This window comes from Ancylomarina salipaludis (assembly GCF_004122035.1).
Classification (GTDB): domain Bacteria; phylum Bacteroidota; class Bacteroidia; order Bacteroidales; family Marinifilaceae; genus Ancylomarina; species Ancylomarina salipaludis.
Genome location: NZ_SAXA01000001.1, coordinates 230,686 through 346,028, shown reverse-complemented (window position 1 = coordinate 346,028; position 115,343 = coordinate 230,686). Strand labels below are relative to the sequence as shown.

At 35.8% G+C, this 115,343-nt stretch carries 100 protein-coding genes, 5 tRNA genes and 1 other RNA gene (2 of these 106 only partly in view); 46 read left to right on the top strand and 60 right to left on the bottom strand.

Going from position 1 to position 115,343, the window contains the following annotated elements:
- A protein-coding gene (locus tag EO244_RS01495; protein WP_129252230.1) for a peptide MFS transporter crosses the window boundary here: on the bottom strand, positions 1-861 show its 5' portion. It extends 654 nt beyond the left edge of the window; only the first 861 of its 1,515 coding nucleotides appear in the window; its start codon is at positions 859-861; its stop codon lies off the left edge, out of view.
- 189 nt (positions 862-1,050) lie between these two features.
- Here EO244_RS01495 and EO244_RS01490 point away from each other — a divergent pair, with 189 nt between their 5' ends.
- Together EO244_RS01490 and EO244_RS01485 are read left to right on the top strand one after the other, a co-directional pair.
- Positions 1,051-2,562, top strand: a complete 1,512-nt coding sequence (locus tag EO244_RS01490) for an NAD(P)H-hydrate dehydratase (RefSeq protein ID WP_129252228.1) — start codon at positions 1,051-1,053, stop codon at positions 2,560-2,562.
- 39 nt (positions 2,563-2,601) lie between these two features.
- Complete coding sequence (locus tag EO244_RS01485; protein WP_129252226.1) at positions 2,602-3,750, top strand: DUF4831 family protein; 1,149 nt, start codon at positions 2,602-2,604, stop codon at positions 3,748-3,750.
- Between the two features lie 73 nt (positions 3,751-3,823).
- Here EO244_RS01485 and EO244_RS01480 read toward each other — a convergent pair whose 3' ends face one another.
- The 8 genes from EO244_RS01480 to ffs form a co-directional block, all read right to left on the bottom strand.
- The gene (locus EO244_RS01480) at positions 3,824-4,435 is read right to left on the bottom strand and encodes an L-threonylcarbamoyladenylate synthase (RefSeq protein WP_129252224.1); all 612 of its coding nucleotides are present in this window, start codon (positions 4,433-4,435) and stop codon (positions 3,824-3,826) included.
- Positions 4,436-4,719: 284 nt separating this feature from the next.
- A complete protein-coding gene (gene fsa / locus EO244_RS01475; RefSeq protein ID WP_129252223.1) occupies positions 4,720-5,376 on the bottom strand; it encodes a fructose-6-phosphate aldolase in 657 nt (218 codons plus the stop codon).
- A 156-nt stretch (positions 5,377-5,532) separates the two neighbouring features.
- Positions 5,533-5,606, bottom strand: a tRNA-Thr gene (locus EO244_RS01470).
- Positions 5,607-5,649: 43 nt separating this feature from the next.
- Positions 5,650-5,726 (bottom strand) — tRNA-Thr (locus EO244_RS01465).
- A 46-nt stretch (positions 5,727-5,772) separates the two neighbouring features.
- Positions 5,773-5,849: transfer RNA gene (locus EO244_RS01460), tRNA-Thr, on the bottom strand.
- Positions 5,850-5,867: 18 nt separating this feature from the next.
- Positions 5,868-5,939, bottom strand: a tRNA-Thr gene (locus EO244_RS01455).
- Positions 5,940-5,989: 50 nt separating this feature from the next.
- Positions 5,990-6,063, bottom strand: a tRNA-Thr gene (locus EO244_RS01450).
- Positions 6,064-6,065: 2 nt separating this feature from the next.
- An RNA gene (ffs, locus tag EO244_RS01445) (signal recognition particle sRNA small type) lies at positions 6,066-6,164 on the bottom strand.
- A 308-nt stretch (positions 6,165-6,472) separates the two neighbouring features.
- Between ffs and EO244_RS01440 the strand changes: the two genes are divergently transcribed.
- The 5 genes from EO244_RS01440 (at position 6,473) to EO244_RS01420 (ending at position 9,823) form a co-directional block, all read left to right on the top strand.
- Positions 6,473-7,024, top strand: coding sequence for a DUF4199 domain-containing protein (locus EO244_RS01440; RefSeq protein WP_129252221.1), 552 nt, complete (start codon positions 6,473-6,475; stop codon positions 7,022-7,024).
- A gap of 2 nt (positions 7,025-7,026) precedes the next feature.
- Positions 7,027-7,974 carry a glycosyltransferase family 2 protein gene (locus EO244_RS01435; protein WP_129252219.1) on the top strand — a complete coding sequence of 316 codons (948 nt, stop codon included), beginning with the start codon at positions 7,027-7,029 and terminating at the stop codon, positions 7,972-7,974.
- Positions 7,975-8,748: a class I SAM-dependent methyltransferase gene (locus tag EO244_RS01430; protein ID WP_129252217.1), complete on the top strand. Its 774-nt coding sequence runs from the start codon at positions 7,975-7,977 to the stop codon at positions 8,746-8,748.
- A 192-nt stretch (positions 8,749-8,940) separates the two neighbouring features.
- A complete protein-coding gene (locus EO244_RS01425) occupies positions 8,941-9,582 on the top strand; it encodes a DUF2975 domain-containing protein (RefSeq protein ID WP_129252215.1) in 642 nt (213 codons plus the stop codon).
- A 13-nt stretch (positions 9,583-9,595) separates the two neighbouring features.
- A complete protein-coding gene (locus EO244_RS01420) occupies positions 9,596-9,823 on the top strand; it encodes a helix-turn-helix domain-containing protein (RefSeq protein ID WP_129252213.1) in 228 nt (75 codons plus the stop codon).
- Positions 9,824-9,879: 56 nt separating this feature from the next.
- Here the strand turns inward: EO244_RS01420 and miaA are convergent, their stop codons facing one another.
- The 5 genes from miaA to EO244_RS01395 form a co-directional block, all read right to left on the bottom strand.
- Positions 9,880-10,785 (bottom strand): tRNA (adenosine(37)-N6)-dimethylallyltransferase MiaA, encoded by a 906-nt coding sequence (gene miaA / locus EO244_RS01415; protein ID WP_129252211.1) that lies wholly within the window; start codon positions 10,783-10,785, stop codon positions 9,880-9,882.
- 72 nt (positions 10,786-10,857) lie between these two features.
- Positions 10,858-11,433, bottom strand: a complete 576-nt coding sequence (locus tag EO244_RS01410) for an IS1096 element passenger TnpR family protein (RefSeq protein WP_129252210.1) — start codon at positions 11,431-11,433, stop codon at positions 10,858-10,860.
- Positions 11,434-11,475: 42 nt separating this feature from the next.
- The gene (locus tag EO244_RS01405; protein ID WP_129252208.1) at positions 11,476-12,543 is read right to left on the bottom strand and encodes an acyl-CoA reductase; all 1,068 of its coding nucleotides are present in this window, start codon (positions 12,541-12,543) and stop codon (positions 11,476-11,478) included.
- Positions 12,544-12,650: 107 nt separating this feature from the next.
- Positions 12,651-12,947, bottom strand: coding sequence for a DUF2752 domain-containing protein (locus tag EO244_RS17190; protein WP_129252206.1), 297 nt, complete (start codon positions 12,945-12,947; stop codon positions 12,651-12,653).
- A gap of 164 nt (positions 12,948-13,111) precedes the next feature.
- Positions 13,112-14,113, bottom strand: a complete 1,002-nt coding sequence (locus EO244_RS01395; protein WP_129252205.1) for a Kelch repeat-containing protein — start codon at positions 14,111-14,113, stop codon at positions 13,112-13,114.
- Between the two features lie 296 nt (positions 14,114-14,409).
- Here EO244_RS01395 and EO244_RS01390 point away from each other — a divergent pair, with 296 nt between their 5' ends.
- The 3 genes from EO244_RS01390 to hydG all read left to right on the top strand — a co-directional run bounded on the left by EO244_RS01390 (position 14,410) and on the right by hydG (position 18,897).
- Positions 14,410-15,837 (top strand): DUF4270 family protein, encoded by a 1,428-nt coding sequence (locus EO244_RS01390; RefSeq protein WP_164977384.1) that lies wholly within the window; start codon positions 14,410-14,412, stop codon positions 15,835-15,837.
- Between the two features lie 35 nt (positions 15,838-15,872).
- Complete coding sequence (locus tag EO244_RS01385) at positions 15,873-17,162, top strand: OmpP1/FadL family transporter (RefSeq protein WP_129252200.1); 1,290 nt, start codon at positions 15,873-15,875, stop codon at positions 17,160-17,162.
- Positions 17,163-17,457: 295 nt separating this feature from the next.
- Positions 17,458-18,897, top strand: coding sequence for a [FeFe] hydrogenase H-cluster radical SAM maturase HydG (gene hydG, locus EO244_RS01380; RefSeq protein ID WP_129252198.1), 1,440 nt, complete (start codon positions 17,458-17,460; stop codon positions 18,895-18,897).
- A gap of 71 nt (positions 18,898-18,968) precedes the next feature.
- Here the strand turns inward: hydG and EO244_RS01375 are convergent, their stop codons facing one another.
- Positions 18,969-22,769, bottom strand: a complete 3,801-nt coding sequence (locus EO244_RS01375) for a sensor histidine kinase (protein WP_129252197.1) — start codon at positions 22,767-22,769, stop codon at positions 18,969-18,971.
- Positions 22,770-23,084: 315 nt separating this feature from the next.
- Between EO244_RS01375 and EO244_RS01370 the strand changes: the two genes are divergently transcribed.
- Positions 23,085-24,731, top strand: coding sequence for a M28 family metallopeptidase (locus EO244_RS01370; protein ID WP_129252195.1), 1,647 nt, complete (start codon positions 23,085-23,087; stop codon positions 24,729-24,731).
- 83 nt (positions 24,732-24,814) lie between these two features.
- On the opposite strand, the gene hydE is transcribed toward EO244_RS01370, so the two are convergent.
- Entirely contained in the window at positions 24,815-25,897 is a 1,083-nt protein-coding gene (hydE, locus tag EO244_RS01365) for a [FeFe] hydrogenase H-cluster radical SAM maturase HydE (RefSeq protein WP_129252193.1), read from the bottom strand.
- 472 nt (positions 25,898-26,369) lie between these two features.
- On the opposite strand from hydE, the gene EO244_RS01360 reads away from it, so the two are divergent.
- From EO244_RS01360 to EO244_RS17140, 11 genes are all read left to right on the top strand, one after another.
- Positions 26,370-28,433, top strand: a complete 2,064-nt coding sequence (locus EO244_RS01360) for an acetate--CoA ligase family protein (RefSeq protein ID WP_129252192.1) — start codon at positions 26,370-26,372, stop codon at positions 28,431-28,433.
- Between the two features lie 98 nt (positions 28,434-28,531).
- Entirely contained in the window at positions 28,532-28,681 is a 150-nt protein-coding gene (locus EO244_RS16845) for a hypothetical protein (protein WP_164977383.1), read from the top strand.
- Positions 28,682-28,775: 94 nt separating this feature from the next.
- On the top strand, positions 28,776-29,468 hold the full coding sequence (locus tag EO244_RS01355) for an Mpv17/PMP22 family protein (protein WP_129252190.1): 693 nt from the start codon (positions 28,776-28,778) through the stop codon (positions 29,466-29,468).
- 115 nt (positions 29,469-29,583) lie between these two features.
- Positions 29,584-30,099, top strand: a complete 516-nt coding sequence (fldA, locus tag EO244_RS01350; RefSeq protein ID WP_129252188.1) for a flavodoxin FldA — start codon at positions 29,584-29,586, stop codon at positions 30,097-30,099.
- A 199-nt stretch (positions 30,100-30,298) separates the two neighbouring features.
- Positions 30,299-31,615, top strand: coding sequence for an aminotransferase class I/II-fold pyridoxal phosphate-dependent enzyme (locus EO244_RS01345; RefSeq protein WP_129252186.1), 1,317 nt, complete (start codon positions 30,299-30,301; stop codon positions 31,613-31,615).
- A gap of 224 nt (positions 31,616-31,839) precedes the next feature.
- Complete coding sequence (locus tag EO244_RS01340; protein ID WP_101308731.1) at positions 31,840-32,067, top strand: 4Fe-4S dicluster domain-containing protein; 228 nt, start codon at positions 31,840-31,842, stop codon at positions 32,065-32,067.
- A 44-nt stretch (positions 32,068-32,111) separates the two neighbouring features.
- A complete protein-coding gene (locus tag EO244_RS01335; RefSeq protein WP_129252184.1) occupies positions 32,112-33,197 on the top strand; it encodes a 3-methyl-2-oxobutanoate dehydrogenase subunit VorB in 1,086 nt (361 codons plus the stop codon).
- Between the two features lie 3 nt (positions 33,198-33,200).
- Positions 33,201-33,974 (top strand): thiamine pyrophosphate-dependent enzyme, encoded by a 774-nt coding sequence (locus tag EO244_RS01330; RefSeq protein ID WP_129252182.1) that lies wholly within the window; start codon positions 33,201-33,203, stop codon positions 33,972-33,974.
- A gap of 91 nt (positions 33,975-34,065) precedes the next feature.
- Positions 34,066-34,617, top strand: a complete 552-nt coding sequence (locus EO244_RS01325) for a 2-oxoacid:acceptor oxidoreductase family protein (protein ID WP_129252181.1) — start codon at positions 34,066-34,068, stop codon at positions 34,615-34,617.
- A 110-nt stretch (positions 34,618-34,727) separates the two neighbouring features.
- A complete protein-coding gene (locus tag EO244_RS01320) occupies positions 34,728-35,105 on the top strand; it encodes a hypothetical protein (protein ID WP_129252179.1) in 378 nt (125 codons plus the stop codon).
- A 152-nt stretch (positions 35,106-35,257) separates the two neighbouring features.
- Positions 35,258-35,392: a hypothetical protein gene (locus EO244_RS17140; protein ID WP_262707904.1), complete on the top strand. Its 135-nt coding sequence runs from the start codon at positions 35,258-35,260 to the stop codon at positions 35,390-35,392.
- 157 nt (positions 35,393-35,549) lie between these two features.
- On the opposite strand, the gene EO244_RS01315 is transcribed toward EO244_RS17140, so the two are convergent.
- Together EO244_RS01315 and EO244_RS01310 are read right to left on the bottom strand one after the other, a co-directional pair.
- Positions 35,550-37,367 carry an LTA synthase family protein gene (locus tag EO244_RS01315; protein WP_129252177.1) on the bottom strand — a complete coding sequence of 606 codons (1,818 nt, stop codon included), beginning with the start codon at positions 37,365-37,367 and terminating at the stop codon, positions 35,550-35,552.
- A 25-nt stretch (positions 37,368-37,392) separates the two neighbouring features.
- Positions 37,393-38,049: a phosphatase PAP2 family protein gene (locus EO244_RS01310; protein WP_129252175.1), complete on the bottom strand. Its 657-nt coding sequence runs from the start codon at positions 38,047-38,049 to the stop codon at positions 37,393-37,395.
- A gap of 434 nt (positions 38,050-38,483) precedes the next feature.
- Here EO244_RS01310 and EO244_RS01305 point away from each other — a divergent pair, with 434 nt between their 5' ends.
- On the top strand, positions 38,484-39,806 hold the full coding sequence (locus EO244_RS01305; RefSeq protein WP_129252174.1) for a M16 family metallopeptidase: 1,323 nt from the start codon (positions 38,484-38,486) through the stop codon (positions 39,804-39,806).
- Positions 39,807-39,893: 87 nt separating this feature from the next.
- Positions 39,894-41,957, top strand: coding sequence for an insulinase family protein (locus tag EO244_RS01300; RefSeq protein ID WP_129252172.1), 2,064 nt, complete (start codon positions 39,894-39,896; stop codon positions 41,955-41,957).
- A gap of 372 nt (positions 41,958-42,329) precedes the next feature.
- On the opposite strand, the gene aqpZ is transcribed toward EO244_RS01300, so the two are convergent.
- The 4 genes from aqpZ to EO244_RS01280 all read right to left on the bottom strand — a co-directional run bounded on the left by aqpZ (position 42,330) and on the right by EO244_RS01280 (position 48,239).
- Positions 42,330-43,019, bottom strand: coding sequence for an aquaporin Z (aqpZ, locus tag EO244_RS01295; protein ID WP_129252170.1), 690 nt, complete (start codon positions 43,017-43,019; stop codon positions 42,330-42,332).
- 72 nt (positions 43,020-43,091) lie between these two features.
- Complete coding sequence (locus EO244_RS01290) at positions 43,092-45,500, bottom strand: TonB-dependent receptor (protein ID WP_129252168.1); 2,409 nt, start codon at positions 45,498-45,500, stop codon at positions 43,092-43,094.
- 132 nt (positions 45,501-45,632) lie between these two features.
- Positions 45,633-46,379, bottom strand: a complete 747-nt coding sequence (locus tag EO244_RS01285; protein ID WP_129252166.1) for a GW dipeptide domain-containing protein — start codon at positions 46,377-46,379, stop codon at positions 45,633-45,635.
- Positions 46,380-46,571: 192 nt separating this feature from the next.
- Positions 46,572-48,239: an alanine/glycine:cation symporter family protein gene (locus EO244_RS01280; RefSeq protein WP_129252164.1), complete on the bottom strand. Its 1,668-nt coding sequence runs from the start codon at positions 48,237-48,239 to the stop codon at positions 46,572-46,574.
- Positions 48,240-48,459: 220 nt separating this feature from the next.
- On the opposite strand from EO244_RS01280, the gene EO244_RS01275 reads away from it, so the two are divergent.
- The 3 genes from EO244_RS01275 (at position 48,460) to EO244_RS01265 (ending at position 51,887) form a co-directional block, all read left to right on the top strand.
- Positions 48,460-48,759: a hypothetical protein gene (locus EO244_RS01275; RefSeq protein ID WP_129252163.1), complete on the top strand. Its 300-nt coding sequence runs from the start codon at positions 48,460-48,462 to the stop codon at positions 48,757-48,759.
- A gap of 132 nt (positions 48,760-48,891) precedes the next feature.
- On the top strand, positions 48,892-49,290 hold the full coding sequence (locus EO244_RS01270) for a tetratricopeptide repeat protein (RefSeq protein ID WP_129252161.1): 399 nt from the start codon (positions 48,892-48,894) through the stop codon (positions 49,288-49,290).
- Between the two features lie 11 nt (positions 49,291-49,301).
- The gene (locus EO244_RS01265) at positions 49,302-51,887 is read left to right on the top strand and encodes an endonuclease MutS2 (protein WP_241687922.1); all 2,586 of its coding nucleotides are present in this window, start codon (positions 49,302-49,304) and stop codon (positions 51,885-51,887) included.
- 104 nt (positions 51,888-51,991) lie between these two features.
- Here the strand turns inward: EO244_RS01265 and EO244_RS01260 are convergent, their stop codons facing one another.
- A complete protein-coding gene (locus tag EO244_RS01260) occupies positions 51,992-53,170 on the bottom strand; it encodes a CD0519/CD1768 family membrane protein (protein WP_129252159.1) in 1,179 nt (392 codons plus the stop codon).
- A gap of 373 nt (positions 53,171-53,543) precedes the next feature.
- Between EO244_RS01260 and recQ the strand changes: the two genes are divergently transcribed.
- The 6 genes from recQ (at position 53,544) to EO244_RS01230 (ending at position 64,886) form a co-directional block, all read left to right on the top strand.
- Complete coding sequence (gene recQ / locus EO244_RS01255; protein ID WP_129252157.1) at positions 53,544-55,658, top strand: DNA helicase RecQ; 2,115 nt, start codon at positions 53,544-53,546, stop codon at positions 55,656-55,658.
- Positions 55,659-55,774: 116 nt separating this feature from the next.
- A complete protein-coding gene (locus EO244_RS01250) occupies positions 55,775-56,539 on the top strand; it encodes a LytR/AlgR family response regulator transcription factor (protein ID WP_129252155.1) in 765 nt (254 codons plus the stop codon).
- Positions 56,540-56,837: 298 nt separating this feature from the next.
- Positions 56,838-59,387 (top strand): NACHT domain-containing protein, encoded by a 2,550-nt coding sequence (locus EO244_RS01245; RefSeq protein WP_129252153.1) that lies wholly within the window; start codon positions 56,838-56,840, stop codon positions 59,385-59,387.
- 282 nt (positions 59,388-59,669) lie between these two features.
- The gene (locus EO244_RS01240) at positions 59,670-63,377 is read left to right on the top strand and encodes a tetratricopeptide repeat protein (RefSeq protein WP_129252151.1); all 3,708 of its coding nucleotides are present in this window, start codon (positions 59,670-59,672) and stop codon (positions 63,375-63,377) included.
- Between the two features lie 10 nt (positions 63,378-63,387).
- Positions 63,388-64,620 (top strand): nucleoside recognition domain-containing protein, encoded by a 1,233-nt coding sequence (locus EO244_RS01235; protein WP_129252150.1) that lies wholly within the window; start codon positions 63,388-63,390, stop codon positions 64,618-64,620.
- A gap of 59 nt (positions 64,621-64,679) precedes the next feature.
- On the top strand, positions 64,680-64,886 hold the full coding sequence (locus tag EO244_RS01230; protein WP_129252148.1) for an RNA-binding S4 domain-containing protein: 207 nt from the start codon (positions 64,680-64,682) through the stop codon (positions 64,884-64,886).
- An 81-nt stretch (positions 64,887-64,967) separates the two neighbouring features.
- On the opposite strand, the gene EO244_RS01225 is transcribed toward EO244_RS01230, so the two are convergent.
- From EO244_RS01225 to recR, 4 genes are all read right to left on the bottom strand, one after another.
- Positions 64,968-65,501 carry a GNAT family N-acetyltransferase gene (locus tag EO244_RS01225; RefSeq protein WP_129252146.1) on the bottom strand — a complete coding sequence of 178 codons (534 nt, stop codon included), beginning with the start codon at positions 65,499-65,501 and terminating at the stop codon, positions 64,968-64,970.
- Between the two features lie 36 nt (positions 65,502-65,537).
- A complete protein-coding gene (locus tag EO244_RS01220) occupies positions 65,538-68,084 on the bottom strand; it encodes a PD40 domain-containing protein (RefSeq protein WP_164977382.1) in 2,547 nt (848 codons plus the stop codon).
- A 479-nt stretch (positions 68,085-68,563) separates the two neighbouring features.
- Complete coding sequence (locus tag EO244_RS01215) at positions 68,564-69,874, bottom strand: dihydrolipoamide acetyltransferase family protein (protein ID WP_129252142.1); 1,311 nt, start codon at positions 69,872-69,874, stop codon at positions 68,564-68,566.
- A gap of 230 nt (positions 69,875-70,104) precedes the next feature.
- The gene (gene recR / locus EO244_RS01210; RefSeq protein WP_129252141.1) at positions 70,105-70,725 is read right to left on the bottom strand and encodes a recombination mediator RecR; all 621 of its coding nucleotides are present in this window, start codon (positions 70,723-70,725) and stop codon (positions 70,105-70,107) included.
- A 177-nt stretch (positions 70,726-70,902) separates the two neighbouring features.
- Between recR and EO244_RS01205 the strand changes: the two genes are divergently transcribed.
- Positions 70,903-72,351 carry a sodium:solute symporter gene (locus EO244_RS01205; RefSeq protein WP_129252140.1) on the top strand — a complete coding sequence of 483 codons (1,449 nt, stop codon included), beginning with the start codon at positions 70,903-70,905 and terminating at the stop codon, positions 72,349-72,351.
- A gap of 25 nt (positions 72,352-72,376) precedes the next feature.
- On the opposite strand, the gene EO244_RS01200 is transcribed toward EO244_RS01205, so the two are convergent.
- From EO244_RS01200 to EO244_RS01155, 10 genes are all read right to left on the bottom strand, one after another.
- A complete protein-coding gene (locus EO244_RS01200) occupies positions 72,377-73,729 on the bottom strand; it encodes a 4Fe-4S dicluster domain-containing protein (RefSeq protein ID WP_129252138.1) in 1,353 nt (450 codons plus the stop codon).
- Between the two features lie 239 nt (positions 73,730-73,968).
- A complete protein-coding gene (locus EO244_RS01195; protein WP_129252137.1) occupies positions 73,969-75,048 on the bottom strand; it encodes a 3-oxoacyl-ACP synthase III family protein in 1,080 nt (359 codons plus the stop codon).
- Between the two features lie 217 nt (positions 75,049-75,265).
- Positions 75,266-75,820: a chalcone isomerase family protein gene (locus EO244_RS01190; RefSeq protein WP_129252135.1), complete on the bottom strand. Its 555-nt coding sequence runs from the start codon at positions 75,818-75,820 to the stop codon at positions 75,266-75,268.
- A gap of 60 nt (positions 75,821-75,880) precedes the next feature.
- Entirely contained in the window at positions 75,881-76,174 is a 294-nt protein-coding gene (locus EO244_RS01185; RefSeq protein WP_129252133.1) for a PQ-loop domain-containing transporter, read from the bottom strand.
- 50 nt (positions 76,175-76,224) lie between these two features.
- Entirely contained in the window at positions 76,225-77,091 is an 867-nt protein-coding gene (locus tag EO244_RS01180) for a tetratricopeptide repeat protein (protein ID WP_129252131.1), read from the bottom strand.
- Positions 77,030-77,875, bottom strand: coding sequence for a tetratricopeptide repeat protein (locus tag EO244_RS01175; RefSeq protein WP_129252129.1), 846 nt, complete (start codon positions 77,873-77,875; stop codon positions 77,030-77,032). Before EO244_RS01175 ends, EO244_RS01180 begins: the two co-directional genes overlap by 62 nt.
- Positions 77,872-78,366 (bottom strand): membrane protein insertion efficiency factor YidD, encoded by a 495-nt coding sequence (gene yidD, locus EO244_RS01170; RefSeq protein ID WP_129252128.1) that lies wholly within the window; start codon positions 78,364-78,366, stop codon positions 77,872-77,874. The genes EO244_RS01175 and yidD overlap by 4 nt, the downstream gene beginning before the upstream one ends.
- Positions 78,338-78,961 (bottom strand): hypothetical protein, encoded by a 624-nt coding sequence (locus EO244_RS01165; RefSeq protein ID WP_129252126.1) that lies wholly within the window; start codon positions 78,959-78,961, stop codon positions 78,338-78,340. Before EO244_RS01165 ends, yidD begins: the two co-directional genes overlap by 29 nt.
- 185 nt (positions 78,962-79,146) lie before the next feature.
- Positions 79,147-79,560 (bottom strand): TM2 domain-containing protein, encoded by a 414-nt coding sequence (locus EO244_RS01160; protein WP_129252124.1) that lies wholly within the window; start codon positions 79,558-79,560, stop codon positions 79,147-79,149.
- A gap of 62 nt (positions 79,561-79,622) precedes the next feature.
- Complete coding sequence (locus tag EO244_RS01155; RefSeq protein WP_129252122.1) at positions 79,623-80,864, bottom strand: mechanosensitive ion channel family protein; 1,242 nt, start codon at positions 80,862-80,864, stop codon at positions 79,623-79,625.
- Between the two features lie 227 nt (positions 80,865-81,091).
- Between EO244_RS01155 and EO244_RS01150 the strand changes: the two genes are divergently transcribed.
- Complete coding sequence (locus EO244_RS01150; protein ID WP_129252120.1) at positions 81,092-82,378, top strand: M64 family metallopeptidase; 1,287 nt, start codon at positions 81,092-81,094, stop codon at positions 82,376-82,378.
- 70 nt (positions 82,379-82,448) lie between these two features.
- Here EO244_RS01150 and EO244_RS01145 read toward each other — a convergent pair whose 3' ends face one another.
- Complete coding sequence (locus EO244_RS01145) at positions 82,449-82,778, bottom strand: DUF6249 domain-containing protein (protein ID WP_206734438.1); 330 nt, start codon at positions 82,776-82,778, stop codon at positions 82,449-82,451.
- 340 nt (positions 82,779-83,118) lie between these two features.
- Here EO244_RS01145 and EO244_RS01140 point away from each other — a divergent pair, with 340 nt between their 5' ends.
- Positions 83,119-83,694 carry an RNA polymerase sigma factor gene (locus EO244_RS01140; protein ID WP_129252118.1) on the top strand — a complete coding sequence of 192 codons (576 nt, stop codon included), beginning with the start codon at positions 83,119-83,121 and terminating at the stop codon, positions 83,692-83,694.
- A gap of 66 nt (positions 83,695-83,760) precedes the next feature.
- Positions 83,761-84,183, top strand: coding sequence for a hypothetical protein (locus EO244_RS01135; RefSeq protein WP_129252116.1), 423 nt, complete (start codon positions 83,761-83,763; stop codon positions 84,181-84,183).
- Between the two features lie 74 nt (positions 84,184-84,257).
- Here the strand turns inward: EO244_RS01135 and EO244_RS01130 are convergent, their stop codons facing one another.
- From EO244_RS01130 to EO244_RS01105, 6 genes are all read right to left on the bottom strand, one after another.
- Positions 84,258-84,626, bottom strand: coding sequence for a DUF3127 domain-containing protein (locus EO244_RS01130; protein WP_129252114.1), 369 nt, complete (start codon positions 84,624-84,626; stop codon positions 84,258-84,260).
- Positions 84,627-84,689: 63 nt separating this feature from the next.
- Entirely contained in the window at positions 84,690-85,127 is a 438-nt protein-coding gene (locus tag EO244_RS01125; protein ID WP_129252112.1) for a peptidylprolyl isomerase, read from the bottom strand.
- A gap of 332 nt (positions 85,128-85,459) precedes the next feature.
- Positions 85,460-86,167, bottom strand: a complete 708-nt coding sequence (locus EO244_RS01120) for an FKBP-type peptidyl-prolyl cis-trans isomerase (protein ID WP_129252110.1) — start codon at positions 86,165-86,167, stop codon at positions 85,460-85,462.
- A 31-nt stretch (positions 86,168-86,198) separates the two neighbouring features.
- Positions 86,199-86,801, bottom strand: coding sequence for an FKBP-type peptidyl-prolyl cis-trans isomerase (locus EO244_RS01115; RefSeq protein ID WP_129252108.1), 603 nt, complete (start codon positions 86,799-86,801; stop codon positions 86,199-86,201).
- A 217-nt stretch (positions 86,802-87,018) separates the two neighbouring features.
- Positions 87,019-87,717: a tRNA (5-methylaminomethyl-2-thiouridine)(34)-methyltransferase MnmD gene (gene mnmD, locus EO244_RS01110; RefSeq protein ID WP_129252106.1), complete on the bottom strand. Its 699-nt coding sequence runs from the start codon at positions 87,715-87,717 to the stop codon at positions 87,019-87,021.
- A 31-nt stretch (positions 87,718-87,748) separates the two neighbouring features.
- Positions 87,749-89,263 carry an MATE family efflux transporter gene (locus tag EO244_RS01105; RefSeq protein WP_164977381.1) on the bottom strand — a complete coding sequence of 505 codons (1,515 nt, stop codon included), beginning with the start codon at positions 89,261-89,263 and terminating at the stop codon, positions 87,749-87,751.
- Between the two features lie 149 nt (positions 89,264-89,412).
- Here EO244_RS01105 and dinB point away from each other — a divergent pair, with 149 nt between their 5' ends.
- The 4 genes from dinB to EO244_RS01085 all read left to right on the top strand — a co-directional run bounded on the left by dinB (position 89,413) and on the right by EO244_RS01085 (position 93,224).
- Positions 89,413-90,483, top strand: coding sequence for a DNA polymerase IV (gene dinB / locus EO244_RS01100; protein ID WP_129252103.1), 1,071 nt, complete (start codon positions 89,413-89,415; stop codon positions 90,481-90,483).
- 76 nt (positions 90,484-90,559) lie between these two features.
- Positions 90,560-91,339, top strand: a complete 780-nt coding sequence (locus EO244_RS01095; RefSeq protein WP_129252100.1) for a 5'-nucleotidase C-terminal domain-containing protein — start codon at positions 90,560-90,562, stop codon at positions 91,337-91,339.
- Entirely contained in the window at positions 91,329-92,264 is a 936-nt protein-coding gene (locus EO244_RS01090; protein ID WP_129252098.1) for a bifunctional metallophosphatase/5'-nucleotidase, read from the top strand. Before EO244_RS01095 ends, EO244_RS01090 begins: the two co-directional genes overlap by 11 nt.
- 42 nt (positions 92,265-92,306) lie before the next feature.
- Complete coding sequence (locus tag EO244_RS01085) at positions 92,307-93,224, top strand: cation diffusion facilitator family transporter (RefSeq protein WP_129252096.1); 918 nt, start codon at positions 92,307-92,309, stop codon at positions 93,222-93,224.
- Here the strand turns inward: EO244_RS01085 and EO244_RS01080 are convergent.
- Together EO244_RS01080 and EO244_RS01075 are read right to left on the bottom strand one after the other, a co-directional pair.
- Positions 93,221-94,153 (bottom strand): DMT family transporter, encoded by a 933-nt coding sequence (locus EO244_RS01080; protein ID WP_129252094.1) that lies wholly within the window; start codon positions 94,151-94,153, stop codon positions 93,221-93,223. The genes EO244_RS01085 and EO244_RS01080 overlap by 4 nt on opposite strands.
- 143 nt (positions 94,154-94,296) lie before the next feature.
- Positions 94,297-95,010 (bottom strand): XRE family transcriptional regulator, encoded by a 714-nt coding sequence (locus EO244_RS01075; protein ID WP_129252092.1) that lies wholly within the window; start codon positions 95,008-95,010, stop codon positions 94,297-94,299.
- Between the two features lie 116 nt (positions 95,011-95,126).
- Between EO244_RS01075 and EO244_RS01070 the strand changes: the two genes are divergently transcribed.
- Entirely contained in the window at positions 95,127-96,521 is a 1,395-nt protein-coding gene (locus tag EO244_RS01070) for an aldehyde dehydrogenase family protein (RefSeq protein WP_206734437.1), read from the top strand.
- A 57-nt stretch (positions 96,522-96,578) separates the two neighbouring features.
- Here the strand turns inward: EO244_RS01070 and EO244_RS01065 are convergent, their stop codons facing one another.
- Complete coding sequence (locus EO244_RS01065; RefSeq protein ID WP_129252091.1) at positions 96,579-97,085, bottom strand: hypothetical protein; 507 nt, start codon at positions 97,083-97,085, stop codon at positions 96,579-96,581.
- A 63-nt stretch (positions 97,086-97,148) separates the two neighbouring features.
- On the bottom strand, positions 97,149-97,631 hold the full coding sequence (locus EO244_RS01060; RefSeq protein ID WP_129252089.1) for a hypothetical protein: 483 nt from the start codon (positions 97,629-97,631) through the stop codon (positions 97,149-97,151).
- 492 nt (positions 97,632-98,123) lie between these two features.
- Here EO244_RS01060 and glyA point away from each other — a divergent pair, with 492 nt between their 5' ends.
- Positions 98,124-99,404, top strand: coding sequence for a serine hydroxymethyltransferase (gene glyA, locus EO244_RS01055; protein WP_129252087.1), 1,281 nt, complete (start codon positions 98,124-98,126; stop codon positions 99,402-99,404).
- A 97-nt stretch (positions 99,405-99,501) separates the two neighbouring features.
- Positions 99,502-100,278, top strand: coding sequence for a sulfite exporter TauE/SafE family protein (locus tag EO244_RS01050; protein WP_129252085.1), 777 nt, complete (start codon positions 99,502-99,504; stop codon positions 100,276-100,278).
- A 7-nt stretch (positions 100,279-100,285) separates the two neighbouring features.
- On the opposite strand, the gene EO244_RS01045 is transcribed toward EO244_RS01050, so the two are convergent.
- The 5 genes from EO244_RS01045 to EO244_RS01025 all read right to left on the bottom strand — a co-directional run bounded on the left by EO244_RS01045 (position 100,286) and on the right by EO244_RS01025 (position 108,468).
- Entirely contained in the window at positions 100,286-101,233 is a 948-nt protein-coding gene (locus EO244_RS01045; protein WP_129252083.1) for a cell envelope integrity protein TolA, read from the bottom strand.
- A 3-nt stretch (positions 101,234-101,236) separates the two neighbouring features.
- Complete coding sequence (locus EO244_RS01040) at positions 101,237-101,629, bottom strand: ExbD/TolR family protein (RefSeq protein WP_129252081.1); 393 nt, start codon at positions 101,627-101,629, stop codon at positions 101,237-101,239.
- Between the two features lie 8 nt (positions 101,630-101,637).
- Complete coding sequence (locus EO244_RS01035; RefSeq protein ID WP_129252079.1) at positions 101,638-102,348, bottom strand: MotA/TolQ/ExbB proton channel family protein; 711 nt, start codon at positions 102,346-102,348, stop codon at positions 101,638-101,640.
- A 121-nt stretch (positions 102,349-102,469) separates the two neighbouring features.
- Positions 102,470-103,858 (bottom strand): sodium:proton antiporter NhaD, encoded by a 1,389-nt coding sequence (gene nhaD / locus EO244_RS01030; RefSeq protein WP_129252077.1) that lies wholly within the window; start codon positions 103,856-103,858, stop codon positions 102,470-102,472.
- 206 nt (positions 103,859-104,064) lie between these two features.
- Complete coding sequence (locus EO244_RS01025; protein WP_129252075.1) at positions 104,065-108,468, bottom strand: translocation/assembly module TamB domain-containing protein; 4,404 nt, start codon at positions 108,466-108,468, stop codon at positions 104,065-104,067.
- A 162-nt stretch (positions 108,469-108,630) separates the two neighbouring features.
- Between EO244_RS01025 and tsaD the strand changes: the two genes are divergently transcribed.
- Positions 108,631-109,653 carry a tRNA (adenosine(37)-N6)-threonylcarbamoyltransferase complex transferase subunit TsaD gene (gene tsaD, locus EO244_RS01020; RefSeq protein WP_129252073.1) on the top strand — a complete coding sequence of 341 codons (1,023 nt, stop codon included), beginning with the start codon at positions 108,631-108,633 and terminating at the stop codon, positions 109,651-109,653.
- A 58-nt stretch (positions 109,654-109,711) separates the two neighbouring features.
- On the opposite strand, the gene EO244_RS01015 is transcribed toward tsaD, so the two are convergent.
- From EO244_RS01015 to EO244_RS00995, 5 genes are all read right to left on the bottom strand, one after another.
- Positions 109,712-110,161 (bottom strand): hypothetical protein, encoded by a 450-nt coding sequence (locus tag EO244_RS01015; protein ID WP_129252071.1) that lies wholly within the window; start codon positions 110,159-110,161, stop codon positions 109,712-109,714.
- Between the two features lie 74 nt (positions 110,162-110,235).
- Positions 110,236-110,778: a class IV adenylate cyclase gene (locus tag EO244_RS01010; protein WP_129252069.1), complete on the bottom strand. Its 543-nt coding sequence runs from the start codon at positions 110,776-110,778 to the stop codon at positions 110,236-110,238.
- A 62-nt stretch (positions 110,779-110,840) separates the two neighbouring features.
- Positions 110,841-111,410 (bottom strand): chemotaxis protein CheB, encoded by a 570-nt coding sequence (locus EO244_RS01005; protein WP_129252067.1) that lies wholly within the window; start codon positions 111,408-111,410, stop codon positions 110,841-110,843.
- Positions 111,395-112,261: a CheR family methyltransferase gene (locus tag EO244_RS01000; RefSeq protein ID WP_129252065.1), complete on the bottom strand. Its 867-nt coding sequence runs from the start codon at positions 112,259-112,261 to the stop codon at positions 111,395-111,397. Before EO244_RS01000 ends, EO244_RS01005 begins: the two co-directional genes overlap by 16 nt.
- Positions 112,254-112,835, bottom strand: coding sequence for an ATP-binding response regulator (locus tag EO244_RS00995; protein ID WP_262707907.1), 582 nt, complete (start codon positions 112,833-112,835; stop codon positions 112,254-112,256). The genes EO244_RS01000 and EO244_RS00995 overlap by 8 nt, the downstream gene beginning before the upstream one ends.
- A 547-nt stretch (positions 112,836-113,382) precedes the next feature.
- Between EO244_RS00995 and EO244_RS00990 the strand changes: the two genes are divergently transcribed.
- Positions 113,383-114,174 carry a Rossmann-fold NAD(P)-binding domain-containing protein gene (locus EO244_RS00990; protein ID WP_129252063.1) on the top strand — a complete coding sequence of 264 codons (792 nt, stop codon included), beginning with the start codon at positions 113,383-113,385 and terminating at the stop codon, positions 114,172-114,174.
- On the opposite strand, the gene EO244_RS00985 is transcribed toward EO244_RS00990, so the two are convergent.
- Positions 114,151-114,936 (bottom strand): hypothetical protein, encoded by a 786-nt coding sequence (locus tag EO244_RS00985; protein WP_129252061.1) that lies wholly within the window; start codon positions 114,934-114,936, stop codon positions 114,151-114,153. The two genes, EO244_RS00990 and EO244_RS00985, sit on opposite strands and share 24 nt — an antisense overlap.
- A 93-nt stretch (positions 114,937-115,029) precedes the next feature.
- A protein-coding gene (locus tag EO244_RS00980) for a class I SAM-dependent methyltransferase (RefSeq protein ID WP_129252059.1) crosses the window boundary here: on the bottom strand, positions 115,030-115,343 show its final stretch. It continues 565 nt past the right edge of the window; the window shows 314 of its 879 coding nt (coding positions 566-879); the start codon falls outside the window, past its right edge; it ends in the stop codon at positions 115,030-115,032.

Here is a 115,343-nt window from a genome sequence, read left to right as displayed (position 1 = left end):
TCTTTGCTTAACTTCTTTAATATCCATTTGAGTTACCGTGTTGTTTGCTTTAGCTTCAGCAGCTTTTTTCGCAGGATCTGGGAAGTTAGCTTTATTTTTAAGATAGATAGCCAATGAAATTAACATAGCAACAATTGCTACAGCAAATGCATAATGGAAACCTTCGTTAAATACATTTAAGTAGTCATTACAAAAAACAGTATAGTCAGTAATAGGAGTGGCACTTACCTGGTTTGCAATTTCATGAAATCTTTCCGCTGCTTTTTCTGTAAGCGTACCACCTAGGTGTTGATGACATAATTCAGGAAGATTGGCATTGTATTGGTAACCAGCTCTTGCTAACCACCAACTTCTGATACTTGGAGCGATCATTGGCGCAAAAATACCACCAACATTGATAAACATATAGAATAAAGAGAAACCAGAGTCTCTAACTTTATCGTATTTTGGATCATCATACATCTGACCAACTAGTGCTTGTAAGTTACCTTTGAATAAACCATTACCAAATGCAATTACAGCTAATGCAACACATGTTGCTGCTAGGTATAAAGTTAAGTTTGGAACTGGAGTTGGAGTTGGAATAGCAAGTAATACGTATCCAAAAGCCATCATTAATAAACCTGCTAGAATAGTTCCTTTGTAGTTTTTTGTTCTATCAGCAATAATACCACCAACAATAGCAAGAAAATAAATTGAAGAATAGAACGTTGCATAGATCCAACCAGCATCAGTTCCATCTAATCCAAATTTAGCTTGTAAAAATAATACCAAAATTGCCATCATGGTATAGAATCCGAATCTTTCGCCCATATTAGCTAATGCGGCTGGAATTAGACCCTTCGGGTGTCCTTTAAACATAAGTTGTCGTTTTAATTTATAATAGTTGTTATTTATTTTCAGAGATGGACAAATATATAAAAATAATGTAAGGCATTAGAGAATTTCGGGTTTTATGATATTAATTTAAATCGTTTCCGTAATATACATTTCTTAATGTTTTATCTTTGATAGTGAGAAAAAAGAAATGATAAGAAAAAATTCTCTTTTATGAAAATATTCACTTCGAAGCAGATTGCTCAAATTGATGCATATAGTATTGCAAATGAGCCTATAGCTTCTATCGATTTGATGGAAAGGGCAGCTACACAACTTTTTTTTTGGATAGAAAAACGATATTCTGAAGAGCAGAATTTTATAATATTTGTTGGGTCAGGAAATAATGGAGGGGATGGTTTGGCTTTGGCACGTTTGCTTTCAGAGGCGAAGTATCAAGTTGAAGTGTATCTTGTTAATGTGAGCCAGAATTTGTCTGTTGATTGCCAGATGAATCTTGATCGATTAAAAATTCAAAATTTGGTTTCTATTTTTGATATCTCAAATTCTAATGATTTTCCCATAATTTTTGATGATAGTGTTGTTGTTGATGCACTTTTGGGTTCTGGTTTGTCCAGAATTCTTGATGGATTAATTAAGGAGTTGGTTTTATATATCAATGCTTCAAAAGCAGAGGTTATAGCTATTGATATTCCATCGGGTCTGTTTGGTGAAGATAATTCCTTAAATAATCTGAATCATTGTATTCATGCTGATCATACACTTAGTTTTCAATTTCCAAAATTATCTTTTCTTTTTCCTGAAAATATTGATTGTGTTGGTAATTGGCACGTATTGCCTATAGGCTTGCACTCGCGTATTATTAATGAGATGGAGAGTCCTTACCAACTTGTTGACGAAAATTTCATCAAAAATCGACTAAAAAAACGAGGACGATTTAGCCATAAGGGCAATTATGGACATGGACTGTTGATTAGTGGAAGTTACGGAAAAATGGGTGCTGCAATTTTAGCATCGAAGGCGGCTTTGCGTTCGGGTATTGGTTTATTGAGTACACATATTCCACGCTTGGGTTATGATATTATGCAGACTGCTGTTCCCGAATCAATGGTCAGTATCGATCGTTCGGATATTATTTTTACGGAGTATCCGAATTTGGAAGATTTTGATGCTATTGGTATTGGGCCAGGAATTGATACAAAACACAATTCAGTAAGAGCACTTGACGAGCTGATTGAAGAATGTGATAAACCCCTGGTGCTAGATGCTGATGCTCTTAATATTATTGGACAAAATCAAGCTCTGAAAGAACGTTTGCCTAAAGGATCGATTTTGACACCTCATATTAAGGAATTTGAACGATTATTGGGAAAAAGTTATGGCGCTTTTGATAGGAATACAAAACAACGTGATTTTTCAAAAAAGAAAGCTGTCGTAATGGTGTTAAAAGGTGCTTTTACAGCAATAACGGATGAAAAAGGCCGTTGTTATTTTAATCCAACCGGAAACCCGGGAATGGCAACTGCTGGAAGTGGAGATGTTCTCACAGGAATAATATTATCTTTGTTGTCACAGGGGTATTCTTCATCTGACGCTGCACTGATTGGTGTTTATGTACACGGATTAGCTGGAGATTTGGCTGCTGAAGAGTTGGGACAGGAAGCACTAATAGCAGGTGATATTGTAGAGTATCTGTCCAAGGCCTGGAAAAAATTAAGAGACTAAGGTGATTAGCCTAAAATGTAATTTGTAATATATAATGTGATGTTTAGACTTGTAGTAAAAATAATGTTGGTAGCTGTTTGCTGTATACAGTTTATGACAGCTATGGGGCAAAAGCGAAAATCTGATTTAGATGTTGCATCAACAGTTGTTTATGCTTTGCCAAGAACCATTTTAAATGTTGATGTCATAGTTGAAAAGAAAATTCGTAAAGTTGGACCATTTGCTGGTTTTTCAGAGAAATATATCGGGATAAATCCCAAAATAACATCTGATGCCGTTGATTGGAATATTAAATCGATTACTCTAACAGAGAAAGGAGAGGTTGATCCTCAGCATTTTTATAAACTGACAAGTGTAGAGAATTATGAGCCCAACTTAATTCAATTAACTCCGGAAGGTTTAATTCGAGGTTTTAACATGAAGGCTGTGGATGTTGAGAATAAGATTGAATCTCAGTCATTGCAAGAGGATGTTGATGTTGAGATTGAGTATGGTAAATTTTCAATTGACCCCAATTTGTTGATAAAAAAGGATACTGTTTTTAAGGTTGTTGAAACCGATACTGCTTTTATTAAAGTTCCTGAAATGAAGGAGCAGGCTTTTGCAAAATCGATTGAAGATAAAGCCAAGGAGGCGGCTCATCAATTGTTTAAATTGAGAAAACGCCGATTTAAAATATTAACGGCTAATTATGAAGTTTTACCTCCTGATGGAAAAGCTTATGAGGTGATTGTTCGTGAATTGGATAAGTTGGAAAAAGAATATCTGTCTCTTTTCTTAGGTAAAGAGGTTCGAGTGTTAGAGACTGGACACTTCACTTATAGACCTACTGCTACAGATAAAGGTGGTGTTTTGTTTCGTATTTCACCAGAGAAAGGACTTGTTGAGTCTGATGATTTGAAAGCTGTTCCTGTGCGTATTGATTTGAATAATCTTGGTGTTACATCTGAGTTGCCTGTTTTGCCGGTAGATCCAACGGTTGTTCCTAATCGGTTAATATATTACAGGGTGCCGGGGCAGGCTGATGTTGTGATCTCAAAAGGAAAGCAAGTTGTCTATCATAAGAGGCATTTGATCAGTCAGTTTGGAAAGGTTTTTGGTTTACCATCGCAAGTTTTGATGCACGAGGGGTATAGTTTGGAGTTTTATCCGGAAACCGGAGCTATAAAGTGTATTTCTCAGAAATAGTCAGGATTTTGAATTATACAAGAAGAGGGAAAAGTTGATACTTCTCCCTCTTCTTGTTTTTAAAAACAATGGTTTATAAAATTAATTCTCCGATACCTTCCCTAATGACTTTGAATTCACCATTGGTGCAATCAATAATGGTTGAGGCGACATTGCGTCCAAAGGACCCATCGATAACCATATCAACATCTTTTTGGTATTTTTCGTGGATTAATTCAGGATCGGTAGTGTATTCAACCACTTCATCAGGATCGTGAATGGATGTGGTCATAATTGGATTACCTAATTCTTCCACTATGCCTAGTGGGATAAAATGATCAGGAACTCTAATACCTACATTTTTCTTTTTGCTCTTAAATAGTTTGGGCAGATTACTACTTGCCGGAAGGATAAAAGTAAATGCACCGGGTAGGTTTTTCTTCATCATCTTAAAGATCCCATTGTCAACTTTAGCATATTCTGACAGGTTACTAAGGTTATTACAGATAATGGAGAAGTTTGCTTTTTCAGCAGATACACCTTTAAGTTTTGCAATTTTTTGTATCGCCTTATTGCTGTTAATGTCACAACCAATTGCATAAACAGTGTCAGTGGGGTAGATGATTACACCACCTTCACGTAGAATTTCTGCGATTTTCCGAAATTCTTTGTAATTCGGATTGTCTGGATAGAGTTTGAGTAACATTTTGGATTATTAGGGGATTTTTGCCTTAAAGATATAAGTTTCCTTCAAATTCAGATAGATATGGATTTAATTATCATCATTTTTTTTTTAATCTATTTAAATGAGAATAAAAAGATAATAATGTCTGTTTTTTGTTTAATCAGGTCTACAGATGCTATTTTGCTAGAATCGAGTTGATGTTTTTTTCTTGTTTTTAGTTGAGATCAGGAAGTGTGGAATGAAATATCTCTATACTAAAACAAGGAGCACTTAGCTCCTTGTTTTGTATAGATGATTATATCAATTTAGCTGTTTAGTTTGTTATAGTCAGCTAAAAATTGCTCCAGACCTTTATCAGTTAAAGGGTGATTTAGTAAGCCAGTGATTGCACTTAAGGGGCAAGTTGCTACATCGGCACCAGCTTCAACACACTGAAGAATGTGCATGGTGTGACGTATAGATGCTGCTAATACTTCAGTTTCGAAACTGTAATAGTTAAACATATCGGCAATTTGAGCAATTAAATCAACCCCGTCAGTTCCTATATCGTCTAAACGACCTACAAAAGGAGAAACGTAAGTTGCACCTGCTTTGGCTGCAAGCAAAGCCTGACCTGAAGAGAAAATCAGGGTGCAATTCGTACGAATATTTTTTGAACTCAAGTATTTTACGGCTTTAATACCTGCTTTGGTACAAGGAACTTTGACCACAATTTGAGGATGCAAAGCAGCTAATTCCTCACCTTCCATAATCATGCCTTCATAGTCGGTTGCAATAACTTCGGCACTTACGTCACCGTCAACGATATTGCAAATATCTATGTAATGTTGTTTGATGTTTTCGGCACCTTTGATTCCTTCTTTAGCCATAAGAGAAGGGTTAGTAGTAACACCATCTAGAACACCTAGATCTTGTGCTTCTTTAATCTGATCGAGATTTGCTGTATCGATAAAAAACTTCATGCTTTATAGTATTAGGATTGGTTAACGATGATCGAAAATACACTATTTTTTTCGATCAACAAAGATGATTGAATTGTTCTTTTGGGAAGGGTGGATTGGTTGGTTTGATTTTAAAACAAAAAAAGAAAGTCGATTGACTTTCTCTTTTTTGTTTTGAGCCGGTGGAGGGATTCGAACCCACGACCTGCTGATTACAAATCAGCTGCTCTGGCCAACTGAGCTACACTGGCAAAATTCATTTTTGATTGAAAAATTCAATCCTTGTCTTAATACTGGAGCCGGTGGAGGGATTCGAACCCACGACCTGCTGATTACAAATCAGCTGCTCTGGCCAACTGAGCTACACTGGCAAAATTCATTTTTGATTGAAAAAAAAATCAATCCTTGTTTTAGTACTGGAGCCAGTAGAGGGATTCGAACCCACGACCTGCTGATTACAAATCAGCTGCTCTGGCCAACTGAGCTATACTGGCAAAATCCATTCTTAAGTGAGCCATTGATGAGATTTGAACTCATGACCTCTTCCTTACCAAGGAAACGCTCTACCCCTGAGCTACAACGGCATTGTTTTTAAAGAACAAAAGAAAGTCATAATGACTTTCTCCTTGTATTGAGCCAGTAGAGGGATTCGAACCCACGACCTGCTGATTACAAATCAGCTGCTCTGGCCAACTGAGCTATACTGGCAAGTGGATAAGCAAGCTACGTCGCATCGCTACAACCACTTACCCTTGCTGCCTTCCGACCCTGGGGGAGTTCAGTAGGAGCTGATCGCATAGTTGCTTATCCGGTGACAAAAGTAGAAAAAACTTGTTACCCTCCAAACCTTTTGATGAACTTCTTTTCTTATTTATTCGAGCTTTTTAGTCAATGGATTTATTTTCAATGAAATAATTTTTTGAAAATAATGCATTTTTTTTGAAGCCCTTTATTTATTTGGCCTCTCTAATGTGAAAGAATGTTTATTTATTTCAAACTTTTAAGCAATATCTTTCAAAAAGGATATCTTTGTTTTCCATATAAAGTAGGGCAAAACTAAAAACACGGATGAGTTGGTCTACTTTCTGTAAATATTGAAAAGTTTATTAAATATCATATGCAATCACATTCAAACCCTTTATTACGCCATAGTTTTCTATTTGGAGCACTTGTTGGTGCAATTTTAATTCTGACTTCTTTGATGTTTTATTTTAGAGGAGTGCCCATTTCGATTAATCCTCAAATAACCTCGATAAATTATTTTTTAATTCTGACGGGTATTTATTTTGGATTAAGAATTTATCGTAACGATGTTCTTAATGGTATAATCAGTTATGGGAGAGCGCTGGGGGCGGGAGTTCTTATCATTGGTATTGCAGGAGCTTTTTATGCTATTTATATCTATATCTTAGTTAAATATTTTGATGCATCAATATTGCAGGAATTTATTGACTTGATGGAGAAAAGTTTTGTTGAAGCGAAATACGACGATAAAGATATTGAACTACTAATGAGTTTTTATGAAAAGATAACACCTAGTGTTTTTGCCTTTGCGCAGTGGTTTAGTAAATTAGCTGCCGGATTCTTCTTTTCATTGATTTTGGCTTTTTTCTTCAGCCGTAATTATGGAACATTGAGGAATAATATAAACGATAAAAAGCAAAATTAAGCATGGATATTTCAATCGTAGTACCTCTATATAACGAAGATGAGTCTTTACCGGAATTGTTGGCCTGGATTGATCGTGTGATGAAAGAGCATCAGTTTTCATACGAAGCTATTTTAGTTGACGATGGAAGTAAGGATACATCCTGGGAGGTTATTAATCAACTTCAAGCTATTTATTCAACGGTACGCGGGATAAAATTCCGTCGTAATTATGGCAAGTCAGCCGCTTTGTTTTGTGGTTTCGAAGCCGCTAAAGGAGATGTGGTGATAACGATGGATGCCGATCTTCAGGATTCTCCTGATGAGATTCCCGAATTATATAGAATGGTAAAAGAGGAGAATTACGATATTGTTTCGGGTTGGAAACAGAAGCGTTATGATCCGATAACCAAAACCATCCCGAGTAAATTTTTTAATCGAACAGCCCGTGCTGTTTCGGGTATCCGGTTACACGATTTCAACTGTGGTTTAAAAGCCTACAATTGTCAAGTGATTAAAAGCATTGAGGTTTATGGTGAAATGCATCGCTATATTCCAATCTTAGCCAAAGAAGCTGGATTTACACGCATAGGTGAAAAAGTTGTTCAGCATCAGGAGCGGAAATATGGGGTTACAAAATTTGGTTTAAGTCGATTTGTGAATGGATTTTTAGATCTGCTTTCAATATCGTTTATGACTCGATTTGGTAAAAAACCTATGCATTTTTTTGGTCTGCTTGGAAGTTTCATGTTTGCTATTGGTTTTTTGTCGTCAGCCTGGATTGGTGTTCAAAAACTGGTAAGTATGAGTCATGGAGTTAAGGCGCCTTTAGTTACAGATAGCCCTTATTTCTATATTGCGTTAACAACCATGATTATTGGCACACAGATGATTTTAACGGGTTTTGTTGCCGAGTTGGTTAGTCGTAGTTCAACGGATAGAAATTTGTATCAGATTGATAAAGAAATTTAAATGTCAAAACGTATAATAAGATTTTTATTGATGATTTTTCCTCGTTCGTTTTTAATTCGGATGAGTTTGGTTGTCAGCCGACTTGTAGGTGTTTTTTTAATTGGGAATAAGGTAGAATGCCCGATTTGTGGGGGAACGTTTCGTAAATTTTTGCCTTACGGTTATACTAAGAAATCAGGAAGGGATAATGCTTTATGTCCCCGTTGTTTGTCTTTGGAGCGTCACCGATTGATGTATTTGTATCTAAAGGAGAAAACCGATTTTTTCACCAAAGATTTAAAAGTTCTGCATATTGCCCCTGAGCAGTGTTTTTATAAACGATTCAAAGCTCTGGAAAATTTGGATTATACAACTGCTGATTTGGAATCTCCTATTGCCGATGTGCATTTCGATGTACAGACTATTCCTTTTTCAGATGAGGTTTATGATGTGGTGATTTGCAACCATGTGTTGGAACATGTTGATGATGACAGGAAAGCCATGTCGGAGATTTATCGAATTCTTAAGCTTGGAGGATTTGCAGTACTGCAAGTACCTCAGGATACAAATGCAGAAAAAACATACGAAGATCCAACAATTACAGATCCGTCAGAGAGAGAGAAACATTTTTTACAGAAGGATCATGTGCGTTTATATGGTCTTGATTATGCTGAGCGTTTAAGTTCGGTTGGTTTTAAAGTGACAGCAGATACTTATTCGAATAGCTATTCGGAAGAAATAGCAAAACGATTTAGATTACCGATGAAAGAAATATTCTACTTCAATCAAAAGTAGGTTTCTAATAAACATATTTAAGAGCCATGGATAGGTAGTATTTGCTGCTTGTTTGTGTTTTTTTTGTTGTCCTAATATTAATATGTTGAGTTGTTATTCGAAAATTATTTATTGAAAAACGATAAATAAGTATTGTTTTGCATGTTTTTATTGTTTAGGTTTGTTGAACCTAATCACTAAAGAATAAATTAAATGAAAAACAATTTTAGAATTATCAACTTTTTAAGAAAGCTGTTTTATTTTCTGTTTATATTAATTACCCTAAAGTTAGCTGCAGGTGTTTGTGTAAATATTGTCACTTTATTTTTTCCCTCATTTCCAATTACAGCTGGTGATATTCATTTCTATGGTGAAGCCTATTTGAAGCCAGAGGTTTCTTACAAACTTTTAGGCGGTGATTTTTTTACTGGTCAGTCTGATATTGCTCTTCGTATGAAGGGAATTGAATCTGAAAATTTATTTTATAGAATTTTTCGTCTTATTGATTTTTTAATTGTTAATCTATTGGTATATTTTTCATTAAAAAATGTATCTCGCTTGTTTACTGATCTTTCCAATAATCATCAGACAGATGCTTTTTTTAGTTGGGATAATTATAGAATTATAAAAAGAATTGCTTTTTTGTTGTTCGGTTTGTGGACTTATGCTTTGATTAATGGACTATTGTTTTCATTTTTATTTGTGAATGATGTTGTGGTGCAGGGAATGAACGTTAGTTTTCATCCAAGCTTGGGAAATATCCCCGGTTTTGTTACAGTGTTAATTGTTTTGGTATTTGCTGAAATATATCGCTCAGGTATCGATTTGAAAGAAGAAGCAGAATACACCATTTAATATCAATATACTTATGCCTATAATAACAAATTTAGATGTAATGCTTGCCAAGCGTAAGATGAGCTCGAAAGAACTGGCGGAACGTATTGGTATTACAATGGCTAATCTTTCTATTCTGAAATCGGGAAAGGCTAAGGCAGTTCGTTTTACCACACTTGAAGCTATTTGTAAGGAACTGAACTGTCAGCCAGGTGATTTATTCGAATATCAGACTGTGGATTCTGATGAAAAAACTGAATAATTCATATACTCTCATAAATAACAAGGCTCGATTCTAAATAGATTCGAGCCTTTATTTTAAACTATAATTTGTTCGTCCAGATAAGCGATAATCTCATCTTCCTGATCGGGATGAAACCATTTAATCTTTTCATCTCTGCGGAACCAGGACAATTGGCGCTTGGCGTAGTGTCGCGAATTGCGTTTGATTAATTCAATGGCTTTGTCGAGACTGATATTACCTTTAAAATGCTCGAACAGTTCTTTATAGCCAACTGTATTGAGTGAGTTTAGATCTTTGAATTCAAATAGAGCTCTGGCTTCTTCAATCTGGCCGTCGGCTATCATCATATCCACACGTTGGTTGATGCGATTGTAGAGTTCAGTTCTGTCTCTGTTTAAACCAATTTTTATAATGTCGAAATTTCTTTCTCTAGTTTTGTTGGTTCGCAGTGAGGAATAGGGTTTACCCGACATCAGACAAACTTCTACAGCATGTATCACACGTTTGGCATTTTGCAAATCGACTTGATCGTAAAAAACAGGATCAAGATTTTTTAGTTCTGCCTGCATGGCTTCCAGTCCATTTTTCTCATAACGAGTCCAGACTTCTTCTCTCAATTCCGGGGATATGGTAGGAATCAGGTCTATTCCATTGCAGACGGCATCGATATACATCATCGATCCGCCAACCATAAGCATTTGGTCTTTTTCCTTAAATTTTTCGGTAAGTAGAGCCAATGTTTTTTGTTCACATTCCCAGGAGCTAAAATAATCATGAATAGAGTGAGAATGGATGAAGTGATGTTTGACAGCCTCTAATTGTTCCTTTTCGGGTACAGCAGTGCCTATACGCATTTCACGATACACTTGTCTGCTATCTGATGAGGTGATTTCGGTATTGAAATGGCGGGCAATGCGTATGCTGAGATCCGTTTTTCCTACACCTGTAGGACCAAGTAGAACAATGAGTGTTTTTGCCATCGGTTTGTAAGTCTTATAGAATTAAAGCTCCTGATGAGGAGCTTTAGTTTGTATAATTGGGTGAAAGAAATTTTAAAGAATATCCTCGTAATCGTCAAGGTTTTCAAATTGAGGACCATTTTCAATATCATCATCAAAATCATCCATAAAATCGAAATCCGTATTCTTTTTCGTTGCTGATTTTAGGTCTAAACCATCAAGATCCAGGTCTTCAAGTTCATCAAAACTCATAACAATTTGTTCAGGAGCATCGCCATTATATGCACAAATTTTTGGGCTGTCAACAGCTACACGTCTTCTTTCAATATCAATTAATTCAATATTGAAATAACGATCAGAGAAGAAATCGAAGACGTAAATCATTTGAGGATTCTCCTTAGATAGGAATTCTCTTATCATAGCAACATCCATGGCTAGAATATTGACATTATCGTCCTCTTCGCTACTCATTTCAAAAAGGGCAATCTCTTTCTCTCTTTCCCCCATGTCAGAAATCTGGAAGAATGAAGCCATTTGCGTATTGTCGTAGGCAAGAGCTTGTTGTATGGTGTTGTGAAGTTCTAAATAGGTTCCTTCGTTATTCATTTCAATTTCCATAAGGAAATCGTCTTTCTCAGGTGAAGTGATTTTTAGTTTGTATATGTTCATGGTTTAGATTTTTATATAAAGGTAGAAAAGATCTTGCTTATTTTAGTTTAACTGACTTAAAAAAGCCATGGTGTCAACATTGTCCGCGTAATCGTTTAGGTCGGGTTGTTGTGCTTTTCCAAAAGGGATGGCATTTTCAAAACCTTTTCCAACAATGCATTGAATGTTTTCTTCATTTTCTTTAAGCTCTTGCTTAATTCGATCGATATTTTGATAGTGCTCGTAATATAAAACAGCAATTGGCGATGCAATGGACATATCTTCTTTCAATAGTAAAAAACCATTATCGTAGTGTTTTACGGCATTCATCAGATAAAGTGAGCGCTGATAGTCGTGGTTGTTAGCGTACTTGTTGTGATCAACGCTTGATGCGTAATCCTGCCAGGCATCTAGTATTTGTGTGATATCGTAATTTTCAGGTACGTAAAGTTTGGATACATTTCGACATCCAAGACCGAAGTAAAGAAAAACATCCTGTCCTAATTTGAAAAGGTCTTCTTTGCTTTCGTTACCTGTTAGTATAGCTACTGAATTTCTGTTTCGACGTATGATGTGTGGATACTTACTAAAGTAGGCTTCGAAATAACGGGCAGAGTTATTGCTTCCGGTTGCAATTATGGCATCAAAATCCTTTTGACCTCTGAGTTGCTCATTTTTGAATGAAATTAAATTCCTGAATTCAGGATTGAGTTCTCCAAGAAGTTTTGCAATAAAATTGAGTAGACGATTGTCTTTGGAAGAGAGCTTCCCGATAAATTGGTGACCTGATATAAGAACACAAAGCATGTCGTGAAAGCCAACCATAGGGATATTTCCTGCCATAATAACTGCTACACGTTTATCTGTAGTTTCATCAGAAACTAGATATTGGCTGGTCCATTCCTTAAGTTTTACTTTATCCAGAAAGGAACAGATTCCTATAATTGAAGCTCTAACATGATCAGGGGTAAACCAGGCATTTTCGATATGGGCATTCTTAATTAAATGATTGAATTCAGTAAGGAATCTCTCATTTAAATGATGATTGCCTTGACTTGTTTCAGTGGTTTTAAATTGCTGAAGAAATTGTCCGAGACTAACAAATGCTTCTATGCGTTCTGATATGTTCATTTTATATATAGAGTTGAAAAAATAAGGGTAGGTTCATAAATGTATCTGCAAATATATTAAAGATATTGGGATTCTCTAAAGCGACTTTTATCGATTTGAAGGAGTGTTTATAATTGTTTGACAAAGAAATTGCCGAGGATAAGTAATAGTGCGAGACTTCCTAAAATTCGATTGGATTTACGTGTCCAACTCGACCTGAATTTAATATGAATACTAAAGCTAAGGATTAGGAAGATTAGTGGAAGAAGAGCAGGATAGGTATGAATACTCTCGATAAAACGTCCATTTAATAGTAAAATAAAGGCCGATTGCAGACCGCATCCAGGGCATTCGATATGATAATTTTGATAGAATTGGCAGGTTAGACTGTGAGTTTCCAGCCAGGTTATAAGTTTTTGCCACATTTATTAAAGATTCTGTTAACATATTTTCACACTTGAATGTTAAATATATACAAAAAGAAAGATTTTTTAATCAAGTTTTAAAATCGAAAATCATTATTAGTTACTTAACGACATAAAAAAAAGCGCTGCAATTAATGCAGCGCTTTAGGATATTTTAATAATGATTAATTATCATCATCAGTTTCTTTCATAGTTGGATTGAACTCCCATGTGTCATCTAAATAAACAGATCCTGCCAAACCAGTTGTAAAGAAACCTCTATTGTTTAATGTAAATGCCACTGCGTTTTCTCTTGATGCAATTTCATCTTCAAGTGATGTTCTTTCTACCCATTCATCATTATTGGGATCATATTCCCATACTTCTCTGGAGTAACCTCCATTTTTACCAGTTACTATATAACCCTTACCGCTAATAACAAAAGAAACAGCATTGGTGCGTTGAACATCTTGTCTTTTGTTGTCTTTATCCAGGTATTTTTTACTCGTCCAGCCATTAGTTGTTTCAGATACTTTTGAAGGGTCATATTCCCAAACATATTTTAAGCTATTATCACCAGAAATAACATAGGCTTTGTCATTAATTACGAAAGTTGTCGCATTTTTAGATTTTTCACCATCAAAGGCGATTTTGGTCCAGTTTCCATTTTCAAATTTGTAAAAATCTTTAAGGTTGTTTCTGTCTTCACCTTCCTGGAAACCGTAACCTGTACCTACATAACCAATATTGTTGATAGAAAAAGCAACAGCATTTTGTCTTGCTCCACCGATAAAATCATTAGCTACTTTAGCCCAAGTGTTAGTTTCTGGAGTGTATTCCCAAAAGTCAGCAAGTCGATTACCATCTTCATCAACACCTGTACCAACATATCCTTTGCCATTAGCGGTGAAAGCAACTGCTTCATGTCTGGCAATTCCTCCAAAGTCAGCAATTGGGCTCCATCCGTCTTGTAGACTATATTTGTAAAATGTATTTAAAGCATCTTTCCCATCATAACCAGTGCCTACGTATACATCATCACCAATAACAAAGCTCACAGCTCCACCACGAATACGTCCTTCAAAAGAAGAACCTTTAATCCAGTTACCATCAAGACCGTTGTCGCTACCACAGCCAGTGAAAAATAGAGACAGTGCAAAAAATGCCAATAATAATCTTTGTTTCATGTGTTATGATTTTATCAATAATTAAATATGAGTATACTTTGATTGTTTTAAGAAAAGATTTTCCTTTTTTTTTTACTTATGACGACAAATATAAATAAAAATCAATAGGATTAGTTTTTCTCTACATAAAAATACAGAGGACTTTTGAAAAATTAACAATTAAAAACCTCGATTAGAAAATCTCGATATTTTATTTACATTTGTGCGTTATCCAATAATTTCTTATAAATCATCACATGATATTAGTTCATGATTTATCCTTAATTTATATGATTAGCAATCTGCTTCTATTTAGAATGAAAAGAATAAAAATTTTAGTGTCGATTTCAATACTTGTTTTTTTATCGAGTTGTAATTCAGGTGCATTTGAAGAGCACGAAATTGGCGATAACCTGATTGGTAATTCAACGGAAGTTTCTTTAATAGATACTTTTACCATTGAGAGTTCTACTGTCAAAATGGATTCTGTTGTAACTTCAGGACAAAAAAATATTTTATTTGGGAAGTATGACGATCCTTATTTTGGAAAGGTAAACTCTGATTTTTATGGTGTTTTAGGGCTAGGAGATTCTTTTAACCTTAGAAAAATTAATGTTAATGGAGTTGGTCAAGTGGATGTGCATGTGAAGTTTGATTCTTTAGTTTTTATTGTCTACTCCGATAAACGATATTACGGTGACACTTTAGCTCAGCAAAGCATATCTATTCATAAGGTTATTGAAGAAATTAAATACCCGGATAATGAGTTTGCTTTTTATGGACATAGAAATTTTGCCTATGAGGCAGAAGATTTATGTAATGTGAATTTTTTCGCAAAACCAGTTACTCAATCTGTTTATAATACCGAAATTGATCAGGATGCAGAAGCAAATGATGGTGGTATAAGATTTAGAATGGATGATGAATTAGGGCTTGATATTATTAAAAGGGTTAATAATACTGAAGACGATACGGTTCGTGATTCTAATAAATGGAAGAAATATTTTAATGGAATCGTTCTTAAACCTGGGCAAAATAATACAGTTATGCTTTCGTTCCCCATTACGGATAGTAAAATGAAAATGAGGCTTTATTATAGCGATGCTGAATATGATGAGGTTGGGGTGTCTCGCTTCCATGATTTTCCGGTTTTGAATACAATGTTGGCTTTTTCAAATTATACATCTGATAAAAGTTCGACTCCACAAAATTTAGGACGTATTGTCGACAGGACTGAAGAGTTGAGTTCTGATTCGACAGACAACTTGACTTTCATACAAGGGGGAATTGGTTTTATGACCAAAGTTAGAATTCCTTATTTGGAAAAATTAAATACATTAGGTTTGACTGGTGGTATATTAAAATCTGAATTGATCCTTTACCCAAAGGATGATAGCTTTGATTCGGAACAATTTAAGTTGCCATCTTCATCATCAGCTTTTAATATTTATACAACGAATGCTGATAATATGACATTAAGTTCAATTTTAAATCCAGTTAATAATCAGGCTGTTGCATCTGTGTATAACTTTAATCGGGAATATCCTGATGAGTCTTATTATTCAATAGATATAACAAATTATGTAAATAATGTTCTTCTCTCTGGGCAAAATTATGATGATGCTTTATTATTATCACTTCCTATAGAGACTATTGGAAATTCAATGGAACGAATGGTTATTGAGAACGATCCTAAGTCTGATTTTAGAATCAGATTAAAAACAACCTATGTGGTGCAAAAATAATTGATAAAACTTGAACTATTTAATTACGAATATATATGTGTAACATAAGAATGATTGTTAAGCCTTTTTATTCTACTAAGAAAATAATTGCACTTTTAGGTATAAGTTTGTTGTCTCTAACAAATTTGGTTACTGCACAGAATAATACGAGTTCACCCTATTCATATTATGGGCTAGGTGAATTGAGTCAAAGTGGTAGTGGTAATAGTATTTCTATGGGAGGAACGAGTTTGGCTTATAGAAATGGAGGTGTTTTGAATATTCAAAATCCCGCAGCTTTAGCACATATTGATAGTCTTAAGTTTATTTTTAATGTTGGGATGGCTGCCAAGTATACTAATTTGAATCAGGGAGATGAGAGTGATTCTTTTAATGATTATAACTTAACACGACTTGCTTTTGGTTTTAAAGTTTCGTCCAGATATTCAACAGCATTTTCTGTGTCACCGTATTCAAATTTGGGTTATGAGATTACAAAACGAGAGAAAGTAATTGGCTCCGAGACATATTTGAACCGTGCTCTGAAAGGTTCCGGAGGGTTAAATCAATTGATTTGGTCAAATGGAGTGAAAGTAACTAAAAATCTTTCTTTAGGAATTAATGGAATATATTTGTTTGGGAATAATACCCGAGATGAGATAATAACTCTAGAGAGTGGTTCTTCGTACGTATATGATAATAAAACGAAGTTAAATTCTCAAGGTCTATATTTTAATTTGGGTGCACAGTATCAATTAAATTTTGGTAAGTATAATTTTACCTTAGCTGCCAAATATCAACCCAAGCTAGCAGTGAGTGCTGAGCAAGTTATCCAGGTAACTAATTACAGCAGTGGTGTTGGTGCAGTTAGGTATGAGGATACTGATGAAGGTTCATTCGATGTTCCTGAAAGTTATGGCTTAGGTTTTGGCATAAATAGAGGTAAACATCTATGGATTGGTGGAGATTATCTACATGAAAAATGGAGTGATACGAAAGTTTTTAATAAAGATAATAACTTACGAGATCGTGATAAATTTAGTCTTGGAATTGAATATAAGGCTAATGATGGCTATGCTCGGAAATTTTTCAAAAAAATGACTTATCGCTTGGGTGGATTTTATGACACAGGATATATTACTGTTGAGGATGAAGAAATTGGAGCTATGGGTGTTAGTTTAGGTTTAGGTATCCCCATGGCAAAAAACACGGGTATGATTAATGTTGCTCTTGAGTTTGGATTTTCAGGAACAACAAACAATAATATGGTTCGGGAAGATTTTACACGAATCACTGTTGACATTAATCTTTTTGAACGTTGGTTCGTGAAACGTAAGTATCATTAATAGATTGTTCTCATTACGAAAATATAAATACCCAAAAACCATCCGGTTTTTGGGTATTTTTATGAGTGAAAATATATGAAAAATGAGAATAAAAAAATAATAGACCTCTTACTCCAATTTAGAGTTGATAAAGAATAATATTGACTAATTTTGTATCGATTTAAAGTGAGACGATCACTTTGTTCAAAATACAATAATAAACAACACTGCTAATAGAACCATGTCATGTTTATTGTCACGAATGTATTATTACGATTGGGTTACAATGAGTCTGCTGGTTTAAAAAGATTATTATATGAAAATGATTTATAAACCTCAAGAGTATAGAATCAAGGATGAGAGGATGAAACCTTTTATTGATGAGTCTGAAATTTGGGAGATATTAGATTCTGCTGAACCTACAAAAGAAAATGTAAGAGCAGTAATTCAAAAATCATTGGCTAAGAACCGTTTGAGTTTGCAGGAAACTGCACTTTTGTTAAAAACGGAAGACCCTGAATTAATTGAGGAAATAAAGGCAGGAGCCCGAACATTGAAAGAAAATGTATATGGTGATCGTATTGTCATTTTTGCGCCTTTATATGTGGGAAATAAGTGTGTTAATAATTGTACTTATTGTGGATTTAGGGCATCCAACAAAAAGCAAAAAAGGACAACATTAAATGAAATTCAACTCAGATCTGAGGTGAAGTCATTGGAAGATAATGGTCAAAAACGTTTGATTTTAGTTTATGGTGAGCATCCCATGTATGATGCTGATTTTATTGCGGATTCTGTGCGGACGGTTTATTCAGTTAAATCAGGATCAGGAGAAATTCGACGTGTCAATATTAATGCTGCTCCTTTGGATATTGATGGTTACAAAAAAGTAAAGGATGCTGGTATTGGAACATATCAGATCTTTCAGGAAACCTACCATCGGGAGGCCTATGCAAAATATCACTTAAGTGGACAGAAGAGCAATTTTGATTGGCGTTTGACAGGATTGGACCGAGCTCAGGAAGCTTTAATTGATGATGTTGGTATTGGAGCTTTGTTTGGTCTGTATGATTGGAAATATGAGGTTTTAGGTCTTCTTCGTCATGTCAACCATTTTGAGGCTTGTTACAATGTTGGTCCTCATACTATTTCATTTCCGAGAATAAAGGCCGCATCTGATTCGACTATTGACCCAAAGTTTGAGGTTAATGATGCGGATTTTATTCGTTTAGTGGCAATTTTGCGTTTAGCTGTGCCTTATACAGGTTTGATTTTAACCGCTCGAGAAACCAAAGAGTTGCGGGAAGAAGTGATTAAACTGGGGGTTTCTCAGATTGATGCAGGAACTAATATTCAACTGGGAGGTTATTCGGAAGAGAGTCGAGAAGAACAGCAGCTGGATCATGAGCAATTTGAAATTGGTGATACCAGAAGTCTTGGGGAAGTGATTGATGAATTGTTGGATAAACAATATTTGCCATCATTTTGTACGGCTTGTTACCGTAAAGGGAGGACAGGCGAACATTTTATGGAATTTTCTGTTCCTGGCTTTATTAAGCGTTTTTGTACTCAGAATGCCATTTTAACTTTGGCAGAATATCTTGAGGATTATGCGACTCCTGATCAAAAGACTAAAGGCTACAAGTTGATTGATCTAAAAGTTGGAGAACTTAATGAGAAGGATAGCCTTAAAGTTGCTCCCTTACTGGAACGATTGGAGAAAGTGAAGCAAGGAGAACGAGATTTATATTTTTAGATTTTAGTCTTGATATACAAAATATGAAAGCCCGATTTTTGAGATTATTTCAAAAATCGGGTTTCTTATTTTTAGTATTCTGCTTTGTTCATTTCTATAATGAAGTTACTTCCTTGACCAATCTGACTTTCACACCAGACTTTCCCTTCCATAGCTTCAACGTATTTTTTCACTATAGATAAACCGAGTCCGGTAGATCGTTCTCCAGCGGTTGGTTTGGCACTTAGAGTTTGAAATTTACCAAACATCCTTTTCTGATCTTCTGACGAAATACCGGGTCCTTCGTCTTTAATCATAGTCTTAACTTTATCACCATCTTCCCAAACTTTAATCCAGATTTCCTTATTCGAAGGGGAAAATTTAATTGCATTTGAGATTAGGTTCTCATAAACTTGGGTCATGTATTCCGGGTCGACTTCTGCGTAAGAATCTGTTGATTCAAAATTTAATTTGATTTGTTTTTTGTCAAGTTTTTCTTTGAAATTATGATTGACTATATTGAGTAATCTTGATAGGTTGGTTTTTTCAAGTTGCATATTTATACTCTTCGATTCAATCATTTTAACATCAAGTATCCGTGTAATCATCTTATTCATACGGGTCAAGGCATTCAGCATGAAATCAATGTTTTCAACATCTTCAGGATGATTGCTGTTTTTTATCTGCGATTTTAAATACTCTGCAATTGTTAGGGTTGACGTCAATGGGTTTTTTAAATCGTGAGCAATAATTCCTATCAAGTGATTTTTCTCATTATTTAATTCTGTGAGCTCCGCATTTTTATTGAGAATTTCCTCTTTCTGCAGATTGATGTTGTTGTTTGCCTTTTGCAGCCACTTTGCTTGCAGTTCAATTTTTTGAAAGACCTGAGCATTTTCGATTGCAATACTAGCGTATACTGCAATATTTTGCAGAAGACTTAAGTGGTAGTCTTTAAACGCATTTTTCAAGTAGCTTTGTACAGTAATAACGCCAATTATTTTACCTCTTACTTTCAGAGGGAGGTAGATGACCGATTTTGGGAGATGTGATTTATTGATTGAAATGACTTTTTCTATGTATTTCGAGGCTTCTTTATCAAGATCATTGATGAAAATTTCAGCTTCATTTTTGTAGCAGTATACCGCAAGCTGATTGGGATCATCTAAATCAAATCTAATATTGTTGATGTCATTTCCATCTTCTTTAAACCGAGGGAAGTAAAGATCTTTTTTTGATTTGTCGTACACACCAATCCCAAAAATGGATGCATCCATCAGTTCTTTTACCGATTGATATGCAGAATCAATAATACGTTCAAATGAAAGGTTAGCTGTTATTATTTTACCAATATCACTTAAATGGATAAGATTCATATATGATTTCTGAAGAAATTGGGATTGTTGAAGAATCTCTTCTTTTTGCTCTTCAAGTGCTTCGTTTTTCTTTTCAATTTCAGTTTTTTGTGATCTGATTTCTTTAGTTTTATCAAAGACCATTATTTCAAGCACTTTTTGCTTGTTGCGAATATTGATTAATCTAATTTTAATGGTTAAAAAGACCACTATACCTAGAAAAATAACAAGGAGAGATAGAAACCACCAGGTTAACCACCAGGGAGGGAGTATGGTGAATGTGTATTCGTATGGACTCGCAGTCCAGATGCCATCACTGTTTGATGCTTTAATTTTAAGGGTGTAGGTGCCTGGAGGAATTCTTGAATAAATAGCTTCGGATTTGTTTGTGATTGGTGACCATTCTTTATCCAAGCCTTCAAGAATCCATTTGTATTTTACTTTTTCAGGCGATTTGTAGGATAATGCCTCAAAATTAAATGTAAGGTGGTGCATGTCATGAGTCAGTTCCAAATTCTGAGGAATAGGAAACCAAGGGCTAATGCTGCTATATTTGTCTTTATATTTGTTGTCCTTCCAATTTATCTTTTTGAAAAATAAATTGATATCAGTCAGTTGGATGATGGGAGGAGTTATGTTGATGTTATCGTTGCTTGGATTGAATACCATTGCTCCGTTGACAGTTCCAAACCATAAATTTTGATTTTTATCAATATAATTGCTGGCGCCATTATTCTCAATACCGATAAAACCATCGTATTTATCGTAGTTTCGAATTTTGTCTATCTTCCCAGATAAGTCGATTGAAATTCGATCGACGCCATTTTGTGTCCCAGCCCAGATATTTCCTTCCTTATCTGTAAGAATAGAATACGTAATTTCAGAACTTAAACCATCTTCTACGCTGACTTTTGTCCAACGCTGATCGTCCCATAAACAAAGCCCTCCACTGAAAGTGGCAGCCCATATCCGGCCTAGTTTGTCTTCACAAGTTTGCAGAACCCAATCATGACTTAATCCATTCTTAGTATCGTAATTAATAACTTGATCGCCATCGAGTACTGAGACGCCATGCATATGAGAAAGCCATAGGCGATTTTTGGAGTCAATAAAGATGTTCGAGATATTCTCGCTGGTTAAATCATAATTCGTTGAGTTAATTTTACGCTTTTTGTTATCCTTATCGATAAATACAAGTCCATGACCTATAACTGAAAACCAGATTCCTTTTTCATTAGCACAGATGTCTGAGATAATATTTTTGGAATTGAAGCCATAGGTTTCTGCTTCTGATTTAATTTTTCCATCCTGATATTTAAATAATCCATTTTCAGAGGCAATGAGTATAGTCCCATCGTTCAGCTCATGTAAATCGATGACTCTGCTCAAAGATGGATGCATTTCTGACGTTAGAGTCTGATATTCCCCATTTTTATAACGAACAATTCCCTTGCCCGAAATACTGAACCAATAATAACCTTTGGAATCTTGAAGTGTGGCTAAGACAATATTTCCCCCTATGATGTTTTTGAAATCGAGGGATAAGAATTTATTTGATCCATATTTGATTAATCCGTTTCCACTGGTTGTCAACCAAATATTTCCTTCTTTATCTTCCAGGATTTCCTGAATGTACGGGGAGATTAAGCCTTTGTTCTGGTCAATTATTTTTGTGTCCTGATCTGTAACAATGGCTAAACCAACTTCTTTAATACAGACCCAAAGTCTTTTGTTGGAGTCAAGGCTTATATTGGTAATATTTAATGGGTTGATCGATTCCGGAAGTTCTACTTTTGATATTTTCCCATTTTTAGTTTTATATATTGAGAAACCATAATTTGGTTTAAAGGCTCTGTACCAGCATTCATGGTTTGAATCAAAAAAAGAAGGAATAATTACTTGATCTCTAAACAGACTGTCATCATTGAGTTTTGATTTTGTCAGTTGATTGTCTTTGTATTCATATAAGGCATTCTGAGTTGTAATCAGGAGTTTTCCTGTCGGATCATTTAATATGGAGAATACTCGATTATTGTTGCTGAGTTCCGGAAATAATTTGCTGGCATGATAAATATGCCCATCTAGAAGATAGATTAATACCCGTTCTTTATCCCTAATTCCCAAAGCCCAGATTTTACCATCATTACTTTCCTGAATTTTAATGTATCTGGCTATAGGGAGACTATCTGTTTCTTTATAATTGATGAATTCACTTCCGTTAAAAAAGCTAATCCCCGTACTGGTTCCAATCCAAATGTTATCTTTTTTATCCTGAAACAGAGAGCGAATATTATTATCTTCTAAGCCATGATTTTTATTGTAAGAGAAGAATTCCTGTCCATTAAATCGTGATAAGCCTCCACCATTTGTTCCCACCCATAAGTTCCCTGTTCGGTCTTGAATGATTGAGGATACTTCCGATTGGGGTAAACCTTGTTCCAACGAATAGTTAGTAAAGCTATATTGCTGAGCGTAGCTTGCAATGGCTAGTGTAAAAAGAAAAAGGCTTAGTAATATTTTGGTGAATAGGTTGTTCATGTTATCAATGCTTATCTTATGGCTCACCCAGAGTGTGCCAATTGTAGCTTAAAGTTAAGTTTGCTTTTGAAATTCTTCAATATTAACAGTAAAATTTGCCTTTTAGTATATTTAATATAAAGCTTGCTTAAAAGCAGTAAAAGGTACAAATTTTTTCAGGTATTTAAAAATAGTACTTTTGTTATCTATAAATTGAAATAATTAAAGTTTTTTAGCAATATATTTAACTTAAAATATTAGATTGTATTATTATGAACCATATGGTTCGGAACTAAAAGATGAGTTAACCGGACTAAAATCTTAACCTTATTTACAATGATTACTAAATTAATTACAAAGCTTGGATTGGTTAGTTTGACCTTGTCTTTGTTTTCATGTCAAACTCAGGATCCAATAGAAAAGGCCGAGTCAGTAATATCTGAGGCCCGGATGAAAGAGTATATTCAGGTTTTGGCTTCTGATGAATTTCAGGGACGAAAACCCTTTTCTCCTGGAGAAAGCAAAACGATTAAATACATCTCAGAGGTGTATTCTGATTTGGGATTGAAGACAGATAATGACTATTTGCAGGAAGTTCCTTTGGTTGAAGTGACTGTTGGTGTAGATGCGCCAATGCAGTTTGTGACAAAAGGCAAAGAGAGTACTATTCGATATAAGGACGATTTTGTTGTTTTTTCACATCGATTGGAAGATAAAATTGAAGTGAAAAATTCCGAAGTCGTTTTTGCGGGTTATGGTATTGTTGCTCCGGAATATGGATGGAATGATTATGAGAATCTTGATGTGAAAGGGAAAACTGTTTTGGTTTTGGTAAATGATCCCGGACTGGATTCAGGCAATGATAAATTGTTTAAAGGTAACGAAATGACTTATTATGGTCGCTGGAGTTATAAGTTTGAGGAAGCAGCCAGACAAGGTGCAGCAGCTCTATTAATTATTCATGACAATAAAGGGGCTGGTTATCCATGGTCTGTAGTTTTGAACTCGGCATTGGTTCCTAAATTGTATCAGCAATCTGAAAATAAGTATCAGGACAGAGCTGCGATAGAAGGCTGGTTGACTCATGAAGTTGCGTCTGAATTATTTGCAGCGAATCAATTGAATTTGGATGAAGCTGTTGCGAGTGCCAGAAAAAAAGGATTTCATGGCTTTACTCTGGATACAAAAATGAGCATGACAATTAGAAATTCATTCAGTGAAGATGTCACGCATAATGTTATCGGAGTTATAAAAGGAAGTGACCTTTCTGATGAGTGTATTGTGTATTCTGCCCATTGGGATCATCTTGGCATAGGTCGGAAAATGAATGGTGATAGTATTTATAATGGTGCCGTTGATAATGGAACGTCATTGGCTTGGATGTTTGAGATTGCTCAGGCTTTTAAAGCTATGCCTACTCCACGACGTTCTGTGGTGTTTTTAGCTCCATCTGCTGAAGAATCGGGTTTGAATGGATCTTCTTTTTACGTCAATCATCCTTTGTTTCCTCTAAATAAAACGGTTGCCAATATTAATAATGATTTGATGTTGCCTTATGGACGCATGAAAGATTTGATGGTAACAGGGTATGGTCAGTCTGAATTGGATGATTATGCCGAGGAGGCTGCCAAACAACAAGGACGCTATATCTTGCCGGACCCTAATCCGCATACGGGGATGTATTATCGGGCTGATCATTTTAGCTTTGCTAAAGCTGGCGTACCTGCTTTGTTTGCTCGAGGGAACTGTGATCATATTGAAAAAGGGAAGGCTTTTATGTCAGAGAAAGAGAAGGATTGGTTGGCAAATAATTATCACAAGCCTTTTGATGAATACCAGGATTGGTGGGATTTGTCAGGTGTTGCTGAAGATGCTAAACTGATGTTTCGTATTGGATGGAAATTAGCTAACGAGGATTCATTCCCTAAATGGAAAGATGGATCTGAATTCAAAGCCATTCGTGAAAAGCAGTTTGAGAAATAGAGAAGTTAAATCTCGTTTTCAAATTTATATCTACAAAAAAGCGATCTCACCTGAACTGAGATCGCTTTTTTATTGGGTAGAATTTAGTGTCTTGATTTGTAATGTAAGGAGTCGCCCCATTGTCCGTATCCAATCTCGCCATCGGCCATATTAATTCGAGCTTCCATGCAGTTGGTACAATCATCAGCACCCTCATCAATACAGGGTTTGTTTTGGTATAAAAGGTAGTTCGCTCTTTCTTGTGTCGGAGTAATATTTGGCATGATAATGTTTGCGCCAATTTTCAAGGCTTTTTCTCTTCCCAGAGGATCGATCGCTTGCAGGGCAGTGGCAGCGGCAATATTAATATCCTTCATCATAATTCGAAGAACCGCAATCATTCTAAGCGTTAATCTAAATCTTTCATTCAGACTCATCAACTGATCTTTGTACTGATACAATGGCGTTTGATCATGCTCAATAAAAGGCCCCATGCCTACCATATCAATATCAAATTTTTTCATGAAAAGTAAGTCATTGGCTAAATCGTCATAGGTTTGAAAGGGAAGACCAATCATCACGCCAGTTCCCGTTTGATAGCCAATATCCTGAAGAGACTGCAAGCATTTAAGTCGGGTTGCATGCGAGTGTTCTTCATTATTGGGGTGGATTTTATTATACAGTTCAGCATTGCTCGATTCAATACGAAGCAAATAACGATGGGCTCCTGCATCAAACCATTTTTGATAGGTTTCAGCACTTTGCTCACCAAGTGAAATGGTGATACCCAACTCGTTATTACTAATTTTTTTGATATCTCTTAATAGTTGACTTATTCGACTGACAAAAGCTGGATCGGAACGTTCTCCAGCTTGCAAAACTATTGAGCCGTATTTGTGTTCATGGGCAAATTTAGCAGCCTTCAGAATTTGATCATTTGCAATATCATAGCGATTGACCTCTTTGTTAGTCGCCCGAATGCCACAATATAAGCAGTCTTTTTTACAAATATTTGAGAATTCAACGAGTCCGCGGAAATAGACTTTATTGCCAATATGTTCAAGTTTTACTTCGTGTGAACGTTTAAATAAAGCCTTCTCTTGTTCACCACTAGCTTTTAAAAGTCGAACAATATCGTCTTTGGTAAAGTTTTCTTTCTGTAATAGAGTGTTGAAACTAATATTCATATCCGTGGAATTAGGTTTTATGTGCTTGAGTTTGTTTCGCAAAAATAGTGATAAAAATTTAAGATTTTCTTTCGAATTGTAGTATTTAGAGTTTCGTACTCGAAACTCTTTAATATGTTTATCTGGGGAATTTTATTTTAAATTTTTAAGACCTGTCTGTATTGGTAGTTTATGCAGAAGCGGGAAAATAGGGGGGTATTTGCAAACGTTTGTTTTAGATCAGTTCTAAATTGTTGTTTTTTTCGATATAAATGAATGTTTGCTTACAGATTACTAGTGTTTCTTCTTTTTAGAGTATTGATTCTTACTATATTTGTCCAAAATTTTGATGAATCATAAGTTGGTTGCAGGTGATTATATTTGTGAGATAGCTCACCCAAAATCAGTTTTAAAGTGTTTATACAAAGAGTTGAGCAGATTCGTTTTTTGTCAATCAGAATTTAATTTGAAATAAAATACTAAAACATATACAATGATTAACGAACAGTTATTAAATCCTAAAAGTATTGTTGTTGTTGGAGGCTCCGACGATGTACAAAAGCCGGGTGGTAAGGTTTTAAAGAATCTTATTGATGGAAATTTTAAAGGAAACCTATATGTTGCTAACCCCAAGTTAGACGAGGTTCAGGGAATTAAGTCATACAAGAATCCACAGGATTTACCTGAAGTGGATTGTGCAATCTTAGCAATTGCAGCTAAGTTTTGCCCACAGACAATTGAGTTGTTGGCAAAAGAGAAAAATACACGCGCATTTATTATTCTATCGGCTGGATTTAGCGAAGAGAATGAAGAGGGAGCTGAACTTGAGAGACAAATTGTTGAAACCGTAAATTCGGTTGGTGGTGCTTTAATCGGACCAAACTGTGTAGGTGTACTAAATTCAAACTACAATGGTGTTTTCACAACTCCAATTCCATCATTAGATCCTAAGGGATGTGATTTTATTTCAGGTTCAGGAGCAACGGCTGTATTTATCATGGAGTCTGGTGTACCTAAGGGGCTTTCATTCTCAAGTGTTTATTCAGTAGGGAACTCGGCACAAATGGGTGTTGAAGAGATTTTGAAGTATATGGATGAGAGCTACGATCCTGAAACATCGAGCTCTGTTAAATTGTTATATATCGAGAACATCGATAAGCCGGAAATGTTGTTGAAACACGCTTCGTCATTGATTCGTAAAGGTTGTAAGATTGCTGCGATTAAATCGGGTAGCTCGGAAGCAGGTTCTCGTGCCGCTTCATCACATACTGGAGCTTTGGCCAGTCCGGATGTGGCTGTAAATGCACTTTTCAAAAAAGCAGGTATTGTACGTTGTTCGGGTAGAGACGAGTTGGCGACTGTTGCTTCTATCTTTATGCATCCTGAGTTGAAAGGTAAAAACATTGCGGTTATTACTCATGCAGGTGGACCAGCAGTTATGTTGACCGATTCGCTTTCAAACAATGGTTTGGATGTGCCTCATATCGAAGGGCCTAAATCTGATGCTTTGCTAGAGAAACTTTATGCAGGCTCGTCAGTGGCAAATCCAATCGATTTTCTTGCAACAGGTACAGCTCAGCAGTTGGGTGATATTATCGATGCTTGTGAAAATGATTTTGACAATATCGATGCGATGGCTGTTGTGTTTGGTAGCCCGGGTTTATTCCCTGTATACGATGTCTACGATTTGTTGGATGAGAAAATGAAACAGTGCAAAAAGCCAATTTATCCAATTCTGCCATCGGTGATTAATGTTAAAGATGAAATTGAACATTTCTTGGCTAAAGGTCGAATCAATTTTCCTGATGAGGTTGTATTTGGTGACGCATTGGCTAAGGTTTATAACACACCAAAGCCAGAGGCTGAAAATATTGTGATACCTGAGGTTGATAAAAAGGCGATCCGTGCCATTATCGATGAGGCTGATAACGGTTACTTAGCTCCTGAAAAAATTCATGCTTTATTGGATGCTGCTGGTATCGATCGTTCGAAAGAAGGTGTGATTGATACGGTAGAAGCTGCTAAGGAAATGGCTAAGGAAATTGGTTACCCAATGGTAATGAAAGTTGTTGGTCCGGTTCATAAGTCTGATGTTGGAGGGGTTGTTTTAAATGTGATGAATGAGGAAACTGTAGTGGCTGAGTTCGAGCGTTTGATTAAGATTCAGGATACATATGCCGTAATGATGTGTTCTCAGCATAAAGGAACTGAAGTTTTTATTGGCGCTAAACGTGAAGATAAATTCGGACACATGGTATTGTGTGGTTTGGGTGGAATTTTCATCGAAGTATTTAAAGATGTGAAAGCAGCTTTAGCTCCAATTTCAACTGAAGAAGCTCATGAAATGATTCGTGGTTTACAATCTTACGGTATCATTAAAGGTATTCGTGGACAAGAGCCTGTAAACGAAGAGAAATTTGCTGATGCTGTTTCTCGTGTTGCTGCCTTAATGACAGTAGCTCCTGAGATTTTTGAAATGGACTTAAACCCACTTTTAGGATCGAAAGATGCTGTTGTTGCCGTGGATGCTCGTATTCGAATTGAAAAAGAGATGTAAAACTGTGACTTAGCTTGTTTGTAGGTTCGTGAATTTGACGATACCTTTACATCTTTCAAATTGATAATCTACTCACTCACTAAATTACTCATTATATTATGAGAAAGTTTAAAGACCTTAGCCTAAACGAAAAACTGATGATCAGTTTTATTTTGATTCTTTTAATAGCTATTGCCTTAAATTGGAGCAATGTTTATAATGGAATAAAAAAGGGCTTTGATAGTCATACCGAACAACCAGCTAAATAAGCTGGATGATACCCGAGACATCGTCTCGGGTATTTATTTTAAATCTTGATCTTGCGATCTCGATATTATTTACCATTTGCATGATATTATAAAAATGAAAAAACAAGATTTAATATTTATACTCTGTGTTGTCGCTTTTTTTCTGCCATTTTTTGTGTCAGATGAGGTGTTTAACTTTTATGTAGGCTACAATAAAGCACATGGTATGGTTACCAGTTTTATTAAATTCGCTATTCTTGCCACATTGGGCGAGGTGATTGGATTAAGATTGAAATCTGGTGTTTACTACCAAAAGGGTTTTGGTATTCTTCCCCGAGCTATTGTTTGGGGATTTTTAGGATTAAGCATCAAGTTGGCTTTTGTTATTTTTGCAACCGGAACACCAATCTTCCTTGCTTATCTTGGTCTTGATGGGGCAACTGAAGTTATGAAAGGTGCTTTTAGTACCGATAAGTTATTAGTTGCCTTTGCAATATCTGCTTGTATGAACCTTATTTATGCACCCGTAATGATGACTTTGCATAAAATTACGGATACACATATTATTGATAATGGTGGAACTCTAAGTGGTTTTCTGAAACCAATTCAGTTTTCTAATATTTTTCAAAAGTTGGATTGGGGAGTGCAGTGGAATTTTGTGTTCAAAAAAACAATTCCTTTTTTCTGGATTCCAGCGCATACATTTACCTTTTTATTGCCACCCGATTATCAGGTTCTGTTTGCAGCCGTTTTGGGAATTGTATTGGGGGTATTACTCGCCATTGCAAGTTTGAAAAGTGCTAAATAATTATAACTTTGTAGAGGATTGAAAATTATAAATTTTTAATCCTCTGTTTTTTATAATAAGCACGAGTGGGTTCACTGTGTTTTGTTAATGTCTCATCTCTTTTTATACTGAAAATATGACTAAAATCGGATTGTTTTACGGCCCTGAAGAAGGTAATGTAGAAAAAGTAGCTAAGCTTATTGCTGGTAAACTTGAAAATGTTGCTCTGGTAAAAGTTAAAGATGTTGATGCAAGTGCTTTCTATGCGTATGAAAATATTATTTTGGGTATTTCAACTCTTGGCAAGCATAATTGGTCTTCAGATAATACAGGAAACGACTGGGATCATTTTTTGCCCAAAATGAAGGGGATTAGCTTAAAAGGTAAGCGAGTTGCCATTTTCGGACTTGGAGATCATGTTGCTTATGCTGATTTCTTTGTTGATGCTATGGGGGAGTTATCTGAAGTTGTTAAAGAAACCGGAGCGACCCTTATTGGTGAAGTGAGCGCCGAAGGTTATGAGTTTAATGAATCTCGTGCTTTTGTAGATGGAAAATTTGTAGGGCTTCCTATTGATGAAGATTTCGAAGAAGAGTTGACTGAAGAAAGAGTCGATAATTGGTTGAAAATCATTGAGCCGGAGATGATTTAAAAAGTATTGATATATGAATTGAAGCTTTCTTTTTTTGAAGAAAGCTTTTTTTTTGGACTGGAACTATCAGTTTGGTATTTTTAAAACGATTCCTCTCTTTAGATTGTAATTATATAAGCTCGATTAGTTTTAATTTGTAAGGAAAATTTGTAAAATTGCAGTAATTAAAATTTAAACAATAACACTTTAAATACAGAATATGAAAACCCCCATAAATTCTCAAATAGTTGATGATAAATTAGCTCTGTGTGAGATTGATAAGATGGAAGATGCCACTATTCGTGATGTTGTACGTGTAGTGAATATGATTGAAGAAGAGAGTGGAGAGAAATTCATTCGTATGGAAATGGGGGTTCCGGGTTTGGCAGCCTCTAAATTTGGTATCGAAGCCGAAAAAGAAGCTCTGGATCATGGCGTTGCTTCTGCTTACCCGATGCTTGAAGGCGTTAAGGTATTGAAAGAAGAAGCGTCCAGATTTGTGAAAAACTTTATGAATGTCGATATGAAACCTGAGGGAATTGTACCGACAGTAGGTTCTATGCAAGGTGGATATGCCGCTTTTATGGCAGTTTGTTCTGCAACAGAAGGGAAGGATACAATTTTATTTGTAGACCCTGGATTTCCGGTGCAGAAAACGCAAATGGACGTTTTGGGAATGAAATATGAAACCTTTGACATTTACGATTATCGTGGAGATAAGTTGCGCGATAAGTTGGAGTCAATCATGTCAAAAGGAAATATTGCAGGTATTCTTTACTCAAACCCTAATAATCCGGCCTGGATTTGTATGAATGAGGATGAGTTGAAAACGATTGGTGAAATGGCAACCAAATACGATGCAATTGTATTGGAAGATCTGGCTTATTTTGCAATGGATTTCAGAACAGATTTGAGTCAGCCGGGTGTGGGACCATATCAGCCATCAGTAGCCAGATATACCGATAATTATATTTTGATGATCTCCAGCTCAAAGGCTTTCTCTTACGCAGGACAAAGAATTGGTTTGCTTTGTATGTCAGATAACTTATATAAAAGAAGGTATGCTGGTTTGAAAAAACGATTTGGAGCAGATGGTTTTGGGTATACCATTATCTATAGAATCATCTATACACTTTCTTCAGGTGTTTCACATTCTGCACAGTATGGTTTGCATGGCATGCTTAAAGCGGCTAATGATGGTCGATTCAATTTTGTTGAAGATGTGAAAGAGTATGGCGAACGTGCCAAGATTATGAAGAAACTATTTATAGATAATGGTTTTGAATTGGTTTACGGAACCGATCTTGATGTGCCTTTGGCCGATGGATTTTATTTTACGATTGCTTATCCCGGACTAACCGGTCCCGATTTGAATAGGAAGTTATTATACTATGGTATTTCTGCAATCTGTTTGAATGAGACAGGAAGTTTAAAAGAAGGCCTTCGCGCTTGTGTGTCTCAAATCTCTCGTGATCAATTTGCTGATTTGGAGTTCAGATTGAAAGAGTTTCATAAGCATCATCAGGTTCTTGCATAACTGAATGTTTAAGTATTTCGTATAAGTAGGAGATGAGTAGTTACAGATTCGTATAAAATATGCCTCTCAAGTAACGAATTTGTTATATATGGGGCATAATTTATTTAGACTGATTGTAAATTCTTGATATTGGCGATGAATTGAAAGGGAAATGATGAAAGTCGCTTTTGATTTGTTACCTTTATCGAGCAAATTAACATTAAATTCTTAATATTATAAACGCTATGGCAAAATTCAAAGGTGCTATTGTTGTTGATACCGAAAAATGTAAAGGTTGTGGCTTATGTGTTGTAGCCTGCCCTACAAAGGTTATCGAACTTGCACGCGACGTTAATGGCAAAGGTTACCATTATGCCCACATGGCCAATGCTGATGCATGTATTGGTTGTTCAAGTTGTGGTTTAGTTTGTCCGGACACAGTAATTACTGTTTACAGAGTAAAAGCAAGCTAATTACTATTTAATCAAAATCTGAAAATCTTAAAAATATTTTTGTAATGGGAGATATTCGATTAATGAAGGGGAATGAAGTGATTGCTGAAGCAGCTATTCGTTGCGGATGCGATGGGTATTTTGGTTACCCAATTACACCTCAGTCCGAAATTATGGAAACCCTTATGATTCGCCGACCTGAACTGGAAACCGGAATGGTTGTTGTTCAAGCGGAAAGCGAAGTCGCTGCAATTAACATGGTCTATGGTGGAGCATCTTGCGGTAAAAAAGTAATGACATCTTCGTCAAGCCCTGGAATCAGTTTGAAAGCTGAAGGTATTACCTACTTAGCCGGAGCTGAACTTCCTGCTTTGATCGTAAATATTGTACGAGGAGGACCAGGTTTGGGTACAATTCAGCCAGCTCAGTCAGATTATTTCCAAGCTGTAAAAGGTGGTGGACATGGTGACTATAAGCTTATTGTATTGGCTCCTGCTTCTGTTCAGGAAATGAATGATTTTGTAGACTTAGGTTTCGAACTTTCACACAAATACTTAAATCCGGCAATGATTTTGTCTGACGGTGTTATTGGTCAGATGATGGAGAAGGTTGAATTGTCAGAATTCAAGCCTCGTTGGACTGAAGAAGAAATTATCGCGAAGTCTGGTACATGGGCAACTACTGGTAAAACAGCAGACAGAGAACGTAATATCTCTACATCTCTTGACCTTGATTCAGCTAAGCAGGAAGTTTTCAATCACAAACTTCAGGCGAAATACCGTGCAATGGAAGAAAACGAAGTTCGTTTCGAAAAAATCGATTGTGATGACGCTGACTATCTATTCGTTGCTTACGGTTCAAGTGCTCGTATTTGCCAAAAAGCTATTGAATTGGCTCGTGAAAAAGGAATTAAAGTTGGTTTGCTACGTCCTATAACTCTTTTCCCTTACCCAACTAAGGCTATTCAGGAAATGCTTGGTCAGGTAAAAGGAATTTTATCAGTAGAAATGAGTGCTGGTCAGATGGTAGAAGATGTTCGTTTGGCTGTTAACGGTAAAGTGCCAGTAGAGCATTATGGTCGTTACGGTGGAATTATTCCTACTCCTGACGAAGTAGTTGAAGCATTAGAACAAAATTTTTTAGGAGAATAAGTTATGACAGCAACAACAGAACTTAAGAATATAATTAGCGAAGAGAACGTTGTTTACAAAAAAACTTCTGTTCTTTTAGATAACGAAATGCATTACTGCCCGGGTTGTACTCATGGTGTAATTCATAAAGCAATTGCTGAAGTTATTGATGAGATGGGCATTCAGGAAAAAACAGTTGGTGTTTCTCCTGTAGGATGTTCCGTGTTAGCATATAACTATTTAGATATCGATTGGCAACAAGCTGCTCATGGTCGTGCGCCTGCATTGGCTACAGCAACATCGCGTTTGATGCCTGATAAATATGTTTTCACTTATCAAGGTGATGGTGACTTAGCTTCTATCGGTTGTGCTGAAATTATGCACGCTTGTAACCGTGGTGAAAGCATCGTTGTGTTCTTCGTAAACAATGCCATTTATGGTATGACCGGAGGACAGATGGCACCAACAACTCTTGAAGGACAGGTGACTGCAACATCTCCTTACGGACGTGATTGTCATACAACCGGTTTCCCAATGAAAATGTCTGAAATGGTAGCGATGTTACCAGGTACTCGTTTTGTGACTCGTGAGTCAGCAGAAACTCCGGGTGCGGTTCGCAAATTGAAAAAAGCAATTCGTAAAGGTTTTGAAAATACCAGAGAAGATAAGGGTATTTCGTTTATCGAGATTGTTGGAACTTGTAGCTCGGGATGGAAAATGTCTCCTGTACAGTCTAACGTGTGGATGAAAGAAAACATGTTCCCTTATTACCCACTTGGTACATTAAAAGACGAGTAAATTTCATTAGGGATAGAGCGAGATTAACTTTATGGTAGATTATTTAGAACAATCAGTGATCTATCCCATAATCGATTAAAACTGTAAAAAAATGACTGAAGAAATTATAATTGCAGGATTTGGTGGTCAGGGTGTACTTTCAATGGGTAAAATTCTTGCTTACTCAGGTATTATGCAGGATCAGGAAGTATCATGGATGCCATCATATGGTCCTGAAATGCGTGGAGGTACAGCTAACGTAACTGTAATCCTTAGCGACAATCGTATTAGTTCACCAGTGTTGAAGAAATTCGATACAGCTATCATTCTTAACCAGCAATCAATGGATAAGTTCGAAGCTGATGTTAAGCCAGGTGGAACTTTATTATATGATCCAAACGGTATCACACGTCATCCGGAAAGAACAGATATCAATATCTTTAGAATTCCAGGTGCAGCCTTAGCTACTGAAATGGGTAATCCTAAGACTTTCAACATGATTATTATGGGTGGTTTCCTTAAAGTGAAGCCTATCGTAAAACTTGAGAATGTTCAGAGAGGTCTTGAGAAATCATTGCCAGAGCGTCATCATAAATTGATTCCTTTAAATATTGAAGCCATTCAAAAAGGAATTGAAAATGTTGAAACTGTACTAGCGCTATAGAACAAAACAACAACAAATACTATCCAATTAAAAAGAAGAATCTTATACTAAGATTCTTCTTTTTTTTATATAATATGTTTTGTAACTTGATTGTCATAAAGTTACTAGCTATGATACATTATGACTTTGATAAAAGACGCCAGGTGTTAAATTGTACAATGAAAGGTACGGTTACAGTAGACGAAGTGGTCGTTTTTATTGAATCTATCATAAAGGATGACTTTTTGCTGGCAGATCTGAATATGATTATTAATATGCTTGAATGTGAGGTTGCATTTGAGTTTAATCAACTTCAGAAAATTGCCGATGCGAATAATAGATTATTGGATCGATATCTTTCTATTAAGCACGCAGTTGTATTAGATAAACCCTTAGATACAGCAATGGCATATTATTATAAGCAGCTTAGTTTGCAGAGAAATTACTCAATGGAAATTTTTACGACTGTTCATGCTGCTCGTACATGGTTAGGTCTATCAGAATCTTAGTTACAGATTAATTTTATAAAATTGATAGTCGGGGTATTGCTGAACAGTTTTAGCATTCTTTTGCAACAGTTAATTACGAATTTTCGTTTACGATAGAGATTTTTTATTCTATATCCGAATGGGTAAAGCTTGAAAAAATGATTTTTTGCTCAATGTCAAAAGAACAAAGCCTGAAAAATGATTTTTTTGCTCAATGTCAAAAGGACAAAGCCAAAAAAAATGGTTTTTTGCTCAATGTTAAAAGTACAAAGCCTGAAAAAATGGTTTTTTGCCCAATAACTAAATAGGTAAAGCAAAAAATGAGAGTTTGAATAATAGACCACACAATAAAACCGAAACAAAGATGTGCTCGGCGAAGCTAAACTAAATGTGTGGTAGTAATGATATAAAAATGGCTAGCCCTTTACATTAAGAGCTAGCCATTCATTTTATTCGTTCTATACACTAAAGCTTAAAGAAGCTGTAGTCTAAATATTGAAGGACAGTTTTAGCATCCTCGTGTTTATCAATTTCAGATTTCCATTTGTTTGAATTCAGATCAAAAACTAAACTCTGAGTTGAATCCACAAAGCCAAACCCATTGTTATAGGTAAAGTAGGCATATCCCCGCTGAGATTTATTAAAGAGGTTTTTACCGATTTTGAATTCCGAATCATCTATCCCCATTTGAGATAAAAGGGTGTTGGCCAAATCCGGCTGGCATCCATATTTAGGAACTTTAAGCCCTTTTTGTTTTAGGCAGCCACCAAGCCAAAGCATCGGAATCTTGTATTTAACAGGATCGCTGGGCACAAAGTTACCTACGTAACGAGAGCCATGATCAGCCAATAAAATCACCAAAGTATTGTCCCAACTTGGAAGTTTCTTTAATCTGGCTATAAACTCACCCAAACACTTGTCGGTGTAGTAAGCTGAATTCATAAATAAGCTGTTTTCATCTTTGCCTTTTATAACCGTCTCCATTGGCACTTCAAAGGGTTCATGGCTGCTTAAAGTCAGGCAAGCTTTAAAGAAAGGTTCTTTTTCAAGTGTGATATCATGATAGAGTCTGTCAAACAAGTATTCGTCGTGTACGCCCCATTTCGACGTATTCAACTCACTTGGAAAATCCTCCATTGTGATGGTGTTGTTGAAACCAATATTCGATAAAAAGGAGTTCATACTGGCAAAATGGAGGTCGCCGCCATAATAGAATTTGCTGTTGTATCCCTGTTGTTTAAATGTCTTGCACAGGCTGGGTAGATTCTGAACCTTTTTGTGATATTCAATAACGGGTTTCTTTGGAAGAGAAGGGAACCCACTGAAAATACCAACTGTCCCAATTTTTGTTCGGTCTCCAATGCCATAAAAATTTGTGAACATGATGCCTTCGTCAGAAAGGGAGTGGAAATTGGGTGTCACACCTTTTTTGCCTCCTAGTTCCTCAATGATTGCAGAGGTAAAACTCTCCAAAACGATTAAAACAATGTTTGGAGATTTGCTTTTCAGGATGCTGTCTTGATCGATGATTTTAGATTCAATCATTTCAGCGTATCTGGTTTGTACTTCTTCGTCAGAAAGAAGCTTTATTCTTTTGTTTTTCTTTAGTTTTTTTAGAGAATATGAGAAGTTCCAAATAGGATTGACTGACAAAAGGTTTGCATAGGTGTTTGCTGAATGGTAAACATAGCCAACATTCATGGGAGCAATGCCTAAACCACCTCTGATTGGGATAATCATGCTGGCAGTTATCAACAACAAAACAGGTAGGAATTTCAATTTAGTAGGCTTAATCGCATCGATCTTACTAATTAAAAATCGATTAAATAGTTTATAAGTGATTGTAAAGATAGCCACGAATAAACCGAATAGGAGAATGTAAGTTGAGGTAGCTGTTGAAGCCGCAGCTTCTTTAGGTGTTTTTAGATAGCTTAAAACAGTACCATCGATATGAAAACCCCAGTTGCGAAATAATTCGAAGTTGGGCACAGCAATGGATAAGCTGATCAGAATGAGAATTCCGAATAAAACTTGAAAGAGAAGCTTCAATTTCTTTCCTGGTAGTGTAATACTCAGACTTAGGATTAAGCCGGTAAGCATAAGGATATAGCCCGTTATCGAAATGTCGTGATATAGGCCATAAATAAATGACAACAGAATTTCTCCAAGTCCTAATAAGCTGGTTTGAGAGTATTGATAGATTGAAAATGCAAAGCGGATGAATATCATAAATGCGATCCAGCCAAGGGCTGATGCAAGGAAAAAAGATAATCTTTGTTTCATAATTTTTAGAGTCGAAGAGCTGATATTATTTGAAAATTGCAATGAGAATCATTCCTAAAATAGAGAGGCTTCCCCAGGTTGTAAGATCCCATTTCCAATTTCGTTGTAATGAGGGTTTATCTAGTTTTAGAAATTTGAATAGAGGTAGAGATTTGTAAATGGCATAGCCAAATAAAAGGCCAATTATCGTCCCAACAATAATATCTCCCGGATAATGAACGCCCAAATAGATTCTCGAGTAAGAAACCACAACTGCCCACGAAAATAAGAAGATGCTTATATATCTTTTGCGGAACAAAAGGCTGCAGAAAGTTGCCAGTCCAAATACATTGGCTGCGTGCGATGAGGCAAAACCGTATTTCCCACCACGGTAACCGTTTACAATATGCACCAAGTCGGCCAATTCAGGTGAACGACTGGGTCGAAATCGCTGAAAAGTCGGTTTTAAAATACCTGATGCCATTTGGTCACAGCAAGTAATCACAAGTGCAATGGCAATCACCAGATAGATGCAATTACGCCATCCATAAGTTTTGTATATGTGAACAATGATAGATAAATAAAATAATCCCCACACAAGTTTTCCTGAAATCAGATACATTAATGAATCGAAAAAAGGAGAATGCAGACTGTTGAGAAAGAGTAATAATTCCTGATCTAATTGGTTAAGGGTTTCAAGCATAATTGAAATAGTATATGGCTAACAAAAACAGTTGTTTGTTATAGCTTTTTAGTTTTAAAACGACTGTAAAAATAGTTATTATCCTTACAAAATGCTGAATTCGTACAGATTTGAGTCAGGAAAACTGACTTTTACTCGTTGATTTCTTTTGAGAGATCTTTGATATTTAGGTTTTGGTATCATATAAATAATGATTTTAACCGTGTTGTTGACAGGCTTTATCGTGCTATATATTGTTTCATCCAATAAATTTGATGTGATTGATTAATTCACCTAAAATTGGATTTAAATTTCAATATTTGAATTAATTTTAGCAAACATAAATATTATAACTATTGTGCACTTTATGATACGAAAAAAGGAGTTGTTTTTAGTTTTACTTGTTTTTATTAAAGTGCGTTGTGTTTAAATAATCAATCCTAAATTAAAAAAAAATGATTAGAAAATTATTTCTATCACTTCTGTTTGTAGGTGTTTTTACACTTGGAAGTTTTGCCCAAACTGGAAAAATTAAGTTTGAGGAATACGATCTTGATAATGGCTTACACGTCATTCTTCAGCAGGATCATACAACGCCTAATATTGTTATTTCGGTGATGTATCATGTTGGGTCTAAAAATGAAAAACCTGAATTAACCGGATTTGCCCACTTTTTTGAACACCTGATGTTCGAAGGAACGGATAATATTCCACGTCATCAGTACGATAAATATGTGTCAAGAGCGGGTGGTGAGTTGAATGCGAATACGTCAACTGACCGTACTTATTATTATGAGCTATTGCCATCGAATCAATTGGCTTTAGGTGTATGGTTAGAGTCTGAAAGAATGATGCATGCTAAAGTAGAAGCCATTGGTATCGAAACTCAGAAAAATGTTGTGATTCAGGAAAAAAAGCAGCGTTACGACAATCAACCTTATGGAACTATCTTGCCACAGACTTTGTCGCATGCTTATGAAAAACATCCATACCAATGGACTCCAATCGGAAACGAAGAGCACATTCGTAATGCCAAAGATGAAGACTTCCTGAATTTCTATAAAGAGTTTTATGTGCCTAATAATGCAGTTCTAACTATTTGTGGTGATTTTAAAACAGAAGAGGCTAAGAAATTAGTGAATGATTATTTCGCTTCAATTCCAAAGGGAACAAAAGAGATTTATCGCCCATCAATTGTCGAGCCGGTTAAAACAAAAGAAGTACGCGATACGGTTTTTGACAATATTCAATTGCCAGCAGTTATTCAGGCTTATCATATTCCTGCAATCGGAACACCGGATTTTTATGCTGTAAGCATGTTAGGGAAACTGTTAACAGATGGCAAAAGTTCTCGTTTGAATAAAACTTTGGTAGAAGAAAAGCAATTGGCTTTGCAGATGATGGCTTTCCCAATGCCTAACGAGGATCCGGGTTTGACATTAGCTTTCGGTATTCCAAATATGGGTGTTGATCCGATGGATCTTGAGAAAGCAATGGATGAACAAATCAATTTGGTTCGTAAGGATTTAATTTCTGAAAGAGAGTTTCAGAAGCTTCAAAATAAGGTTGAGAATGACCTTGTAAGTTCTAATGCTACTATTGAAAGACGAGCTGAAAATCTTGCGACAGCTTATACTTATTATAAGTCAACTGAAAGAGCTAACCAGGAGTTAGATAATTATTTGTCTGTATCGCGTGAAGATATTAAGCGTGTTGCAAATAAATATTTTATTCCTGAAAACCGAGTTGTTCTTTATTACCTGCCTAAAGCAAAATAGGGGGTAACTTAATTTTTATTGAGTCGTTTAGTGAAGGCTCAAATTTATTGGGATAGGCTTTTTGCCTTAACATGTAAATTATAAAAGATGAAAAAAATAAATAAATTCTTATTCATACTTGTTGCTATCTGTTTAGTAACAACGGTTCATGCACAAGTTGACAGAACCAAGGCTCCAGCTGCTGGTCCTGCACCAAAGGTGCAATTGGGCGATTACGATACTTTCACTCTGAAGAATGGATTGAAAGTTTTGGTTGTTGAGAATCACAACCTGCCTAAGGTTGCTTTTAATCTTGAATTGCTTATCGATCCGATTGTTGAAGGAGATAAAGCGGGATATATTTCTATTGCAGGAAGTTTACTTGATGCAGGAACCAAAACAAAAACATCACAGGAAATTGCTGAAGAGGTCGACTTTATTGGTGCAAGATTAGGTACTAGTTCAAAAGGCGCATCTGCTGCAGGTTTATCTAAGTATAAGGATCAGATTTTAGCTTTAATGTCTGATGTTGTTATGAACCCTGCTTTTCCTGTTGAAGAGTTTGACAAATTGATCAAGCAAAATATTTCAGGTATTCAGGCAGATAAAACATCACCTAAACAAATTGCACAAAATGTAGCAAGTAAAGTTTTATATGGTAGTGATCATCCTTATTCTGATGTTATGACTGAAGGAACATTGGCTAATGTGACTTTAGATGATTGTAAAACGTATTACGCTAATTATTTTAAGCCTAATGTTGCGGTAATGGCTATTGTTGGAGATATCACAACCAAAGAAGCTAAAAAATTAGTAAAGAAGTATTTTGGTAATTGGGAATCTGGTATTGTACCTAGTCATGTTTATGATACTCCGGCAAAGATTGAAGGTAAGCGAGTAGTTTTGTCTAACAAAGATGCTGCACCACAGTCTACGATTCAGATTGTTTACCCTATCGATTTAAAAAAGGGTTCTGCTGATGTCATTCCTGTAAGTGTTATGAATGCCATGTTAGGACGTGGATTTTCAGGTTTATTAATGAAAAATCTTCGCGAAGATAAGGGTTATACCTATGGGGCTTATTCAAGTGTTTCAGCTGATAAATTGGTAGGTGACTTTTATGCCGGTGCCGAAGTGAAAGCTGCAGTTACGGATAGTGCCTTTATTGAGATCGCTCGTGAAATGAATCATATCAGAAATGAGAAGATGACTCAGGATCATTTTGATATGACCAAGGCGACACTTGCAGGTGATTTTGCTCGTGCTCTTGAATCGCCATCAACTATTGCAAGTTTTGCATTAGCAATTGAACGTTACAACTTGCCATCAGATTATTATGCAACTTATCTGGAGAAATTAGATAAAGTAACGCTTGAAGATGTTCAGGCTATGGCTAAAAAATATGTTGATCCTGATAATGCAATCTATTTGGTAGTAGGAGATAGAGGCTTGAAAAATAAGCTAGCAAAGTTAAGTTCTACAAATACTGTTGAAGAGTACGATGGTGACGGAAATGTTGTAAAGGAAGATCCTAATGCGATTCCTGAAGGCTTGACTGCAAATGTTGTTGTTGAAAATTATATCAAAGCTATCGGTGGAAGAGAGAAACTGGAAAGCATTAAGGATATGAGTTTGAAAGGCGAAATGAAAATGGGGCCAATGAGCATTAATGTGGAGCAGTATTACAAAGGCAACGAGAAATTTGCCATGAGTATGATGATGAACGGGCAGGTTATGCAAGCAATTAAATATAATGGAGCAACTGCAAAGCTTACTGCCAGAGGACAAACGAATGAAGCAAATGCAGAACAACTTAATGGATTTAAAATGCAAGCTCAAATGTGTGCCGAACTAAATCTTGAAGCTTTAGGTTTCACATCAAAGCTAGTAGGCACCGATAAAGTTGATTCTAAGAAAGTTTATAAGTTGGAAATTGTGGGAACAGATGGAACAAAAAAGGTTGATTATTTTTGTGCAACTACTGGTCTGAAATTGAAAACAGTGGCTCAACAAAACGGTATGTCTGTGACGATGATTTACAAAGATTATCAGGATGTAGATGGTATAAAATTTCCGTTTACAACAATCACTCAAATGGGACCTCAGGAAATGCCTTTAACAATTACAAGCTTAGAGCTTAATAAAGAGGTTAAAGATGAACTCTTCAATTAAAAAATATTGAATGAATAATTTTAAATGGCTGCCTTAGGTAGCCATTTTTTTTGTTTGAATACCAATCGCCTAAATTCTATTTTATCTAATTTCTGCTTTGTAACACCCATTTTTAGGGATATTTTGAAATTTTTAGAGAAAAAACAAAAAGTGTTTGGCCATTTATAAATTGTTTCTACCTTTGCCGACCGATTCAGGAGTGTAATTAGTGGTTAGTTAAACACAATGATAGAATCGATTGTTTCAATATGATTATATAAGGATTTAGGGTTAAATTCGTATTGAAAATTAATTTTGGGTTAGAAGAAAAAGGCTGGTGGGGACCAGCCTTTTTCGTTTTTTATTGAATTCGTTATTTCTGTTTGTTGCCATCTATTCTTCCGTTTCAGGAGAAATATATTTATAGACTAAACCAGCAAGAATAGCTCCAACAATGGGCGCTAACCAAAACAGCCAAAGCTGATCTATTGCCCAATCACCAACAAAAAAAGCCTGACTTGTACTTCTTGCAGGATTAACCGAAGTATTGGTCACCGGAATGCTGATTAGATGGATGAGGGTTAATCCCAATCCGATTGCCAATCCTGCCAATCCTTTCGGTGCTTTAGAGTGGGTTGCTCCAAGTATAATAATCAGAAACATGAAGGTCATCACAATTTCAGAGACCAGTGCTGCAAGCATGCTGTAACCTCCTGGTGAATGTTCGGCATAACCATTTGCAGCAAAACCTCCCATTTCGAATCCTGGTTTTCCACTGGCAATTAAATAAAGAATGCCTGCTCCTGCTATGCCACCTAATACTTGGGCTGCGATATAAGGTAATAATTCATTTTTGTTAAAACGTCCACCGACAAATAAACCAATCGATACAGCGGGGTTCAGGTGGCAGCCGGAAATATGTCCAATGGCGTAGACCATGGTGAGAACTGTTAGCCCAAAAGCAAGAGCAACACCTAGAAAACCAATTCCTAATTCAGGGTAGGCAGCAGCTAATACAGCACTTCCACACCCTCCTAATACTAACCAAAGTGTTCCGATAAATTCAGCAACTAATTTTTTCATAACTTGTTTTAAATTAGGGTTAATAATTGACTTTAATTTGAAATATTTTTGGTTTCGATATGCTCATTTAGTTTAAAATTCGATCATTAATCCAATAGATGGAAGGATTGATCCTGATTTGTTTTCAATTTGGTAAGTTTTGTATGCAAGCGGGTTGTTTGGATCTTCAATCGGATTTCCCGAAGCATCACGTTCTACACTTAAGTATGGCTCAGTTTTAGCTTGAAAATTATAGATGTTTTGTATATCAAGGTAAGCATTTATCGCCCAGTTTTTTAAAAACCATTTTTTATCGAGTCTAATGTCCAGGCTGTGAGATGTGGGGTTGCGTTTTTTATTTAGACGATCCCAATCAAATTGTCCGGACTGTGCAATGTCCCAGATTTCCTTACGAGCTGATAACTCAACATCATATGGTGTGTAAGGGGCAGGGCCAAGGAGTCTGAATTTCATACCAAACTCCCAGTTGTTATTAAATTTCTTTCCTGCTGTGATATTCAGGATGTGTTTATTGTCCCAGGAAGAAGGGACGTATAAGCCATGTTTGTCTTTAAATTTACTTCTAACCCAGGTGTAGGATAGGATGCCGTAAATCCTATGACTCAACTTTTGTTGCATGAGAATTTCAAGGCCATATGATTTGCCCTTTGATATCGATTTGGCAGCCTCGTTGCCTATCACGCCATAGTCGCCTCCCAGATTGGCTAATGAAATGCTATCAGCTAAAAGAAAGGGGTAGTTTTTGTATTTTTTATAGAAACCCTCAATGCTAATTTTTGAGTACTGTGTCGGATTATAATCTATACCAGCAACCCAATGCTTTGATTGGATGAAGGTAATTTTGTTTTTTTTGTTTATCAGCGTGTTGTTACCGTCTCTGTATCCCATAACTGTATAGGCAGGCAATTGAAAATAGCGTCCTGTATTGAAGTTGACATTGAATTTAGGACTGAGCGAATAGGATGCTGAAAAACGAGGTGATAATTGATCCAAAGGATTGACCATCTCCTTTGAATAATCTGAGAAATCACTTCTTACTCCTAATGAAAGGCTTAACCTGTCATCTATAAATTTACGGCTGACTTGCGTGAAAAGAGCGTATTTCCCGAATGTTAATTCTGAATTGAAATTGATTGTGACAGCTTCTCCATTTTGTTCTTTTTTGCGGAAAGTCGAATTGGTGTATTTCACAAAGTCGCTTGAGACTCCCAGGTTCCATTTCCAGGCACCTTTTCTCTTGGTACTCTCAAATTTAAATTTGTTTTCGATTTCCTGCGATTTGTAATTCAGCAGTAATAAATTTGCTTGTTCAATATTGTCCTTATACTTTATGGCTTCGTTATTCAGGTGGTTGCGACTCACAATAAAACTCTGATAACTATTTTTTGAATAGTGCAGCCATTTTGCCCCCAGAGTATAGTTCCATTGACTATTTACGGGGAGGTTGCCTAAAATGTAAGTGTTTCGGTCTATTTCTTTGGTGTCAGTTAGTCCTTTGTTGACCGATGTATTTAGTTTTAAATCGTCGATGGCACCCAAACCAATTAGTGTGAGTGTGTTTTTAGCGTTCAATTTTATATTGTGCTTGAATTGCATATCGTTGTAGGTTGGTAAAAAGGGCAGTTTTAATGCCTTGAAAAGGAGCTGCAGATAGGAGCGCCGCACCGAAAAAATGAAGCTTGATTTTTCACCAATTGGCCCCTCGAGACTCATACCAAAATCGCTTGAACCTACCGTTAAGTTTCCTGATAATCTTTCGTCATTACCATTACGTTGTTTAAAGTCAAGAACCGAGCTTAACGCATTCCCTTTATTGGACGGAAAAGCTCCAGCATAGAAATCCAGATTTTGAATAAAGTTCAGATTGATCATGCCAACCGGTCCGCCTGATGCACCCTGAGTGGCAAAGTGATTGATATTGGAAACTTCAATACCGTCCAGATAAAAGCGATTTTCGTTTGGACTGCCACCACGCACAATAATATCGTTTCGGAAAGCGAGGGTTGAAGCCACCCCCGGAAGAATCTGAATCACCTTGGAAATATCTCGATTTCCCCCCGGACTTCGGTATATTTCAGTCGAATTGATGCTACGCATACTCAGTGGGCTTTCCTGAGTTTTATTAAAGGGAGTAGCTTTTATTTTCACCTCTTCAAGCTGTTGAATGTTTTTTTGTAATGGAATGTTTATTCTGATTGGTTTTGAAGAGCTTACAGTGACCTCGTAAAGGAAGTAAGTTTCGAATCCGACACTGCTACAAATCAGGTTATAGCTACCAGGAGCCAGATTATCAAGGAGAAAATTACCATTAATATCAGCTGTAGTTCCTTTATTGGTATTCGCAATTGCAATATTGGCAAATGGAACGGCTTCATTGTTGATACTATTGAAAACACGTCCTTTAATATGTCCGGATTGGCCCCAGGCGTTTAGGGCAGAAAGTATAAAAAGGGGAAGTAAAAGGAACTTGTTTAATTTCATATAAAGCTTGTGTTTTGAAAAATATCCAATCTCATGACACTCTAATTTAGTGTTTTATGTTGAGATGATTAGCGGATGTATAAAAAAATCCCAACATTTGAATGCTGGGATCTGATTTTGAGTTATAGATAATTATTTGATGATGGCTTCTTCGATAATTAAATCGTAAGAATATCCGGCACCAAAATCTTTGTTCAAATATACAGTACCTTCAATTGTGATAATATCACCCATATTAGCTTGATTTTGAGTTGTAAATGTCAGGTCAAAGTTGTCTGAGTCACTGGTTCCATCCTGGATATGTATCCAATTCTTTTTCATGATACCATTATTAACTTTTACAACTTTTCCACTAACAATTACTTTTTTACCTGCATATTGCTCCTTATTTTTGAAAAGATCAGCGATGCTGATTCCACCATCAACAGGATTAACATGGATGCCTTCTATTTTTTTATCCACTTTGGGTGGCATTTTTTTAGCAGGCATTTTAGCCGTTGGATGGCTTGTTGGTGGGGTGCTTGTATTGCCTTGTACAAATAATATGGATTCGAATACGCGATCAAGTTCTTTACTCTTAAAATCTTTCATCACAAGTGCATTTTGGTAATACACATCGTCACCAACTTTGGCATCCAGTTTACGAACGGCAATCCAAAAATCCTTATCGTTTTCATTTACAAATAAATAGGTGTAAGAACTTGTTTGTAAGAGTTCTTTGACTTTAACATGATGATAATTAGGTGTAGAATCAGTGGTCTTATCGTTAATACTTTGGTCTGTTTGTTGACCTGTGCTAAACGATTGTACTTTTTTAGCGCTCTCCTGACAAGAACTGATAAATAGGCTGCAAGCAAGCAGTGCAAATATTAATCTCATAGGTTATAAATTTTTAATTTTTGGATTAAGATACATAAAGATATTAATATGCAATATAACAAAAGGCATTTGATAAACAATCAAGTCGGATTATTCAGATCCTTGTATTATAAGGCTTGTTTTTTATTTGATGAATATAGAAAATAACCATCCATTTATTGCAATGGCGTTTTAGATTGACTGAAATATTATTTACCCGTTGGGGTATTCTGATTTAAATTTTGTCCAGTAAGTATTAAGGGTATTCTTCATATCTTTTCGAAGTAAAAGAATACCTAAAAGATTGGGTAAAGCCATTAAAGCAATTGTAATGCCCGATAAGGTCCATATAATAGTGGTATCGGCAAATGAGGCGATAAAGAAACCGATGCAATAAATAATGCGATAGGGGAACACGCCTTTTGCACCAAACAGATAGGTGACTGATCGGCCGCCATAATAGGCCCAAGCAATTGCAGTTGAAAAGGCAAAAAGCAGCAGACCAATAGAAACAATCCAACGTCCCCAGTCTCCCAGATAACTGCGTGTAAAAGCTTCAGCAGTTAAAGGTGCTGAATGAATTAAGGATTCTCCTTTAAAATAAGCCTCACTATTTTCATAGTAAACCCCATTATTAACATTTATGTTTCCTGTGAAAAGTGAATCTTGTGTATTGTACACTAATATATTTTCGGCGATAGAACGCGCATGAATAATAGAAAGTTTATTTTGAATTTTTCCGTTTTCTACCAGTAATTCACCAGTGAAAAGGGGTAACTCTTTTCTGCCATTCAGAAAATTAAAAAGTTTGCTCTGATCGTCTTTATTCGCATCGTCATAAACGTCCGCCATAATACTCATATCAGTGGATTGAAACTGGTTGGAAAATTTTTCATTCCAAACACCGGATGACAGAATAACCAATCCGGTAAGCGAACAAATGATGATGGTATCGATAAAAGGCTCTAAAATAGCAACCATTCCTTCAGAGACGGGTTCTTCAGTACGTGCTGCAGCGTGGGCAATTGGAGCCGATCCCTGTCCGGCTTCGTTACTAAACAGACCACGATTAACACCCCGGTTGAAGGCATAAGCAAATCCTGCACCCAGAAATCCTCCGGTAGCTGCTGTTCCTGTAAAAACACTGGAAAAGATTGATTCAATTGCCGGAATAATGTTTTGATAATTGTAAAAGATTACGGCAATGGCTCCCACAAAATAGATGATTGCCATTGCAGGGACTAATTTTTCAGTCACTTTTGCAATACGTTTGATTCCACCTAAAATAACAATGGCAAGCAGGATTGCAAGTATACCACCACTCAGCATTTTTTCTATTCCGAAGGTTGAATGTAATGAGCTGGAGATGGAATTAATTTGGGGTAGACTTCCTGTTCCAAATGAAGACACAATGGTCATAGCTGCGAAAAAAGCTGCTAGCCAAGGCATTTTTAATTTATTCTTCATATAATACATTGGTCCACCGGAAATAAAGCCTTGTTCGTCCTTTTCGCGATATTTATGGGATAAACTGACCTCTACAAATTTGGTTGTCATACCTACAAGTGCAGTCATTAGCATCCAAAAAAGAGCAGCCGGCCCTCCCAGATAAATGGCGAAGGCAACCCCGGCAATATTACCGGTTCCAACGGTTCCGGAAAGAGCTGTGGTTAGTGCCTGAAAGTGGGAAGTATCACCTGTTTCATCGGCTTTGTCATATTTGCCTCGAACAACCTTTAAGGCATGTCCGAAAAATCGTATTTGGGGAAATTTGAGGTAAATGGTAAAAAAGAGGCCTGTTCCAAGTAATACTAGAGTGAACCATTGGCTGCCTCCAAGGTATTGTTCTATTCCGGCTAGAAATTCGTTGATACTGTGCATAAAAATAGTAGGGTTTTAGGTTAGTTTAGATTTCTTTTTTAAGAAAATCAGTCTAATATAAAGGATAATTTTTAAAAGTTGATTACTAAAGTTAATCTTAGGGTGAATATGCCTTTTTGTTTATTGGAGCTTAGAATGGTTCTGTATAATCATAATCCTGTTAATGAATAGCAAACATAAAAATGGATTGTGTTACATTTGATTCTAAAAAAAGAAAAGAATGAGACTAAATTTAGTTATTGTTTTTTCCCTTCTTATGGGGAATCTTGGAGCTTTTTCACAAGAGTATAAGGTATCACTTTCAGATACCAATAAAGCAATAGCCTTAACTAATAAGGCTATAAAACAAATTAATATTGATATGATTGATGATGCATTTCATCTTTTGGTTGAGGCAGTTTCTGTTGATTCTACGTATCGGAATTCATATTTACAGTTATATACCGTTGCCATGCATTCCCCACATCAGCGTAACCAATTAATTACTATTGCTAACGTGGAAATTTTAGGTTTTTTATAGAATTTATTGGCATTGAGATTGCCGTATTATCTATTAATAAAGGGATGCAAGATAAAAGCAACAAAATTTGACGTTAGTCAGAATGATTCTTTAAGAGTTGATACGGCAATTTTTATTTTGCAAAAATCAAAGATGATATTCCAGCAGGATGATGAAATCTGTTATTATCTAGGGGAATTATACAATTTGAAAGGAGAAGTGAAAAGAGCTATGGCAGAGTATAGTATGGCAATTGCCTTTAGTAAAATCAATGGAGAGGATTTTCATTTGGTACATCGTTATTATTTTAATAGAGCTAATATCTGTCTGGGAAAGAATATGATTGGGACAGCAGTTTTAGATTATACCTACGCACTAAATTTAAAACCGGATTATGGTGCCGCATATGCAAATAGAGGCATTTGCTTTTACAAGATGGGAGAGACAGAATCTGCATGCAAAGATTGGAAACAGGCAGTTATATTGGGAATAAGTCAGGCGGAAGAATACGTAACGAAAAATTGTAATACAGAAACATCTAAACTAAATTAAGAATAGCCTATTTGTGTTATTCCTTTCTTTTTGCCTCTTCAAGCTCTTTTGTTAATTTTGCAGAAGAAATAACTAAGAATGTAAAGAAGCACGTGATATATCCTGATAATTTTGAAACTAAAATCCGATTCGATAAAGTTCGAGAACTGTTAAAGAAACAATGTTTAAGTGCCCTTGGGCGCGACTTGGTAGACGAACTTAAGTTTTCGGAATCTTTTAAACGTGTGTCTCGCCGTGTAAATGAAACCAATGAGTTTAAAACGATTTGTCTTGAAGAGGAGAATTTTCCTTTAGGGCATTTTATTGATGTACGTTCCAGTTTAGAGAAAATAAGAATTGAAGGGACTTATTTGGAGTTGGAGGAATTGTTTAATTTGAAACGTTCTTTGGAGTCCATCTCGGCTATTCTACGATTTTTTAAGAACAAGGAAGAAGGAAGCTATCCTCATTTGATGAAACTGACGGGGAATGTGAAAATGTATCCCTATATTTTTGAAAGGATAAATGCGATATTGACAAAACACGGGCGGATGAAGGACAATGCTTCGCCTGAATTATTGCAAATTCGCAGCAGTCTGACTCAGAAACAGGCTACAATTTCAAGACGCATGCAAGCTCTGTTGCGTGCTGCTCAAAAAGACGGATGGGTTGATCAGGATGTGTCGCTTTCTGTACGTGACGGACGTACGGTTATTCCGGTCGCATCAGCTTATAAACGTAAAATCAAAGGTATTGTTCATGATGAATCGGCAACGGGTAAAACTTCGTATATAGAGCCAGCAGAGATTGTTGAGACCAATAATGAGATTCGGGAATTGGAATATGCTGAGCGTCGAGAAATGATTAAGGTGCTTCGTGAATTTACGGAGCAAGTCCGCCCTTATATTGACGATCTGTTTCTGGCTTATGCTTTTTTGGCACAAATTGATTTTATTCGTGCAAAAGCCAAGTTTGCACTTCAGGTGAATGGTCTTCTTCCACAAATGAGGGAAACGCCGACAGTTCTTTGGGAAAATGCTGTTCATCCATTGTTGTATTTGACTTTGCAAGCAGAAGGCCGAAAGGTAGTTCCGTTGAATATTGAAATTAATGATAAGCAACGTATCGTGCTGATATCAGGACCTAATGCCGGTGGTAAATCGGTTTGTTTACAAACTATGGGCTTGTTGCAATATATGTTTCAATGTGGCTTATTGGTGCCAATGGGTGAGAAATCCAAGATGGGAATTTTTGATAATATTTTCATTGATATTGGTGATGAACAGTCTATGGAGAACGATTTGAGTACTTACAGTTCCCATTTGATGAATATGAAGCACTTCCTAAAGTATTCGAATGCTGAAACATTAATAATGATTGATGAGTTTGGAACAGGAACTGAACCAGCCCTGGGAGGTGCCATTGCTGAATCGATTCTTGACAAGCTCAACAGGAAACAGGTGAGAGGTGTGATTACAACTCACTATACAGGCTTGAAACACTATGCTTCGGAAGCAGAAGGGGTAGAGAATGGAGCAATGCTTTATGATTCTCATAAAATGCAGCCATTATTTCAGTTGCATGTAGGTAAACCAGGTTCTTCTTTTGCATTCGAAATTGCACGAAAAATCGGTTTGCCGGAAGAAATTCTTAAATCGGCTACAGATAAGATTGGAGGAGATCACATCAATTTTGATAAACACTTACGTGATATTGTTCGTGATAAACGTTATTGGGAAACTAAGCGTGAGAAAATACGTGTAAATGAAAAAAAGCTAGCTCAGTTGGTTGAAAGTTACGAACATGATTTGAAAGAAACGTCTAGTTTGAGAAAGGAAATTATTTCCAAAGCTCAGGAAGAGGCCAGGCAGCTCTTAAATCAGGCCAATAAATCTATAGAAAAAACCATACGCGAGATTAAGGAGAGTAAGGCAGAGAAAGAAAAAACCCGCTTGGTTAGAAAAGCTTTTGAAGAGCAAAAAGAAGCTTTGACCCAATCCGATTTACAGGAAGAGGAGCGTATAAATAAGAAAATTCAAAAACTGAAAGATCGGGAGAATAAGGCTAAGAAATTTAGAGGTGAGACAAGTCCTCAGGAGAGTCGTTCTGAAAAAGTAGTCCCTCAAAAAAAGAAGCAATTCGATCCATCTGTTATTGAAAAGGGAGATAGTGTAAAACTTGATTCTCAACGCACAATTGGCGAAGTGATTGAGGTAAATGATAAGACTGCAGTGGTTGCCTTTGGCTCATTATTAACATCAGTAAGCTTGAATCGTTTAACCAAGCTTAGTAAGACTCAGGCAAAAAAGGAAAATACCACATACAATCAGACTTCAGCATTGGTGCAGGAACGTATTTCGAAGCGTAAATTAAGTTTCAGAAGGGATATTGATGTGCGAGGTATGCGAGCAGAAGAAGCCCTTCAAATTGTGATGGACCACCTTGATGAGGCCATAATGCTTGATATTAGTGAATTTAGAATTTTACATGGAACAGGGCATGGTATTCTAAGAAAGCTAATACGTGACTATCTGAAAACGGTACAGTTGGTTCGATCTTGTACGGATGAGAAAATCCAAATGGGAGGTTCAGGTATTACTGTTGTTCATTTGGAATAGAGGGTGTTGATCTGAGTGAAAATAGAATCTTATCATCTATAAATATATAAGGCTTGCTAATCGATATTAGCAAGCCTTATATATTTAAGAGATTTTGTTTTTATCTATATAAACATGGATACCAGAACATAAAGGTAATGAGCAAAACAACCAGCTATAATTCCACCAACAGTGTGTGAAAGAAGGGCTTTTGAAGTCAGTTCACGATAGTTTAAAGTATCAAGCATGGCAGTGTGTGTGCTTAAATAGCCACTCCAACACATACCCATTGCAGTAAATACTGCGATTACATTACCATCAATAATTCCTTTTGCGATAAATGCTTTAACCAGAGATAAGGCAGCACCTACAGCACCCAATGAGGTTACAGGGAAGGCAATCAATTCAGGATTTTTGAACCCAAATAAACCTTCGAATAACCACCAAATATGACCGGCAAGATCCGGCAATAAAGTTACCCCTTCGTAAGCTAAGCCCTGGTATCCAATTGCAGGGTCTTTAGGTCCAAATGTTAGCATCATTACCATGGTTGAGATAATCAATACCCCTGGAATAATAGCTAAACCTAAGTCAACACCAGATTTTCCCCCATCCAAAATTGAGTTAAGGAAACGGATAAAAAGACCTCCTTCTGATTTGAAAGAAATTTTCTCAGACGCACCTTCGAAATCCTGATCTATACGAGGTTTAATAACACCTTTGATTAAATGTTGCATCAAACGTGTTGAAACTATAGCACCTACCAAAGCTCCAACCAAACCAATTAAAGCAGGGAAAAATAAGTTTGACTCATTTCCTGGAATTTTAAGAGTGGACATAAAGGTGATTACGATAAGGCCCATCCCAAATGCTGTTCCAAAGTTGGTTAATGAAACCAATTGGTAGTTCTTAAAATATTTGCTGAAGTTCTTGTCGTTGGCCAAACTGATAATAGCAGGATTGTCAGAAAGAAAAGTTAAGACTCCGGCTAATGCACCTACACCTGGAAGGTTGAAAAGAGGTTTCATTAAGGGAGCCAGGATTTTTTCCAATAAGCGTACAACACCAAATTCGATAAGTAATTTACCCAGCGCTCCGGATAAAACAGTAATACCCATAATGTAGAATACGGTGTTCATAAGAAGATCCCAGGCTGTATTCATAATGGTATTGAGCATGTTTGATACTCCCATTGAGTGACCTACATACCCGAAAATTCCAAAGAATGTGATAAGGAACATCACGGCCTCATATCTTCTTTGTTTAAGGAAATTAGTCTCTTTAATCGACTTAATTGCGTTCATTCTGTGTTGTTAGATTAAGGTTGTTAAATTTCGGGGCAAAAATAATTTTTTACTTTAGTATCACTAGCCTTTTTATTATGACATTTATCATGTTTTTGTGAATTGTATATGTTTTAAAGTATATACACAGACAACCGATTGCATGGTGTAATAATGGATAATAATACAGAGCGAGAAAATTGTGAAATAAACACTGAAATGTAAGGTGGGAAATTTACTTTTGACCAAGTGTTGGACTTTGTTGATAACTAAACGCAGAAATACTAGTATACTTTTAGGCATGACATTACTTTTGCTATCTCAAAATAGATTTTTGTTTTTTCAGATTCGTCTTTGACGATTACACGTATCCACCTAAACTTTTTGTCGATAAATGAAATTGGCTAACCGCATATTAAAAAAATACTTTGGATACGATAAATTTCGACCTTTACAGGGTGAGGTTATTCAATCGATTCTAAATGGGAATGATACTGTAGTTATCATGCCTACGGGGGGTGGAAAATCGTTGTGCTATCAAATTCCGGCTCTTATGATGGAAGGTGTGGCCATTGTGGTTTCCCCATTGATTGCTTTAATGAAGGATCAGGTTGAAGGCTTGCAAGCCAATGGTGTGCAAGCTGGTTTCCTGAATAGCTCTCAGTCTGCTCAAGTGCAAAATGAGATCATCGAAGATGTTCACGAGGGGAAAATAAAATTGTTGTATGTTTCACCCGAGAAGTTGGTGAGTCAGGATTTTTATTATCTGTTATTGCAATTGAAGGTTAATTTATTTGCGGTAGATGAGGCGCACTGTATTTCGGTGTGGGGGCACGATTTTCGTCCGGAATATTCTAAAATGGCCTATCTGAAAAAGCATTTCCCATTGGTCCCGGTTGTTGCACTGACGGCAACGGCTGATAGCCTGACTCAAAAAGATATTATCCGACAATTGGGCTTGGATGCCCCGAAACTTTTTCTTTCGTCTTTCGATCGTCCTAATTTGAGTTTGAAAGTGGCTCCGGGAAAGGATAAATTTAAAAGTATCCTGGGATTTCTTCGTCAGCGCCCTCATCAATCCGGTATTATCTATTGTTTGAGTCGAAAGGCTTGTGAAGGTTTGTCTGAAAAATTGAGAAATTCGGGTGTTAATGCGAGTTATTATCATGCAGGTTTATCACCTGATGACAGAGCTAAGCGTCAGGAAGATTTTATTAATGACACAGTGCCTATAGTTTGTGCAACCATTGCTTTTGGAATGGGGATTGATAAGTCAAATGTTCGTTGGGTGATTCATTATAATTTGCCACGAAATATTGAGTCTTATTATCAGGAAATTGGTCGTGCCGGACGTGATGGCTTGAAGGCTGATACGCTTTTGTTTTATAGTTTCTCTGATGTCATTGTTCATCGTAAATTTATCGAAGAATCGGCTTTGAAAGAGGTTTCACATGCTAAGCTTGAACGTATTCAGCAGTTTTGTGATGCTCAGATTTGCCGTAGAAAGATTCTATTAAGCTACTTTGGTGAACATTTGGAAGAGGATTGTGGCAATTGTGATGTGTGTAAAGATCCTCCTCAACAATTTGATGGAACTTTGATTGCACAAAAAGCGCTTTCTGCGGTTTTTCGTTTAAAAGAGCAAGTGGCTGCAGGAACCGTAATTGATGTTCTTAGAGGCTCATCAAGGCAGGAAATTCTTTCGAGAGGCTACAATAAGATAAAAACTTATGGTGCAGGTAAGGATGTGCCGCATCAGGATTGGCAACAATATATGCTTCAATTGTTGAATTTAGGTTATATTTCAGTAGCCTATGATGAAGGCAATGCGCTTAAATTGACAGAGCAGAGTAAGGAAGTCTTGTTTAGTGGGAGAAAGGTTAATTTGGTGCATTTGGCAACAATGAAAGCTGAAGCTCAAAAAGCTCCTGTGATTGCCAAACCTGCGAAACAGATATACAGGGAAGACTTGTTTGAGTCTCTGCGCAAATTGCGTTTGAAAATTTCACGATCATCCCGTATTGCACCATATTTGGTATTCTCTGATGCGACTTTAAACGAGATGGTTGAAGAAAAGCCGACGAGTGAGTTTGCAATGAAAATGATTTCGGGCGTTGGTGAGCGTAAATACCAACTTTATGGAGAGTTGTTTATTAACGAAATACTGGAATTTGAACAGAAGAAGAACCAGGAAGCCAAAAAGAGCAGTCAATCCTTTTATGAAACTTATGAGTATTATAAACAAGGGTATTCAGTTGATGAAATTGCACAAATTCGTCGCATCAACCCGGTAACCATTTATTCTCACTTGGCTTCATTGTACGAAAAAGGTGCCGATATCGATATTTTATCTTTCTTACATACCAGTGAATTGGAGCGTATCGAGAGTGCTGTTCGGCAATTGGGGCATTTAAATACAAAAGCTTTATATCTTCATATGAATGAGGGAATAGCCTATTACAAAATTAGATTGGCTACTTCATATTTAAAGATGTTTGCTGAGGCGTAAATGTATCGATATTTATGTGTTTTGATTTGCTGTTATTATAAATCATAAAATAATTCGGAAAAATACATTTGTTCAGAACTCTTTTTTTTATATTTCGATACAAAAAAAACAGGACTATGATAAAAGCCATAATTGTTGACGATGAGATGAAGAGCCAATCTTCTCTATTTAAATTATTAGAAAGATTTTGCCCGGAAGTTGAGGTTGTTGGCTTTGCTTGTAATGTACAAACAGCTGTTGAACTTATTAATCAAGAAAATCCGGAACTTGTTTTCCTGGATATTTCCATGCCTGATGGTGATGGCTTCGAGGTGTTGGAGAAGGTAAACTCCCGTAATTTTGAAGTGATTTTTACAACCGCTTATAATGAATATGCCTTGAAAGCTATAAGGTTCTCTGCTTTGCATTATTTATTGAAACCGATTAATTATTCTGAATTAAAGGATGCTGTTTTACGATTTCAAAATTCAAAAAGGGATATTAATTTGGATGAGAAATTCCAGGTTTTGTATGACTCCTTGAAAAATGAGTATAAAAAAATTATTTTGCCGACGGCTAATGGTCTTCGAATGGTCGAGCTCAATGATATTGTCCGATGTGAAGCGAATGGGAGCTATACTGATTTTTTTCTCGAAGAGAAAGAGGATTTAATGGTATCAAAAGCTTTATCAAATTTTATGGACATTCTTCCTGAACATTTGTTTTGCAGGGTGCACAGTAAACATCTGGTGAATTTGAATTTTGTCGATCAATATATAAAAGGTCGGGGAGGTCGGATTATCCTTAAAGATGGGAAGGAAATTGAAGTTTCGGAAGGTAAGAAAAAGGAATTCTTAGACCGATTGAAACAACTGGCTCATTCATTACCAGATAAAAAATAGATCAATTTATTTTTGAAATCTCTTCCTTAAATTCATGGCATTTACATATAATCCATTCCTTTATTTAACAGTTGTAGTTCAGATAGGTTAAACAATATGTTTGTGTCTGAATGAATTGGTTTTTATAGTCTTATATGGATGTTAGACCAATGTTATTCTTTTTTGAATATTCCCCAATACGCGATCGGAAACTCATATGACGTAGTTATAAAATCAAAACCCCAAGTCATTAATTTTAGATTGTTTTAAGCATAGAGGAAGTATACTTTTATCTTCCGAAAACCAATAACGTTGAGCTATGTTAGAACATCTAAAGAAAGAAATCCTAAAAAAGTTTGGTCAAGAGCTTGCTTATAATAAGGACTGTGAAGCTTTAGCTGAAATTGTTTGTGACGCTACAGGCGGACGAATTAGTGCGACAACTATACGCCGACTTTTTGGTTTATTAAAATCGCCTTCAGCACCTTCAAAATTTACTTTAGACTTACTGGCAAACTATGTTAGTTACAAGTCGTGGAATGATTTTCAATCGAATTATATTCCTGAAGAAAAGGGGGAAGGTAATATTCCAACCACTTGGGAAGCCTTTCAGAAACGCGCTTTTGAATTGAGTAGTGATGCTTATAATTTAATAAAAGGCCAATCAGGTATTCCCTTCAAATCTGTAGCAACAAGAAAGATTGGTGAAGACCGAATTCATAATTTCCTTCAGTCAGATAAAATGGCATTGAGCTTTGTTGCACCTGGCGGAGCTGGAAAATCAACAATGCTTGCTAAATGGTATGAAAGAGTGAGTCAGGATTCTCAAAATAAGGATGTGATCTTATTTTTTAATGCGACTTTCATGATCAATTGTTTAAATAGCGATTTTATGCTTGAGCGTTGGTTAGAAGAGCAATTGAATTCTACATCGAAAACATACCTGAAGCACTTTTTGGATAAGCCCAAAACTTGCGAAGGAAAAATTATTTTAATACTGGATGCCTTAGATGAGGTTAGTTATGACAATACAAAATTGGAGCGATTGTTTTTACAGTTGAACCAGTTTGTAGCCAATCGTAAGGATTCAAAAAACATGAAGTTGATCTTAACCTCAAGAACTTCAACCTGGGAAAAATTTGTACTCCCATTTATACAGCGTGAAAATAGCCTGTATGATGCCTGGTATGAAATTGATTTAGATCTTGATCAGGAAGATAAAAGAAACTTTCCACCCCTAAATGGTTTTGAAATTCAGCATGTTTTTGATGAGACGATCAATCAGCAGTTTTTCTATGAATTGAAGGTTGAAAATCTTGATTACTATCAGCGAAATACGATATCAAATCCCTTTTTCTTAGAACTGTTTATTAAAACATATTCTCCCAATAAAAAGAGTGATATTAACGACGGATATAAGCTTATTAATGAATTTTTAAAGAACAAGATTTATTATTCACGCTATTCTGAGGAAAAAATTGATATTCTAAAAGCAATTTTAAAGATTCTGAAGTATGGTAAAGATTCACATTCCGTAAAAAAAATGGAATTGAAATCAATCTTACCTATTCATCTTAAAACAGCGGGTAATTATTACTATGCTTACGAAGAGATGTTGAGCTATGGTTTAATATCAGAGTATGTTTCGGTTAATGAATACAATGGTTATTGCAAATTTGTAAAGATATACAATGAGCAACTTTTTGAAGTTTTATTGGTTAAAGAACTGATTGAGAACAATGGGGGTATTAGCTTTGATCTGTTTAAACAAATTGAAGAGGAGTATCAGGAATTTGAACTAAAAGATAGATTAATTGCACAACTGTTTAGCATTGCAGTCGAATCTGATAATTATGAATCTTTGTCTCGTTTTTTTGAATTAAATGAAGGGACTTTAACCAGCAGTGCAGTTACCGACATTTTGACCACTGTAATCACAAACATGGATGACAGTAAAATTGATTTAATTAAAACATATGCATCCGGAACGCGTTCTGTTGAGTTTATGCTTGCGCTTTCGGGTAATTTGAATCGTTTGTGTGGTGATTTTTCTAAAGTTGTTGAAATTATATCAGAGACCAACGCCGATGAGTCTGTTAGAATTAAATCTTTAAGCTTGTTATTGATGACATCTTTAATGTCATTGGAACAAGAATTATCAGATAAGTATTATAATTTATTAGTTGAAACAAAACCCAATTCAGGTTGTTCAGCTTATTCAATTGCTTTGCGTTTTACCAGCATATTATTCTACAATCACATCTCGGGTAAGAGCAACGATATTGAATTATTAAAAGTGTTTTATTACCGTCAGATGGCCTATTGTCAGGTTGGGGATAGATACGAGAGTTGGAGTGGTGAATTTGAGGTGTTGGTTTGCAATGCTTTATTCTACATGCAATCGTATCATAAAGTTATTCAATTGATTGATGATGCTGAATTGTTTTACGATCAGTTACCAATAAAGGCTCATTTCTCGAATCATAAATTATTAAGAGCCTATAAATTGGTAGCTCAGAGTAAACTGGGAATGAAATTGTCTGCCAGTCAGGTACAAGAATTAGAGTTTTGCAATGATAGCTTAATTAGTTCAAAGGCTTACCCTGTTCAGATTTTCTTCAAAAGTTTTTTAGCCGGAATTTATTTCGAAGATGGGAATAGAGACTTTCAGGAAAGACATTCGAACAGAGCATTTGCAATAAGTGAATTCGCACGATATGATTTCTGTAAGGTTAGCTTATTGACCAAAATGGCTAAGTATTATAATGCTTGGGGCGAAACGACTAAAGAAAATTTATGTTTGAAAGAACGCGATCAGATTTTGCAAGCAAAAAAAGCAGAATCTCTTGTAAAAATCCTGAATGATTAATAACGATATAAGATAATATTTAAATCAGGGACTAATTAATTGTTTGAATAAATCCTGAGATTCCATATTGAATCTCAGGATTTTTTTATCTGGTTGGCGAAATTATGATGTATTGAATTCAGAATACATACTTTTATCTTGAAATAGACGTTGATTATTACAGTTTCGTATCAAAGTCTCTATTCGAATTTTGGACGCTCTATAAATACTAGCTATATTTCTTTACTTTTGTTTCTAAACTACGGTTTCAAAGAAATATCGCAATAATATCAGATTCAATTAATGAGGACTATTATTTTAAAATATAAGCATATTGCTTTTCTGATTGTCATACTCAGTTTTTTTTCAATTTCTGGATTTACCCAGGAAAAATGTACTGTAAAAGGTAATGTAACTGTTAATGAAGGAGATCTTAGTAATGTAAAAGTGACTTTATATAAAGATTCTCAACAGGTGGGAGTGAGAGATATTTCGAAAAATGGTAAGTTCTCATATGAATTGGATTTTGGATATGATTATATTTTTGAGTTCTCAAAAACTGATTTTGTAACAAAGCGAGTGAGTGTTTCAACATATGTACCTCAGGAGGTTTTGGAAAGAGATAGTCGTTTTCCTCCCTGTAAGTTTTCAATAGAATTGTTTCGTTTTTTTCCAGGCATCGATTTATCTGTTTTTGATCAGCCCATAGGTATGATCATGTACAATAGAGAAACAGATTTGATAGAAACGGATTTATCGTTTCAGACAGAGATTGAAGCAGAGCTTAAACGCATTGAGAAAGAAACCAGATTGAAGCAGGAAGCTTATATGGCTGAGTTGGCACGTGTAAATACGGCATTCAACTTGGCCATTAAAAATGCGGATAGTGAATTTCAAAAGAAAAATTATATTGAATCTAAATCGCTTTATACTGAAGCAAGTCAATTAAAGCCCAATGAAGAATACCCGAAAACTCAGATTTTAAAAATTGACGATATTCTTTTGAAACAAAAAGGGCAGCTTGAGGCACAGCGCCTTGTTGATGAGAAATATAAGGCTTTGATTGATCTCGCAGATAAGTTTTTTGCAGAGAATAATTATGAACAAGCTAAAATAAATTATCAATCGGCTCTAGAAGTTAAGAAGGTAGAAGCATATCCTCAGGAGCAATTAGCTAAGATAAAAGCTCTTGAATTAGAACAGAAACAAAATGCTGAAAATGAAGCAAGGCGATTGGCTGCAGAGAAAGTTCTAAATGAACAATATGCAAAACTTATAGAATCGGCAGACGAAGCCTTTGATTTGAAACAATATGAGACTGCAAAATCGCATTATACAGCCGCTCTTAAATTAAAATCAGATGAAGTTTATCCACAAAATCAGATTCAGGAGATTGATAATAAACTAGATTATCTGAAACAAATGAAAGCCGCAAATGAAAAACTGATGGCTGAGAAAAAGGCATTAAGGGCTGAGTATGATAGAATCATTAAGTTGGCTGATAGTCAGTTTAAAAAGAAAGATTACAACGAGGCTTTGGGTTCTTATACTAAGGCTCTTGAATTGAATGTTGAAGAAGCTTATCCTCAATCACAGATCCAAAAAATTAATGAGGCGATTGCTCAGGAAAAAGAACTGGCTGCAAACTTGCTACAACAAAAAGAATTAGATGAAAAATATGCGAAATTTATTGATCTAGGTGATACACAGTTGAAAGAGGGCGAATATGTTTTAGCAAAAACAAATTATACGCAGGCATTGGTGTTAAAACCCAATGAGACTCATCCAAAAGCGCAGTTGGTAAAGATTGAGAGTTTGATGGCGCATCAGGCAAAAATTTTGGCAGAGAAAAATGCTCGTGAAAAAAGATATGCAGATCTGATTGCCTTAGCCGATTCTCAAATGAATTCAGGAGATTTTGATAAGGCCCTTGGGAATTATGAGCAGGCCTTAGGTTTTAAACCTAAAGCTGAATATTTAAAGGAACAAGTGATAAAAGCTAAGCAAGCTCAGATAGATAAAAAACACGAAGAGGAAGAAAAGCAAAAACAAGAACGCGAACTAAAATTATTATCTCAAAAGTATAATGATCTGATTGCAAAAGGGGATAAAAATTTGGTTGCGAAAAAGTATTTTGATTCACGTGATAATTTCAGAAACGCTTTGGAGATAAAACCCAACGAAAAATATCCGAAAGAGCAACTTAACAAGATTGAAGAACTGCTGGCTAAGGAGCTGCATCAGGAAACAGCCCGGAAAGAATTTGAGGCTAAATATGAGGTGCTTATAACGACTGGAGATTCACAATTACAAGCTAAAGACTATGTGTCAGCCCGGAAAAGTTATAAGAGTGCTTCTGTAATGAAACCTGAAGAATCGTACCCAATATTGCAATTGAAAAAAATGGAAGGTTTAATTGCTGAAGCCAGTCGAATTAAGGCTGAAGAGAAAATGCTTGATGAGAAATATGGTGCATTCATTAATCAGGCTGATCAGAAATTTAAAGCTAAGGATTATGAAAAGGCAATTTTAGATTACCAGTCAGCTATAGATTTAAAGCCTAATGAGAATTATCCTAAAGAACAAATTGCAAGTGCAAAATTAGCTTTGGACGAAATGTCCCGTTTGGCCGATAAAAAGCTCAAAGAGGAAAATCAAAAGAAAGTACTCGAAGAGAACTATTTAAAGGCAATTTCTCTGGCTGATGATGCTTTGAATAAGGATGATTTTAAGCAGGCAACAACGAATTACAAACAAGCATTAGAATATAAGAGTGGGGATCAGTATGCCACAGCTCAACTGTTAAAAATACAGACTTTAATTGCTGAAAAAGAAAGTCAAGCTAAAGCAGATGAATTGTTATCCAAGAAGAAAGCTATTTTGGAGAAAAAATTTCGCTCCTTCATCAGTGAAGGGGATAAATTCTTTAGGAACGAAAAGTATTCAGATGCTTTAGGAAAGTATGAAGCTGCGATTCAAATTTATAGGAATGATGAGTACACATTGAAACAGATTACTCTTGTTAATGAAAAATTAGCTGAAGAGAAAGTAGCAGCGAAGGAGCAATTGGAGCTTTCAAAACAATATGAGACTATCCTAAGCAGAGCTGATAAATTATTTGCAGACAAGGATTTGAAATCTGCAAAAGAGGCCTATTTATCAGCACTTAAGTTGAAATCGAGAGAAGTTTATCCAAAAAATCAGATTGCAATAATTGATGCATCATTGGCTAAGCAGATAAAATTGGATCGAAAAAACAGTCAAATTGAAAAAGAATTTAAGGAGACACTGGCAATTGCTGATTCTCACTTTAAAAAGGAATTATACAGTTTAGCCAGACATCATTATAAATTGGCACAGAAAATAAAACCTGACGATGCTTACATAAAATCTCAGCTTGAAGAGATTGAGATGAGATTAAAAGCTAGCATGCAATCAGATGAAGATAAACTGTTTGTTGAAAATTCAAATGCATTTGGAGATAACCTATTGAAGAAAAAGGAGCAGGATTATAAAGCTTTTGTTGATAAGGGGGATGAAGCAATAAAAGGCAAATACTTGGGGAAAGCAAAGGCTTATTATAAAAAGGCCCTTGATATTTTTGAACGTGATTATCCGAAAGAGAAGCTTGTTGAAATTGAAAAATTGAAATCGGCTTTCAGATCTGAAAAAGAGCGTGAAGAATTTGAGCGATTGCTAAAATCAGGGGATGACGAATTTGCTAAAAAGAATTTTTCTGTAGCTCGCCACTATTATCATAAGGCGATGCCTATAGCAACAGATAAAAGTCTTATCGATGATAAATTGGAAGAAATTGAACAGGCAATTGAGATACAAAAGCAGGAAGCGATTGATGAAGAATTCAATCTGTTAACGAAAAAAGGGAATGCTGCTTTTAAAGATGGCAATTTGTCTATTGCTCGATTCTATTATCAAAAGGCTTTAGAAATTAAGCCTATGGATAAAGAATTAAAGGAGAATTTGGAGACTATTAAAAAGACATTGAAGTAAAATAAAACATATGGCACTAAATTATATCTGGGTTTTCTTTTTTCTTATAGCCTTTGTTGTGGCATTTATAAAGTTGATTTTTTTTGGAGATATGGAAGTCTTTCCAGACATGATCAATTCAACTTTCGATATGGCAAAAACGGGTTTTGATATTTCTCTGGGTTTAACCGGAGTCTTAACCCTTTGGTTAGGTATTATGAAAATTGGAGAAAAAGGAGGTATTATTAAGATTTTTTCCCGGTTGATAGGTCCTTTCTTTAATCGTTTGTTTCCCGATTTACCCAAAGATCATCCTGCTCATGGTTCTATCATGATGAATTTGGCAGCAAATATGTTGGGTTTGGATAATGCTGCGACACCAATGGGTTTAAAAGCCATGACTCAAATGCAAGATGCGAATCCTGTTAAAGATCGTGCTTCAAATGCTCAGATCATGTTTCTTGTACTGAATACTTCCGGACTGACCATTATCCCGATTTCAATTATGGTTTATCGTGCTCAACTTGGCGCTGTAAATCCTGCCGATATTTTTATTCCAATATTGTTAGCAACCTATTTTTCAACCATAACCGGATTAATAGCCGTATCGGTTATGCAGAAAATCAAACTGTGGGATAAGGTGATTTTGCTCTATTTAGGTGGGATGACTGCTTTTATTATTGCTGTGATCTTTTACTTCTCAAGTATCGAAAAGGAGCAAATTGCATTAATTTCAAGATTAGTGAGTAATGTCTTTCTTTTTTCGGTAATTGTTGCTTTTATATTTTTGGCATTTATTCGAAAAGTGAATGTTTATGAGAGTTTTATCGAAGGGGCAAAGGATGGTTTTGCTATTGCCGTGAAAATTATTCCTTATCTGATTGCTATTTTGGTTGCAATTGGTGTTTTTAGAGCATCAGGAGCTCTTGATATGTTCATTCAGGCTGTTGAAAGGTTTTGCGGCCTGTTAGGGATTAATGGCGATTTTATTCCTGCTTTACCTACAGCATTAATGAAACCTTTAAGCGGTTCAGGAGCACGTGGTATGATGGTGGATGCCATGACTCAATATGGTGCAGATAGCTTTATCGGACGTATGACTTCAGTTTTGCAAGGGGCGACTGATACCACATTTTATATTATAGCGGTTTATTTTGGTGCCGTTGGTATTAAGAATACCCGTTACGCTATTACATGTGGTTTAATTGCTGATTTTGCAGGGATTGTAGCTGCTATTGGTATTGCTTATTTATTCTTTCATTAATCTTTGAAAAAAGAATACCTTTGTCTCGAAATTTTAATAACCCAATTTACCATTAAGCTATGATTAATTTCAAGATTGATACGGAATATATTGAACTTATAAAACTGATAAAAGCACTGAATATTAGTGAAAGTGGCGCTCAGGCAAAGATTTTTGTTGAAGATGGCCAGGTTATTCGCAATGGTGAAATTGAATACCGTAAGCGTGCAAAGATTCGTCCGGGAGATAAGATTGAGATTTTTGACGAAGTGATTATTGTTGAATAATTTGCAATAAATTCTTAATTGAAACAAAGTATAAAAAAAGTCCAGCAAGTCTGGACTTTTGTTGTAATTATAGCGAATGTTTTAGTGATTGGGGTTAAGGAGTTGTAAAAAATGCTCATCTTTCCAGCCTTCCTGACCTTTAATCCATTGTTTTTTTGTTCCGGTTATTTCGAAGCCTTTTTTACAAAACAAATCAATACTTGCCTGATTATTTGTGGTGATATTGCAGTAGAGTTGATGCAATTGTAAGCTCTTAAAGCAATAGTTTATAAGGGTTTCAAGCGCTTCACTGGCATAGCCCTTTTGTCGATGAATTTTATCATGAAGCAGAACACCAATGCCAGCTCTGTTATGAAATGGATCAAAGTCGAAAAGATCTATTAAACCAATTGGTTCTTCGTTTTCTTTTATCTCAATAACCAATCGTAATTGTTTGCTTTCATAAATATCCAAATGTGAATTTTCAAGATATTGTTTCAATACAAATAGTGAGAATGGCTTTTGGCAATGGCTCACCTCCCATATTTCTGAATTATTTTCCCATTTATAAAGGAGTTTTAAATCCTGTGGTTCCAAGGCCCTTAGTTGGATAGATGTATTTTCTAGAATTTGCATAAGATCGATTCAAAAGAATAGGAATAATTCAAGTCTTTAGTTCTTGTTATACCATTTTATAGTTCGTGTAAAAGCATCGTAATAGCCTTTTTTGAACGCGATATCCAGAAAAGTTTTTTCATCTTTTTTATTCTCAAAGGCCTCATAGGTATATCGTGATAAGCCATCTTTTCCCTGATTCATATTGAGCCTGTCAATTGGTAAATTATTGAAATAATTGAGCGACTTTGGATGATTTAATGCCATAATTTGAATGGTGTATTTGTTCGGTTTTCCTGATTTTAAATTAGAGAAAAGAACTTCCTCACCCCAGTAGGCTTTACGAACAAATGCATCCCAGTAGCTCTTTTTCAAAACTTCGCCCAAAGCGAGTTGCGCTTCTGATTTATTTGGGAAAATCTTGTAGCTATATCTGTAAATGTTTTCAGAATCCCTGTAAACATTAACGCCGTCCAAATTCTTAAAGTAAGATACCGGTCTGACTTCCTTGAGTGACATCAACTGAATGGTATATGCCGTACTAGTTGAGAAATTCATTTTAGGATGAATCAGCTGACCATTAATAACTGTACGAATAAACGAATCCCAATATCCCATACGAATGAGACGGTTTAATTCCTGTGTGGCAGCAGCAAAAGATCTAAATTTCTTATAGGTATATCGACTTAACCCATCGCTTGTTTGAAAAATTTTAACATTATCAAGGTAGCTAAACATTTCCGGGTCCATTGGGATTTGGAGAGCCAGAATCTGGATGGTATAATAAGTTTCTTTTTTACTTACTTTTGGTGAAGCTTCAGGAATTTCAACAACCGGATCTGTACGAGTTACTTCCTTTTTGATAAGTTTTACTGGTTTTACTTGTTCAGGGGCTTTCTTTTTAACAGCTTCTTTCTTATCCGGCGTTACTTCACGCATTTCTTTGGTTTGAGTTTTTTCAATTGGGAGCGCTATAGGCTGAGTTTTTTTAAGTTTAGGTTGTTCTAATTTATTATCAATTTCAGGAGTAGCCGACTTTTTCTCAACACTAATCTTACTTTCTTTATAATCGATAAGTCCCATATCCTTAGGATAATCATCTTCGTCTTCGAGACGAAGAGAGAGAGGTAAGAGGGTAATAACACTATGATTCTCTGTATTTGCGTATTCAGCAGGTACGTTCATAACCGTACTTAAGGGTCTATAGCCTTCAGCTCGTACTTCTAAGTTGTATTGTTTCCCAGCATTTATAATGAAAAGAAATTTTCCTGATGCGGTGTTGGGACGGTACAAGCCGATCGTTTTATTACCATGGCTTAATTTGATTCTTGCGTGTCCAACAGGCTTGCCTTTAGTGTTGACAAGTTTCCCTTTAAGAACGAATAAACCTGTGTTCTCAGCTTCGGGTGTTAGAATTCTGAAAATATCAGTTCGACCATAGGACCCTTTTCGGTAAGAAGCCATGTACGCTCTTTTCCCATCCGGGGTGGGGGTGAAATAGATATCTTCTTTTGTTGAATTAATGGGGAAACCAATATTTACAGGTTCGTTCCAACGTCCATTTTCAAAGCTTGATTTAAAGATGTCAAATCCACCCATTGTTTTATGCCCTTTTGAGCTAAAATAGAGGGTTTTACCATCGTGGTGGATAAAAGGCGCTTCGTCGTCGTAAATCGTGTTGATGATAGGTCCCAGATTTTGTGCAGGTCCCCATTGTCCGTTGGGTAATTTTTTTACACTGTAGATATCCATTTTTCCATAACCTCCGGGACGATTACTCGAAAAGTAAATGGTTTCTCCATCTGCTGATATGGAAATATGACTTTCTTTGCTTGGAGAGTTGATCTCAGAATTTAATTTTTGTGGTCTGGACCAGTTTTCACCGTTTAGTTTACTCACATAAATATCACCGCCGTTGGATTCATTATTGTTGTAATAGCCGGCTTTGTAGACGTAAATTTCCTGACCATCAGCTGATATTGAGATCGATGCATCGTGATCTTTAGTATTTAGAACACTGATGCCTTTAGGCTCTGACCAAACACCATCCACTTGATGCGAGATATAGATATCTTCGAAAAATTGTCCGTCTTTATCAACCTTACTTCCCGTTCCGTTACGTCGTGATGTGAAAACCATGGTTGTTTCATCTGCCGTAACACCAGGACTATGTTCAGAATATTCGGTATTTATTAAATGTCCAAGATTTTCAACTTTAATATTAACCGGATGTTCAGTAAATTGAATTGCATTTCTGCAAATCTCAATTTCATGTTCAATTTCAGCAACATATACTTCATCTTCACGAGGGATCAAATTTAGCAGATTGTTAAAGGTTCGTATGGCTTTGCTAAACTGATAATTGATATGATACGATTTTCCCAGATTGTAGTAATAATCCAGAGGGATATTGTTTTTCGATTTTGTATATCGAATCGCTTTTTCAAGGTATTCGGTCGATTTTTCCTTTTCTGACTCGAGGTTAAAATAGCAGACTCCCAGCATATTGTTAAGTTCAGCATTTTTTTGGTCGAGAAGTAGTAACTCATATAAAAGTGGTGCTGCATCGCCGTAATTTTTGTTGGCAAAATACATTTCTGCCATTTTTGTTTTTTTACGTTTGCTTGTTTTGTCTGAGGTTGAGAGGGAATAGCTAGCGTAACTGTTATTGACACCAATTGCTATAATTATAAAGAACAAAAAAGTTCTTAAAAGTTGAGTGGATGTTTGTTTGTGAATTCCAGAATTCAACTTCATCATATTTTTAAATATTATAGACAATTAATTATCATATAAAATGAGAGAATCGTGTTTGATTTTTAAATTTTAAAGCCGAAATCTATTATGAGAATTTGGTAGATTCATATTGAATCATCCCTTTAAAATTTTCAGAATAGGTATAGGCAAATTTTATTAAATAAAACACTTCTAAATGTTGTGACAAGCCTTGTAGGCACTGAACAATGCAAGATATAAAAAACTTTGATTTTTTTGCATAAAAAAAACGCAGAAATCATAATCCGCGTTTTCTTTTGATAACTATTTTATCTTGTAATCTTAAAAAAATGATCATCAATTTAGTTTTAAAAAACTTGAGTTGTGTCAAAATTTTCAAGATTTTCTGCAATTCTTTTTAAGAATAATCCCCCAAGACCACCATCAACAACTCGATGATCATAGGATAATGAAAGAACCATAATGTGTCTGATACCGATGGTGTCACCCTGAGGGGTCTCAATAACAGCTGGTTTTTTCTTGATGGCACCTACAGCTAAAATTGCAACTTCCGGCTGATTAATAATAGGTGTGCCGGTAGTGCTACCAAAAGCCCCCAGATTGGTAATTGTAAAAGTACTTCCCTGAATATCATCTGGTTTTAATTGATTCGTTCTGCCTCGATTTGCCAGATCATTAACCGACTTGGTTAAGCCAATCAAATTCTTTTCATTCGCATCCTTAATAACAGGAACTATAAGGTTACCGTTGGGAAGGGCAGTAGCCATACCAATATTTACAAAGTTTTTACGAATGATTTTATCACCGTCAACTGAAACGTTGATTAAAGGATAGTCCTGAATAGCCTTGCACACAGCCTCAACAAAAATTGGGGTATATGTCAGTTTTTGATTGTGTTTCTTTACAAAATTATCTTTTACCTTATCTCTCCATTGAACAATTGGAGTTACATCAACATCGATAAATGAAGTGACATGAGCTGATATTTGCAGAGAGTTTGTCATGTGCTGAGAAATTAGCTTTCTCATGCGATCCATCTCAATTATTTCAACGTTTTGTCCTGTGTAAGAAACATGTTCAGCAGGAGCACTCGTTTGAGGTGTTGTCATTTTTTGCTCTGGAACGATTGGCTTAGGTATTGCAACTTTACGATCTTCAATATAGTGTAGAATATCTTTTTTTGTAATGCGTTTAGCCTCTCCGGAACCGATTATCGTGTTGAGTTCCTCGTTCGAAATATTTTCAGCTTTGGCAATTGTACGAACAAGAGGAGAAATGAAATTGCCATTTTCGGTTTTGGCTTTCATGGGTTCATTGCTCACTTCAGGTTCTTTTGCCAGCGAGATGTTAATATCTTTTTCTTCGATTTGAGTTGCCTCTTCAGAAGTCGTTGTAGGTGTATCTTCAATGCTTTCGCCCTCAGAGGTAATTATAGCAATCAAATCACCAACTTTTGGAACATCACCTTCTTCAAATAATATTTTTGCAATAATTCCACTGGCTGGAGCCGGAATTTCCGAGTCTACCTTATCGGTTGCAATCTCCATGATTGAGTCTTCTTCTTCAACAGAATCACCTTCTTTTTTTAGAAGTTTAGTAATTGTTGCTTCGATGATACCTTCGCCCATTGCAGGAAGGAAGATTTCGAATTTAGCCATATTGATTTTGTTTAGTGTTTGTTTATTTAGTCTAAATAGAATGCAAATTTAATTAAAAAAGAGTAAAAGACAAGTATGTCTGATTAGTAATCTGTATCTACTTTTCTTAATTCACAATTGATTTTTTCTATATCATAAAAATTTGATTCTTTCTTGAAGATAAACTTTCTAATTGAAATAAAGAGTCTTGTTCACAAACTTATAAAAGTGGAGTTTTGAGAATCGGAGCTTTATAAACTTTTATCAAAGGGCATTCTGTTTAGAAGCGAACGGCCTAAAGTGATTTCATCGGTGTATTCGAGCTCATCGCCAATGGATATGCCTCGTGCAATGGTTGTTATCGGAACGTCATGAGGTTTCAGTTTTTTGTAGAGGTAGAAGTTGGTTGTGTCGCCTTCCATAGTTGTACTTAGGGCTAAAATAATTTCTGCTAAATCTTCATGCTCGGCTTTTTCAATCAGAGGTTGTATGCGTAAATCGCTGGGGCCAATGCCATCCATAGGCGAAATAATACCTCCTAAAACATGGTAGATTCCGTTGTATTGTTGCGTGCGTTCTATCGACATCACATCACGGATACTCTCCACCACACAAATGGTTGATTTATCTCGTTTGGGGTTTGCACAAATGTCACAAATATCTGTATCAGAAATATTAAAACATGATTTGCAATGTTTTACTTCTTCGCGGAGCTGGATGATTGTGTTTCCAAATTTTCTAACCTCATCTTTACTTTGATTCAACAAATGTAAGACGAGTCTTAACGCTGTTTTACGTCCAATCCCAGGGAGTTTAGAGAATTCAGAAACGGCGTTTTCTAAGAGTTTTGATGGAAAGTTATCGTAGTTCATATTTGTGTTTAGAATCCGGACATGGCGATTTTGTGATGCATGTCTTTAAAATTTATTAGTTCAAATGTAAGGAATTCTCAGCAGTATTTATTCACTTGATTTCTAATTCCAGGCTAAAGCCTTATCGTTATGATGATAATAATTTCTATTTTTGGCAGGTACTTTTAAACTCCCTTTATGTCTCCGTTAAATATCATCTTTGTAGTTGTTGGCTATTTTTCACTTTTACTATGCATTTCTTATTTTACTGGCCGAAAAGCTGATAACCAGGCTTTTTTTCTGGGAAATAAACAATCTCCCTGGTATGTGGTTGCTTTTGGTATGATTGGAGCTTCACTTTCGGGGGTTACTTTTATTTCGGTTCCTGGATGGGTCAAATCGACAGAGTTTTCATACATGCAAATGGTTTTGGGTTATATGCTGGGCTATATTGTTGTGGCTAATATCCTTTTACCCTTATACTATCGATTGAATTTAACGTCGATATATACCTATTTAAATCAAAGATTTGGCCGGGTATCATACAAAACAGGAGCCTCTTTCTTTCTTCTTTCACGAACCATTGGCGCCTCGTTTCGTTTGTTTTTAATGGCCAATGTCCTTCAGATTACAGTGTTTGATGCCTGGCATGTGCCTTTTGCACTAACGGTTGTAATCACGATCTTACTCATCTGGTTGTATACGTTTAGAGGAGGGATAAAAACGATTATCTGGACGGACAGTTTACAAACTTTGTTTATGCTGTTTTCTGTCGGAATTAGTATTTATCTGATTATGGATAAGCTCGATTTGAATCTGTCAGGTGCTTTAAGTGCCATATCTGATAGTGATTATGGAAAAGTTTTTGAATTTAAGGATTGGGCAAGTAAACAGCATTTTCTGAAGCAATTTTTTACGGGGGCTTTTATCACTATTGTGATGACGGGGCTCGATCAGGATATGATGCAAAAGAATTTGAGTTGTAAGAATTTGGGCGAGGCTAAAAAGAATATGTATTGGTATGGTTTTGCTTTTATACCGGCCAATCTTCTGTTTCTGATGCTTGGTGCTTTACTTTTATTGTTTGCACAACATCAGGGAATCGCAATTCCTGAGCGAGGAGACGACCTGTTTCCAATGTTGGCAACCCAACATCTTGGTCCGGTAGTTGGCCTTTTCTTTTTGGTTGGTTTAATGGCGGCGGCTTATTCCAGTGCAGATTCGGCTCTCACATCCCTAACCACTTCTTTTACGGTTGATATTTTGGGTGCTGACGAACATGATGAAGTTAAAACGAAGAAGCTACGGGGGCGTTCTCATCTTCTGTTTTCGTTCATTCTATTGCTTGTTATTCTAATATTTAGAGCAATTAATGATGAATCGGTTATTTCAGCCATTTTTACTGTTGCCGGCTATACTTATGGTCCTTTGCTTGGTTTGTATGCTTTTGGCCTATTTACTTCTGTTCAGGTTATGGATAAGTGGGTGCCATTAGTGACCCTGATTGCTCCAATTTTGTGTTACGTATTCTCACAGAATTCGATGGATTGGTTTGGATTTAATCTGGGTTTTGAATTACTGATGTTGAATGGATTTCTCACCTTTATTGGCTTACTGATCATCAGGAGAAAGACGGTTAAAGGTTAAAGGTGGATATTGCTTTTTTATCACCTCAATTCATCCACCCAGGTAGTTTTTTTGATTTGGGTTTACGCCCGTAAAAGAAGTCGTCCAAAGGTGCAGCAATACGTCTGAAGAGTGGCGAATGTTTAATTCCAAATCGGATTGCATTATGCAACAAATTGTCAGGATGCGAGTAGGGACATGTTGCCATACAGCGACCGCAATCGGTACCCGCTTTACACCAATAGGTAAAACAGGATTCGGAATTGATTTGCCATCTCTTTACACCATCAACCATCTTTGGAGCGTCTGACGAAATGGATTTGCTGGGGCAAACATCAGCACATTTCTTGCAGTTTAAGCAGAAGTCAAGCATGTGGTTCAGTTTTTTTCGATCTTTGGTTTTTAAGGGGAATTCTGTTGTAACCACTCCAAGTCTAATTCTGGGCCCCTGTTTTGGAGTCATTAATAATCCCATACGACCAATTTCACCCAAACCGGCATCGCGGGCAACCAGTGGACAAACAAGCTGATAATTGCCATCGATATGTGCTCGTGCTGAGTAGCCCAGATGTCTTAAAAATTCAGCAATTTGAATGGCAATACGTCCTGAATCGAGATATTGTTGTGCTGACTCCATCACAATGGATGCCTGTGGAGCAGATTGAACCATTTCTTCATTCATCTCAACGGTGAAGGCTATTGCATGGCTGTGTGAGTTGTGAATCTCATTTCCATATTCGTCTCCACGTCCCTTGTGTGAATAAAAATGGTAGTCTTTAAGCTCACAGAAATCGATATCTAAGGCACCGAGTTTCTTACCCCATGCTTTTAGGAAAGAACTCATCTTTTCAGAATCTGTTTTTGTTCGTGATGGGTTGACTGCACCATCAACTGCTTTTTTGAATTGCTCAATGGCAAAGAAGCTGGCATGTGTTGCAGCAAATGCAAAAGAATGATTGAATAAAGATTTTTCAGAACATAAGCCAGCCTCTTTTCTGAAAGCATTATCGAGTTCTTCTTTTTCAGGATATTTGAGGTAGTAATTTTTATAGTTTTCACTACCAACTATCAATTCATTGCGCGAAAACATGATATTTCTCTCATCAATTTTATTTAAGGGCGTTTCGTCACAAATATTTTGAGGTGTTTTAAAAGGATAGATAAACAAGAGTCCTGTTAGAATTAAATCGATTAATAGAATCAGGGCCAAAATGTTGTAATTGTAATACCAGGCAACGAAATAGGGGATGGGAAGCAGCAAGCCAATTAAAAGTGCTCTGATTGCGGCTTTCTTTTCGTTTTCGAAATAAAAAACGAGGGTGCTGTATAGGAGGATTATAGCAAAGGCGATTGAACTAACCAGACAGAAAAGTGTCGAAAGATCGAAAAGAAAATTCATGGATAACAGGTATTTAAGATTTGGGTTCTCATAAAAAATACGTGCGTTAAGATAGGCTAATTTCTTTATCTACTCCTTTAGAATACTGAGTTTAGATTGATTACAAAATAGGTTTGGGTTTATCGATATCGCTGGAAAATGATCCTTTAGGGTTTAGGAATTTACCTAAAAGGAGAGAGTCTCAGTTTGAATGAGACTCTCGGAATATTGGGATTTGGGGTTAGTATGCTAATTGAATTTTAAAATTGATAGACGAAAGCATTTATACTCATGCCGGCACCTACCGAAGCAAATACCATATGGTCACCTTTTGTAAACTGATGCCCTTCAAGTTCTCCTTTGGCAATCATATCGTATAGAATAGGGACTGTTGCAACAGAATTATTTCCCATTTTTTTAATGATCATTGGCATGATATCATCGGGAATCTGGCGTTCGCCATATAATCGGAACAGACGTTTTGCAATGGCTTCATCCATTTTTTCGTTAGCTTGATGAATCAATATCTTCTTAATATCCTTTAATTCCAGTCCTGCTTTTTCAATACATTCTTTTACCAATTGTGGAACGTTCGAAATAACGTATTCATAAATTTTATGCCCATGCATCTTGATATAGAAATCACGATCTCGGTTTTGAAAATCGGGATTGTGTGAGGCTCCTGACCATAACAGATAAGCTTCATTTAAGGTATCTGTTCTTACAGAATGAGATAAAATCCCGGTTTCATTTTTACTTTCAACCGCCTCGAGTAGGGTTGCTCCAGCACCATCGGCATATATCATACTATCTCTGTCATGCGGATCGCATACTCTGGAAAGGGTTTCAGCACCAATCACCAAAATTCTTTGGGCGTCGCCTGATTTGATATAATAGTTGGCTTGAATCATGGCTTGGACCCAACCCGGGCATCCAAAAAGGATATCATAGGCTACAGTTTTTGGATTTTCGATTTTGAGTAAGTGTTTCACACGTGCGGCCAGACTTGGCATTAACTGTGGTGCAACCGTATTGGCCGATACGTCACCAAAATTATGAGCGACCAAAATGTAGTCGAGGCTTTCTTTATCAATTCCTGATGATTCAATCGCTCTGCTTGCCGCGATATAAGCCAGATCCGAAGCTTTTTGATCTTCGCGAGCATAGCGTCGCTCTGCAATACCGGTAATGTTGTAGAATTTGTCGAGTGTTTCGTGTGTTGTTTTCCCGGTAGACTCACCGTTTACATCGTAGAATGTGTTTTGCAGGAAAACTTCATTTTTTATTTCAACTTCAGGAATACATCGACCTGATCCTATAATTTTCGAATATCTGCTCATCTTTATTTTTATTTGTTAGACTGAGTAGGGTACACGAAAAAACTTTAAGGGAATGCCTTAAAGTCAGTTGAATACGAGTATGAAATATCTCTTAAAAAAAGAGCCTTTTGTTAGAGTAGTTGCGGCTAAGATAGATAAATAATTAGAAAATTGATTTTTTTAGACAAAAAAACGCAATCAAATCCTGATTGCGTTCTATTAGTTTTTAAACTTAATTTTATTTTTTTAATAGTTCATCTTTTAGTCTTTTATCGACCGGGTTTTTGCCTAACCAGATGCCCCAAAGTGCTTGTTTGAAAGCAAGTCCATTAATTTTTGTTAGCTCTTTCCCATTTTTCGAAATTGTTGTGCCCGATTCAGGAATGTAAGAAAATTGGAATAAATCCTTTTTTTCAACACCTTGCTTAAATACATCTAAAAAGGCATTGATTTCTGATTGAATGGCTTCTGGTTTACCTTGTGTCGATTTTTCAAATCCTTCTCGAATGGCTTTGTCCATCTTTTCAGCTGTGATTAAACCTGAAATAATGCTTAGACGAACAACAGCTGTTTCGTCACTGGAAACAGTATGGCTCGCATCTTGTTTTGTGTCGGAAATAAAAAGGCCCAAGGTGTACATATCCATCCACAATTTGACACGAGTTCCGGTTCCTTTTAAAAGAAGTTCCTGATTATTGATGCTTAATTTCTTAGGAAAAATTTCAGCTTTGTTTTGCGAAATTGAATTGAGGCTAAATAAAGCCAAAACGATGGGTATGATGATCTTTTTCATATGGTTTTAATTTTAAAATCCACAATATCAAGTGGATGATTGGGGTTGAAAAATCTGTTTTTAACTGTAGAAGATTTTGGCGTAGCACAAATAAAATGTGGCGACAATATTGACCAGATAATTTAGCCAAAGCGGGTATTGGCGTTTCCCGGATTTTAAGTCTCCTTCGAGTATGTAGATGAATGTAAAAAGAACACCAAAAGCCCACATTAAAAGAAAAGACCAGTTGAAACTGCTCACATCTTTTGTTTCCCAGGTTTGTACAACCTGAGGAATGACACCTATACTGAGTATGATATTTCCAAACCAGCCCAGTGATTTAAAGAAGCTGATTTTTTTGAGTAATTTCTGCATAATTGCTTTTCAATTTTTAATAAGTAAAAACAATATTACGAATATTCTCATTATAAACTAAGCAGGTAGTTAATTATTGATTCGTTAAAGCGCGTGTGTCTTTGATGGTTGACTTTGATTGCCAGATGTTTGGTTCTTGCCATATTGCCTGTATAGGTTTTGTGTAATACGCCAAATCCTGCTGCGTAGCCTGTGAAATAGAACTTTGTGAGTATTTGTTGAATACCTAAAGCCAGAAAAGCCCCATTAAAAAGGAAGGTAAATGAACCTTCGAGTACTTTGCCACAATACATTTGTCCCGATCCGGGAATGAAACGAGATAAATTCTCGGCTTTCTCAATAGATTTTAATTTGGGTAAATTCTTTTTCGAATACAAGGAATCAATTTTTTGAAGAGCAAGTATTTTGTTACCGACTTCATTCGTGTTGATGTATTCTCTAGCTAAATCCTCGGCCTCGTCCCATTTTTTCAGTTCATTTAAAATGAAAATTTCTACCAGTAGGGTTTCCTTGGGTAAGATTTGGTTTTTGAGTTTATGTCTGAGTTGACTGATTTGTATCTGAGCTTTTTGTATTTGATTATCGAGATAATAACAAAGGCTCAGTTCTTTTTTGATTTGGATGTAACGATTCTGGTCAACATCGTAAAGACGAATTCTTTCAAGGGCTTTACAGGCTTTATTAAATTCAGAGAGTTGTTTGTAACACTGCGCTTTTTTATACAGAATTTCCGGCATTTGAGCCTGGTCAGACGCGAAATATAAGAAACGCTCGTATTCTATAGCAGCCAACTGATAGTTCTCTTGTGAGAACAAGCTGTCAGCTTTTAATAAAGCCGTTTGGTTTTGTCCCTGGCTAGTTGAATATATTCCGAAGAGGAATATGAATATTAAATAAGATTTTTTGATCCATTTCATGATTGAACTCCTCGTTTGATATTTTTACTGAAAATACTGAGCCATAAATATTACCGACATAAAACACGGTGAAGATTGAGCCAAATAGAATTGTTTTAAAATTTTTGAGTCCCAATTTCCTGTGGTTTTCCCATGTAACCAGACCTGTTGAAGTCACCATAAGCATAGAAGCAATTCCTTCGCCTGTTTTGCCTGCATATATTTTACCCGAGCCTGGAACAATGGCCGACATCAAACCAGCCAGCCACATTTTTTTTGGTTTTCGGTTCACAATTGTTGAATGCAGTTTGTCTAAATTGGCAACTTCGGTTTGTAGAGCAGGAAGAATAGCATCCGATTTAATACGTTTATTTTCATAGCCGTCAAAATCGCGTTCGAGCAAGGCTATCCCAGAGTATTCAAATTGTCTTAATTGGTCTAATTTGTTATCAAGTTCAATTTGTTGTAAGACTTGTTTGGCAGATGTGTAGTTTTTTGTATGTGCGTAGTTGTAAGCTGCAAAGAACTGGCTTTTATGATAAAATATTGATTCTTTCCTTACATTTTGAAAGCTTTCGGCTGAACTGCTTAATTGCTTTAACGAGTACAAGGCCCAACCTTTCATATAATATAAACTATCGCTTTGCGTTTTACCATTCAAAAAATCTAGTTCGATAAGGGCTTCATCAAAATCGTTTGATTTAATCAGATGATAAATGAATTCGAATCGTTGTTTTTGCGAGTATTGAGCCAACAGGTTTAATGACAGCAAGCAGAAGAGGGAGGCTATAATTATTTTTTTCACTTGTATTCTGTTTTTGTCAAAGGTTTAATACGGTAAAGATTAACACTATCATGAGCATGATAAGTTTTCTGATCAAACTTAAAATAGTTAATGCTTGTGCCTGCAATTCGATTGCATCTGCAAATTCTGTCGGAGCTTAAAAAGATTCCTTTTATTAAGCCGTATTCTCTGATGGCATCTTTGCTAAAATCAGAGCAAGTAGGATGATATAGGCAGTCGGCCGAAAATTGCTGGGATATCACATTCTGATAGAGATAGAGCAAAGAGCCAAAGCCTAAGCTGACAGGATTGTATTTTTTCAACCAGTTACGTTCATTTTTATAGATGTAATCTCTCTTGTGTTTATGGGTGTCAAGGGTGTTGGTTTTGGTCTTCAAAATGAGTTGAAGATTGTTTTTTTCGACTGATTGTGCTTTGGGTTGCAAACAAAATCCCCAAATCAATATAAGCGTGATAATAATTTTACAACTTGGATGGATTAACTTTCGCATTGTCGGGAATTTTAAAGTTAAAATAGGGTGAGCTCGGGCTGCTGCTAACCTTGATGTTGGAGAAAATTGTTCTCTGAACAATAGAATCTCTTTCAGGTGTATAACTTATTTCGGTAAGCTTGGTAGGCATCTGAAAATAAGTTGTCTTAAAATAATCGTAGTAGTATATTTTCTTAACTATAATCTCATCTATATCGAAGTAAGCTGCATATATTGGGTTTTCATTTTCGTATACAACTTCAACTTTTTTTACCGTTTTCATTGTTTCCGGAGCTTCCCAAACAAATATTAAATACTCCCCGTCAAGTCTTGTGTCCATCATAGTGAACCCTTCTTTCTCGAGTCCTAAATCTTGTTGGCGGTTGTTGGCAAAATAATAAATTAACTCATTCTCTGTAGATAGAGTGTAATCTTGTGTATAAGTGACTGTGTTGCTTTTGGGAATATATAGTTTTAGTTCCCCTTTTCGGTTACTGATTTTTATAAATTCATTAGGAGCACTATAGGCTGAGACCAGGATGCCTTGTTCATTATCGTAAAAGAACTCAGCATGCGCTTTAGTCAATAAGCCCTTTTTATAGGATTGATTATCCATGCTATAACTTATGAAGTTTGAGCTTTTTTGAGAAAATGAAATTGAAGGGAAAAGAATAACCAATAAGAGTGTTAAGCGGAAAAGCAACATAATATGGTGTTTGATTTTTAAAATAAAATTGCTGTTATAAATCACAATGATTGATTGGATTTATAACAGCAACTTATTAATACGATTATATGGTATTACCACATAAAGAATTTTGGATTGTCAACAAACTGACTGATATCATCATAGTTAATTGCAAGAACAATTAAGTCGACAAGAGGCATCAGACCAAAGAATCCACCACAAGTAAGGATATAACCAACACCAGTCATCACTTTAGTTCCAAGGTAGAAACGGTGAACACCAAGACCTCCTAAAAAGAAGTCAAGAATGATAGCTACAATTGGATCTTTAGCTTTTACAGTTGAATTTAAAGTTGTTGTTGCCATCATATCTGAAGACATGTCGTTTAAATTCATCATGATTGTTGAAGATGCTTGTTCAAACAAAACATCAATCTTTGCATCATTTACATGATAGTTAGCAGCTTTCACATTCGAGAATGTCAGCATTGTGCATACAAATGCAAATACGAATAAAATTTTTTTCATGTGTGTAATTTTAATGTTTAAATCAAATTTAAGTAAAAAAAAGTATTTAACAATTATGCTTATTAAATTTTATTCAAATTTCTAAAATCATCACCTGTAGGATTCTGAAAAACTCTGAGGTTAAATTCTGGAACAATGGCTAATATGTGATCGAATAGATCGGACTGAATGGCTTCGTAATTAGCCCACTCCTGATCGTTTGAGAAGACATAAATCTCGATTGGAAGTCCTTTTTCGGAAGGTTGAAGTTGTCGAACCAAAAAAGTCATGTCGTTGTGAATTTTCGGATGATTTTCAAGATAAGCTTCGACGTATTTTCTGAAGGTTCCAATATTGGTTATGCGTTTTTGATTGATTGGAATTTCATTCTCGGGATTGGCTTGTTTAATTTCTTCTTTCTTCTCTGCGATATAGTCAGAAATCAGTTTTATCTTTTCAGCCATCTCAATTTCTTCATCAGATAGAAAGTGAATCGATTTTACATCAATGTTCAGATGACGTTTGATTCTTCTTCCTCCGGATTCCTCCATCCCTTTCCAGTTGTTGAATGATTCAGAAACCAGTGCGTAAGTTGGAATTGTACTAATGGTTTTATCCCAATTCTGGACTTTTACTGTATTCAGGCTGATATCGATAACCGTTCCATCTGCATTTTTCGAAGGCATACTAATCCAATCACCAATGCTTACCATTTTATTTGCCGAGAGTTGAATGGAAGCTACGAATCCTAATATGGTATCCTTAAATACCAAGATAAGGACTGCTGCAAAGGCGCCCATGGTTCCGAGAATAAAAGTTGGTGTTTTACCTATCAAAATGCCAATTATTGAAATACATCCCATGACATAGAAAAATATCTTAATAATTTGGATATAGCCTTTTATGGGACGGGTTTTGCTTACAGGAAGCGTGTTGTAGATATCGTTAGTTGCACTTAAAAAGGAATCTATTAGCATTAAGGATAAAACAATCATATAAATTTGGGTGGCATGCTGGATAAATAGGCCTGTGGGCTCATGATAAATCAGGCCTGCACTCAAGTTGATAATGATTGCCGGAGCAAAGTGTGATAGTTTATTAAAAACTTTTCTTTCCAATAGGATATCATCCCAATGGGTCTTTGTTTTGCGTACCAGTTTTGTGATAATTGTAACCAAAACTTTTCTTGAAATGACATCTGAGAGCCAAGCCAGAATTAAAACTACAACAACAGCAATGGCGGATTGAAGTAAAACAGCATAATTTTCTGCAATACCGTGGTTGATTAACCAATCTTTTAGGTGGATTCCTAGTAATTCTTTCATGTTTATCGGTCTAAAAACAAGTTGATTTAATCAGATCAATGATAAAACGGATTTATTTGTAATATAAAAACAAAGATATCCAATCAGCTTATTATAATGAAACATATAAGAAATTAGTTCGAAGCTTGATAAATTTGTTTGAATAAATAATTTTTAAGGAGCTGAAAAAGATCATTTATTTAGCCCAATGTTTGACCTATCTTTATACCAACCTTAAATATACAACTATGATACGATTACTAAAATTAACATGCTTGTTGCTAGTTTTTGCGACAAAACTGAGCTTTGCCTCAGTTGATTTTGATACCTACTTTGAAAATAAAACCCTGAGGATTGATTATTTGCTGGGAGGTAATGCCAATGAACAAACGGTTTTTTTGCAGGAAATAAAGAAAGAAGCATACTGGGGTGGTACAACAAAGAACCTTGTCGATAGCTTTAATTATGGCAATTTTCGTTTTAAATTGATTGATAAAGCGTCAGAAACCTTAATTTATTCCAGGGGATTTGGCTCCCTGTTTCAGGAGTGGCAGGCGACTCCTGAAGCTAAAACATTGAACCGATCTTATTATCAGGTAAACGTGATGCCTTTCCCAAAACATAAAGCTCAATTTGTTATTGATTACAGAAACAGAGAAGGTGTTTTTGTGAAACTATTTGAATATGAAATTGATCCGTCTAACTATTTTATTCTCGAAGAGAAGGCGATGGATGTCAAGTACAGTCAGTTAATGGGCGAAGGCGATGCAAGTGTAAGTATTGATGTTGCTTTTATTGCCGAGGGCTATACTCAGGAAGAAATGGGTAAATTTAGAGATGATGTAAAACGAATTGCGGGCTATGTATTGAATGTGGAACCATTTAAATCTTATGCCGATCGCTTTAATATTTATGCCTTGGAATCTGTTTCTGCTGATTCGGGCCCTGACATACCAGGGCAACATATTTATAAGAATACCGTTCTCAATTCAACGTTTTACACTTTTGATTCCGAGCGATATCTAACGACTTCAGATTTAAAAACAATGCATGATATTGCAGCTAATGTTCCTTACGACCACATTTTTGTCTTAATTAATACAGATAAATACGGAGGGGCAGGAATCTATAATTATTACACATCTTGTGCTTCAGATCATAAACTGTCGAGAGAAGTTGCCAGCCATGAATTTGGACATGGCTTTGTTGGTTTAGCTGATGAGTATTATAACGACAGTGTATCGGTTGAAGATTTTTATAACCTGAAGGTTGAGCCTTGGGAACCTAATATTACCACACTTGTCGATTTTGATAGTAAATGGAAATCGATGCTTGAAGAGGGAATTGTGACACCTACTCCCAGAATAGAAAAATATGACGGCAAAGTGGGACTTTTCGAAGGCGGAGGTTATATGAGTAAAGGTATGTATTCCCCTGTTATGGATTGTAAAATGAAAACGAATAATAAGGACGAATTTTGCCCTGTTTGTAAAAAGGCATGCGAAAGAATGATTTACTTTACAATTGGAGAATAGCCCGGTTTTACAGATATAAAAAAATGCACTCTAAATAGGGTGCATTTTTTTAAAAAAGAATTCAGATAGCCTATTCTTTATTCTTTTTAGCTAGGCTATAGAAGGTTAGTAAAGCCAAGCCTCCAAATAAGAAGATCATAGAGAAATAGGAAACTTCTTCACTCATTCTGGTATATTCATCAAGAATGTTTCCAACTAAGATTCCAATGGCTAAACCAATTAATAGAATTCCGTATTTTAAACTTTCCTGGGTTCTATCTTTGGTTGCACTTACCAACAGTTCAGCGCTAAGTCCTTTTTCAATTAAGGCTTTTCTTTCACGATGACGATGTACAAGAAAAATACATAATGGTATAATTCCAAATACAGAAATGATTGCAACTACTCCAGTGATATCCATAATATAAGTTTTAAATTTTAATAATATTTTTTGTTGTAATGAAAGCCTTGTGTTTTTTGCTTTCAACTTTATGACGCTATGTTTAAAAAAAGGGTTACAATTAAAATGAAGTTTTTTATTTTGAGATAATATATCCTTGTAAATCATTATCTTGTATTTTGTTTATTGTATTTATTTCATTTTGTCTGTAACCTATATAAGTTTGATGCGTCTAATTATTAGTAGTTCGAAACAGATGCAACATTTAGGGGCTTCATATAGTCTTTTATATTGTGAAGGGAATGTGGGAAGTAAAACGTTTTTGAACGGGCTTGTAATCCAGTTTTTTTAACATTTAAACATGAAATCGAACAAGGATAGCTATTACATACAGAAAATTAAAAACGGTGATGTAGGGGCATATGCCTACTTGGTTGATCGTCATAAAAAGATGGCCTTTAATATTGCGATGCAAATTATTGGGAATAGGGAGGATGCTGAAGAAATCACTCAGGATTCATTTTTAAAAGCTTATCAGGCTTTAGATAGCTACAAAGGCGAATCTAAATTCTCAACCTGGCTCTATCGAATTATTTACAATGCATCTATATCGAAGATGCGAAAAAAAAAATTAGATCAGATCTCCATTGATGATGATTATAAGGCATCGGTAAATGTGAAATCGACACAATCATCGCTACAAGCTCTAACAAATGAGGAGCAAAAACTCTATATAGGCAGAGCTCTTAATAAAATGACTGGTGATGAAAAGGTAATAATTACTCTCTTTTATTTGGAAGAGAATTCAATTGATGAGGTTAGCGAAGTTACCGGATTGAGTGTAGCAAATGTAAAGGTTAAATTACATCGATCCCGTAAGAAATTATACGATATCTTAGAGCAGTTTTTACAGAGTGAGTTAAAAACGATACTTTAAGTCAAATGAATTTAATAACAGGATAGAAGAAGCTTGCTTTTCTAATTGAGACAAAATTTGGAACAGATGCAAAAGGAAGATAGTTATAGAGACGAATTTATAAAGAAATTACTGAACGGAGTTGAGCTTGAAGAACCATCGGCAGATTTCACAAAGCATGTGATGGATGATGTGATGCAAGATTGGCTGACCAATTCGGTGAGTGTGAAAAAGCGAATGCCAATCAAACGCTTGTTGATGCTAATAGCCTTGCTTGTGTTGATTGTTTTGATACTTTTAGGAACGGATGTTCATAGTATTGTTGCTTCATGGGATCATCCTTTGATTCAGCAGGTGAATGCGATTTTAATTCAGCCCATACACGATTTATTAATCGGGACTGTTGATCGTCTAGCCAGTTTGCCTGCTATTGTTTATATTATCATGATTGCAGGATTATCACTGATTGTCTTCGATAATCTTGTGAAAAAGATGTTACACCAATCTTGATGCTTTAGTTAGGTGTTCAAAAAAAATGCTGTCGGTTTATTCGACAGCATTTTTTTATGTACTATATCTATATCCTAGAATGGAAGATCATCTTCTTCTGGAGCAGGAGGCATATCAGCAGCATTGAATTCAGGCATTTCAGCAGTAGCTGAAGCTTGCATTTTTTCAATTCTCCAGGCTTCAAGATTTGAAAAGTAGTTTACTTTTCCATCTTTTTCCCATTTTCTACCTTTGATATTGAAAGAAACTTTAATGTTTTCGTTAACAGAAACTGTTTCTAATAAATCACAACGATCTTGAGTCAATTGAAATTTGATGAAATCATTCCATTCCGAATTTCTTTCATTTTCAACTTCAATAACAAATTCTCTTTTCTTAAAACGATCGCTTATTTGTTGTGTATCCTCTTTAAGGATGATTTTACCGTTAATTTCGAAGTTCATATAATATCTTTTACTTAGTAAGGATTTACTAAGGTTGGTGACTGTAAATTTCTAAAAAAAGAATTACTCTCTGATGATTACGATTTTCTCGATAACATCACCCATTCTAATCTGATCGATTACTTCAAGACCTTCGAAAACTTTTCCGAAACAAGTGTGCTGACGGTCTAAGTGAGATGTATTCTCTCGGCTGTGACAAATGAAAAATTGAGATCCACCAGTGTTTCTACCTGCGTGTGCCATTGAAAGAACACCTCTGTCGTGGTATTGGTTATCACCGGTTAATTCACATTTGATTGTATGACCTGGTCCACCTGCACCTGTTCCATCAGGACATCCGCCTTGAATTACAAAGTTAGGAATCACACGGTGAAAAGTTAATCCATCGTAAAATCCTTGTTCAGAAAGATTAACAAAATTTTGAACTGTAGTTGGTGCATCTTTTTCGAAGAATTCCACCTTCATTAAACCTTTCTCGGTATGAATTTCTGCTTGTAACATATCTTTGATTTTTATTGATTTCTATTTTTAAAACTGAAGACTGAAAGTACTCATTTTCTTTCAAATAGTCTTTGTATGATGAAAAATAATTCCAATAGAGACTGTTCTATATGTCTTAGTTGTGAATGTAAATTCTTGACAAATAAACACTTGTTGTCTTGATTAGCTATTGAAGTTAATCCCAATACGTACTTTCTATAAGCCTACAAAGCTAAGAAAAGAATTGTTCCCGCAAAAGGAAAAAAAATCCCTTTCCGATATAAATCGAAAAGGGAATATTTTTGTAAAGATCCGTTGAGACGGATTCTTTATGGTCTAATCTTTCTTAAAGATTATTTTTTTGCAGGAGCTTCTTCTTTAACAATATCAAGAAGTTCAACTTCGAAAATTAAAGTTGAGTTTGGTCCGATATTAGCACCGGCACCACGAGCACCATAAGCTAAATCAGAAGGAATATAAAGTTCCCATTTAGACCCAACAGGCATCAATTGTAATGCTTCAGTCCATCCTTTAATAACACGAGTTGGTAAGAATGTAGCAGGCTCGTTACGCTTGTATGATGAATCAAATTCTTTACCATCAATAGTTGTTCCACGGTAGTGAACTTTTACTTGTTGATCTTTAGTTGGGATTTCACCTTTACCTTCAGTAAGAACTTTGTATTGAAGTCCGCTTTCAGTTGTTACAACACCTTCTTTAGCTTTGTTTTCTTCAAGAAATTTCTCTCCAACAGCTTTGTTTTCTTCAGCAGCTTTGGTTTTAAGTTCTTTGATGAATTTGTTGATAATGGCACCACCTGCACGAGGTTCGATTCTTAAATCTTCTTGAGCCAAAGCAGCATTTAAACCTGCCAAAAGAGCATCCTGATTAATTTCGTTTAGGCTGTTTTGCAATAAGTTTCCACCGAAACTAGCACCGATGCTATAGCTTACAGAATCAATAGTTGAGTTCAATGCCATTTTAGTGTCTACTTTCTTATCGCATGAGCTAAATGCGAACACGCCTAGTCCTAATGCTAGTGTTAATGCTTTTAATTTCATTGTTCTGATTATTAAGTTTATTTGTAATTAATTATACAATTTCTAATAACTCTACGTCAAATATTAAAGTCGTGTGAGGACCGATTAAGTTACCAGCTCCTTGTGCACCATATGCCAGATTCGATGGAACAAACAGTTTCCATTTTGATCCCATAGGCATTAATTGAAGCGCTTCCACCCATCCCGCGATTACACCGTTTACAGGGAATACAGCAGGTTCACCACGATTTACAGAGCTGTCAAAAACAGTTCCGTTAATCAATGTACCATGGTAGTGACATTTAACGCTATCTGTTGCTTTTGGAATTTCACCATTACCTTCGGTTATGATTTGGTATTGAAGACCGCTTTCAAGTTCAATCACACCTTGATTTTTCTTATTCTCTTCAAGAAATTTTTGTCCTTCACCAATGGCCTGACTTGCTTGCTCTTCTTGCATTTTAGTGAAAAATTCCTGTAAAATTCCGTTAGCTTCTTCTGGAGAAACTTCAGGCATCTTACCGTTAAATGCTGCATCAAGAGCTTCTAGAAATGGTTCTGTGCTTAAGGTTTTAACGCCTGATGTAATTAAATTGCTTGCAATACTTAAACCAAGGCAATAACTTACCTTATCTTGTTCTTCTGTATATTTCATTTATTTCAAATTATTTATCCCAAAAATGAGTTTGAAATTTCAAGATGCAGATTCTAAAACACTTGCAATTGAAATTGATCTTCATTTAAACTGAGATATATCAGTAATCAGTTATTTTATTGTTTTTCAGTGAATTATGTTCTTTTGAAAAAATAAAGCCCTAAGTTAATAGTTTTCTATAAGAATGCTAGGAAAGGGATTACTTTTTAAGATTTTTTTAAATTTCTTCACTTTGATCGTCGAAATTGAAATCCTCAATTTTCGTCGCTCTAAGAATGTGATGTTTGCCTGGAGGACCTGCTAGTCTTTTAACCTCAAACCCAGACGAACGTAGGGCTCTCTTTACACTTCCTTTTGAGCAATAAGTAACTAGAATAGCGCCAGTATTCGAACAAGCATATAATTTTCTGAAGATTTCTTCGCTCCATAATTCGGGTTGAATATCGGGAGCAAAGGCATCAAAATAAATGAGATCATATTTGTCCTTGAAGTTGATCTTTTTTAAATCGCCCTCTATTTTTTTTAGACTGAAGTTGTCAGATACTTTACACATTTGATTCCATTTAACCTCATGTAATTTGTTAAATAATCCGGTGTTTTTAAAATCAATTTGCTGGGGATAATTCAGCACTTTGAGTTGATCTTCCTCTACGGGATATCGTTCGATGCTGTGATATTCAATCAATCTTTTATTAGTCTCAGCTTCAACAAGACTTAGGTAGGCATTTAGTCCGGTTCCAAAACCAATTTCTAAAATACGTATTGGGTTTTTATCAGTAAATCGCAAACCTGTATTTATGTATACATGTATGGCTTCTTGAATAGCACCATGTGTCGAATGATAATGTTCGTTGAGTTCCGGAATAAATATGGTGTGAGACCCATCTTCGGTTAATTTTATTTCTCTTTTTAGCATGGTGATAATTAAAAATAGATCAGATTCAATTTTATTGTTCAGATTCTTCTTCAGTATTAATTTGTGAAACGATTACGGCTTGTTGACGGAGTCTGTTAGGTAAAAGGCTAATCCATTTTTTCTGAAAGGGTAATTCATGATCATTCTCCGGATGACGCAGCAGCATGATAATAAATCCTAAGAACAAGAAACTGCCTTTGAGTATGCTTGATAGGGTTAGTCCCCACCATACTGCAGTGACTGGTACGGAGTCATGGCTAAGATATTCCTGAAAAAGAGGTAAAATATCAACAAGGCTGTAAGCAAAAATAAATGCAAATGGGATACGTAATAGATTTCCAATTATTCCAATAATGCTTGGTGGCATGGCTTTGCCAATACCATTAAAAGCACCCGTTGCAGTAATTTCAACACACATAAAAACCTGTGAATAGCTGAGAATGATTAAATAAACAATACCCATTTTCAGAACAGCAGGTTCGTTTTGTTTTATAAAAAGGCTGAAGACTTCGGCTCCAAAGAAATAAAATAAAGCAGTACTGATTAAGCCCAAAACTGAAGCGATACCTAAAGTGACAAAGAACCCTTTCTGGATTCTGTCCCAACGTTTGGCGCCATAATTTTGTCCTGTAAATGTTCCCAGTGCTGACGAAAAACCTAAGGCTGTCATCCAGGAAAGAGCTTCAACTTGCGAGCCTATGGATTGTACGGATAAGGGCATGCTGTTTCCTTGTGCAATATCGTTCATGACTCGGGCAAGAACGATGGCTAATAAGGCAAAACATGCGGATTGTAAAGTAACCGGTCCACCAATTTTAACGATTGGTTTTAAGAATTGTTTTTGTAATTTGCCCAAATAGTGTTTGGTTGAAAGTGGCTGATATTTCCCTTTTAATAGGAAGATAAATATCCCGAATACCAAAAGCTGAGAACTAACAGTCGCAATTGCCGCTCCTTCAGCACCCATAGCGGGAATCGCCCCCCATCCGAAAATCAGAATTGGATCGATAATTATATTAACAATAAGACCAATTGCATTTACGAAGAAAGGAGTTTTGGTTTTACCTGTTCCATTATAAATACCAGATAATGTAATATTGGAATATGTGAAAGGCATACCAATAGCTACAATTCTTAAATATATAAATGCGGTTTGGTTTACAAAATCACTCTCAATCTGAAACAGACTTATAATTGTTCCTGTAAATAGCCATACGAGTATTGCAAAACCAATGGAAAGTATAAATGAAAGACCCAAAGCATTTCGGGTGAAGGCTGTGGCTTCATTCATATTTTTACGCCCGATAGATTGTGAAATGCAAACTTCGGCACCAATTTTAGGAATATACATTAGCGAAGATCCCAGCCATACGAGATAACTAGCCATCCCCACAGCTCCAACAGTTTCGCTACCCACATTTCCCAACCAGGCCATATCGATCATATTGTAGGCCATTTGTACGAAAGAAGTGGCTATAATAGGAATAGCAAGTTTGAGTATCTGAGAGAATATATTTCCTGAAGTAAGATCTTTTATATGTGACACAGATTTGACTTTAAACTGATTGAAATATAAATGTAAACTTATGACGCTTGCCTTTGTATAAAAGCTTGTAAAAATAATGTCATGCAAAATTAAGAAATACAAGTAATAATATTGAAAATAGCTCGATTAATTCAGATCTTGTAGCCATTATGAGTGAAGAAATAATCAGGAAAATAATTCATATTGATATGGATGCTTTTTTTGCTTCGGTTGAGCAGAAAGATAATCCTGAGCTTAAAGGTAAAGCAGTGGCTGTTGGCGGAGGAGGAGACAGAGGTGTTGTTGCAGCGGCTAGTTATGAAGCCAGAAAGTTTGGGGTGCGATCGGCTATGCCATCTAAAACAGCATTGAAACGCTGCCCGCATCTTATTTTTGTAAAACCTCGCCATTCGCGATATAAGCAGGTATCGAATCAGATTATGTCTATTTTTCATGAATTCACTGATTTGGTTGAACCTCTTTCGATAGATGAGGCTTTTCTCGATGTGAGTCAGAATAAGAAAGGTTTACCTTCTGCTACAGCCATAGCTGAAGAAATCAAGCGAAGAATAAAAGAGGAAACGGGTTTGACGGCTTCGGCAGGTATTTCGGTAAATAAGTTTTTGGCTAAAATTGCATCTGATTATCAAAAACCAGATGGTTTATTTGTGATTAAACCTAAAATGGTAGCGTCGTTTATTGAGAAATTGAGCATTGAGAAGTTTTATGGAGTCGGGAAGGTGACAACGGAAAAAATGCATCAGATTGGCATTTTTCATGGGAAAGATTTAAAGAAACGTTCATTATTGGAACTGACTCGTTTGTTTGGAAAGAATGGAGCTTACTACTATAATATTGCCCGTGGAATTGACGATAGAGAAGTGAATCCGAATCGGGTTAGGAAATCGGTGAGTACTGAAAATACCTTTCTCGATGATATTAAAAGTAAAGAGGAACTTAAAAAAAGGTTGGAAGAGGCCAGTTTGGATCTTCATAAACGTTTGAAAAGGACCAAGTTTAAGGGGCGAACCATTAGTTTGAAAATTAAGTATAGTAATTTCGATCAGATAACCCGTTCTCGAACAGTTTTGCATGAAATAACCGATTATCGTGAGATTTTAGATTTATCAAATAAGTTGCTTGATCAGCTTGAATTGACTGATAGTGTCCGCTTGCTTGGAATTGGGATTTCAAATCAAATGAAATCCAACGAAGTGATTCAATTGACCTTTGATTTTTAGTTTAATGAATTATGTATTCATAGTCATTCATTCAGAATGATTTTTCTATTTTTGCATCTCATTAAAAGATTTAAGGATGTTAAAACACCTAAGTTATTTGTTGTGGGCGACTTGCTTAATTTTTGTAGTTGCCTGTGCGCCTCAATCTCAGCATGAAGCTGGGGTTTTTGATTCTAATTTTAGTATTGATTCTTGTTTGGATCAGCAAGCTTTAAAGGATACGGCTTTCATTAATATGATCAGTTTGTACAAAACCGGGATTGATTCTCAGATGAACCAAATCGTATCGGTAAGTTCTGAAGCCTTAATGTCGGGTAAACCAGAGTCCTTGTTGAGCAATTATATTGCTGATGCAATGCTCGAAATTGGCAATCAGTATTGTCTTGAGAATCATCTTGCTCATGGTGTTGATTTATCGATTATTAATAATGGCGGTTTGCGAACCAGCCTTCCGAAAGGTGCCATCACCACTGGGAAATTGTTTGAACTTTTACCTTTTGAAAACAAACTTGTAATCATTGGGATGAAGGGAGCAGATTTGAAAAATGTTTTGAGATATTTGGCTGCTAAAAAAGGTGAAGGGGTTTCTGGAATTAAGATGGGAATAAAAGACGGGAAAGCTGTTGATGTTAAAATTGGCGGTGAAAAACTGGATATAAATAAGGTCTACCATATCATAAGTATCGATTATTTGGTAAATGGAGGAGATGGGATGAATTCTTTTGAAAAGCGGGAGAATTTTCGTCACATGCACATGAAATTGCGTGAAGCGATTATAGCACATGCCAAAACTTTGTATCAGTCAGGAATTGGAATTAAGTCTGAGTTAGATGGGAGGATTTACTATGAGCAATAGAAGAGATTTTTTTAAAAAGTTGGGGATGGGAAGCCTTTTCTTAGGTTTAGGTGGCTATTCATTCAGCTCGAAAGCAGCAAAGAACAAGTTGACAAAAATAACATTGTTACATACCAATGATATGCATTCTCATATCGATCCTTTTCCGGAATCAGATCCCAAATATCCCGGTTTAGGTGGTTTTGCTCGAATAAATGCGCTGGTTAAAAAAATAAGAAGGGAAGAAGAATATACTCTATTGCTTGATTGTGGGGATATTTATCAGGGGACACCTTATTTCAATTTCTTTAAAGGTGAAGCTGAGTTGAAACTGATGTCTAAGATGGGCTATGATGCGGGAACAATCGGAAATCATGAATTTGATAATGGTCTGCTTGGAATTTCATCTCAGATGAAACATATGAACTTCCCATTTATAAACTCAAATTACGATTTTACGGGGACAGTCTTAGAAGGCAAGATAAATCCGTATAAAATTTTCTTCAAAGACAATATCAAGATTGGTATTTTTGGCTTAGGTGTAGAGCTGGAAGGACTTGTTGCAAGTAAAAATTGTGAGGGGGTTGAATATAATGACCCAATTTATGTGGCAGAAAAAATGGTTGCCCTTTTAAAGGATGATGAGAAGTGTGATCTTGTTATTTGTTTGTCTCACTTGGGGTACAGTAGCGATACTGATGACATGTGCGATATAAAGTTGGCCAAAAGTACTTCTGGTATTGATGTCATTTTAGGAGGACATTCGCACACCTTATTGGAAACAGCGACTCGTGTTCGGAATTTGGATGACAAAGAGGTAGTTATCAATCAGGTTGGATGGGCCGGTATTGCTCTTGGCCGAATTGATTTTTATATAGATAAAAATGAGGGAATTAAGCTTGCGAGTTCAAGTTTGCATTCCATTGATAAAAGATTGGAAGCTTAATATTTGTATGTGATTCTGATTCTGAATCAAAATTTAAAGAATATGAAGAACCTTTTTAAGAAGCTTGATAAGTCCAATTTACCTTATGTGGAAGGTATGCTTTCAATTATTGCTAATATTTTATTGTTTGCACTTAAATATTGGGCAGGAATTGTTACGGGATCTATAGCTATTATGGCTGATGCCTGGCATACTTTGTCAGACAGTTTGAGCTCGGTTATTGTATTACTGGGTGCCAAATTTTCAAAAAAACCTGCTGATAAAGAGCATCCATTTGGTCATGGTCGTGCTGATTTAATAGCAGCTTTTGTCATTGGAATTATGCTGCTACTTGTGGCTTTCGATTTTGTTTTGCAATCCTACGATACGCTTAAAAATGGTGAAGGTTCCATGTTTGGGCCTTTGGCAATCTATGTGATGATTGCCTCAGTGATTTTAAAAGAATTGCTGGCTCAGTTTGCTTTTTGGGGAGCCAGAAAAGCTGAATCAAAAGTTTTAAAGGCTGATGCCTGGCATCATAGGAGTGATGCGATTTCTTCATTAATTATTTTGATCGGTATCTTTTTAGGGAAGTATTTTTGGTGGCTCGATGGTGCTTTAGGACTTGTAGTTGCTTTGTTGATTGGTTATGCAGCCTACGAAATTATTCGCGATTCAATTTACACGCTCTTAGGTGAGAGCCCCTCAGCTGAAATCATCGAAAAATTGAAACGAACCTGTGAGCGTTGTTATCCTGAAAATTTACATCCGCATCATTTCCATGTCCATTCTTATGGCGATCATAATGAGATCACATTCCATATTTGTTTGCCTCCTGAAATGTCAATTCGAGAGGCACATGAAATTGTCGATTATATCGAAAATCAAATCACTGAGGAATATGCTTATTCAGTAACGCTTCATATTGATCCTCTTGATGAAGTGGAAATTGAAGGTTTTGATAGTAATGAAATTGTTTAAGCTTTAGCGACTTTATTTTCCCGGGCAAAGAAAACGGCAATTATTGCACCTCCAATAACGCATACGGCACCAATCATAGAAATTGGATCTAGATTTTCAGTCTTGATCCAATCCACTTGAAGACCGGAAAGGACTGCCATGGTAATGAGCGTTATAATTGGATTTAAAGTGACGATGATACTTACCTTATAGGCCTCAGTATATTTAAAAGCGAAAGCTAGAGCACCATAGGCAATAAGGGTATTTAGGCCAAGGAAAATGACAATCAACCAAATGGGGAAGCTTAAATTTGCAAAAGCTGGAAAATCAACTGTAGGGGTGTAAAGCAAAGCAGGTAAGCCATAAAGGAACATATTCAGCGTTTGGGCAGGATGTTTTTGCACCAATTTCTTTTGAAGTGCAGCGTACAAAACCCAGGCAACAGCACCAATTTCAATCCACAAAAAACCTTTATTAAAGGCTTCAGGATCGTTAAGAAATCCTTGTAACTGATTCTGATAAAATAGAATTAGACCAATGCCGGCAATAGCAAATCCACCAATCTGTTTGTTGTTTAGTCTTTCTTTATAAACGACGAAACCAACTAAAGCTAATAGGATGGGTCCTGTTTGGATAATGATTTGCGCATTACTGGGACTCGTATAGTTAACCCCTTGGAGGAAACCCATATAGTTTAATCCCAATCCTAATGCAGCAATCACAAGTAGAACCGGAGGACGCTTAAATATCTGAAGCTGTTTTCTATCCATTATTAAGAAGTAAATAAATAGAATAGAAGCTGCAAAAGTAAATCGAAACCAAACAATAGAACTTGGTTCAAGATATTTCAGTGAGACTTTCAGGAAAATAGGCAAAAAGCCCCAAAGAAAAGCCGTTAGGCAAGCAAATAAAACCCCTTTAAGATTTGTTGATATTCCTGAGTTTCCCATTTTGGTTGGATTAAATTATTTAGAATGAGTTTAAGCAGGACGAAAGTAAACTATTTTTTTAGAATAATAGATGCATGGGGATATGATTTTAATCTTGTTTTCAATAAAATATCTCTTTGTCTTAGGTTCTGATTGTGAGATTTTTAATCTTTGTTTTGAACGGATGGTAAGTCGAAACAAACATAACCTAAGGCTTTCCAAACTTCCAAAACCTGATTTAATCCGATTTCAAATGTAGAATATTCCGGATTGTCTGAGTGAAGGATAAACTGATTGTTATCCAAATCCTTCTGAATACGCTTATATACAATTCCATCTTCAGTGCTAACAACAACATGACAGGAACCATTACGGATCAGTTCCCAATCTTGTACGTATTCGCAGATGATATAGGCTCCGCCAGGAATGGGTAACATACTTTCACCTTCAATTTGGAAAGCACGGTAGCTTTTGTTTTCTGACAGTTCAGCAAAAGGCATTCTGAAATTTGGAAGTTCACTGATAAATTCGGTATCTGAATAGCCATTTAAATAACCCGCTGCTGCCTTAACAGGAACAAGGGTAATCATCTCTTCATTTTGATCATCCACAACAATAGGGAGAATTCTTAATTTATCACCTTTGGTATCCTGCAGTTTTTCTTTATCCTGAGCGCTAATATCGGTTAGAACAAGTTCATCCAAACCTCGATTGAAGAAGTTCGTGAATTTAAGAAGTGTGTCGAGTTTTGGTGTCGATCTCTTTTTCTCGTAAGCGGATATGGATGAAGCACCAATACCTATTTTAAAAGAAAGTTTTGTTTGTGATAATCGTTTTCTTAAGCGGAGGTATTTTAAATTCTGTGCGAGATATTGCATATTAATTCGTTCTGATAGGGATGATAAACTAAAAATTCGTGCAAAAGTAAAGAATACTTGTTGATATTGGCTTTGAATTCTTGTATTTTGGTGATTACAAAATAAAAAAAACACTTATGATGACAAGTATACAAGTTAGATCACCTTTCAATGGTCGATTGCTACAGGAAATTCCCCTAATGGATAGTCAACAGGTTGAAGAAAAAATGGCTAATGCTTATGCGTTGTTTCAGGATCGTTCGCGATGGCTGAAACCCTATGAGCGAATTGAAATTCTGGAAAGAACAAAAAAAATGATGGAAGCCAGAGTTGAAGACCTGACTAAAATTGCGGCATTAGAGGGTGGAAAACCATATCAGGATAGTAAGGTAGAAGTGCTCCGTGCAATTAATGGGGTTCAATTAGCTATAGAATATATTGGTCAGATAAGAGGCGAGCAAATTCCTATGGGAATGACAGCAGCGTCGCTTAACCGATTAGCCTTTACGATGCCCGAACCCATTGGAGTTGTGCTAAGCATATCGGCCTTTAATCATCCCTTAAATCTTGCTGTTCATCAGATTATTCCGGCTTTTGCAGTTGGATGTCCTGTTATTATAAAGCCTGCAAGCAGCACGCCTTTGTCTGCTATCGAGTTGGTTAAAATGATGAAAGAAGCGGGTTTGCCTGCAGATTGGGTAGAGGTGGTGATTTGTAATCGTGAAAATGCGGAATTGATGGTAAAGGACAAGCGTGTGAACTATTTCTCTTTTATTGGTTCGGCAGAAGTGGGCTGGTCATTACGATCGAAGTTGGCACCGGGAACACATTGTGCCATGGAACACGGTGGTTCCGCTCCGGTAATTGTTCAAGCCGATACGGATATTGATGAAGCTGTGTCTTTGTTGGGTAAGGGAGCATTTTATCATGCAGGTCAGGTATGTGTATCTGTTCAAAGAATATATGTACACAAGTCTATTGTGGATGAGTTTAGTGAGAAACTAGTTGCTTATGCTAAAGCGGTAAAGGTTGGCGATCCTTTGGATCCGTTTACCGAAGTGGGACCGTTAATTGATTCTTATGAACAGGAGCGAGTTCATAAATGGGTGACCGAAGCTGTAGAAGAAGGTGCTGAATTATTGTGCGGGGGGCATAAGTGTATGGAAACTTGTTACCTGCCAACTGTCTTGTTAAATCCTTCTGAGGAGTCAAAAGTTTCAAAATTTGAAGTGTTTGGGCCTATTGTCTGTTTATATACCTACAGTAAGTTGCAGGAAGCTATTGATCGCAGTAATTCATTGGATTTGGCCTTTCAAGCTTCGATATTTACCAGGGATATGGATAAGGCTTTGGATGTCGTTAATCAACTGAATGCTTCGGCAGTTATGGTGAACGATCATACCGCTTTTCGTGTGGATTGGATGCCGTTTGGTGGCAGGGATGCATCAGGAATCGGTGTAGGAGGTATTCCCTATTCAATGAAAGAAATGACGCGTGATAAATTAATGGTCATCCGGTCAAAATCGATTTAGATGATACAAAAATGAGGCTGCCTTGCTGGACAGCCTCTTTTGTTTTTTGAGTTTGTATTATTCCATATGTTTGAGGTTGACTGCATAAAGAATGATGAACAGAATTGTTATAACTCCTCCCATTGCAAGTGTCATCATACCAACTTCCATACCAATAAAATAGATGGGAACCAGCATCCAAAATAAGTTTGCAACAGCGTATAGATAAAACCCATTCTTTTTAAGTTTGAACATTAAGAAAACGCCTAATAAGCTTAACAAGGCAAATAGAACGTTAGTTGCAGTCATAGGACCTAAATTCTCTGCCGTTTTTTCAAGAACTAAAAGGCCATTTTGAGCTGTTTCATAGAAAAAACCAGAGTCCATTCCTGCATCTTCAAGTTTTTGAATCCCTTCTTCAATTTGAGCTACCTTTTCAGGGTATGTTTTGTCAAAAGTAACGTATTGGTAAAGAGGTTGAAGTATTCCAAATCCACCGCTACCAATTAATGATAATATACATAGTACAGTTATAAATGTAGGTCTTTTTTTAGGTAATACTACCTGAGAAACATTGTCTTCCATTGTTTTTTTAATTATGTGTTAGTATAGATTTAAAATAGTATTATATGTGAGAATAAAATTTTATTAGGACATGTGTTTTAAATTGATAGCATATAGTGCAATGAATAAAGCCGAGAAAAAGCCTGAAAATAAAAGGGCCATGCTGACAAACAGATTCCATCCAATAAAAACAGGGGCTACAAACAGAAATCCTACCTGAGCAGCAGTGTAGAGGTAAAAACCGATTCTTTTCATTTTAAACATCATAATTGCACCTGTTAAACTTAAAGCAAATAATATGAATTTGGAAAGTGTGATGGCTAAAAAGTTATCAAAGACTATTTGTGCCATGTCAAGAGCTTGTTTAACGATTAATGCACCGGCATCGTTGCCTAAATGATTATATGCATCATCCAGCATACAGGGTTGAAACAGATCTATAAAAGGAGCAAAAAACATGGCTACCAGATTACCTAAAACACCTATACCACTACCTATAAATGTCAATATGCAAAGTACAGTGAGTAGGGTTGGACGAGGATTTGGATGAACAGAAATTGTTTCCATATCATAGATTTTTGGTTTGTGATAATATTTCGGAATTCTTTTTCATTTGAAATTGATAATAAATGTACTAAAAAGACTGCAATTCCATACATAAAAATAAGCTTGATGTTATTATTAGTATTGTGAATAGTGAAATGGTTACAATAATTTTTATTAAAACTGATTTATTTTATAACCGGAGGAATGCTTGTTCATGTTAAATTGTTTTAGACTTCTGTTTATTAGGGATTTAAAACAATCTTTAAAAGCTATTGTAAAAAAGGTCTCAAATGTTTTTTTAATAGGGCTAAATGTCTATTTTTGGAAAAATGAATACGGGTAGGAATCGACCTTCTTTTTAGGGAATTACAACTTGTAATTCAGTAGGTTGTAGTTGATTTATTGGGCTTGTAATCGAATTGAATTGGGTTATGCTTTTAGTGAGAACTTTTAGTATAACTGATGAATGGAACTGACAGATTTATAAAATACAAACAAAAGAAAAAAACAACAATGGAAAGAGATACTCTTATTTTTGACCTGATTGGACAAGAGCACAATCGCCAGAAAGAAGGAATCGAATTGATCGCTTCAGAGAACTTCGTTAGTGAGCAGGTAATGCAGGCTATGGGTTCATGTTTAACCAACAAGTATGCTGAGGGATATCCTGGAAAGCGTTATTATGGTGGTTGCCAGATTGTAGATCAAACTGAGCAATTGGCAATTGATAGAGCTTGTGAATTATTTGGTGCAGAGTATGCTAATGTTCAACCTCACTCAGGTGCTCAGGCGAATGCTGCTGTTTTTTATGCATGCATGAAACCTGGTGATACTTTCTTGGGATTAGATTTGGCTCACGGTGGTCACCTTTCTCATGGTTCTCCTGTAAACTTATCTGGTAATTTATACAACCCAATCGCTTATCACGTTAATGAAGAAACGGGTTTAGTTGATTACGATGAGATAGAAAAATTAGCTTTGGAAAATAATCCAAAAATGATTGTAGCAGGTGCTTCTGCTTATTCTCGTGATTGGGATTTCCCACGTCTTCGTGAAATTGCAGATAAAGTAGGTGCTATTTTGATGGCTGATATCGCTCACCCAGCAGGTTTAATTGCTAAAGGCTTATTGAGCAATCCGGTTCCTTATTGTCATGTTATTACAACTACAACTCACAAGACACTTCGTGGACCTCGTGGTGGTTTGATTATTGTTGGAAAAGATTTCGAAAATCCATGGGGACAAAAAACACCTAAAGGAGAGATCAAAATGATGTCTCAGGTGTTGGATTTCGCAGTATTCCCAGGACAACAAGGTGGTCCTTTAGAGCACGTTATCGCTGCTAAAGCGGTAGCTTTTGGTGAGGCTTTAACTGATAGCTATAAAGAGTATGCTATTCAGATGCAGAAGAATGCTAAGGTAATGGCTGAAGAGTTCATTAAATTGGGTTATAAAGTTGTTTCTAACGGAACAGATAACCACTCTATGTTGGTTGACCTTCGTTCTAAATTTCCAGAGATTTCAGGTAAGAAAGTTGAGAATACTTTAGTAAAGGCTGATATTACAATCAACAAGAATATGGTGCCTTTTGATACACGTTCTCCTTTTGCGACTTCTGGTATTCGTGTGGGTACTCCGGCTATTACAACTCGTGGTCTTAAAGAAACTGAAATGCCAATTATCGTTCAGATGATTGACGAGGTGATTTCTAATATAGAAAACGAAGAAGTGATTGCTTCTGTTAAAACTCGTGTAAATGCAATGATGACTGAGCGTCCTATGTTTGCTTGGTAATTATTTATTACTGATATATTTTAAAGGCTGCCTCTTGGGTGGCCTTTATTTTTTTACCTTGCAAAAAATTTTGTTTGATTCTAGATGGAATAGATTTATGGAATGGTACTCGTATATTTTAGTTGTCTTAGCAGGTGTATTTGCCGGTTTTATCAATGTATTAGCCGGGAGTGGCTCTATCTTAATTTTGGCTTTGCTGATTTTTCTAGGTTTGCCGGCTACAGTGGCTAATGGTACTTTGCGCATAGCTATTTTAATGCAAAACATTGTTGGTGTTGCCAGTTTTAAACAGCAAAAGGTTTTTAAATATAAGGAAGGAATTGGTTTAGCCTTACCTGCTATTGTTGGTTCTATTCTTGGGGCCGTTTTTGCTGTGAACATCAACGAGAAAATTATGGAGCGGACGATTGGGGCCATTCTGATTGTTCTTTTTTTCATTGTCCTTTATAAACCTGATGCCTGGGTCAAAGGTCAGGCTGGTAAAATGGGGAAGAGACCGAGTTTGAGCCAAAATATCATTTTCTTTTTCATTGGTTTTTATGGTGGTTTTATTCAGGCAGGAGTTGGTTTTTTTCTTCTGGCAGGTTTAGTTCTTGGTGCCGGATTCAATTTGGTGAAGGCCAATGCAATCAAAATATTTATCGTACTGCTTTATACCGCATTTGCTTTAGCCGTGTTTATCTATAACGATCAAGTCGATTATAAAATAGGATTAATTCTTGGATTAGGGAATATGATTGGAGCTTGGTTTGGAACGAGATTCGCTGTGAGTTGGGGTGCTAAATATGTTCGTTATATTTTAATGGGAGTGATTATAGTCGCTTCAATCAAATTTTTAGGTGTATTTGATTTGTTTATGATGATTCTTAAATAGATCAAATTTAGTCTAATTGGAAATGATAAGTGATGGTACCACGCTGATAGGCAGGAGCTTTGCTGTCAGAATTGAATTTAGCTTTTAGTGCCGCTCTTTTTGCGGCCTCAAGAAGTGTAATATTAGCAGTAGTCGAACCAGAAACACCTGGTCGGGCACTGGTTACTTTTCCATTTCGATCCACCGTAACTTCTACCACAACTTTTCCACTTTCCTGAAGATTGTATTGGGGTTTAGGAATATACAATGAATTTCGCCCTTTTAAATCAAAAGAGTAACCATTGTTACCTAGCCCGCTACCTGTGTAATTGTTTGAATCTGCAGATCCATTTGTTTTACCTTGATGGCCGGAAGGAAATGTTTTTCCTTGTGAACTGGCATTTGAGCTGCCACTGCCAAACGCATTTTTTGTTTTGTTATTGATTTTGGCAATTTTTTCCTGGCGAGCCAATTCGGCTAATCTTTCACGTTCAATTTCAGCCAATCTTTCTTGTTCAGCTCTTTCTTCTTCCAGTCTTTTTTGCTTAGCAAGACGTTTTTTTTCTGCTTCAATTTTTTGAGCCTTGTCTCGTTCTCTTTTTAGTTTTTTTGCCTGCTCTTCTTTCGCTTTCTTTTTCGCAATTTCTTCAGCAGATGGAAGACTAGGTGCATCTTCGGTATTCTGAGTCAGGATTTTTTCTTTTGGTGAGCTTGCTGTTTTTTTTACTGATTTTACAGCGTCTTTCTTTTTAACAACCGGTTTCGACACTGCTTTTTTTGCAGCTTGTGATTGTGTTGGAGCAGGTCTTTTATTACCAGCCCCTTGATCTGTATTACCAAAATTAATGAGAATGCCTTCTTCTTCAGGTAAAGGCAGAGGAGTTCGGAAACCCAGAAAAAACAGGAGTGCAATAATTGCTGTGTGAAACAATAAAGTTCCCACAAGACCGACACGTTTGCTTCTGGAATCCTTCATATATTATTTTGCTGAAGTTGCTAAAATCAGTTTGTATTTATTGTTTTTGGCTATGTTCATCACTTTTACAACCTGTTCCATAGGGACAGATTTATCCACATGAAGTGAAATCGTTGGATCTTCGTGTTTAGCCAACATTCGTTGTAGTTTTCCTTCAAGTTTTGAGAATGGAGTAGGAGTTGTTTCGATATAAAAGTTGTAGTGCTTATCTATCGATACTGATGTGATTGGATTTGCAGCCGTTTGATTGCTACTTTTTGGCAATAATAATTTTAATGCATTGGGTGCAATTAAAGTTGATGTTACCATAAAAAAGATCAACAACAAAAAGACAATATCAGTCATAGAAGACATGCTGAAATTGGCGTTGACTTTATTTCTTGATTTTAATGCCATAGTGCGACTTACTTGATAGGTTCATTCAAAAGATCCATAAATTCAGTTGTTGTAGCTTCCATTGTGAAAACGACTTTTTCAACTTTGGCGACTAAAATATTGTAGGCAAAATAGGCAATAATACCCACAACAAGCCCGGCAACAGTTGTAACCATAGCAGTATAAATCCCATTGGCAAGCAGAGAGACATCGATATTATTTCCGGCATTGGCCATGGCATAAAAAGCCTGAATCATTCCCATTACTGTACCCAGGAATCCAATCATTGGGGCAGCCCCTGCAACAGTGGCAAGAGTCGGCAAATTCTTTTCAAGTTTAGAAACTTCAAGGTTTCCGATATTTTCAATTGCCGCATTGACATCGTTTAGTGGGCGACCAATACGTTTCACACCTTTTGAGATCATTCTTGAAACTGGTGTATCATTCGATTCACATAGCGAGAGAGCGGAATCAATTTTACCATCATGAATGTAATCCTTAATGCGATTCATAAAGTTATCATCCTTTTTAGAGGCTTTACGGATGGCATGAAAACGCTCAAAGAAAATCCAAATCGCAATAATTGATAAGGCAAAGATAGGAATCATGATCCAACCACCTTTAAAAGCCAAATCAATAAAATTAAGTGTTATTTCACTGGACTTATTTCCTGATTCACTGATAATGTCTTCATTCTGAGCTATGCTCTGAAGACTTGCAAACATCAAAAGGTAATTCATATTGTCAATTTTCTGATTTATCTATATATAAAAAACGAGATATAATATAGAATATTATATCTCGCTAAAGTAATATTATTGTTTTTTGTTTCCTCATAGAAATTATGAGAAAATTTGTCTTTTAATGTAATATCATGGTTTGAATGATATAAACACCTGCACCAGCGAGGTAGCCAACTAAAGCCAGAAGACTTATTTTTTTCAAATACCAAATGAAATCGATTTTTTCCATTCCCATTGCAGCAACTCCGGCAGCTGAACCGATGATAAGCATAGAACCTCCGGTTCCGGCACAATAGGCTAAGAATTCCCAGAATAAACCATCCTGAACGAAGTTTGAAGCATAACCAATGGCTTGTGCACCTTCAATTGGATACATGCCCATGGCAGCAGCCACTAAAGGTACATTGTCAACAACTGAAGAAAGGGCACCAATAATCAAGTTAATGATATAGATGTTGTGAATGTTTTTATCTAGCCATGAAGCTAAAATATCGAGGTGACCTGCAGATTGCATACTTGAAACTGCGGAAAGAATTCCTAAGAAAAATAAGACTGTTGGAACGTCTACTTTTTTAAGAACACCTGTTACATTTAAACGATTCTTAAATTCACCTTCTTTATTTTTATGCATAATTTCTGTCACAACCCACATAACACCCAGGCCGAATAACATACCAAGATATGGAGGTAAGTGCGTTACTGTTTTAAATACAGGCACAAATAGTAGGGCTGATACTCCTAAACACAGAATAAAAATTCGTTCTTTTTGAGAGATATAATTATCATCCCCATTATTAGATATTTGTGGTCGGGTTACTTCTCCTTTCATGTAAAAGCTTACAATGATAAGGGGCACAATCATTGTGGCCAAACTTGGAAGGAATACTCGGGTGATGATATTAATTGTGGTTACCTGACCACCAATCCATAGCATAATGGTTGTCACATCACCAATAGGAGACCAGGCTCCACCTGCATTTGCCGCTAATACAACCATTGAGGCAAAGAACCAACGGTCTTTTTGATCATCAATTAGTTTTCGAATTAAGGCAACCAAAACAATTGTTGTTGTTAAATTATCTAAAGTCGCCGACATGAAGAAAGTTAAGATACTTAATACCCAAAGGAGTTTAACTTTGTTGGTCGTTTTAATTTTATCGGTAATTACTTTAAAACCTTGATGTTGGTCTACAATTTCAACAATGGTCATAGCTCCCAAAAGGAAGAAAAGAATGGCAGATATTTCGGATAAATGGTGAAGCACTTCATGGTGAGTAATGAAGTTTAGCATGCCATGCGTGTTATCCATACTTGGGTTTGTTGTAACGTACTCGTTCCACGCTCGACTAACTCCGGATGTTAGAATATCAACACCACCGATAACGTAAATTACCCAGGTTATAACTCCAATTAAAAGAGCCGAAGCTGCTTTGTCAATTTTCAATGGATGTTCTAGAGCGATTGCAATATAGCCAAGAACAAAAACTATGACCATTAATGTAAACATATTATTTTCGTTTTAATAGTTAATTAATTGCTTTTTGTCAGGCACTAATATAATCATATTTAACTATCTGCAGAATGCTAAAAGTTATCTAATAGCTAATATGAGCCCCAATTCGGTAATTTAGACTGAGCATTAATTATGAATTGAGCTTTCAATTTAGAGGTTTTCAATATTGAAGAATTGATCGTGTTTTTATTAAGTTGCTGCTATTCAGATGCTTTTTCTTTTTTGTTGCTTCTGAGGAAATTCATGTATTTTTTGAATAACTCAGAAATGGTATCAAAATCCTCTTTGTAAAAAATTCCAACACCCTGAGTATTTCGTGATGCATCTGAGGCTAAATATTCATTTGAGCGAGTAAAAGCTTTCATTTGAAGCTTGCCTTTTTTATCCAATTTTATATTGACATCAAAATCTCCAACAATATCATTATCTTGTTTTTGGTTTTGATTTGAATTGGTTCCGAGATTGCCATTGATGGTTACTTTATCATTGAAAAGCTGAGTAGAAAGCGCAAATTCAATTTCATCACTTGTAATGTTATCGCCAGGACGATAGCTAAAACCCACATCAAATTTATTACTGATTTGACTCAACCAGTTGGATAGTTGATTTGAAAGTAGCTCACTTGTGGTTACACCAACGGCATAACTTGAGTTTTTGTTTTCAAAATTAGCATCAGTTGATCGCATATATTCAGGCGTATAAAAACGATTCAAGACTAATAAGGACAGAATTTGTTTGTTCATTTCATCCTCGGTAGAAAAGAGTGCTGCCAATATACTTTGAGTTTGTTGATCCAGTGTTGGAAAGGCAATGTCAAAATGGATATTGGGGTTGCTGAGTTTTTGGCTCAGATTCATATTACACTGGACTTGTATCTTTTTGGTATTGTCAACGTAAGGAGTGTTTAATAAAATATCATAAAGCGTTGTTTTTACATTGTAAATTGCATTTATATCAATTGTCGCACTGTAGGGATCGCCATCCCATTTGATTGTTCCTCCATTCGATAAATCAAACTTTTTGTTGATGACATTCTGAAGCGTAAATAAATAACTTCCCGTTTGTATGGTGTAGTTGCCATAAATTTTAAAGTCACCTTTAGTATCAATTCCAAGTTGGAGATTTCCACTTCCATTTGCTTTTAAAACATCACCAATTTTCGAATCGAAAATAATTTGTATGTCAGTTTCAGGAGTAATTTCCAGATTGCAGTTTAGTTTGATACCGGTCAGATCAATATCATATTTTTCAAGTTCAGTTTCATCTGTATTTACAGTATTGATGAAAGTAATGAAGTCGCTGTTCTCAATATCTCCAGTTTTATTAAGTGGGATGTAAATACGTGTGTCTCTACTGGTTTTGGCATCTATCTCAATTTCAATATCATCAGGAGATCCGTAAAGGTGAGTTATTCCTGTGAGATAGGCTTGGCCATAAAGCAATTCGTTATCCGTAATTTTGGTGTTTAGAAGCTTGAAATTATTGGTGCTTAAGGCAAGATCCAAATCAAATTTGTTATAATCATTTAGGGTAATGGCTCCATAAATTTCAGCCATATTGTTTTCAGAGTCGTAAAATTTAAAGTTATTAAACTGTATTTCCTTAGGAGTGAAAACCACACTGTCGTTGCATGTGTATTTGGTTTGTAACTGATCAATTTTGAATGAGGTATTTAAGAATTTGAGTTTGCCAAATATTCGAGGCAAACTAGTTGGTCCTTCCACCTGCATAAAACCGCCAAGTCTGCCTTCAAGTTCTGAGATACTACCTTCTAAGTAGGGATGAAGAATGTTCATGCGCATGGAATCTAAGTTCAGACTTAGATTAATAGAATCCAACACAGGATAATAGCTTCCTTGAATATTAATTTCACGTTTATTTTTATGAATAACATATGCTTCCAAAGAAAGTTTTTGTTCATTTTTAACCCAATTGCTTTTGAGATGTAAATCCCCAATGGTGTCATTATTAAATGTCAGGTTATCCAGAACAAGATCTGCATTGGTTAAACGGTCGCCGTAAAAATCGGAAAGTTGGAAGTAACCTCTGGTTTTACCATCAATCCCTAAATTTCTGCTGTTGTTTATCGTATTGATATTTTTTAGGCTGATATCATTAAATTGGCATTTTATAATGTCTTTAGCTAAAGTTGAGATTTTGCCGTCAATAGATAAAAACTGCTCGTTTTGGCTGATTTTAAATTGATCAATACTATAACTTGTGCTATCGATTTGGATATGAGATTGATTAATTTGCCAGGTGCTATCGGCTAGAATAATGGTGCTTGGAAGAAGATCGATTTCCCACTTTGGGCTAGACCCCATTGTTTTAGATTCGACTGTTCCTACGGCTGATAAGGATCCACTGTATGTTTTGGCACCCCAATTATTCCAGTTTAAATCGTATTTAAGCTGATTGTTTTGAGCTTCAATTTGATGTGAAAGATTGAAGATATTATAATCTTCAGTGAAAGCTAATTTGTCACTGCGTCCTTTTAATATTAGTTTATCGTGATTGGTATTTAAGTTGACTTTAATACCTTCTATTGACTTTGAGTCATAGGTTAAGAACGGGATATCTAGTTTTAAATTTAAGGCATGCTCTGCCGCATTAATTTCACCACTTAATTGGCTGTTGGGAGCTAAGATTATATCAGGATAAATGAGTTCGGTTAGACCGGAATTCTCCTTCACTAAAAGATCAATTTCAAATTTATTAGTTGAATCTAATTTTGTGTAAGATGAATCGGGAGCATAAGCTGGCAAATAGTAATAAATCATATTTGATAAGGATGAAACAAGTTTATCAAGTTCATAATTACCTTTTACATTGAGATCAGCTAGATCTGATTTTAGATCAAATTGTTTGAGTTCGGGTGTGGTCTTAGAATCGATTTTTATATCATTCAGATTGAATTTACCTCTACCATTTTTGTATTCAATATTGTTAATAAAAATATGACCATTGGCATTGTCAAACCGATTACCGGTAAAGTTTGCATTCAAATTTAAATTGAGCTCAGCAAGCTCATCTTTTGTGTTTAAATGGAGAGGGAATAGTTTAGCATTCTTTAAATGAGAATCAAAGTTAACAACTGGGATTTCTTTTGAAAAATCGATTTTTCCAGCAAAGTCAAATTCAATATTGGGGTCTAAAAGTGAAATCCGACCATCAAAATGCTTATCAGCAAAATACCCGTTTAGAGATAGATTTTTGTATTCGTAATTGTAAAAATTGAACTGTTTGATATTACCATTCATTACCCCTTGAGTTCCTTTTTTCGATGTTGATCCTTTTAATGAAACATTCATCGATACCTGACCAACTTTTTCATGGTTCAGTAAATGGCCCAAATTAAAATTTTGCGTGTTGATATCACCCGTAAAACTTAGGCTGTTGTCAATTAAATTTGGTTTTAAAAGGATATCAGTTCTGATATCTCCCTGATCGGTTTTAAAATTTCCATAAAAAACAAAATCATTGATAAATCCATTGAATTTCCCTTTATAATGAATGAGCCCCAGATTATCAAGTTGACTGGGTAGTACGATATGGTTACCCTCGTAGTTTGGGATATACACATTCTCAAGATCTGAAATACTAGTCGTTAGTTCCTCAAAATTGGCTTCGAGGTAAGAATTTTCAATTTGCGGAAGACCATTGAGATAAAATCGTCCTTTAAAGTTGGTATGATTCCCATAAATAACGTTAATGTTACGTCCTTTTAGATCGTAAACTGTGCCAAATAAATGCCCCGATAAAAATCCTGATTCTCTATAGCCCAGAAGGACATCATTAAAATAAGCCAGATCTTCAAAACTGATTTTTGATGATCTAATCTGGAAATCGAGCTTCATTTTTTTTGTGAAATGACTCCAATAACCTTCTCCACTTACATAATTGAGAAGTATTTGACTGGCAGAAAGGACACTTTTAGGTGAACTTATGGTAGCATCAGACATCCCCCATTGTGTAGGTGTAATCCATGAATGCGTTTTAAAACCTGTTAGGATAAAACCTGATTTTTCAATACAACTCATATGTTTCACATCGAAATCAACCGAATCGCCGATGATTTTGATATTGCGTGCCTGTAGGTTTATATTTCTGACATCGATATCGTCGTAGTTCATTCCAAAAGCTTGCTTTTTAGCATCTATGGTTAAGAAACGAAAATGTGAATCAATCAAATCGAGATTGGAAACATTAATAATCCAGGAATTTTGTTGACTTGTCGTGTCAGGAATTTCTGGGCTATTGGATAGAGAATCTAAGAAAACCTGAAGGTTCTGCACCCGATCGTTCCCCTCATATAAATTAAAATAGGCTTGTTTTAAATTGAGTTTCCCAATGTAGGCTTTCTTCGATTTGAAATTGATGGAATCCAGTTTGGAACTCAATTCCCCAACGTAAATCAGAGTATCTTTTCTGTGATCCTCAATATAGACCCCTTTAAGAATGATTTTTTTGAAAGGGGAAAAATCGACGCCTTGAATGCTTACCGGTGTATGTGCCCGTTCTGAAATTGATTTGGCTATCTTTTGACAGAAATAGGTTTGCACACGGGGGCTTAAAAATATAAGATAGGCCAATATAAGTACCATAATGATACTTGCTATGGACCAAATTGATATTTTGAGGAATTTTTTAATAGTTTTGTGCTTTTGAGTGCAATTGCACAAAATTAGACAAAAAGAAATAGAAAACAGCGGGTGAAAGCTGTGTTTGTATTCTTTTTTAATCTTTTTACGTTAATTTTTAATTTGATGAGTATAACGATATTAGGAATTGAATCTTCGTGTGATGATACATCTGCTTCAGTTTTGAGAGATGGGGTGATTCATTCTAACATTATTGCCACTCAAACGGTGCATATGGCATATGGTGGGGTTGTGCCTGAACTTGCTTCTCGTGCACACCAGCAAAATATAATTCCGGTGGTGGATCAAGCTTTGAAAGAAGCGAATATAACCGCTGATGAAATCGATGCTGTTGCTTTCACACGAGGGCCAGGGTTATTGGGATCTTTGATGGTTGGAACTTCATTTGCAAAAGGTTTTGCTCTATCGAAGAACATTCCTCTGATTGAAGTTAATCATCTTAAAGCTCATATTCTTGCACATTTTATCGATGATTTAAAGAATACTTACGATCATCCGGGTTTTCCTTTTTTGGCACTTTTAGTTTCGGGAGGTAATTCACAAATTATTATTGTGAAAGATCATTCTGACATGGAAGTGATCGGCGAAACCATTGACGATGCTGCAGGTGAGGCATTTGATAAGTGTGCAAAAGTAATGGGAATTCCCTATCCGGGAGGACCTGTGATTGATAAGCGAGCTAAGGAAGGGAATCCTTTGGCTTTTGAATTTAGCAGGCCAAAAATTCAAGGTTTGAATTATAGTTTTAGTGGATTGAAGACTTCATTCTTATATTTTATTCGTGATAAAGTAAAAGTCAACCCTAATTTTATTGAGGAGAATATGAATGATTTGTGTGCTTCACTTCAATACACGATTGTTGATGTTTTAATGAATAAGGTCAAGCGAGCAGTACGTGAAACGGGTATCAAAGAAGTTGCTATTGCAGGTGGTGTTTCGGCTAATTCAGGTTTGCAAAATGCAATGAAAGAGGCAGCGGCAAAACAGGGATGGAAAGTTTATATTCCGCAGTTAGGATACTCTCTTGATAATGCGGCAATGATTGCCATCACGGGGTATTTTAAATATCTAAAGAAAGATTTTGTGGAACAGGACACGGCTCCTTTTGCCCGAATGACAATAAAATAAACTGAAACAGCCTTGAAATTGGATTTTCAAGGCTGTTTTTTTATCCTTTTACGGAAATTTATTCGGTATTAATATTTAAATAGCCTTTCAAAACCAGAATGGCTTCTTCCGAAAAATCTTTTAAGCAAATCCGAAATTCTTCTTGTTCTTTTGTTAAGACAATAAGTTCTCGATCTTCGATTTTAAATTCTTTAATGTCTTTTCTATAGATTTTGGTGCGTCGTTTAAACCACCCGTATTTGTATTTTATTCGTCTCGAATTTATTTTTAGGTATTCGCGTGGGTACATAAACTTACATCCCAAAAGAATCCCAATTGTGTATATGCACGCAATTGTAACAATAAAAGGTGCAAAGTATCGACAAAGAGGAAGAACGTCGATATACTTGACGAAAAAATATAAAACAATTGCTGTGATAATAGAGGCGATCCCAACAGCTAATTGTTTACTCTTAGCATTGAGTGCCTTAATTTTATGACTTCTGATATCGTATTCGAATTGAAGCATCGCATTTTGTTTTTAATATTTAATTCAAGTTACTTAAAAATGAATCAACATAAAAACTCTGATTAAAAATCATTTTATTCTTCAATCAGTATTTGTGAAAATAAATTATTTTGTTGGAGCAGGTCTGAATAGGATTCTGAAATAAAATCTTTAGGATTGATTTGGAGTAATTTAATATAAAAATTACTTTGTTCCTGAAGTTTGTCCTTTGTGTAATCATGATCCATATTTGATGCCTCGATTTCAACAAATGTTCCCAGCTTTTCAACGGTATCCAGATGGAATTTAACATTATTAATAAAATAGATTTCTCTATCCTTTTCAACAATACATTTATTGCCAAGAGCCTTTCCCAATATGTTTTTGAGATTGGAGTCGGGTTTTGTTTTGTATAAGGTAAAACGACTTTCTTTACTATCAGGAGTATTCTCTCTTTCGTAATGGATCAGGTTATTTTCGATATTTCCTTCCCGTAGTTTTAAGCGTCCGTTTTTCGAATGGAAATACGTGTCGACTTGATGATCAACGCCTTTGAACTCTGCTTTTTGAGTTTTGAGAATTTCTCGGATTTTGCTTAAATCGCGACAACGGGCTTTAATTTCGATATTTATTGACATAGTTTTAAGAATAAAGAATATGATTCAAAAGTAAAAATAAATTGGGGGAAACAAGCTCTTGTTTAGTCTTGAGAATTCACAATTTCAATAATCTTTTCAGAAATTTGATGGAGAGGGAATATGAATTGAGGTTTTGCTATTTGAAATGCAGCTGATGGCATAATTCGGGCGATTGCATTATCCGGATCTTCGACAATGCAAACGCCTCCTATTTCATTTATCTGATAAAGACCATATGCTCCATCTTCATTTAATCCGGAAAGAATAAGTCCGATTAATTTGTCTTTATAGCACAAAGCAGCAGTTTCAAACAGAACATCAATCGAAGGACGGGAGTAATGAACTTTTGAATCGGTTGAAAGTGTAAATGTTTCATCGTTCTCAATGAGCAGGTGGTAATTGGGAGGCGCAAAATAGACTGTGCCAGCCAGTATTTGTTCTTTTTCTTCTGCTTCCTTAACGTTTAATTGGCTGATCTCATTCAAATAGTGAATAAAGGTATTGTTGGGGTTATCACCAATATGAAGCACAACGATAATGGCCAAAGGAAATTCCTTCGGAAAAAGGGGGATGGTGGCTTTTAGAGCCTCCAGTCCTCCAAATGAAGTTCCGATAACTAATGCTTTATACATGCTTTAACCAGGTTCTTTTTGTAAATTTTTTGTTGCTGGTCGACATCTGAAAAATTGTATTCTTTGCTTGAAAACTTTAAGGTTTCTTTTGAGCCTAAGCATAAATGACCACTTGATGAAAGGCTTTCGTGAAATAAGTTGATAACTCTGTTTTGTAAATCTTTATCGAAATAAATGAGCACATTTCGACAGATAATGAGATTTACTTCAGCAAAAACAGAATCGGTAACAAGGTTGTGATCAGCAAAAACCACTTTTTTCACCAGACTTTGATCTAATTTTATAGATCCATATTTCATGGTATAAAAATCGGATAGTTGGGATTTTCCACCTGATTTTTTATAGTTCTTCTCAAATTGTTCTAAGTCGCGAATGGGGTAGATGCCTTGTTTGGCAATTTCCAAAACTTTACGGTTAAAATCAGTTGCATAAATCTGACACCGATCAAGAATTCCTTCCTCACGCAGGAGTATGGCAAAGGAGTAAACTTCTTCGCCGGTTGAACAGCCTGCATGCCATATCTTAATAAAAGGGTATGTTTTAAGATTCGGAATAACATGTTCACGAAATGAGGCATAAAATTCCGGGTCGCGAAACATCTCTGTTACATTAATGGATAAGTCTTCAAGAAGTTCAATGAAAAAATCTTTAGAATGCAAGACTTTATCCTGCATTTGAGATATACTTTCGAAATGACTAACTGCCATACGATGCAGTAGACGTCTCTTTATATGAGAGCGTGAATATTTTCGAAAATCGTAACCATATTTCTGATAGATGGCTTCGAGCATTAGAGGTATTTCTATATCAATATTTTCATCTTGCTCGACCTTGTTTTGTTTGTTAGTCATATTTTTGAACGGTTTTGACTCCCTGACTTATTACTGCCCTCAAGTCTTCTTTTTTGAAAGGCTTGCAAATGAAATTATTCATACCCGAGTTGATACAGTGTTGTTTGTCTTCGTAAGAAACATTGGCTGTTAGTGCAATAATATAGCATGTGTTACCAATATTCATATTTGCCTCGTAGTTTCTGATCTTTTCAGAAGCATTAATGCCGTCTAATACGGGCATTTGCATGTCCATCAGGATGATATCGTAATTCTTTTCCTTATACATTTGTAAGGCTTCGAGACCATTTTTAGCCACATCGCAAGTTAAACCGAGTTGTCTAAGTGTTAACACAGCAACTTTCTGATTAATCGGATTGTCTTCAGCTACAAGTATTGAAAGGTCTTGAGGAAGATCTTCATAACTTTTTTGAATTGTAGTCATTTCTTGTTCTTTATATTCAAATTTTAGTTCAAACATGAATTCTGAACCGACATCTTCTTTGCTCTGAAGTGTTATTTTTCCTCCCATTAAGTTGGTGAGATTTTTTGAGATAGCTAGCCCCAAGCCAGTCCCTCCATATTGTCTGGAAATAGAACTGTCAGATTGCCTTTTTTATTTTCCAATCTCTGAATTTCGATATAGACAAGTTCATAATATTATTAATATTGGTTGAATTTAGTCATGTTCAATATGAACAAAAATAGTCAAAAATAAAATGAATACATCTTATTTATACATGAATTGCCTTAAACTGAATGTTAGTTAATGTATTTGTAGTGGCTTTAAAAAATAATATGAAACGTATTTTTTTGCGACTTATTTAACTGTAGCTTTATTTGATTACTTAAGATTTTATAATATTGTATATCTGATGAAACAATTTTTGAGTATTCTGCTGGTGGTTTTGAATTTTGCCGTTTGGGCACAGAACAAAGATTTAAACAAGCTGTTTTAAAAAGGAAATTTTGAACGGGTTATTGAACAAGGTTTGGAATTTTATGCATGAAAAATTCAGAGAGGCTCGTCTCACTGGATTAAATATTAATTTCTAATTAATTTTTATTCGATTTTTTTTAATCTTTCTTTAGCTTTGATATTGATCTAAATCTAAATCTTTTTAAACCTTACACTATCTGTTATGCATGTATCAATATATAAAACTGTAAGTGTTCTTTCCTGTGGTTGGTTAGGCGAATCTTTAGCTATTGATCTGCTGGATAAAGGTTTTATAGTAAAGGGTGCTACTACGAGTCAGGATAAAAAGGAGCGCTTACTTGAGAAAGGAATTGATGCTTATCAGTTAAGATTCGAAGATTTGAATGATGCTATGAAAAGCTTCCTCAATTCAGATATTCTGGTTTTAAATCTGACGATAAAAGATCTTGAACTCTATAGGCAATTTCTACCTGTGTTGGAACAATCACCAGTTAAGAAGCTGATATTGATTAGTTCGACAGGTGTTTATCAAAATTCTGCAAAACCGGTTGATGAAAACTCAGAATTGAGTGAATCGGTTTGGGTTTCTATTGAGAATCTGATGAAAGACAACCCGAATTATCAAACGACTATTCTAAGATTCTCAGGTCTTTTCGGGGGAAACCGAAAGCCCGGTAATTTTTTATCTGGTAGGAGTGTTCAAAATGGAGAAGCTCCTGTGAATCTAATTCATCGTGATGATTGCATTCAGATTATCAATGAAATTATCAAACAAGATGTGTGGGAGGAATGTTTTAACTGTACAGCAGATACACATCCTTCGAAAAAAGAGTTTTATACCAGAGCTGCTAAGCTGATAGAGGTACCACTACCAATTTTTGATGAGAAGGAGGGAAACCCCTCTTCTTTTAAACTCATCACGAATGAAAAGCTTAAAAGAAGATTGAATTATGAGTTTATTCATGCCGATTTATTGGACAGCCTGAGTCTTTAACGATTTAATTTTAGATCTGATTGCATCCATCTTTTCTGATTTCCTAAGGCTATTAATCTCACGTGCTTCTTTTTTAAGAAGATCTTTTAATTTGTCAGGTGTTAGGCTGTCTCTGCTTATAAAATAGGCATTAACGGTACTGTCTTGTTTCAGAAGATATTCGAAATCCTGTTTATATTTCTGAATAAATTGAGTGTAGTTATAAACATCATCAATGGCCCAAACAGCTTGTTGCCAAACGTACAGTTCGGCTATATGATATGCGATTTTACATTTTTTAGGATCAAAGTTCATATTACTGTACATTAGATCATTTATAATTAAATTATGTTGATTTAAATGTTCATTGCTTCTGTATAGGTCATGTGCCCAATCCAAGTAATCAACGGGCATTAAATTACCAATCTTACTATCGCCTATTCGCTTCCAACTGGCGGTACTAAACCGCACATACCTGAAACCATTAAAAACTCCGATATAATCATTAAAACTGATATTGGGTTCAATAATTTTTTCAATGAGTTGCATCTTATGAAGCCTTTGGGCAACATCTTTTTTAAAGGAAATTATCTCTCTGTAATTTTGAAATATTTCCTGATTTAATCTTTCTATAGCTAGTTTGGTTTCTTGCTGTTCTTTATGATTCTCGCGCCATTCTGTTAACAGAAAAGCGAGATATACACTTAAAAGAACTGTGAAGAATTCAAAGAAATAGGGCCAGAGGTTACCTTTGTTTTTAAGCTTCGAAATGAGTTTAAACATGTGTGTTTGGGGATTTTGTTGGGTTTTGAATTGTATTTGATAAGAGATTGTTTTTTTTACGCTTAAAATTAAACTTGGAGATAGTGCTGATTTTTATTGTTTAGATAAAGGTTTTTGAGCAATCATACCTATCCATGAACTCTCAATTTCATAAGGTTTTCCGCAAAGGTCACTCCAAAAATCTTTTAAGATAAGTTGATGCTCATGAAGCATTTCTTTGGCACGTTTAAGAGAGAAGTAATGTTTCCAGATATGGTAGCTCTGCATTTCTCCGTCAGCCATAATCAGAGTATATTTCTCCAGGCGAACTTTTTCTTTTTTGTATTTGAAATGTTCGTGTAGGAGCAGATGTTCGTCCTCTTTCCAAAAACCTTCTTCCCGGCTTAAATACCAGGATTGGTTTTCGT

Coding starts and splice junctions, on each gene's coding strand:
- EO244_RS01490 (WP_129252228.1), top strand. CDS start 1,051: ATGAAAATATTCACTTCGAAGCAGATTGCTCAAATTGATGCATATAGT.
- EO244_RS01485 (WP_129252226.1), top strand. CDS start 2,602: ATGTTTAGACTTGTAGTAAAAATAATGTTGGTAGCTGTTTGCTGTATA.
- EO244_RS01480 (WP_129252224.1), bottom strand. CDS start 4,435: ATGTTACTCAAACTCTATCCAGACAATCCGAATTACAAAGAATTTCGG.
- fsa (WP_129252223.1), bottom strand. CDS start 5,376: ATGAAGTTTTTTATCGATACAGCAAATCTCGATCAGATTAAAGAAGCA.
- EO244_RS01440 (WP_129252221.1), top strand. CDS start 6,473: ATGCAATCACATTCAAACCCTTTATTACGCCATAGTTTTCTATTTGGA.
- EO244_RS01435 (WP_129252219.1), top strand. CDS start 7,027: ATGGATATTTCAATCGTAGTACCTCTATATAACGAAGATGAGTCTTTA.
- EO244_RS01430 (WP_129252217.1), top strand. CDS start 7,975: ATGTCAAAACGTATAATAAGATTTTTATTGATGATTTTTCCTCGTTCG.
- EO244_RS01425 (WP_129252215.1), top strand. CDS start 8,941: ATGAAAAACAATTTTAGAATTATCAACTTTTTAAGAAAGCTGTTTTAT.
- EO244_RS01420 (WP_129252213.1), top strand. CDS start 9,596: ATGCCTATAATAACAAATTTAGATGTAATGCTTGCCAAGCGTAAGATG.
- miaA (WP_129252211.1), bottom strand. CDS start 10,785: ATGGCAAAAACACTCATTGTTCTACTTGGTCCTACAGGTGTAGGAAAA.
- EO244_RS01410 (WP_129252210.1), bottom strand. CDS start 11,433: ATGAACATATACAAACTAAAAATCACTTCACCTGAGAAAGACGATTTC.
- EO244_RS01405 (WP_129252208.1), bottom strand. CDS start 12,543: ATGAACATATCAGAACGCATAGAAGCATTTGTTAGTCTCGGACAATTT.
- EO244_RS17190 (WP_129252206.1), bottom strand. CDS start 12,947: ATGTGGCAAAAACTTATAACCTGGCTGGAAACTCACAGTCTAACCTGC.
- EO244_RS01395 (WP_129252205.1), bottom strand. CDS start 14,113: ATGAAACAAAGATTATTATTGGCATTTTTTGCACTGTCTCTATTTTTC.
- EO244_RS01390 (WP_164977384.1), top strand. CDS start 14,410: ATGAAAAGAATAAAAATTTTAGTGTCGATTTCAATACTTGTTTTTTTA.
- EO244_RS01385 (WP_129252200.1), top strand. CDS start 15,873: ATGTGTAACATAAGAATGATTGTTAAGCCTTTTTATTCTACTAAGAAA.
- hydG (WP_129252198.1), top strand. CDS start 17,458: ATGAAAATGATTTATAAACCTCAAGAGTATAGAATCAAGGATGAGAGG.
- EO244_RS01375 (WP_129252197.1), bottom strand. CDS start 22,769: ATGAACAACCTATTCACCAAAATATTACTAAGCCTTTTTCTTTTTACA.
- EO244_RS01370 (WP_129252195.1), top strand. CDS start 23,085: ATGATTACTAAATTAATTACAAAGCTTGGATTGGTTAGTTTGACCTTG.
- hydE (WP_129252193.1), bottom strand. CDS start 25,897: ATGAATATTAGTTTCAACACTCTATTACAGAAAGAAAACTTTACCAAA.
- EO244_RS01360 (WP_129252192.1), top strand. CDS start 26,370: ATGATTAACGAACAGTTATTAAATCCTAAAAGTATTGTTGTTGTTGGA.
- EO244_RS16845 (WP_164977383.1), top strand. CDS start 28,532: ATGAGAAAGTTTAAAGACCTTAGCCTAAACGAAAAACTGATGATCAGT.
- EO244_RS01355 (WP_129252190.1), top strand. CDS start 28,776: ATGAAAAAACAAGATTTAATATTTATACTCTGTGTTGTCGCTTTTTTT.
- fldA (WP_129252188.1), top strand. CDS start 29,584: ATGACTAAAATCGGATTGTTTTACGGCCCTGAAGAAGGTAATGTAGAA.
- EO244_RS01345 (WP_129252186.1), top strand. CDS start 30,299: ATGAAAACCCCCATAAATTCTCAAATAGTTGATGATAAATTAGCTCTG.
- EO244_RS01340 (WP_101308731.1), top strand. CDS start 31,840: ATGGCAAAATTCAAAGGTGCTATTGTTGTTGATACCGAAAAATGTAAA.
- EO244_RS01335 (WP_129252184.1), top strand. CDS start 32,112: ATGGGAGATATTCGATTAATGAAGGGGAATGAAGTGATTGCTGAAGCA.
- EO244_RS01330 (WP_129252182.1), top strand. CDS start 33,201: ATGACAGCAACAACAGAACTTAAGAATATAATTAGCGAAGAGAACGTT.
- EO244_RS01325 (WP_129252181.1), top strand. CDS start 34,066: ATGACTGAAGAAATTATAATTGCAGGATTTGGTGGTCAGGGTGTACTT.
- EO244_RS01320 (WP_129252179.1), top strand. CDS start 34,728: ATGATACATTATGACTTTGATAAAAGACGCCAGGTGTTAAATTGTACA.
- EO244_RS17140 (WP_262707904.1), top strand. CDS start 35,258: ATGTCAAAAGAACAAAGCCTGAAAAATGATTTTTTTGCTCAATGTCAA.
- EO244_RS01315 (WP_129252177.1), bottom strand. CDS start 37,367: ATGAAACAAAGATTATCTTTTTTCCTTGCATCAGCCCTTGGCTGGATC.
- EO244_RS01310 (WP_129252175.1), bottom strand. CDS start 38,049: ATGCTTGAAACCCTTAACCAATTAGATCAGGAATTATTACTCTTTCTC.
- EO244_RS01305 (WP_129252174.1), top strand. CDS start 38,484: ATGATTAGAAAATTATTTCTATCACTTCTGTTTGTAGGTGTTTTTACA.
- EO244_RS01300 (WP_129252172.1), top strand. CDS start 39,894: ATGAAAAAAATAAATAAATTCTTATTCATACTTGTTGCTATCTGTTTA.
- aqpZ (WP_129252170.1), bottom strand. CDS start 43,019: ATGAAAAAATTAGTTGCTGAATTTATCGGAACACTTTGGTTAGTATTA.
- EO244_RS01290 (WP_129252168.1), bottom strand. CDS start 45,500: ATGAAATTAAACAAGTTCCTTTTACTTCCCCTTTTTATACTTTCTGCC.
- EO244_RS01285 (WP_129252166.1), bottom strand. CDS start 46,379: ATGAGATTAATATTTGCACTGCTTGCTTGCAGCCTATTTATCAGTTCT.
- EO244_RS01280 (WP_129252164.1), bottom strand. CDS start 48,239: ATGCACAGTATCAACGAATTTCTAGCCGGAATAGAACAATACCTTGGA.
- EO244_RS01275 (WP_129252163.1), top strand. CDS start 48,460: ATGAGACTAAATTTAGTTATTGTTTTTTCCCTTCTTATGGGGAATCTT.
- EO244_RS01270 (WP_129252161.1), top strand. CDS start 48,892: ATGATATTCCAGCAGGATGATGAAATCTGTTATTATCTAGGGGAATTA.
- EO244_RS01260 (WP_129252159.1), bottom strand. CDS start 53,170: ATGAACGCAATTAAGTCGATTAAAGAGACTAATTTCCTTAAACAAAGA.
- recQ (WP_129252157.1), top strand. CDS start 53,544: ATGAAATTGGCTAACCGCATATTAAAAAAATACTTTGGATACGATAAA.
- EO244_RS01250 (WP_129252155.1), top strand. CDS start 55,775: ATGATAAAAGCCATAATTGTTGACGATGAGATGAAGAGCCAATCTTCT.
- EO244_RS01245 (WP_129252153.1), top strand. CDS start 56,838: ATGTTAGAACATCTAAAGAAAGAAATCCTAAAAAAGTTTGGTCAAGAG.
- EO244_RS01240 (WP_129252151.1), top strand. CDS start 59,670: ATGAGGACTATTATTTTAAAATATAAGCATATTGCTTTTCTGATTGTC.
- EO244_RS01235 (WP_129252150.1), top strand. CDS start 63,388: ATGGCACTAAATTATATCTGGGTTTTCTTTTTTCTTATAGCCTTTGTT.
- EO244_RS01230 (WP_129252148.1), top strand. CDS start 64,680: ATGATTAATTTCAAGATTGATACGGAATATATTGAACTTATAAAACTG.
- EO244_RS01225 (WP_129252146.1), bottom strand. CDS start 65,501: ATGCAAATTCTAGAAAATACATCTATCCAACTAAGGGCCTTGGAACCA.
- EO244_RS01220 (WP_164977382.1), bottom strand. CDS start 68,084: ATGGCAGAAATGTATTTTGCCAACAAAAATTACGGCGATGCAGCACCA.
- EO244_RS01215 (WP_129252142.1), bottom strand. CDS start 69,874: ATGGCTAAATTCGAAATCTTCCTTCCTGCAATGGGCGAAGGTATCATC.
- recR (WP_129252141.1), bottom strand. CDS start 70,725: ATGAACTACGATAACTTTCCATCAAAACTCTTAGAAAACGCCGTTTCT.
- EO244_RS01205 (WP_129252140.1), top strand. CDS start 70,903: ATGTCTCCGTTAAATATCATCTTTGTAGTTGTTGGCTATTTTTCACTT.
- EO244_RS01200 (WP_129252138.1), bottom strand. CDS start 73,729: ATGAATTTTCTTTTCGATCTTTCGACACTTTTCTGTCTGGTTAGTTCA.
- EO244_RS01195 (WP_129252137.1), bottom strand. CDS start 75,048: ATGAGCAGATATTCGAAAATTATAGGATCAGGTCGATGTATTCCTGAA.
- EO244_RS01190 (WP_129252135.1), bottom strand. CDS start 75,820: ATGAAAAAGATCATCATACCCATCGTTTTGGCTTTATTTAGCCTCAAT.
- EO244_RS01185 (WP_129252133.1), bottom strand. CDS start 76,174: ATGCAGAAATTACTCAAAAAAATCAGCTTCTTTAAATCACTGGGCTGG.
- EO244_RS01180 (WP_129252131.1), bottom strand. CDS start 77,091: ATGAAATGGATCAAAAAATCTTATTTAATATTCATATTCCTCTTCGGA.
- yidD (WP_129252128.1), bottom strand. CDS start 78,366: ATGCGAAAGTTAATCCATCCAAGTTGTAAAATTATTATCACGCTTATA.
- EO244_RS01165 (WP_129252126.1), bottom strand. CDS start 78,961: ATGGATAATCAATCCTATAAAAAGGGCTTATTGACTAAAGCGCATGCT.
- EO244_RS01160 (WP_129252124.1), bottom strand. CDS start 79,560: ATGAAAAAAATTTTATTCGTATTTGCATTTGTATGCACAATGCTGACA.
- EO244_RS01155 (WP_129252122.1), bottom strand. CDS start 80,864: ATGAAAGAATTACTAGGAATCCACCTAAAAGATTGGTTAATCAACCAC.
- EO244_RS01150 (WP_129252120.1), top strand. CDS start 81,092: ATGATACGATTACTAAAATTAACATGCTTGTTGCTAGTTTTTGCGACA.
- EO244_RS01145 (WP_206734438.1), bottom strand. CDS start 82,778: ATGGATATCACTGGAGTAGTTGCAATCATTTCTGTATTTGGAATTATA.
- EO244_RS01140 (WP_129252118.1), top strand. CDS start 83,119: ATGAAATCGAACAAGGATAGCTATTACATACAGAAAATTAAAAACGGT.
- EO244_RS01135 (WP_129252116.1), top strand. CDS start 83,761: ATGCAAAAGGAAGATAGTTATAGAGACGAATTTATAAAGAAATTACTG.
- EO244_RS01130 (WP_129252114.1), bottom strand. CDS start 84,626: ATGAACTTCGAAATTAACGGTAAAATCATCCTTAAAGAGGATACACAA.
- EO244_RS01125 (WP_129252112.1), bottom strand. CDS start 85,127: ATGTTACAAGCAGAAATTCATACCGAGAAAGGTTTAATGAAGGTGGAA.
- EO244_RS01120 (WP_129252110.1), bottom strand. CDS start 86,167: ATGAAATTAAAAGCATTAACACTAGCATTAGGACTAGGCGTGTTCGCA.
- EO244_RS01115 (WP_129252108.1), bottom strand. CDS start 86,801: ATGAAATATACAGAAGAACAAGATAAGGTAAGTTATTGCCTTGGTTTA.
- mnmD (WP_129252106.1), bottom strand. CDS start 87,717: ATGCTAAAAAGAGAAATAAAATTAACCGAAGATGGGTCTCACACCATA.
- dinB (WP_129252103.1), top strand. CDS start 89,413: ATGAGTGAAGAAATAATCAGGAAAATAATTCATATTGATATGGATGCT.
- EO244_RS01095 (WP_129252100.1), top strand. CDS start 90,560: ATGTTAAAACACCTAAGTTATTTGTTGTGGGCGACTTGCTTAATTTTT.
- EO244_RS01090 (WP_129252098.1), top strand. CDS start 91,329: ATGAGCAATAGAAGAGATTTTTTTAAAAAGTTGGGGATGGGAAGCCTT.
- EO244_RS01085 (WP_129252096.1), top strand. CDS start 92,307: ATGAAGAACCTTTTTAAGAAGCTTGATAAGTCCAATTTACCTTATGTG.
- EO244_RS01080 (WP_129252094.1), bottom strand. CDS start 94,153: ATGGGAAACTCAGGAATATCAACAAATCTTAAAGGGGTTTTATTTGCT.
- EO244_RS01075 (WP_129252092.1), bottom strand. CDS start 95,010: ATGCAATATCTCGCACAGAATTTAAAATACCTCCGCTTAAGAAAACGA.
- EO244_RS01070 (WP_206734437.1), top strand. CDS start 95,127: ATGATGACAAGTATACAAGTTAGATCACCTTTCAATGGTCGATTGCTA.
- EO244_RS01065 (WP_129252091.1), bottom strand. CDS start 97,085: ATGGAAGACAATGTTTCTCAGGTAGTATTACCTAAAAAAAGACCTACA.
- EO244_RS01060 (WP_129252089.1), bottom strand. CDS start 97,631: ATGGAAACAATTTCTGTTCATCCAAATCCTCGTCCAACCCTACTCACT.
- glyA (WP_129252087.1), top strand. CDS start 98,124: ATGGAAAGAGATACTCTTATTTTTGACCTGATTGGACAAGAGCACAAT.
- EO244_RS01050 (WP_129252085.1), top strand. CDS start 99,502: ATGGAATGGTACTCGTATATTTTAGTTGTCTTAGCAGGTGTATTTGCC.
- EO244_RS01045 (WP_129252083.1), bottom strand. CDS start 101,233: ATGAAGGATTCCAGAAGCAAACGTGTCGGTCTTGTGGGAACTTTATTG.
- EO244_RS01040 (WP_129252081.1), bottom strand. CDS start 101,629: ATGGCATTAAAATCAAGAAATAAAGTCAACGCCAATTTCAGCATGTCT.
- EO244_RS01035 (WP_129252079.1), bottom strand. CDS start 102,348: ATGAATTACCTTTTGATGTTTGCAAGTCTTCAGAGCATAGCTCAGAAT.
- nhaD (WP_129252077.1), bottom strand. CDS start 103,858: ATGTTTACATTAATGGTCATAGTTTTTGTTCTTGGCTATATTGCAATC.
- EO244_RS01025 (WP_129252075.1), bottom strand. CDS start 108,468: ATGGTACTTATATTGGCCTATCTTATATTTTTAAGCCCCCGTGTGCAA.
- tsaD (WP_129252073.1), top strand. CDS start 108,631: ATGAGTATAACGATATTAGGAATTGAATCTTCGTGTGATGATACATCT.
- EO244_RS01015 (WP_129252071.1), bottom strand. CDS start 110,161: ATGCTTCAATTCGAATACGATATCAGAAGTCATAAAATTAAGGCACTC.
- EO244_RS01010 (WP_129252069.1), bottom strand. CDS start 110,778: ATGTCAATAAATATCGAAATTAAAGCCCGTTGTCGCGATTTAAGCAAA.
- EO244_RS01005 (WP_129252067.1), bottom strand. CDS start 111,410: ATGTATAAAGCATTAGTTATCGGAACTTCATTTGGAGGACTGGAGGCT.
- EO244_RS01000 (WP_129252065.1), bottom strand. CDS start 112,261: ATGACTAACAAACAAAACAAGGTCGAGCAAGATGAAAATATTGATATA.
- EO244_RS00990 (WP_129252063.1), top strand. CDS start 113,383: ATGCATGTATCAATATATAAAACTGTAAGTGTTCTTTCCTGTGGTTGG.
- EO244_RS00985 (WP_129252061.1), bottom strand. CDS start 114,936: ATGTTTAAACTCATTTCGAAGCTTAAAAACAAAGGTAACCTCTGGCCC.